This window comes from Bradyrhizobium sp. RP6 (assembly GCF_003837805.1).
In the GTDB taxonomy this organism is placed as follows: domain Bacteria; phylum Pseudomonadota; class Alphaproteobacteria; order Rhizobiales; family Xanthobacteraceae; genus Bradyrhizobium.
Genome location: NZ_RQIT01000011.1, coordinates 1 through 111,709, shown reverse-complemented (window position 1 = coordinate 111,709; position 111,709 = coordinate 1). Strand labels below are relative to the sequence as shown.

Annotated in this window: 104 protein-coding genes and 1 pseudogene (1 of these 105 cut by a window edge); 47 read left to right on the top strand and 58 right to left on the bottom strand. The window is 64.8% G+C overall.

Annotated features, from left to right (window positions below; all coding sequences use genetic code 11):
- Together hemA and EHH60_RS20785 are read left to right on the top strand one after the other, a co-directional pair.
- Positions 1 to 567 carry the final stretch of a 5-aminolevulinate synthase gene (gene hemA, locus EHH60_RS20790; RefSeq protein ID WP_124161302.1) on the top strand. Its footprint begins 663 nt before the window's first position, so 567 of the gene's 1,230 nt are visible here — the last part of the coding sequence; the start codon falls outside the window, past its left edge; the stop codon is at positions 565 to 567.
- 182 nt (positions 568 to 749) lie between these two features.
- Positions 750 to 4,259 carry a PAS domain-containing hybrid sensor histidine kinase/response regulator gene (locus EHH60_RS20785; RefSeq protein WP_124161301.1) on the top strand — a complete coding sequence of 1,170 codons (3,510 nt, stop codon included), beginning with the start codon at positions 750 to 752 and terminating at the stop codon, positions 4,257 to 4,259.
- Between the two features lie 10 nt (positions 4,260 to 4,269).
- Here EHH60_RS20785 and EHH60_RS20780 read toward each other — a convergent pair whose 3' ends face one another.
- From EHH60_RS20780 to EHH60_RS20765, 4 genes are all read right to left on the bottom strand, one after another.
- Positions 4,270 to 5,094, bottom strand: coding sequence for an SDR family NAD(P)-dependent oxidoreductase (locus EHH60_RS20780; RefSeq protein WP_124161300.1), 825 nt, complete (start codon positions 5,092 to 5,094; stop codon positions 4,270 to 4,272).
- Between the two features lie 18 nt (positions 5,095 to 5,112).
- On the bottom strand, positions 5,113 to 5,676 hold the full coding sequence (locus EHH60_RS20775) for a cytochrome P460 family protein (RefSeq protein WP_124161299.1): 564 nt from the start codon (positions 5,674 to 5,676) through the stop codon (positions 5,113 to 5,115).
- Positions 5,677 to 5,748: 72 nt separating this feature from the next.
- On the bottom strand, positions 5,749 to 6,777 hold the full coding sequence (locus EHH60_RS20770) for an alpha/beta fold hydrolase (protein WP_124161298.1): 1,029 nt from the start codon (positions 6,775 to 6,777) through the stop codon (positions 5,749 to 5,751).
- Positions 6,778 to 6,812: 35 nt separating this feature from the next.
- Positions 6,813 to 7,232 (bottom strand): organic hydroperoxide resistance protein, encoded by a 420-nt coding sequence (locus EHH60_RS20765; RefSeq protein ID WP_124161297.1) that lies wholly within the window; start codon positions 7,230 to 7,232, stop codon positions 6,813 to 6,815.
- 194 nt (positions 7,233 to 7,426) lie between these two features.
- Between EHH60_RS20765 and EHH60_RS20760 the strand changes: the two genes are divergently transcribed.
- Positions 7,427 to 10,258, top strand: a complete 2,832-nt coding sequence (locus EHH60_RS20760; RefSeq protein WP_124161296.1) for an ATP-binding protein — start codon at positions 7,427 to 7,429, stop codon at positions 10,256 to 10,258.
- A gap of 894 nt (positions 10,259 to 11,152) precedes the next feature.
- Here EHH60_RS20760 and EHH60_RS20745 read toward each other — a convergent pair.
- A complete protein-coding gene (locus tag EHH60_RS20745; RefSeq protein WP_124161295.1) occupies positions 11,153 to 12,112 on the bottom strand; it encodes an MBL fold metallo-hydrolase in 960 nt (319 codons plus the stop codon).
- Between the two features lie 269 nt (positions 12,113 to 12,381).
- Here EHH60_RS20745 and EHH60_RS20740 point away from each other — a divergent pair, with 269 nt between their 5' ends.
- The gene (locus tag EHH60_RS20740; RefSeq protein ID WP_245454545.1) at positions 12,382 to 12,660 is read left to right on the top strand and encodes a hypothetical protein; all 279 of its coding nucleotides are present in this window, start codon (positions 12,382 to 12,384) and stop codon (positions 12,658 to 12,660) included.
- Positions 12,661 to 13,074: 414 nt separating this feature from the next.
- Complete coding sequence (locus EHH60_RS20735; protein WP_124161293.1) at positions 13,075 to 13,371, top strand: DUF1127 domain-containing protein; 297 nt, start codon at positions 13,075 to 13,077, stop codon at positions 13,369 to 13,371.
- A 211-nt stretch (positions 13,372 to 13,582) separates the two neighbouring features.
- Here the strand turns inward: EHH60_RS20735 and EHH60_RS20730 are convergent, their stop codons facing one another.
- Together EHH60_RS20730 and EHH60_RS20725 are read right to left on the bottom strand one after the other, a co-directional pair.
- Entirely contained in the window at positions 13,583 to 13,945 is a 363-nt protein-coding gene (locus tag EHH60_RS20730; protein ID WP_124161292.1) for a hypothetical protein, read from the bottom strand.
- 18 nt (positions 13,946 to 13,963) lie between these two features.
- Entirely contained in the window at positions 13,964 to 14,659 is a 696-nt protein-coding gene (locus EHH60_RS20725; protein WP_124161291.1) for a hypothetical protein, read from the bottom strand.
- Between the two features lie 160 nt (positions 14,660 to 14,819).
- On the opposite strand from EHH60_RS20725, the gene EHH60_RS20720 reads away from it, so the two are divergent.
- Positions 14,820 to 16,388, top strand: a complete 1,569-nt coding sequence (locus tag EHH60_RS20720; RefSeq protein WP_245454544.1) for a winged helix-turn-helix domain-containing tetratricopeptide repeat protein — start codon at positions 14,820 to 14,822, stop codon at positions 16,386 to 16,388.
- Positions 16,389 to 16,721: 333 nt separating this feature from the next.
- On the opposite strand, the gene EHH60_RS20715 is transcribed toward EHH60_RS20720, so the two are convergent.
- On the bottom strand, positions 16,722 to 17,393 hold the full coding sequence (locus EHH60_RS20715; RefSeq protein ID WP_124161289.1) for a response regulator: 672 nt from the start codon (positions 17,391 to 17,393) through the stop codon (positions 16,722 to 16,724).
- Positions 17,394 to 17,729: 336 nt separating this feature from the next.
- On the opposite strand from EHH60_RS20715, the gene EHH60_RS20710 reads away from it, so the two are divergent.
- Complete coding sequence (locus EHH60_RS20710) at positions 17,730 to 19,355, top strand: MFS transporter (RefSeq protein ID WP_199751677.1); 1,626 nt, start codon at positions 17,730 to 17,732, stop codon at positions 19,353 to 19,355.
- A 64-nt stretch (positions 19,356 to 19,419) separates the two neighbouring features.
- Here the strand turns inward: EHH60_RS20710 and EHH60_RS20705 are convergent, their stop codons facing one another.
- Genes EHH60_RS20705 through EHH60_RS37625 form a run of 3 tightly spaced genes read right to left on the bottom strand, consistent with a single transcriptional unit; the run spans position 19,420 to position 20,701 of the window.
- Positions 19,420 to 19,893 carry a secondary thiamine-phosphate synthase enzyme YjbQ gene (locus EHH60_RS20705; protein ID WP_124161287.1) on the bottom strand — a complete coding sequence of 158 codons (474 nt, stop codon included), beginning with the start codon at positions 19,891 to 19,893 and terminating at the stop codon, positions 19,420 to 19,422.
- A gap of 8 nt (positions 19,894 to 19,901) precedes the next feature.
- The gene (locus EHH60_RS20700) at positions 19,902 to 20,417 is read right to left on the bottom strand and encodes a hypothetical protein (protein WP_124161286.1); all 516 of its coding nucleotides are present in this window, start codon (positions 20,415 to 20,417) and stop codon (positions 19,902 to 19,904) included.
- A gap of 41 nt (positions 20,418 to 20,458) precedes the next feature.
- Entirely contained in the window at positions 20,459 to 20,701 is a 243-nt protein-coding gene (locus EHH60_RS37625) for a hypothetical protein (RefSeq protein ID WP_199751674.1), read from the bottom strand.
- Between the two features lie 75 nt (positions 20,702 to 20,776).
- Between EHH60_RS37625 and EHH60_RS20690 the strand changes: the two genes are divergently transcribed.
- From EHH60_RS20690 to EHH60_RS20670, 5 genes are all read left to right on the top strand, one after another.
- Positions 20,777 to 21,151, top strand: coding sequence for an AtpZ/AtpI family protein (locus tag EHH60_RS20690; protein ID WP_124161285.1), 375 nt, complete (start codon positions 20,777 to 20,779; stop codon positions 21,149 to 21,151).
- Positions 21,152 to 21,264: 113 nt separating this feature from the next.
- Positions 21,265 to 22,014: a F0F1 ATP synthase subunit A gene (locus tag EHH60_RS20685; RefSeq protein ID WP_124161284.1), complete on the top strand. Its 750-nt coding sequence runs from the start codon at positions 21,265 to 21,267 to the stop codon at positions 22,012 to 22,014.
- A 53-nt stretch (positions 22,015 to 22,067) separates the two neighbouring features.
- Positions 22,068 to 22,298 (top strand): F0F1 ATP synthase subunit C, encoded by a 231-nt coding sequence (locus EHH60_RS20680; RefSeq protein WP_007599451.1) that lies wholly within the window; start codon positions 22,068 to 22,070, stop codon positions 22,296 to 22,298.
- Between the two features lie 66 nt (positions 22,299 to 22,364).
- Positions 22,365 to 22,931: a F0F1 ATP synthase subunit B family protein gene (locus EHH60_RS20675; protein WP_124161283.1), complete on the top strand. Its 567-nt coding sequence runs from the start codon at positions 22,365 to 22,367 to the stop codon at positions 22,929 to 22,931.
- A 5-nt stretch (positions 22,932 to 22,936) separates the two neighbouring features.
- On the top strand, positions 22,937 to 23,422 hold the full coding sequence (locus tag EHH60_RS20670; RefSeq protein ID WP_124161282.1) for a F0F1 ATP synthase subunit B family protein: 486 nt from the start codon (positions 22,937 to 22,939) through the stop codon (positions 23,420 to 23,422).
- Between the two features lie 210 nt (positions 23,423 to 23,632).
- On the opposite strand, the gene EHH60_RS20665 is transcribed toward EHH60_RS20670, so the two are convergent.
- The 5 genes from EHH60_RS20665 to EHH60_RS20645 form a co-directional block, all read right to left on the bottom strand.
- The gene (locus EHH60_RS20665) at positions 23,633 to 24,283 is read right to left on the bottom strand and encodes a hypothetical protein (protein ID WP_124161281.1); all 651 of its coding nucleotides are present in this window, start codon (positions 24,281 to 24,283) and stop codon (positions 23,633 to 23,635) included.
- A gap of 121 nt (positions 24,284 to 24,404) precedes the next feature.
- Positions 24,405 to 24,992: a GNAT family N-acetyltransferase gene (locus EHH60_RS20660; RefSeq protein WP_124161280.1), complete on the bottom strand. Its 588-nt coding sequence runs from the start codon at positions 24,990 to 24,992 to the stop codon at positions 24,405 to 24,407.
- Positions 24,993 to 25,033: 41 nt separating this feature from the next.
- Entirely contained in the window at positions 25,034 to 26,323 is a 1,290-nt protein-coding gene (locus tag EHH60_RS20655; protein WP_124161279.1) for a M16 family metallopeptidase, read from the bottom strand.
- On the bottom strand, positions 26,320 to 27,738 hold the full coding sequence (gene thrC / locus EHH60_RS20650) for a threonine synthase (RefSeq protein WP_199751671.1): 1,419 nt from the start codon (positions 27,736 to 27,738) through the stop codon (positions 26,320 to 26,322). The genes EHH60_RS20655 and thrC overlap by 4 nt, the downstream gene beginning before the upstream one ends.
- A gap of 546 nt (positions 27,739 to 28,284) precedes the next feature.
- Positions 28,285 to 28,929, bottom strand: coding sequence for a response regulator transcription factor (locus EHH60_RS20645; protein WP_124161277.1), 645 nt, complete (start codon positions 28,927 to 28,929; stop codon positions 28,285 to 28,287).
- A gap of 86 nt (positions 28,930 to 29,015) precedes the next feature.
- On the opposite strand from EHH60_RS20645, the gene EHH60_RS20640 reads away from it, so the two are divergent.
- Positions 29,016 to 30,344: a histidine kinase gene (locus tag EHH60_RS20640; protein ID WP_124161276.1), complete on the top strand. Its 1,329-nt coding sequence runs from the start codon at positions 29,016 to 29,018 to the stop codon at positions 30,342 to 30,344.
- A gap of 10 nt (positions 30,345 to 30,354) precedes the next feature.
- Here the strand turns inward: EHH60_RS20640 and EHH60_RS20635 are convergent, their stop codons facing one another.
- The 9 genes from EHH60_RS20635 to coxB all read right to left on the bottom strand — a co-directional run bounded on the left by EHH60_RS20635 (position 30,355) and on the right by coxB (position 37,482).
- The gene (locus EHH60_RS20635) at positions 30,355 to 30,720 is read right to left on the bottom strand and encodes a nuclear transport factor 2 family protein (protein ID WP_124161275.1); all 366 of its coding nucleotides are present in this window, start codon (positions 30,718 to 30,720) and stop codon (positions 30,355 to 30,357) included.
- A 115-nt stretch (positions 30,721 to 30,835) separates the two neighbouring features.
- Positions 30,836 to 31,588: an SURF1 family protein gene (locus tag EHH60_RS20630; RefSeq protein WP_124161274.1), complete on the bottom strand. Its 753-nt coding sequence runs from the start codon at positions 31,586 to 31,588 to the stop codon at positions 30,836 to 30,838.
- Positions 31,585 to 31,986: a DUF983 domain-containing protein gene (locus EHH60_RS20625; RefSeq protein WP_124161273.1), complete on the bottom strand. Its 402-nt coding sequence runs from the start codon at positions 31,984 to 31,986 to the stop codon at positions 31,585 to 31,587. Before EHH60_RS20625 ends, EHH60_RS20630 begins: the two co-directional genes overlap by 4 nt.
- Before the next feature lie 96 nt (positions 31,987 to 32,082).
- A complete protein-coding gene (locus EHH60_RS20620) occupies positions 32,083 to 32,979 on the bottom strand; it encodes a cytochrome c oxidase subunit 3 (RefSeq protein WP_124161272.1) in 897 nt (298 codons plus the stop codon).
- Between the two features lie 76 nt (positions 32,980 to 33,055).
- Positions 33,056 to 33,730: a cytochrome c oxidase assembly protein gene (locus EHH60_RS20615; RefSeq protein ID WP_124161271.1), complete on the bottom strand. Its 675-nt coding sequence runs from the start codon at positions 33,728 to 33,730 to the stop codon at positions 33,056 to 33,058.
- 5 nt (positions 33,731 to 33,735) lie between these two features.
- Complete coding sequence (locus EHH60_RS20610; RefSeq protein ID WP_124161270.1) at positions 33,736 to 33,900, bottom strand: cytochrome c oxidase system small membrane protein; 165 nt, start codon at positions 33,898 to 33,900, stop codon at positions 33,736 to 33,738.
- Positions 33,901 to 33,907: 7 nt separating this feature from the next.
- Entirely contained in the window at positions 33,908 to 34,852 is a 945-nt protein-coding gene (locus EHH60_RS20605; RefSeq protein ID WP_124161269.1) for a heme o synthase, read from the bottom strand.
- 62 nt (positions 34,853 to 34,914) lie between these two features.
- Complete coding sequence (ctaD, locus tag EHH60_RS20600) at positions 34,915 to 36,540, bottom strand: cytochrome c oxidase subunit I (protein WP_124161268.1); 1,626 nt, start codon at positions 36,538 to 36,540, stop codon at positions 34,915 to 34,917.
- A gap of 87 nt (positions 36,541 to 36,627) precedes the next feature.
- Positions 36,628 to 37,482: a cytochrome c oxidase subunit II gene (gene coxB, locus EHH60_RS20595; protein ID WP_124161267.1), complete on the bottom strand. Its 855-nt coding sequence runs from the start codon at positions 37,480 to 37,482 to the stop codon at positions 36,628 to 36,630.
- A 460-nt stretch (positions 37,483 to 37,942) separates the two neighbouring features.
- Here coxB and EHH60_RS20590 point away from each other — a divergent pair, with 460 nt between their 5' ends.
- The 4 genes from EHH60_RS20590 (at position 37,943) to EHH60_RS20575 (ending at position 41,403) form a co-directional block, all read left to right on the top strand.
- Entirely contained in the window at positions 37,943 to 38,476 is a 534-nt protein-coding gene (locus tag EHH60_RS20590; RefSeq protein ID WP_124161266.1) for an invasion associated locus B family protein, read from the top strand.
- A 118-nt stretch (positions 38,477 to 38,594) separates the two neighbouring features.
- A complete protein-coding gene (gene tldD, locus EHH60_RS20585) occupies positions 38,595 to 40,022 on the top strand; it encodes a metalloprotease TldD (RefSeq protein WP_124161265.1) in 1,428 nt (475 codons plus the stop codon).
- On the top strand, positions 40,019 to 40,795 hold the full coding sequence (gene lepB, locus EHH60_RS20580; RefSeq protein ID WP_124161264.1) for a signal peptidase I: 777 nt from the start codon (positions 40,019 to 40,021) through the stop codon (positions 40,793 to 40,795). The genes tldD and lepB overlap by 4 nt, the downstream gene beginning before the upstream one ends.
- A gap of 41 nt (positions 40,796 to 40,836) precedes the next feature.
- Positions 40,837 to 41,403: a nucleotidyltransferase family protein gene (locus EHH60_RS20575; protein WP_124161393.1), complete on the top strand. Its 567-nt coding sequence runs from the start codon at positions 40,837 to 40,839 to the stop codon at positions 41,401 to 41,403.
- 153 nt (positions 41,404 to 41,556) lie between these two features.
- Here EHH60_RS20575 and EHH60_RS20570 read toward each other — a convergent pair whose 3' ends face one another.
- The 3 genes from EHH60_RS20570 to EHH60_RS20560 form a co-directional block, all read right to left on the bottom strand.
- Positions 41,557 to 42,123, bottom strand: coding sequence for a PAN domain-containing protein (locus EHH60_RS20570; protein WP_124161392.1), 567 nt, complete (start codon positions 42,121 to 42,123; stop codon positions 41,557 to 41,559).
- 166 nt (positions 42,124 to 42,289) lie between these two features.
- Positions 42,290 to 43,660: a glutamate--cysteine ligase gene (locus EHH60_RS20565; RefSeq protein WP_124161263.1), complete on the bottom strand. Its 1,371-nt coding sequence runs from the start codon at positions 43,658 to 43,660 to the stop codon at positions 42,290 to 42,292.
- Positions 43,661 to 43,760: 100 nt separating this feature from the next.
- Positions 43,761 to 44,255 carry a MarR family winged helix-turn-helix transcriptional regulator gene (locus EHH60_RS20560; RefSeq protein WP_124161262.1) on the bottom strand — a complete coding sequence of 165 codons (495 nt, stop codon included), beginning with the start codon at positions 44,253 to 44,255 and terminating at the stop codon, positions 43,761 to 43,763.
- A gap of 126 nt (positions 44,256 to 44,381) precedes the next feature.
- Between EHH60_RS20560 and EHH60_RS38090 the strand changes: the two are divergent.
- A pseudogene (locus tag EHH60_RS38090) lies at positions 44,382 to 44,706 on the top strand (glutathione S-transferase N-terminal domain-containing protein); the annotation flags it as partial.
- Between the two features lie 232 nt (positions 44,707 to 44,938).
- Complete coding sequence (locus EHH60_RS20550; RefSeq protein WP_124161261.1) at positions 44,939 to 45,247, top strand: hypothetical protein; 309 nt, start codon at positions 44,939 to 44,941, stop codon at positions 45,245 to 45,247.
- Between the two features lie 599 nt (positions 45,248 to 45,846).
- Here the strand turns inward: EHH60_RS20550 and EHH60_RS20545 are convergent.
- Genes EHH60_RS20545 through EHH60_RS20530 form a run of 4 tightly spaced genes read right to left on the bottom strand, consistent with a single transcriptional unit; the run spans position 45,847 to position 51,557 of the window.
- Entirely contained in the window at positions 45,847 to 48,060 is a 2,214-nt protein-coding gene (locus EHH60_RS20545; RefSeq protein ID WP_124161260.1) for an FAD-dependent oxidoreductase, read from the bottom strand.
- 18 nt (positions 48,061 to 48,078) lie between these two features.
- Positions 48,079 to 49,287 (bottom strand): acetyl-CoA C-acetyltransferase, encoded by a 1,209-nt coding sequence (locus tag EHH60_RS20540; RefSeq protein WP_124161259.1) that lies wholly within the window; start codon positions 49,285 to 49,287, stop codon positions 48,079 to 48,081.
- Positions 49,288 to 49,340: 53 nt separating this feature from the next.
- Positions 49,341 to 51,131 carry an acyl-CoA dehydrogenase C-terminal domain-containing protein gene (locus EHH60_RS20535; RefSeq protein ID WP_124161258.1) on the bottom strand — a complete coding sequence of 597 codons (1,791 nt, stop codon included), beginning with the start codon at positions 51,129 to 51,131 and terminating at the stop codon, positions 49,341 to 49,343.
- Between the two features lie 39 nt (positions 51,132 to 51,170).
- Positions 51,171 to 51,557, bottom strand: coding sequence for a nuclear transport factor 2 family protein (locus EHH60_RS20530; protein ID WP_124161257.1), 387 nt, complete (start codon positions 51,555 to 51,557; stop codon positions 51,171 to 51,173).
- A 204-nt stretch (positions 51,558 to 51,761) separates the two neighbouring features.
- Here EHH60_RS20530 and EHH60_RS20525 point away from each other — a divergent pair, with 204 nt between their 5' ends.
- From EHH60_RS20525 to EHH60_RS20510, 4 genes are all read left to right on the top strand, one after another.
- The gene (locus EHH60_RS20525) at positions 51,762 to 52,352 is read left to right on the top strand and encodes a PadR family transcriptional regulator (RefSeq protein WP_036042692.1); all 591 of its coding nucleotides are present in this window, start codon (positions 51,762 to 51,764) and stop codon (positions 52,350 to 52,352) included.
- A gap of 301 nt (positions 52,353 to 52,653) precedes the next feature.
- The gene (locus EHH60_RS20520) at positions 52,654 to 56,028 is read left to right on the top strand and encodes a tetratricopeptide repeat protein (RefSeq protein WP_199751669.1); all 3,375 of its coding nucleotides are present in this window, start codon (positions 52,654 to 52,656) and stop codon (positions 56,026 to 56,028) included.
- Between the two features lie 233 nt (positions 56,029 to 56,261).
- Positions 56,262 to 57,179, top strand: coding sequence for a sulfite exporter TauE/SafE family protein (locus EHH60_RS20515; protein ID WP_124161255.1), 918 nt, complete (start codon positions 56,262 to 56,264; stop codon positions 57,177 to 57,179).
- Complete coding sequence (locus EHH60_RS20510; protein WP_124161254.1) at positions 57,176 to 57,946, top strand: TIGR02186 family protein; 771 nt, start codon at positions 57,176 to 57,178, stop codon at positions 57,944 to 57,946. Before EHH60_RS20515 ends, EHH60_RS20510 begins: the two co-directional genes overlap by 4 nt.
- A 178-nt stretch (positions 57,947 to 58,124) precedes the next feature.
- On the opposite strand, the gene EHH60_RS20505 is transcribed toward EHH60_RS20510, so the two are convergent.
- A complete protein-coding gene (locus EHH60_RS20505; protein WP_124161253.1) occupies positions 58,125 to 59,036 on the bottom strand; it encodes a DMT family transporter in 912 nt (303 codons plus the stop codon).
- Positions 59,037 to 59,144: 108 nt separating this feature from the next.
- On the opposite strand from EHH60_RS20505, the gene EHH60_RS20500 reads away from it, so the two are divergent.
- Complete coding sequence (locus tag EHH60_RS20500; protein ID WP_199751690.1) at positions 59,145 to 60,008, top strand: LysR substrate-binding domain-containing protein; 864 nt, start codon at positions 59,145 to 59,147, stop codon at positions 60,006 to 60,008.
- Between the two features lie 23 nt (positions 60,009 to 60,031).
- Here the strand turns inward: EHH60_RS20500 and EHH60_RS20495 are convergent, their stop codons facing one another.
- Positions 60,032 to 60,289, bottom strand: coding sequence for a hypothetical protein (locus tag EHH60_RS20495; protein WP_124161251.1), 258 nt, complete (start codon positions 60,287 to 60,289; stop codon positions 60,032 to 60,034).
- 207 nt (positions 60,290 to 60,496) lie between these two features.
- Between EHH60_RS20495 and EHH60_RS20490 the strand changes: the two genes are divergently transcribed.
- A complete protein-coding gene (locus EHH60_RS20490; RefSeq protein WP_199751668.1) occupies positions 60,497 to 63,013 on the top strand; it encodes a glycogen/starch/alpha-glucan phosphorylase in 2,517 nt (838 codons plus the stop codon).
- 225 nt (positions 63,014 to 63,238) lie between these two features.
- Positions 63,239 to 64,054, top strand: a complete 816-nt coding sequence (locus tag EHH60_RS20485; protein ID WP_124161250.1) for an acyl-CoA thioesterase — start codon at positions 63,239 to 63,241, stop codon at positions 64,052 to 64,054.
- 121 nt (positions 64,055 to 64,175) lie between these two features.
- Here the strand turns inward: EHH60_RS20485 and EHH60_RS20480 are convergent, their stop codons facing one another.
- The 3 genes from EHH60_RS20480 to EHH60_RS20470 form a co-directional block, all read right to left on the bottom strand.
- Positions 64,176 to 65,792, bottom strand: coding sequence for a phosphoenolpyruvate carboxykinase (locus tag EHH60_RS20480; RefSeq protein WP_124161249.1), 1,617 nt, complete (start codon positions 65,790 to 65,792; stop codon positions 64,176 to 64,178).
- A gap of 286 nt (positions 65,793 to 66,078) precedes the next feature.
- A complete protein-coding gene (locus tag EHH60_RS20475) occupies positions 66,079 to 68,673 on the bottom strand; it encodes a CHAT domain-containing tetratricopeptide repeat protein (protein ID WP_199751665.1) in 2,595 nt (864 codons plus the stop codon).
- Positions 68,674 to 68,737: 64 nt separating this feature from the next.
- Positions 68,738 to 69,487, bottom strand: a complete 750-nt coding sequence (locus tag EHH60_RS20470) for a HugZ family pyridoxamine 5'-phosphate oxidase (RefSeq protein WP_124161389.1) — start codon at positions 69,485 to 69,487, stop codon at positions 68,738 to 68,740.
- Between the two features lie 242 nt (positions 69,488 to 69,729).
- Between EHH60_RS20470 and EHH60_RS20465 the strand changes: the two genes are divergently transcribed.
- The 5 genes from EHH60_RS20465 to EHH60_RS20445 all read left to right on the top strand — a co-directional run bounded on the left by EHH60_RS20465 (position 69,730) and on the right by EHH60_RS20445 (position 73,800).
- Positions 69,730 to 70,431 (top strand): response regulator transcription factor, encoded by a 702-nt coding sequence (locus EHH60_RS20465; RefSeq protein WP_008542552.1) that lies wholly within the window; start codon positions 69,730 to 69,732, stop codon positions 70,429 to 70,431.
- Between the two features lie 202 nt (positions 70,432 to 70,633).
- Positions 70,634 to 72,430, top strand: coding sequence for a sensor histidine kinase (locus EHH60_RS20460; protein WP_199751662.1), 1,797 nt, complete (start codon positions 70,634 to 70,636; stop codon positions 72,428 to 72,430).
- A complete protein-coding gene (locus EHH60_RS20455; RefSeq protein ID WP_124161248.1) occupies positions 72,427 to 72,951 on the top strand; it encodes an HPr kinase/phosphorylase in 525 nt (174 codons plus the stop codon). Before EHH60_RS20460 ends, EHH60_RS20455 begins: the two co-directional genes overlap by 4 nt.
- Before the next feature lie 133 nt (positions 72,952 to 73,084).
- A complete protein-coding gene (locus EHH60_RS20450) occupies positions 73,085 to 73,486 on the top strand; it encodes a PTS sugar transporter subunit IIA (protein ID WP_024339151.1) in 402 nt (133 codons plus the stop codon).
- Positions 73,483 to 73,800, top strand: a complete 318-nt coding sequence (locus tag EHH60_RS20445) for an HPr family phosphocarrier protein (protein ID WP_124161247.1) — start codon at positions 73,483 to 73,485, stop codon at positions 73,798 to 73,800. Before EHH60_RS20450 ends, EHH60_RS20445 begins: the two co-directional genes overlap by 4 nt.
- Before the next feature lie 113 nt (positions 73,801 to 73,913).
- On the opposite strand, the gene EHH60_RS20440 is transcribed toward EHH60_RS20445, so the two are convergent.
- Entirely contained in the window at positions 73,914 to 75,539 is a 1,626-nt protein-coding gene (locus EHH60_RS20440; protein ID WP_124161387.1) for a glycosyltransferase family 39 protein, read from the bottom strand.
- Positions 75,540 to 75,664: 125 nt separating this feature from the next.
- Here EHH60_RS20440 and lepA point away from each other — a divergent pair, with 125 nt between their 5' ends.
- Positions 75,665 to 77,476, top strand: a complete 1,812-nt coding sequence (gene lepA, locus EHH60_RS20435; RefSeq protein WP_124161246.1) for a translation elongation factor 4 — start codon at positions 75,665 to 75,667, stop codon at positions 77,474 to 77,476.
- 236 nt (positions 77,477 to 77,712) lie between these two features.
- Here lepA and EHH60_RS20430 read toward each other — a convergent pair whose 3' ends face one another.
- Positions 77,713 to 78,123 (bottom strand): SRPBCC family protein, encoded by a 411-nt coding sequence (locus EHH60_RS20430; RefSeq protein ID WP_124161245.1) that lies wholly within the window; start codon positions 78,121 to 78,123, stop codon positions 77,713 to 77,715.
- Positions 78,124 to 78,343: 220 nt separating this feature from the next.
- Complete coding sequence (locus EHH60_RS38690; RefSeq protein WP_349629074.1) at positions 78,344 to 78,553, bottom strand: GNAT family N-acetyltransferase; 210 nt, start codon at positions 78,551 to 78,553, stop codon at positions 78,344 to 78,346.
- A 375-nt stretch (positions 78,554 to 78,928) separates the two neighbouring features.
- On the opposite strand from EHH60_RS38690, the gene EHH60_RS20420 reads away from it, so the two are divergent.
- Positions 78,929 to 80,149, top strand: coding sequence for an MFS transporter (locus EHH60_RS20420; RefSeq protein WP_124161244.1), 1,221 nt, complete (start codon positions 78,929 to 78,931; stop codon positions 80,147 to 80,149).
- 35 nt (positions 80,150 to 80,184) lie between these two features.
- Here EHH60_RS20420 and EHH60_RS20415 read toward each other — a convergent pair whose 3' ends face one another.
- The 6 genes from EHH60_RS20415 to EHH60_RS20390 all read right to left on the bottom strand — a co-directional run bounded on the left by EHH60_RS20415 (position 80,185) and on the right by EHH60_RS20390 (position 86,669).
- Entirely contained in the window at positions 80,185 to 81,423 is a 1,239-nt protein-coding gene (locus tag EHH60_RS20415) for an efflux RND transporter periplasmic adaptor subunit (RefSeq protein WP_124161243.1), read from the bottom strand.
- Positions 81,424 to 81,425: 2 nt separating this feature from the next.
- Entirely contained in the window at positions 81,426 to 83,789 is a 2,364-nt protein-coding gene (locus tag EHH60_RS20410) for an ABC transporter permease (RefSeq protein ID WP_124161242.1), read from the bottom strand.
- Positions 83,790 to 83,794: 5 nt separating this feature from the next.
- A complete protein-coding gene (locus EHH60_RS20405) occupies positions 83,795 to 84,502 on the bottom strand; it encodes an ABC transporter ATP-binding protein (RefSeq protein ID WP_124161241.1) in 708 nt (235 codons plus the stop codon).
- 27 nt (positions 84,503 to 84,529) lie between these two features.
- The gene (locus EHH60_RS20400) at positions 84,530 to 85,630 is read right to left on the bottom strand and encodes an OpgC domain-containing protein (protein WP_124161240.1); all 1,101 of its coding nucleotides are present in this window, start codon (positions 85,628 to 85,630) and stop codon (positions 84,530 to 84,532) included.
- Between the two features lie 107 nt (positions 85,631 to 85,737).
- Positions 85,738 to 86,415: a methyltransferase family protein gene (locus EHH60_RS20395; protein ID WP_199751656.1), complete on the bottom strand. Its 678-nt coding sequence runs from the start codon at positions 86,413 to 86,415 to the stop codon at positions 85,738 to 85,740.
- Positions 86,415 to 86,669, bottom strand: a complete 255-nt coding sequence (locus tag EHH60_RS20390; protein WP_199751653.1) for a DUF2933 domain-containing protein — start codon at positions 86,667 to 86,669, stop codon at positions 86,415 to 86,417. The genes EHH60_RS20395 and EHH60_RS20390 overlap by 1 nt, the downstream gene beginning before the upstream one ends.
- Before the next feature lie 208 nt (positions 86,670 to 86,877).
- On the opposite strand from EHH60_RS20390, the gene EHH60_RS20385 reads away from it, so the two are divergent.
- Both EHH60_RS20385 and EHH60_RS20380 read left to right on the top strand, forming a co-directional pair.
- Positions 86,878 to 87,126 carry a hypothetical protein gene (locus tag EHH60_RS20385; RefSeq protein WP_124161238.1) on the top strand — a complete coding sequence of 83 codons (249 nt, stop codon included), beginning with the start codon at positions 86,878 to 86,880 and terminating at the stop codon, positions 87,124 to 87,126.
- 170 nt (positions 87,127 to 87,296) lie between these two features.
- Positions 87,297 to 88,448 (top strand): acyl-CoA dehydrogenase family protein, encoded by a 1,152-nt coding sequence (locus EHH60_RS20380; protein ID WP_124161237.1) that lies wholly within the window; start codon positions 87,297 to 87,299, stop codon positions 88,446 to 88,448.
- A gap of 164 nt (positions 88,449 to 88,612) precedes the next feature.
- On the opposite strand, the gene EHH60_RS20370 is transcribed toward EHH60_RS20380, so the two are convergent.
- Entirely contained in the window at positions 88,613 to 90,778 is a 2,166-nt protein-coding gene (locus EHH60_RS20370) for a putative bifunctional diguanylate cyclase/phosphodiesterase (RefSeq protein WP_124161235.1), read from the bottom strand.
- A 453-nt stretch (positions 90,779 to 91,231) separates the two neighbouring features.
- Here EHH60_RS20370 and mepA point away from each other — a divergent pair, with 453 nt between their 5' ends.
- The 5 genes from mepA (at position 91,232) to modC (ending at position 95,250) form a co-directional block, all read left to right on the top strand.
- Positions 91,232 to 92,176 (top strand): penicillin-insensitive murein endopeptidase, encoded by a 945-nt coding sequence (gene mepA, locus EHH60_RS20365; protein ID WP_124161234.1) that lies wholly within the window; start codon positions 91,232 to 91,234, stop codon positions 92,174 to 92,176.
- Positions 92,177 to 92,390: 214 nt separating this feature from the next.
- On the top strand, positions 92,391 to 92,894 hold the full coding sequence (locus EHH60_RS20360) for a hypothetical protein (RefSeq protein WP_245454543.1): 504 nt from the start codon (positions 92,391 to 92,393) through the stop codon (positions 92,892 to 92,894).
- Between the two features lie 196 nt (positions 92,895 to 93,090).
- A complete protein-coding gene (modA, locus tag EHH60_RS20355) occupies positions 93,091 to 93,876 on the top strand; it encodes a molybdate ABC transporter substrate-binding protein (protein ID WP_124161232.1) in 786 nt (261 codons plus the stop codon).
- A gap of 13 nt (positions 93,877 to 93,889) precedes the next feature.
- A complete protein-coding gene (gene modB / locus EHH60_RS20350; RefSeq protein ID WP_124161231.1) occupies positions 93,890 to 94,585 on the top strand; it encodes a molybdate ABC transporter permease subunit in 696 nt (231 codons plus the stop codon).
- 2 nt (positions 94,586 to 94,587) lie between these two features.
- Positions 94,588 to 95,250, top strand: a complete 663-nt coding sequence (gene modC / locus EHH60_RS20345; RefSeq protein ID WP_124161230.1) for a molybdenum ABC transporter ATP-binding protein — start codon at positions 94,588 to 94,590, stop codon at positions 95,248 to 95,250.
- 59 nt (positions 95,251 to 95,309) lie between these two features.
- Here modC and EHH60_RS20340 read toward each other — a convergent pair whose 3' ends face one another.
- Together EHH60_RS20340 and EHH60_RS20335 are read right to left on the bottom strand one after the other, a co-directional pair.
- Positions 95,310 to 95,570 (bottom strand): PepSY domain-containing protein, encoded by a 261-nt coding sequence (locus EHH60_RS20340; RefSeq protein ID WP_124161229.1) that lies wholly within the window; start codon positions 95,568 to 95,570, stop codon positions 95,310 to 95,312.
- Between the two features lie 292 nt (positions 95,571 to 95,862).
- Entirely contained in the window at positions 95,863 to 97,656 is a 1,794-nt protein-coding gene (locus tag EHH60_RS20335; protein WP_124161228.1) for a potassium/proton antiporter, read from the bottom strand.
- 204 nt (positions 97,657 to 97,860) lie between these two features.
- Here EHH60_RS20335 and EHH60_RS20330 point away from each other — a divergent pair, with 204 nt between their 5' ends.
- Both EHH60_RS20330 and map read left to right on the top strand, forming a co-directional pair.
- Positions 97,861 to 99,177: a mechanosensitive ion channel family protein gene (locus EHH60_RS20330; RefSeq protein ID WP_199751651.1), complete on the top strand. Its 1,317-nt coding sequence runs from the start codon at positions 97,861 to 97,863 to the stop codon at positions 99,175 to 99,177.
- A 111-nt stretch (positions 99,178 to 99,288) separates the two neighbouring features.
- Positions 99,289 to 100,107: a type I methionyl aminopeptidase gene (gene map, locus EHH60_RS20325; RefSeq protein WP_028179759.1), complete on the top strand. Its 819-nt coding sequence runs from the start codon at positions 99,289 to 99,291 to the stop codon at positions 100,105 to 100,107.
- Positions 100,108 to 100,223: 116 nt separating this feature from the next.
- Here map and EHH60_RS20320 read toward each other — a convergent pair whose 3' ends face one another.
- The gene (locus tag EHH60_RS20320) at positions 100,224 to 100,820 is read right to left on the bottom strand and encodes a bifunctional transcriptional activator/DNA repair enzyme AdaA (protein WP_124161226.1); all 597 of its coding nucleotides are present in this window, start codon (positions 100,818 to 100,820) and stop codon (positions 100,224 to 100,226) included.
- Positions 100,821 to 100,951: 131 nt separating this feature from the next.
- Here EHH60_RS20320 and EHH60_RS20315 point away from each other — a divergent pair, with 131 nt between their 5' ends.
- Both EHH60_RS20315 and radC read left to right on the top strand, forming a co-directional pair.
- Positions 100,952 to 101,872: a DMT family transporter gene (locus EHH60_RS20315; protein WP_124161225.1), complete on the top strand. Its 921-nt coding sequence runs from the start codon at positions 100,952 to 100,954 to the stop codon at positions 101,870 to 101,872.
- Between the two features lie 55 nt (positions 101,873 to 101,927).
- Complete coding sequence (gene radC, locus EHH60_RS20310) at positions 101,928 to 102,641, top strand: RadC family protein (RefSeq protein ID WP_124161224.1); 714 nt, start codon at positions 101,928 to 101,930, stop codon at positions 102,639 to 102,641.
- Positions 102,642 to 102,647: 6 nt separating this feature from the next.
- Here the strand turns inward: radC and EHH60_RS20305 are convergent, their stop codons facing one another.
- From EHH60_RS20305 to EHH60_RS20295, 3 genes are all read right to left on the bottom strand, one after another.
- Positions 102,648 to 102,896 carry a hypothetical protein gene (locus tag EHH60_RS20305; protein WP_124161223.1) on the bottom strand — a complete coding sequence of 83 codons (249 nt, stop codon included), beginning with the start codon at positions 102,894 to 102,896 and terminating at the stop codon, positions 102,648 to 102,650.
- A 48-nt stretch (positions 102,897 to 102,944) separates the two neighbouring features.
- Positions 102,945 to 103,352: a tetratricopeptide repeat protein gene (locus EHH60_RS20300; RefSeq protein ID WP_124161222.1), complete on the bottom strand. Its 408-nt coding sequence runs from the start codon at positions 103,350 to 103,352 to the stop codon at positions 102,945 to 102,947.
- Positions 103,353 to 103,467: 115 nt separating this feature from the next.
- The gene (locus tag EHH60_RS20295) at positions 103,468 to 103,839 is read right to left on the bottom strand and encodes a hypothetical protein (RefSeq protein ID WP_124161221.1); all 372 of its coding nucleotides are present in this window, start codon (positions 103,837 to 103,839) and stop codon (positions 103,468 to 103,470) included.
- 250 nt (positions 103,840 to 104,089) lie between these two features.
- Between EHH60_RS20295 and EHH60_RS20290 the strand changes: the two genes are divergently transcribed.
- Positions 104,090 to 105,481 carry a peptidoglycan-binding protein gene (locus tag EHH60_RS20290; protein ID WP_124161220.1) on the top strand — a complete coding sequence of 464 codons (1,392 nt, stop codon included), beginning with the start codon at positions 104,090 to 104,092 and terminating at the stop codon, positions 105,479 to 105,481.
- Between the two features lie 167 nt (positions 105,482 to 105,648).
- Here the strand turns inward: EHH60_RS20290 and EHH60_RS20285 are convergent, their stop codons facing one another.
- From EHH60_RS20285 to EHH60_RS20265, 5 genes are all read right to left on the bottom strand, one after another.
- Positions 105,649 to 106,371 carry an AprI/Inh family metalloprotease inhibitor gene (locus tag EHH60_RS20285; RefSeq protein ID WP_124161219.1) on the bottom strand — a complete coding sequence of 241 codons (723 nt, stop codon included), beginning with the start codon at positions 106,369 to 106,371 and terminating at the stop codon, positions 105,649 to 105,651.
- Positions 106,371 to 107,360, bottom strand: coding sequence for a 2-hydroxyacid dehydrogenase (locus tag EHH60_RS20280; RefSeq protein WP_124161218.1), 990 nt, complete (start codon positions 107,358 to 107,360; stop codon positions 106,371 to 106,373). The genes EHH60_RS20285 and EHH60_RS20280 overlap by 1 nt, the downstream gene beginning before the upstream one ends.
- Positions 107,360 to 108,178 carry an ABC transporter permease gene (locus EHH60_RS20275; RefSeq protein WP_124161217.1) on the bottom strand — a complete coding sequence of 273 codons (819 nt, stop codon included), beginning with the start codon at positions 108,176 to 108,178 and terminating at the stop codon, positions 107,360 to 107,362. The genes EHH60_RS20280 and EHH60_RS20275 overlap by 1 nt, the downstream gene beginning before the upstream one ends.
- Entirely contained in the window at positions 108,175 to 109,005 is an 831-nt protein-coding gene (locus tag EHH60_RS20270; protein ID WP_124161216.1) for an ABC transporter ATP-binding protein, read from the bottom strand. The genes EHH60_RS20275 and EHH60_RS20270 overlap by 4 nt, the downstream gene beginning before the upstream one ends.
- Before the next feature lie 251 nt (positions 109,006 to 109,256).
- A complete protein-coding gene (locus EHH60_RS20265) occupies positions 109,257 to 110,279 on the bottom strand; it encodes an ABC transporter substrate-binding protein (protein ID WP_124161215.1) in 1,023 nt (340 codons plus the stop codon).
- A 150-nt stretch (positions 110,280 to 110,429) separates the two neighbouring features.
- Between EHH60_RS20265 and EHH60_RS20260 the strand changes: the two genes are divergently transcribed.
- Both EHH60_RS20260 and EHH60_RS20255 read left to right on the top strand, forming a co-directional pair.
- Positions 110,430 to 111,239, top strand: coding sequence for a creatininase family protein (locus EHH60_RS20260; protein WP_124161214.1), 810 nt, complete (start codon positions 110,430 to 110,432; stop codon positions 111,237 to 111,239).
- A 139-nt stretch (positions 111,240 to 111,378) separates the two neighbouring features.
- Complete coding sequence (locus EHH60_RS20255) at positions 111,379 to 111,642, top strand: hypothetical protein (protein WP_199751649.1); 264 nt, start codon at positions 111,379 to 111,381, stop codon at positions 111,640 to 111,642.
- Positions 111,643 to 111,709: the final 67 nt, after the last annotated feature.

Genomic DNA, 111,709 nt, shown 5'->3' with positions numbered 1-111,709 from the left:
GGCCCGCGCGGCGGCGGCATCGCCGAGCGTGACGGCGTGATGCACCGCATCGACATTCTCGAGGGCACGCTGGCAAAGGCGTTCGGCTGTCTCGGCGGCTACATCGCCGCCAATGGCCAGATCATCGACGCCGTGCGCTCCTACGCGCCGGGCTTCATCTTCACCACCGCGCTGCCGCCGGCGGTCTGCTCGGCGGCGACCGCCGCGATCAAGCACCTGAAGACCTCGAGCTGGGAGCGCGAACGCCACCAGGACCGCGCCGCCCGCGTCAAGGCGATCCTCAATGCCGCCGGCCTGCCGGTGATGTCGAGCGACACCCACATCGTACCGCTGTTCGTCGGCGGCCCCGAGAAGTGCAAGCAGGCCTCCGACCTCTTGCTCGAAGAGCACGGTATCTACATCCAGCCGATCAACTACCCGACCGTCGCCAAGGGCACCGAGCGCCTGCGCATCACGCCCTCGCCCTATCACGACGACGGTCTGATCGATCAGCTCGCCGAAGCGCTGCTCCTAGTCTGGGAACGCCTCAGCCTGCCGCTGCGCGAAAAGTCGCTGGCAGCGGAGTAGGGTTCTTACCCTGCCCTGGAGGAAGGGTGGGCGCCCGTGGGTGCACGCTCGCACCTTAACGACAACCCCGGTTCCTCCCCCGGGCGCGGCATTTCGCTGTCGCCTACACCCGTCCAACGCGCTAGGCTTGCAGGGAAAATGAGCTCGGGCGCTGGCAGCGCCCAGGGAGAAGCACGCTCACCATGCTGCACGACTGGGGCGTGATCGCCGCCGCGTTCGGTTATATCGGCTTCCTGTTCCTGGTGGCGAGCCACGGCGACCGCCGGTCGGCGGCCGGGCCCGGCCGCGCCTCCGGGCTGATCTACCCGCTGTCGCTGGCGATCTACTGCACCTCCTGGACCTTCTTCGGCTCGGTCGGTTTCGCCACCCGCACCTCGACCGACTTCCTCGCCATCTATCTCGGCCCGATCCTGATGATTGGGCTCGGGGCCGGCGTACTTCGCCGCGTGATCCAGCTGGCGAAGGCCCACAACATCACCTCGATCGCCGATTTCATCGGCGCGCGCTACGGCAAAAGCCAGGCGGTAGCCGCCACCGTGGCGCTGATCGCCATCATCGGCTCGGTGCCCTACATCGCGCTCCAGCTCAAGGCGGTGGCCTCCTCGCTCGAAACGATCCTGACCGAAGACCAGGCCTTCTCCCACATCCCGCTCGTCGGCGACGTGGCGCTGATGGTGACGCTGTCGATGGCTGCCTTCGCCGTGCTGTTCGGCACGCGGCAGACCGACGCCACCGAGCACCAGCACGGCCTAATGCTCGCAGTCGCGACCGAATCCATCATCAAGCTGATCGCCTTCCTCGCCGCCGGCATCTTCGTCACCTTCTGGATGTTCTCGCCGCAGGAGCTGATCGAGCGCGCGATGAAGACGCCGGAGGCGGTGCGCGCCATCAACTATTCGCCGTCGATCGGCAATTTCCTGACCATGACGCTGCTGTCGCTGTGCGCCATCATGCTGCTGCCGCGCCAGTTCCACGTCAGCGTGGTGGAGAATTCGTCCGATGCGGAGGTCGGTCGGGCGCGATGGCTGTTCCCGCTCTACCTCGTCGCCATCAATCTGTTCGTGATTCCGATCGCGCTTGCCGGACTCGTGACGTTCCCATTCGGTACCGCCGATCCCGACATGTACGTGCTGGCCCTGCCGATGGAGGGCGGCGCAGACCTGCTCAGCGTCGTCGTCTTCGTCGGCGGCCTTTCGGCAGCGACCGCGATGGTGATCGTCGAATGCGTCGCGCTCTCCATCATGGTTTCGAACGATCTCGTGGTGCCCCTGGTGCTGCAGCGGCGGCCGGAAGGGCGCACCGGCGGTGCCGATTTCAGCAACTTCCTGCTGCGCTCGCGGCGGCTCGCGATCTTCGCCATCATGGTGATGGCCTATTTCTACTATCGCGCGCTCGGCAGTACCCAGCTCGCGGCCATCGGCCTGCTCTCCTTTGCCGCCATCGCACAGCTTGCACCAAGCTTCTTCGGCGGGCTTTTGTGGCGGCGCGCGACCGCGCGCGGCGCCATCGGCGGCATGGGTGTCGGCTTCGCCGTGTGGCTCTATACGCTGTTCATGCCGAGCTTCATGGATTCCTCGACCACGGGAATCCTGCTGCTCCAGCACGGCCCGTTCGGCATCGAAGCACTGCGGCCGCAGGCGCTGTTCGGCGCCGACCTGCCGCCGCTGATGCACGGCGTCATCTGGTCGCTGTCGCTCAACATCCTGACCTATGTGCTGCTGTCGCTGGCGCGAAGGCCCTCGTCGATCGAGCTGCTGCAGGCCGACCTGTTCGTGCCCAATACGCTCGCGCCAATCTCCCCGAGCTTCCGCCGCTGGCGCACCAGCGTCACCGTGCAGGACATCCAGACAACGGTCGCGCAATATCTCGGCCCCGACCGCGCCAGGCAATCCTTCGAGGCCTTCTCGGCACGGCGAAACGTGCGGCTGGAGCCCGGGGCGCCTGCCGATTTCGAGCTGTTGCAGCACGCCGAGCACCTGATTGCCTCCTCCATCGGCGCCGCCTCGTCCCGCCTCGTGATGTCGCTGCTGCTGCGCAAGCGCACGGTCTCCGCCAAGGCCGCGCTGAAGCTGCTCGACGATTCCCACGCGGCGCTGCATTTCAACCGCGAGATCCTCCAGACCGCGCTCAACCACGTGCGCCAGGGCATCGCCGTGTTCGATGCCGATCTGCAACTGATCTGCTCCAACCGGCAGTTCGGCGATCTCCTCAACGTTCCCCCGCATTTGATCCAGTTCGGCACGCCGCTTCGCGAGATCCTGGAATTCATCGGGGTGGGTGATCCGGACGATCCGACCGAACGCGAGGCGGCGCTGGAGCGGCGCCTCGCCGCCTACACCACCGACAGCGAGCCCTATCTCGAACGCCTGCCGGAACGGCACATGGTAATCGAGGTGCTCACCAACCACATGCCCGGCGGCGGCTTCGTCATCACCTTCACCGACGTCACGCCCACGTTCGAAGCCGCGGAAGCGCTGGAGCGCGCCAATGCGACGCTGGAAAAACGCGTGCGCGACCGCACCGAAGAGCTGACACGGCTGAACTCCGAGCTGGCGCAGGCAAAGAGCGCGGCGGAGGACGCCAGCATCTCCAAGACGCGCTTCCTCGCCGCTGCCAGCCACGACATCCTGCAGCCGCTGAACGCGGCGCGGCTCTATGTCACCAGCCTCGTCGAGCGCCAGCACGATGGCGAAGAGACCCGGCTGGTCGAGAACATCGACGAATCCCTGCAGGCGATCGAGGAGATCCTCGGTGCGCTGCTCGACATCTCCAGGCTCGACGCCGGCGCGATGACGACCTCGATCTCGAGCTTCAAGATGGCCGACCTGATGCGCTCGCTTGAGATCGAGTTCGCGCCGATCGCGCGCGCCAAGAGCCTGGAGCTCACCTTCGTGCCTTGCTCGCTGCCGGTCGAGTCGGACCGGCTCTTGCTGCGGCGCCTGCTCCAGAACCTGATCTCGAACGCGATCAAGTACACCCCGCGCGGCCGCGTGCTGGTCGGCTGCCGCCGCCGCGGCACCTCGCTCAGGATCTGCGTCTACGACACCGGCGTCGGCATTCCCCTGGTCAAGCGCGGCGAGATCTTCAAGGAATTCCATCGCCTGGAGCAGGGGGCGCGGATCGCGCGCGGCCTGGGTCTGGGGTTATCGATCGTGGAGCGGCTGGCACGCGTGCTCAAGCACGGCATTGCCATCGACGCCACTGCCAGCGGCGGCTCGGTATTCTCCGTGACGGTGCCGACGGCGAAGGCGATCACCCACACCGCGGCCGTGACCAGCGCAACGCCGCTGGCGCGCACGCCGATCTCGGGCGCGCTGATCGTCTGCATCGAGAACGATGCGGCGATCCTCGACGGCATGCGCACGCTCTTGAAGGCCTGGGACGCCGAGGTGATCGCGGTCGCCGACCCCGAAGGTGCGATCGCCGCAATCGAAACAGCCGGAAGACGCGTGACCGGCCTGCTTGTCGATTATCACCTCGATCGGGGCAACGGCATCGCCGCCATCCGCGAGATCCGCCGCCGCTTCGGCGATGGCATCCCCGCAATCCTGATCACCGCCGACCGCAGCCCCGCCGTGCAGGTCGCCGCGCGGGACGAGAAGATCGCGGTGCTCAACAAGCCCGTGAAGCCGGCTTCGCTCCGTGCCCTGCTGGGTCAGTGGCGCACGCAGCAGATGGTGGCGGCGGAGTGAGATTCGCAAATCAGTAGTCGGTCGATACGCTCAGCGCGCGCCACGTCTCCAATTCCTCGAGACGAAGCTTATCCGCCGCCGCGATGGCGTTCACGGCGTCGCTGCCGAGCGCAATTCGCAAGGGCGGCCGATCCATGTCGACGAGCTTCAGCACGACGGCTGCAGCCTTGGCGGGGTCGCCGGGCTGGCGGCCATCGTAATCGCGCTGCATCCTGACGGCGGCGCCAACGACCGCGTCGTACTCCGGCCGTCCCTCGCCGGCCGCATGCGCGGCCCGGGCAAAGCCGGTGCGAAAGCCGCCGGGCTCGACGATCGTCACGCTCACGCCGATCAACGCCATCTCGCGCGCCAGCGATTCCGAAAAGCCCTCGATCCCCCATTTCGCGGCCGAATAGCCGGCGCGGGCCGGAGCACCAATGCGCCCGCCGACGGATGAGACCTGCACGATGTGCCCGCGGTGCTGCCGACGCAGCACGGGAATCGCGGCCTTGGTGACGATGATGGTGCCGATCAGGTTGACCTCGATCTGATGACGGAACGTCGTCAGGCTGGTGTCCTCGACCGATCCGAGATCGCCGTAACCGGCGTTGTTCACGACCACATCGACACCGCCAAATGTCTGCACCGCCAAGCCGACCGCTGCTTGCGCTGCCGCCTCGTCCGTCACGTCGAGGGTTGCAAGCCGAAGCCTTTCGCCGAAGCGCTCAAGCAACGGTTCGAGTGGCGCTGGATCCCGGGCCAACGCAAGCACGCGATCTCCCGTCGTGAGCGCGGCTTCCACGATCGCCCGGCCAAGCCCGCGCGAGCTGCCGCTGATGAACCAAGTCTTGGACATGACGGTCTCCGGATGGCCTCAGGGCGCCAGGCGCGTGAAGACGTAATCGCGGCTCTTGGCGCGGGCCTCGTGGCAGGCGAAGCAGGTGCGATGCTGGGCCTCGTCCACCGGCCTGCCGTTGATGAAGCGGCCGAAGCCCCAGCCGCCGGTGGCGGCGTATTTCCTGGAATCCTTGACCATCACCTGGACCGTGGTGGCGGCGCCGGGAATCGTTGCGGACGCGAACTCCGGCGATTGCTTCCGCTTCCAGGCGCGCTTGACCAGGATAGTGCCGTCCGGGAACGGGAGTTTCCCGGCCTGATAGGCGTCGATTGCGGTCTGGTTGCCGACCACAGCGCGAAGCTCGTCGAGCGGCGCCGCCTCTTCGGCCGGCGCGACCAGCTCCCACTGCTTGTAGCCTTTCGGAATCGTGACACCGAAGATCGGCGATGCATCCGCCGCGCTCTGATCCGCCGGCCCCTCTGCGGAGGCGATCGTGACGAGATACGGCACGCAGGTCAGGAGCACGACCAGCAGGACCACAGTCAGCACGATCATCGTGGCGTAGAAAGACCTTTTCTTTTCAGGTTCGGTTGGCGACATGACGTTCTTCAAGCTGGGATCAACAGGGCGATCCTCGATCCGGCCGGGCTGGACCGAGGTGCTGACAAATGCTCAAGCGCCGTCGGCGTCGAGCACGGCCTTGGCAAATGCTTGCGGTGCTTCCTGCGGCAGATTATGGCCAATGCCGCCAGTGATCAGGCGAAACTCGTATCGGCCCGAGAATTTCTTGGCGTAGACGCTCGGGTCGGGATGCGGCGCGCCATTGGCGTCACCTTCCATCGTAATCGTCGGCACCTCGATCTGCGGAGCTGCCGCGAGCTTCTTTTCGATATCCTCGTATTTCGCCTCGCCCTGGGCAAGCCCAAGCCGCCAGCGGTAATTGTGGATCGTGATCGCGACATGATCCTTGTTGTCGAGCGCCGCCGCGCTTCGATTGAAGGTGGCATCGTCGAACCTCCACTGGGGCGAGGCGAGCTTCCAGATCAGCTTGGCGAAATCGTGCGTGTACTTCTCGTATCCGGCGCGACCGCGCTCGGTCGCGAAGTAGAACTGGTACCACCATTGCAGCTCCGCCTGCGGCGGCAACGGCGCGCTGCCGGCAGCCTGGCTGGAGATCAGATAGCCGCTGACCGACACCAGCGCACGGCAGCGGTCCGGCCACAGCGCGGCGATGATGTCGGCGGTGCGCGCACCCCAGTCGAAGCCGGCGACGACGGCTTTCTTGATATCGAGCTTGTCCATCAGCGCGATGATGTCGGCGGCCATCGCCGCAGGCTCGCCATTGCGCGGCGTCTCGCCAGAGAGGAAGTGCGTCGTGCCGTAGCCGCGCAGATAAGGGATGATCACGCGATAGCCGGCCTTCGCCAGGATCGGCGCGACATCGATGAAGGCATGAATGTCGTAGGGCCATCCGTGCAGCAGGATCGCGACGGGACCGTTCGGGGGGCCCACCTCCGCATAACCGACGTTGAGAACGCCGGCGTCGATCTGCTTGATCGCGCCGAAGGACGCATTCGATACCGAGGATCGCAGCGGTTCGGTCTCGGCACGCGCGAGATCGATCACGCCGAGACCGACGGCGACGGCTCCTGTGGCGATGCCGAGAAACTGGCGGCGGTGCTCATCGATGATCTGCTTCATGGTGTTGCTACCTCCTGGTGGTTGATGATGGTGCGTCAGACCAGCGCGACCGTGACGTCGACGTTGTCACGGACGGCCTTGGAGTATGGGCAGGTTCGATGCGCTTCATCGACGATGCCGCGTGCGATCTCGCGATCGAGACCCGGCAGGCTGACATTGAGGCGCGCCCGCAGCGAGTAGGCGCCCTCGTCGAGCACGAGATCGATCTCCGCGTCGATCGCGCATTTCCTGGGAAGGATCACCTTCCGCTTGCGCGCCGCGAGTTCCATGGCACCTTCGAAGCAGGCCGACCAGCCTGCCGCAAACAACTGCTCGGGATTGGTGCCGATGCCAGTCCCGCCCGGCGGCGACAGCCTGACGTCAAGGCGACCGTCGGAACTGCGCGACATGCCGTCGTGCCGCCCGCCGCTGGTGTGCGTCCGGGCCGTGTAGAGCAGTTTCGCCGCCTGGGTCATGAAAGTCTCCTTGCCGTCGCGCAACTGACTATCAGCGGCGCGCCCGGGAGACGCGTTTGGTGTTGTGAGAAGTTGTGAGGCCGGCGGAGAACCTGTTACGAGGCCTGCAAACGCGGTCTGATGCCGATGCAAAGCCGGCCTTGCTGGATCGCTGCCTGCTGGCTATCCGGGTTCCCAATGAGCAAGATTTCGCGATGACCACGCCGATCGGGCCAAGATTCTCGTTCGGACCATTCACCGTGGCGCCACATGAAAGGCTCGTGACGCGCGACGGCGTTGCGGTGCCGCTGGGCGCGAAGGCCTTTGACGCGCTGATCGCGCTGATGTCGCGGCCGAACGAGGTCGTCAGCAAATGGGATCTGATGGCACTGGTGTGGCCCGGCATCACCGTCGAAGAGGCCAATCTGCGCTTTCACATCGCAGCCCTTCGCAAGGCGCTCGGCGACGGCAAGGACGGCGCGCGATATATCACCACGCTCTCCGGCCGCGGCTATTGCTTTGTGGCGCCGATCTCGCAAGTGGAGCTTCCGGCACTGCGGCGCACCTCACCGCGGATGGAATTGCCTCCGGTCAAGCTGCCGAACCGGCTGCAACGGATGGTCGGACGCGACGAGGAGATCGCCGCCATCTCCGACAAGCTCCTCAACTCGCGCTTCGTCACGATCGCCGGGCCAGGCGGCGTCGGCAAGACCGCCGTCGCGGTGGCGATCGCCCACGACCTGCTCGAGACATTCTCCGATGCCGCGCACTTCGTGGACCTTGCCGCACTCAGCGATCCCGATCTCGTGATCACCTCGATCCTGCTGATGCTTGGCTTGCCGGCCGAGACCGACGATGCCCTGCCCGCGCTGCTCGCGCATGTCAGGGACAAGCGGATGCTGCTGATCCTCGACAATTGCGAGCATGTCATCGCCGCAGCGGCGCCGCTGGCCTCGGAGATCTTCCACGCTGCGCCGGATGTCCATATCCTCGCCACCAGCCGCGAAGCCCTGCGGGTGGAGGGCGAGCAGGTCTATCGACTGGCACCACTCGCGGTTCCGCCCGACGGCTCGGGTCTGACGGTCGCCGCGGCACAGACCTACCCCGCACTTCAACTCTTCCTCGAACGTGCCATGGCCGGCGGCGCGCAGATCGCGCTCGACGACGCCAATGCCGCGATCATCGCGCGGATCTGCCGCAAGCTTGACGGCATGGCCCTGGCGATCGAGCTCGCCGCCGGCCGGGTCGAAGCTTACGGCCTGGAGCAGACCGCCGCGCTGCTCGACGAACGCCTCAATCTGCTCTGGCAGGGCCAACGCACCGCGCCGCCGCGGCAGAAGACCTTGCAGGCGACACTGGACTGGAGCTACGGGCTCCTGTCAGACATCGAGCGCCTCGTGCTGCGGAGGCTGGCGGTCTTTGTAGGCCACTTCACCATGGACGCGGCACTCGAGGTCGTGCCGGATGAACGCGCCGATCGCTCCCACCTGTTCGGCGCCATCGACAGTCTCGTTGCCAAATCGATGGTCGCACCGCGGCCGATCGGCGCGATGATGCGCTACCGTCTGCTCGATACCACGCGCGCCTATCTGCTCGAGATAGCGCCAGACGACGCCGCGCTCGCCGCCCGTCACGCGAGCTACTACCGGCGATGGCTGGAACAGGCCGGCAGGACGTGGGCTGCAACGCCGAACGCCGACGAACGAGCGATCCACTTCTCCGCGCTTCACAACGTGCGTGCCGCGCTGGACTGGTGTTTTGGCGCGGGGGGCGACGCCAGGACCGGCATTGCGCTCGCCGCCGCGGCAGCGCCGATCTTCCTCGCGATGTCGCTCTTGACCGAATGCCGGCGCTGGTCGGAACGTGCGCTGCTTGCGATTGCTCCCTCCTCGCGCGGCAGCGCCGAGGAAATGCACATCCAGGCTGCCCTCGGACTGACCCTGATGTTCACGCGCGGCGGCAGCGAGGCGGCGCGCATGGCCTTGAGCAGGAGCCTTGCGATCGCCGAGGCGCGCGGCGACGCGCCGAACCAGCTCCAGCTGCTCGGCCGCATGCACATCTTCCACGAACGGATGGGACGGTTCGACACCGCGCTTGGCTACGCGCAGCAGAGCCTTGCGGTCGCGAGAGCGCTCGGCGATCCCGGCTCGATCGCCCTTGCCCATTCGCTCCTCGGAGTCTCGCTCCACCTGGCCGGCGAGCATCGCGACGCGCTGGAGATGGCGGAGGCCGCCTGGCAAGCGCCGGGGACAGAACGAATCAGCACGATTAACGGCTTCGATCATCGCAACCGGGCCGGCATCACGCTGGCGCGCGAACTCTGGCTGCAGGGCCGGCCCGCGGACGCACTGCAACTGGCGCAGCAGACGGTCGCCGACGCCGCGGAGATGGAGCACCCGATCACGCTCTGCATCGCGCTGATCTGGGCGGTCTCGATCTCGCTCTGGGGCGGCGATCTCGACGGCGCGGAAGAGAGCATCGACCAGTTCATCGCACACGCCGAATCCCGGTCGATGGGTCCCTATCTCGTGGTGGGCCGCGGCGTGAAAGGCGAGCTGGCGATCCGGCGGGGAGACGCCGCGCATGGCGTCGAGACGATCAGGGCTTGCCTGCGCGAGCTCCACGAGGCCGGCTACGAACTGCTCACCACGACCTTCAACATCGCGCTGGTTCAAGGCTTGCTGGCGCTTGGACAGATCGAGCAGAGCGCGCGCCTGATCGACGATGCGATCCGGCTCGTCGAACAGAGCGGCGATCATCTCTACATGCCGGAATTGCTGCGGATAAAAGGCAGAGTTCTGTTGTCGCGGCCCGAGCCCGACGCCGAGCAGGCAGAAGCCCACTTCATGCAATCGCTGGATCTCAGTCGCCGGCAAGGCGCCACGGCCTGGGCGCTGCGCGCTGCGATCGATCTCGCCGGGCTGTTTGCCGGACGCGGGCAGCGCGACGAGGCGAAGCGATGGCTCCAATCGGCGCTCGAGGGCTTTGCCGAGGGCTCCGATACGGCGGATATCAGAGCGGCCAGCGTGCTCCTGGCCACGTTGTAGCGAATCACCCCGTAGGCGTGCCCTGCTTCGTCGCTGCGCTCCTCGCAATGACGCAAGGTGAACCGCTGTCGACCTCAAACCAGCATCTGGACTCGCAGACATGGCTCCGCCCTTCTCCCGGCGCGTTTCGCCCGAGTTTTGCGCTTCGCGTCACGCCCTTGGAAGAAAGGGCGCAGGGAAGGCCGGGTGCTGACAGGCACCCGCGGTCCGCTGCGCGAAATGCACACGCAGAAAGAGCCGCACAGCAGCATACAGGTGAAGCCGAACACACGGCCTTCCCTGCGCGATGGTCGGACGGCTTATGCCGCGCTTTCCCGGGAGCCGAGTTCCCTCTGGCCTCCCTGGCCCTCACGAAAGTCACCGACACCGCGCCGGTTGGCGCAGATGCCGCATCCGCAAGCGCTTGACCGTAGCAACGACGGCCAGGACCACACGGTTTTGCCGTTACGCGCGAGCGCCGTTCGTACAACGCGGCTTGCGAGGCGCTCACGGGCTCGGCTCGATCCAACACCCCGCCCTGCGTCCCACATCCGCGACGGCGCCATGCGTCCACCGCAACGCGATCCGCGGCTCGTGACGACGTACGACCGCCCCTTTCGCCGGATCAGGGTGCGGCGATATATACGGCAAATCCGAATTTTTGTAAACCAGAATATCTTGGTCGAGACGGGTTGACCCAACCGTTGCTGTTTTGCCCCGCGGGCAACGCAAGAACTTGGGGCGCCAGGTCACGTTGCTTTGAAGGAATGCGCACTCGGTGTCCGCTCATCCTCCAACACCGGCGCAAAATCGGACATCGTCGGACGTCCGGGTTGGGCCAAATCCAGACTCGTGTAGCTCAGCAAAATTGGTTCCCGGTCTACCGATCAGGTCCGCCGGTGGATTCAAGCTGGATTAAGGCTTGGCGGGTCTTCGGACCTCAACCTTCTCACCCACCTCGATTACCATGAGATCTTCACCGAGTTCCAATGGACCTGAGTAAGTCTTCCGCGTCGGTGGAATTACATCTTGCTCGGTTGCATTTGGCATCACGAGGTGTGAATAGACCGCGAGCTTCGGCTTTGCCCGCCCGAACACCTCGCCCGCCTGTTCTGGAGTGGTGTGATGGGCGATAATGCTCGCGGTTCGGTCTGGCGGGATTCCGATCCGCTGGAATGTCTCAAGCGAAGCAACCTCGTGAATCAACAGGTCAACATTTTGGGCATGTCGGATGAGGTTCTCAGACAGACGGGTGTCTCCGGAGAGGACAACCGAGCGGCCGGAATAATCGATGCGGTAGCCAAACGCCGGCTTCACCGGCGTGTGGTCTACCTCGAAGGCGGTGATCTTTACGCCATTGTTTTCATAGACAAGTCCCTCGCTGATGTCCTTGGCGAGAATGACCACACCGTCTGGCGCCGCACGGTCGTCGTATAGTCGAATCCGGATGTCATATTCGAACGCCTGCTCGAGAAACGACATCATGCGCACCGTCCCCCTTGGTCCCCACACCTCCAATGGCCGATCCCTCCCAGGCCGTCCAAAAAGCCAGCCGGTCAGCCACAGATCTGGAAAGCCAACCACGTGATCCGAGTGCAAGTGGGTAAGAAAAACGCCGTTGATATCATGCCAAAACACGTTGACCTGAGTGAGCCGCTGAAGAGCACCGCGGCCGGCGTCGAAAATGAACTTCTGCCCACCCGCTTCGACGAGGATGCTCGGGCCGAACCGGTTCATAACAGGCGGAGGGCATCCTGTCCCTAAGAGCGTAACTTTGATCTCTTGCGCTTGGGCGGACACAGGGAGAATAGCGAGCAAGCTTGCAAAGAGTGTGATGCAGGAAAAACAGAAAACCGACCTCTTGGAAGTCGCCATGACTGACTCCACGAACCGCTGAATAAAAACGGCATTCGCGCCAGGCAAATTTCGTATTTCAACCAGTAGTGTTGCAAACGATCGGGCGCGCGTCAATCATCGCGCTGTGAGGTCGGCTTCGGGTCAAAAGCTATCCTCGGAGGGCGAGATCTCAATGGTCGGCTGAGGGCCACAAGGCGACGTGGGGCCCTCTTGCCAAAGCACGCGATGCAGATAATTCGAGTGATTTGAGCAAGAGTGCTTGCAGATTTCTATGCGAACGGATGGTGATGGTCTGGATCATTGCCATTGCACTCTTAGGCTTTTGTTGGTGGCGCGTAAAAAACGCTCGCAACCGGGCCGCTGAGCTCGCAGCAACGGGGATTTTGCGCTCGCCCTTATACTGGCTGTCGAACGCGCTGGTTTGCCTGCTGCTAGCGCTGGTGCTGTACATTGCGCACATCCACAATCAATCGCCAGTTCCGGCTTTCCTTTGGTTTGCCACCGTTGCGATCAGCGTATCCTTGCTTTTCCTGCGCCGCGCGTTGAGGTGGCGCTACCCAATGTAGTTTAGAGGCCAATTACTGGCTATCAACATTGGTATTCTTCGTGGATGGCGGGTCGATAATGCTTAAGGGTACAGGATCCGCTACGTCCGCTTATGCCCCCCTTGGCGGCGTGGAAGCTGACGTTTCGTGAGGTCCGAGAAGGGTCCAAAATGCGAAGAACTCAGGTTGAGCAAATCCGGTCTGCTCTGACGCAGTGAGCGGACCTCCGGCAGACAAGGCGCAACTTCGCAGATGGGCCACAAGCGGACTTCGCGTCTAGACGAACCCGGTTGCGCTAATCGGTGGCGTTTTGGCCTTGTAAAAATCGCGAGAATAAGCCGCCGGTACGGAAAATGTTAGCTGCCGGTCAAGCGTCCTCGCCAAATCAGCGGCACTCTCTGGTCGATGCAAGTACACTGTCCAGGAGACGCCGCAATGACCACGACGCACCGCACTACATGGCTGGAATGGACATCCGCATCGACCGGGCATGTCACCAGCTTCATCTGGAAGCGTTGGGATGCTTTTCAGGAGCGCCGTGAAAGCCAGAAATTGAGCGCTGCTTTGTCCGAGTTGAGTGATAGAGAACTGATGGATATCGGCACCACGCGCGGCGAGATCGACTACGTCGCCTCGCACCGAGGTATTGACCCTCGAGGCATCCGATCCGGTGAATGGCTGCGATATCTGCCAACTGTGGACGGCGAGGTAGGACCGACTGACTTTCGGTAGAGGTCACGAGCGCTGGCTTGCCGCGCCGGAAGTCCGTTCTGGTCTTCCACAGACACCAGACATTGGAGCGGCAAGACAGAAGGGGCCATTTCCGGATGTAAGCATCGCAACAACAGAGCGACGAAGCCTCTTGCTTTAACGAAACTGAGCAATTGATTCCAATGGTGGACCAGACCATCAATCGCAGGATTGCTCGGCGGTGGTCGACGTATCACGTCATACTGCCTGGAATGAAACAGCGGACACGAGGATGTCCGTCGATGTAGTGCTTCCAGACCATGGTCCGTCCGGCAAGATTGGGTTGCTTGATGACGGCGCCATCTGGCACGAGCACCCATTCGTCGTCGATGCGAACGCGATATTGTCCGTGATCGGACTTCCAATCCGGTTCGGAGACGACGTAGGCGTCGGAATCCTCACAGCACTTCCCGAACTCGCTTTCCAGACTCTCGAACCAGGGCTTCAGCGGGGAATTCGCATGGCGCCCATCATCTCGCGCAAGTATCGCGGTCGACGGCAGCAGCAGCAGACAAATTGGAACCGCCATGTGCTTCATCGCTTTGATCGCCAGCATTTCGTCCCCTCGGCCATCTCAGTCTCGAATCAGCGCCGCTGGCGTTGTGGGCAAGGAGCGCAGGAACACGAAGCGGGAGGTCACTGGTATCTCCGCGTCGGCGCGACCATCCTGGCCGATCAGAATGAGACCCGCTCCCCCATTTGCCACGGTCAGGATGACCTCTTCACCAGCCCATGTCCGGATCGGGTTCATCCCGACGACGAGAAACTCACCTACGGGCTGGTCCAGATATTGAAGTCTGAGCTGCGGAGCGATTTCGGGCGGTGCAAGCCCGAAGCCCAGTTGCTGCGCGACTTCGTAGATTTTCCGCAATGGCACCGTCTCACCCCTAAAGCCCAGATCGGCCGCGGTCACTGTTAGAAGTGTTACCGCCGTTCTGGTGCCGCTGAGCGTAAACGCAGGTCGGGCAAGAGCCGCCGCGGCCGAGCTACCGACGCCGCAACCAATCGCACTCAGCGCGGTGAGGAGAGCAAACGTATCCGGGAACGTCCCGATGCTGATCGTTTTCCATTCAGCAACATCCGAAACGGACGTTACTGGACCCGTGCGTGTCGGGACAACGGGCGCCGCCTTGAGCACTAGCTGCCTCTGCAACACATCGCGCGCCGAGCATTGAGCGTGAGCGCGGTTCGCAGAGGCGAGAACGCATACGACCCAGATCAAGAGCCTCGGTGCAGTGGCAAACCACGTCAGTGCAGCCATCTGCCGCATGATATCCCTCCCTCGTGACGCGAGATCCGCAAGCAGTTCATACAGTTCAGCCGCGCACGAGGATGCGCCGAGGTCACGAGAAGCGCTTTACAGGCGCCTTCCATTCTTCTTACCGTCGGCTTACATATCGGCTCCACGGGTGCGATCGTACTGCGGGAGGATGCATTTGCTTTACTCCTTTTCGGATTTCACGCTGGATACGGAACGGCGGGAGCTGCGGCAAGGAGCCGAGACAATCTCTATCGCGCCGCAGGTCTTCGACCTTCTGAACTATTTGATCCGGAACAGGGAACGTGTCGTCAGTAAGGACGACCTCATCGCTGGCGTCTGGAATGGTCGCATCGTCTCGGAAGCCGCTCTGACGACGCGCATCAATGCCGCTCGGAGCGCCATCGGCGACACCGGCGAGAAACAGCAGTTGATCAAAACATTGCCGCGCAAAGGTTTTCGCTTCGTGGGTGCAGTGCAAGAAACCGGGAGCTCCGCAATAGAGACGGTTGGCTCAGTCGAGCGAGCCGGCGACATGCCGCCGCGCCTATCCATCGTCGTGCTACCCTTCGCGAACCTGAGCGATGATCGTGAGCAGGACTATTTTGTGGATGGTGTAGCCGAGAGTTTGACCACAGACTTGTCGCGCATCGCTGGTTCATTTGTAATCGCACGGAACAGCGCCGTCTCATATAAGCGTAGGGCAGTCGATGTACGGCAAGTCGGCCGCGAATTAAACGTTCGCTACGTGCTCGAAGGTTCAGTGCAACGCAGCGGCAAGCGGCTTCGGATGAACGTGCAATTGATCGATGCTGAGAGCGGCCGGCATCTTTGGGCCGAGCGCTTCGAGAAGCCTGTCGTCGACCTGTTCGACATGCAGGACGAAATCGTTTCGAGGCTCGCCAATACGTTAGGTCGCCAGCTCATCGAGGCTGAGGCGCGACGAGCCGAGCGTACGCTGCACCCTGATGCGATGGATTTGTACTTCCAAGGCCGGGCCTGGTTGATGAAGGGATTTAGCCCTGAATGCGTAACGCAAGCGCGGAGCTTCTTCGAACGCTCTCTAGCGTGCGACCCCGGCAACGTCGAGGCAATGATTGGCCTGGCAAATGCTGATACGGCAGTTGCGACCAGCTTTACGACGGATGACGGGCCTGCGCGGCTTGCAGCGGCCGAGGCAATGGTGAATAGGGCATTGTCGATCAGGCCGAACCGTACTTCGGCCCACTTGGCTCGGGGTTGGGTCCAGATCTTTACGAACCGGGCCGCCCAAGCTATCCGTGAATTTGAGCATGTGTTGGCGCTCGATTCGAATATAGCCAACGCTCATGCAGCCCTTGGTTTTGCCAAATTCTATATGGGGCGCGCCGCCGAGACTGAAGGCCACATACTCCAGGCTCTACGTCTCTCCCCTCGCGACATCGATGCCTATCAATGGGCGTGTTTTGTAGGCGTGGCCAAGCTACAGCTGGGTTCGAACGTCGAAGCGGTCAGCTGGCTACGACGAAGCACTGAGGCGAACCGCAACTTTCCTCTCGCTCATTTGGCGCTCGCCGCTGCGTTAGGCCTGACCGGCGCGCTCGATGAGGCGCGAACTGCTGCAAGAACGGGACTCGCGCTCAACTCAGGTTTCACAATCCGTCGCTTCGTCACTGCTCAACAAAGCGACAATCCAGCTTTCCTTGCTGGGGTCGAGCGCGCGTGTGAAGGCTTCCGTCTCGCTGGCGTGCCGGAAGGGTGAAGGGCGCTTCCGGTCACGACCAGGTCCGCGACCCGCGTCAGAGACGCGCGTAAGTTCCCCGTTTGAATACCAGCATGGCGTCCCGAACAGTTTGGAATCTGGACTCGTCTCTATGTTGACATGGATCTTGGTGGCCTCGTCCACTGTGTACGTCCCGGTGCCGGCCGCCTCCTCCGGCGAGAGATGCGCAGAATCACCTAGTGCGTATTTCGGCGCATCGAGGAGGCGCAACTTCCGCTTCGGGTCAAACCAGCACGCTCTGAACGAGCCGAATGATTCCGCTTCGCTCTCCAGACCGGGCATCCGCGAGCGCAATGGCAGTGTAGCCCGGCCCTACCCCGTCGGCGTGCCCTGCTTCCACTGGCCGCCGGCGATCTTTGCGGCGGCAATCACGGCCTGGGTGCGGCTCTCGACGCCGAGCTTTTGCAGGATCGCCGAGACATGCGCCTTGATGGTGGCCTCGGAGACGCCGAGCTCATAGGCGATCTGCTTGTTGAGAAGGCCCTCCGATAGCATCATGAGGACCCGGACCTGCTGCGGCGTCAGCGTCACCAGGCGGTCGCGCAGGCGAGTCATATCGGGATCGGCCGCGGCGGACAGATCGGTGTCGGCGGGAACCCAGACGTCGCCCTCCATCACCTTGAGGATGGCGTCACGCAACGTCTCGACCCCGAACCGCTTTGGAATGAAACCGGACGCACCGAAATCGAGCGAGCGGCGGATCGTGGCGCTGTCGTCCGAGGCTGAGACGATCACGACCGGAATCGCCGGATATTGCGCGCGCAGATAGATCAGGCCGGAAAAGCCGGAGATTCCGGGCATCGAGAGGTCGAGCAGGATCAGGTCGACGTCCGAGGTCTGCTCCAGCAGCCCGGTCAGGTCCTCGAAGGATCCGGCCTCGTCGATCCTGGCCGACGGGAGAACGCCCGCCACCGCCTGTCGCAGCGCATCGCGGAACAGGGGATGGTCATCGGCGATGACGAGGTGGGTCGAGGGAGCGTTCATCGTTCTCTTGCTGTCGTTCGCGCCGGCCGGCGAACAGATCCGGATGCGTCAATTCTTCCCCGAGCGGCGGTGGCATGCAAGTGCACATTATCCCCTTGCTGCAAATGGGTTAATCCCCACGGGTTCGCGCCGGTGCCGGATACCACACCATCTGCTGCGCGCCAGTGCGCAAGGCCGAAAGTCGTATTGGGGCGAGTTTCACGCGGATGTTACCTTGTCGCCAAGGCCCAGGCTGATCCGGCATGTCCGGACATCTGGGGCGCGAGGAAACGATTTCATTTCGGGGAGCAACTAAACATGTCGACACTGGCTGTGTCTCAAGCGCGCGCGGGGGGGATGACGAAGGACGAAAGGTTCGTCATTCTCGCCTCCTCGCTCGGTACCGTGTTCGAGTGGTACGACTTCTATCTCTACGGCTCGCTGGCAAGCATCATCGGCGCGCAGTTCTTCTCGGCCTATCCGCCGGCAACCCGCGACATCTTCGCGCTGCTGGCGTTCGCCGCAGGCTTCCTGGTGCGTCCGTTCGGCGCGATCGTGTTCGGCCGCATCGGCGACATCGTCGGCCGCAAATACACCTTCCTCGTCACCATCCTGATCATGGGTCTGTCGACCTTCATCGTCGGCCTGTTGCCCAATGCGGCCACCATCGGCATCGCGGCCCCGATCATCCTGATCGTCCTGCGCCTCGCCCAGGGCCTGGCGCTCGGCGGCGAATACGGCGGTGCGGCGACCTATGTCGCGGAACATGCGCCGAACGGCAAGCGCGGCTACTACACCTCCTTCATCCAGACCACGGCGACTCTCGGCCTGTTCCTGTCGCTGCTGGTGATCCTGTTCACCCGCACCGCGACAGGCGAAGCGGACTTCGCTGCCTGGGGCTGGCGCATCCCGTTCCTGGTCTCGGTGCTGCTGCTCGGCATCTCGGTCTGGATCCGGCTTCGTCTCAACGAATCGCCGATCTTCCAGAAGATGAAGGAAGAGGGGAAGGGTTCGAAGGCACCGCTGACCGAAGCCTTCGGCAACTGGCAGAACGGCAAGCTCGTGCTGCTCGCCCTGCTCGGCGGCGTCATGGGCCAGGGCGTGGTCTGGTACACCGGCCAGTTCTACGCGCTGTTCTTCCTGCAATCGATCCTGAAGGTCGACGGCTATACCGCCAACCTGCTGATCGCCTGGTCGCTGCTGCTCGGCACCGGCTTCTTCATCGTGTTCGGCATGCTGTCCGATAAGATCGGCCGCAAGCCGATCATTCTCGGCGGCTGCCTGATCGCAGCGCTGACCTTCTTCCCGATCTTCAAGATGATCACCACCAACGCCAACCCGGCGCTGGAGAAGGCCATCGAGCAGACCAAGGTGGAAGTGGTGGCCGATCCCGCGGGCTGCGGCGACCTGTTCAACCCGGTCGGCACCCGCGTGTTCAGCGCACCTTGCGACACCGCGCGCGCCTTCCTGTCGCAGTCGTCGGTCAAGTACTCGACAACCTCCGGCGCGGCCGGGTCAGGCGTAAAGGTCGTGATCAACGGCAAGGAGGTGCCCTACACGAACGCCAAGGACAGCAACCCGGCGGTTCTCGCTGCGGTGCAGGCGGCGGGCTATCCGAAGGCGGGCGACGCCGGCATCGTGAAGATGTCGCATCCGCTCGACATCTTCCGTCCGCAGGTGGCGGCGATCATCGGGCTGCTGTTCATCCTGGTGCTGTTCGTCACGATGGTGTACGGCCCGATCGCGGCGATGCTGGTCGAACTGTTCCCGACCCGCATCCGCTACACCTCGATGTCGCTGCCGTACCACATCGGCAATGGCTGGTTCGGCGGCCTCTTGCCGGCGACCGCCTTCGCCATCGTGGCCTCGACCGGCGACATCTATGCCGGCCTCTGGTACCCGATCATCTTCGCGTCCATCACCGTCGTGATCGGTTTCCTCTTCCTGCCCGAGACCAAGGACGTCGACATCAAGGCGACCTGATCTACAGCAGCGATCGACGACACGAACCGGCCGCGGTCTCCGCGGCCGGTTTTGTTTTGAGCGCTTACTGATTGCTGCCGATGAATTGCAGCACGACCTCGCGGCGGTGCGGGTGCTTGCGATGCTCGATCAGATAGATCGCCTGCCAGGTGCCGAGCGCGAGCCTGCCGTTCAGGACCGGGACCTGGAGCGAGGTCCCCGTCAGCATCGTCTTGATGTGCGCGGGCATGTCGTCGGGTCCCTCTGTGTCATGGGTCCACCCGGCGTTCTCCGGTGCGAGCCGTGACAGCGCCGTGGCGAGGTCGACCAGCACGGAAGGGTCGGCGTTCTCCTGAATGGTCAGCGAGGCCGAGGTGTGGCGGATGAACAGCGTCAGCGCGCCATCGCGCGCGTGAACGTCCTTGATGAACTTCGTCGCTTGCGCGGTGAGATCGACGAAGTCTCGCCCGGGCGTCGGCACCGTCAACAGGGCGGTACTGATGACCGTGGCCTGCACGGTCGATGGCACCGAACGCGTCAGCTGTTTCCCAGGCGTCATTCAAGCTCTCAAATCTTCCCCGACACGTCCTTCTGCACGCGGTTGGCCATGTCGATCAGCCGCCGCCAGGCTTTTTCCAGGAACGACATCACGCGATCGACGTCCTGGTCGCTCGGCAGCGGGATCTCGATCTTGCGCTCGCCCTCGGCGGTCTTGGGCTCCGCCTTCTTCAACTGGTCGGATTTCGGCAGCGCCTCGTCGACCTTGCCCGACACCGTCGGCCCAGCCGCGAGTTGTCCCTTCAGCCTCTCGACCTCGGCCTGGAGCCTGCCGATCTCGGCGTCCAGTGCGGTCCGCTCGTCGGGCACCGCGTAGCAGGCCCAGCCGGCGTCGTTCTTGGCGCAGGTCGATACCGTGCCGGTGCGCGTGTCGAGCCGCAGCACGCCCTCGGGGATGGGAGTCATGCTGTAGCGACCGTTTTCGCCGTCGGGCCCGGATTGCGCGGCCACGAGGCCGCCGCTAACGATCATCACCGCGGCCGCGCCCGCAAGCCATGATGTTGTGGATGACATCGCTGGTCTCATCGCCCTCTCCGCCACGGCGCTACTGCGGCTTCTGCGCAATTCTACACCGCCATCAAGCAATCCGCCGCCAAAAACCGGCCTCTGAAATCAACGAACACGATGGCTGCTTTGATCCAGGCAGTGCGGCGAAAGGACAGCTGCATCCGCCGATCGCGAGGAGACCTGCTGCGGTGCGGCGTCACGCTGTGTGCAGCGCTGTCGCACACGCCGATATCGCCAAATAAATCAGACACATAACCGAAAGCGACGCAATCGTGACTTGGCTTGACTTGATTATGGGCCATCAGTATGGTCCGCGCGGCTTTTGAGGGTGGCGGGCGTAATTTCCATTTGGCCGCAGCGTTTCGGGTCTTTGTCGCATGGCACAGAGCACGGGACACGGTGAGAATGGAGATCGCGATAGATCGTCCGAGGAAGCTGCGCTTTCCGATCGGCTCGGAAATCTTGATCAGCGGTTGTCCGAATTTCGCGACCGCAGGGCCAAGACCGAGCAACCCGCAGGTGACGATGGAGACAAAGCGGCCAGAGCCTCGGCGATGGCGCTTGGTTTTCGGTTATCCTCCGAGTTGGTCGCCGGTGTCGCTGTCGGAGCGGGGATTGGCTGGGGGTTCGACCGTTTGCTGTCGACGTCGCCTTTCGGATTCATCGTGTTCCTGCTGCTGGGCTTCGTCGCCGGCGTGGTGAATGTGGTGAGATCGGCAGGCGCGGGTCAAAACAGGCGCGGTGGTTCTTAAAGCTGGTCCCACCAGGAGAGGAATGATCGTGCCGGCCTCGCCGGTACGGGCCGGCCCGGCCGGCAGACCGAGACACGCCGGCATTGCCCGGCAGACCAAGAGACGCCGCGCTGATGAAAATCGATCCGATCCACCAGTTCAACATCGAGCCTCTCTTCACCCTGGGCCATATCGGCAATCACACGATCGCCTTCACCAATTCGTCGCTCTACATGCTGGTGGCGGTGGCGATCATCTCGATCCTGATGCTTGCCAGCGGCACGCAGCTGGTTCCCGGGCGCCTGCAGTCGGTCGCCGAAATCTCCTACGAATTCGTCGCCTCGACCATCCGTTCGACGGCCGGCGCGGAAGGCATGAAGTTCTTCCCGCTGATCTTCTCACTGTTCATGTTCATCTGCGTCTCGAACCTGGTGGGCATCATTCCTTATACCTTCACGGTCTCGAGCCATTTGATCGTCACCGCGGCGCTCGCGTTGTTGGTGTTCTTCACGGTCCTGATCTACGGCATCTACAAGAACGGCCTGAAATTCTTCAAGATTTTCGTTCCCCACGGCGTCCCCATCTACATCCTGCCGCTGGTCATGTTCATCGAGATCCTGTCGTTCTTCCTGCGGCCGGTCTCCCACAGCGTTCGTCTCTTCGCCAACATGCTGGCCGGCCACATCGCGTTGAAGGTGTTCGCGGGCTTCGTCGCCATGCTCGGTTTCTCGCTCGGCGCCGTCGGCTGGGTCGGCGGCGTACTGCCGCTGGCGCTCACGGTCGCGCTGACCTCGCTCGAGATCCTGGTCGCGTTCCTCCAGGCCTACGTGTTCGCGATCCTGACCTGCATCTACCTCAACGACGCCATTCATCCGGGACACTGAACGGTCCGGGGAATTTCCACCCACAACCCCATCTTTCTTCCAAGGAGTCTAAAATGGATCCGGCAGCAGCAAAACTTATTGGCGCGGGCATCGCGTGCATCGGCATGGGCGGTGCGGGCGTCGGCGTGGGCGTGATCTTCGGCAACTACCTCGCCGCAGCCGTGCGCAACCCGTCGGCCGCTCAGGGCCAGTTCGGCAACCTGATCTTCGGCTTCGCCGTGACCGAAGCGCTCGGCATCTTCTCGCTGCTGATCGCGCTGCTGCTGCTGTTCGTTCCGCTCTGAGGACGACGTTTTTCGCGCCGTTCCCATTCCTTGGGACGGCGCGTGTGACAGCAACAGGAGAACTCCATGGCTGAGAGTCATGGCGGCGCGAAAGGTCCGACGGCGGGAGCTCACACCGAGGCTGACGGTGGTCACCACGGTGGCGGTTTTCCGCCGTTCGAGAGCAGCAGCTTTGCTTCACAGCTGGTGTCGCTCGCGATCTTCTTCGTCCTGCTTTACGTGATCGTGTCCAAGCTCGCCCTGCCGCGCGTCGGCGGTGCGATCGAGGCGCGTCAGAACAAGATCGAGGGCGACCTCGCCGAAGCGCAGAAGCTGAGGGACCAGTCCGACGCGGCGCTGAAGGCCTATGAAAGCGAGCTCGCTGCGGCGCGCACGCGGGCGCAGGCGATCGGCAACGAATCCCGCGACAAGGCGAATGCGCAGGCCGAAGTCGAGCGCAAGGCGCTGGAAGAACAATTGGCGGCCAAGCTCGCCGGGGCGGAGAAGACCATCGCCTCGACCCGCGCGGCCGCCATGAGCAACGTCCGCGGCATCGCGGCCGATGCGGCAGGTCAGATCGTGCAGCAGCTCACCGGCGTCGTTCCGGACGCCGCGTCGGTCAATGCCGCGGTCGATGCGTCCTTGAAGGGTTAGTCGAGATGTTCTTCGAACCTGAATTTTGGGTCGCCGTCGCCTTCGTGATCCTGATGGTCGTGTTCGGCTATCTCGGGGTCTTCAAGACGGCGATGACGGCGCTGGATCATCGCGCCGAACGCATCAAGGCCGAGCTCGACGACGCCGCGCGCCTCAGGCAGGAGGCGGCCAAGGTGCTCGCCGACTACAAGGCGCGCAGTGCCACGGCCGAACGCGAGGCTGCCGACATCATCGCCAACGCCAAGGCCGAAGCCGAGCGCATCGCGACCGAGGCCAAGGCGAAGATGGAAGACTTCGTGGCCCGCCGGACCAAGACCGCGGAGAGCAAGATCGCGCTCGCCGAGGCCCAGGCGCTGGCCGACGTCCGCGCCGCCGCCGCGGAAGCCGCCGTCCAGGCCGCTTCCACGATCCTGTCGCAGTCGGTCAGAGGCCAGGTCGCCGACGACCTCCTCGCCAAGGGCATCAACGAAGTCAGGCAGAAGCTGAACTGAGGAATTTTGCCTTCACAACCAAAAAGCCGGCGCGATGAGCGGCGGCTTTTTTGTTTGTCGGGTAACAACACCCACAATCGCGGTGTCGTCACACGCGGGGGCGGGTGATCCAGTACGCCAAGGCTTTCGGTTCAAGCACCGTGGCCTCTGGAATACTGGATTGCCCGCCTTCGCAGGCAATGACAGCCGAGATTGCCGCAAGACTTCAGGCTACTTCTTCTTCCGCGCCTTCGGCTCGGGCGAGAGCGCCTGCGGGTCGAAGCCGACATAGAAAATATAGCTATCGGCCGCCGCGGGCGCCGGCACCGGATAGGTCATGTCCTCGGCGACGAAGGTGAAGGGCACGCTGCCGCCCTCGGTCATCTCGACCGTGGTCCGGTAGGCCTTCGAGGCGATCACCTTCTCGCCGACGCCGCCCTGCACCACGGCGATGCGGAGCGGCACCTCGACGGAGGCAGGCGCACCGGCGGGACCGGCAATGACGCGACCCTGGATCCCGATCCGGGCCGTGATGCCGGCGCTGCTACGGGAACATTCGCGCGCCATCTTGGTGATCGAGGCCTGGAAACGGATCTCATTGCCGACGGCAGGCTTGCCGCCGGCGCCAACCGCATAGGTCGAGGCCCCCGCGCGCACCGTGACCTGCGGGCAATCGAGGTCATCATCGGCCGGTTGGCCGGGCGTAGGCGCCGGCTTGGGCTCGGCCGGCTCGTCGGACTTGCCCCCGAACAGGCTCTTGAAGCGGTCGGTCAGTGACTGGGCCGCCGCCGGTGAGACCGAGGCGAGTTCGATCGACAATGTCAGCGCGATCGCCGTTCCCAGCTGCAACGCGTTCCGCGATGACCGAAGCTCCTGCACCATCGACGCCCGTACTCCATGACAATTGTCCGGCCGATCGCCGGCCGGGGCATGCGGGTTATATCGCCAAAATCGGCGAACCCAAGGCAGCAAAAGAGGGATTCGGCCGCACGAATCGGGCAGCTCAGCCGCGCAAATCCTCGTGCAGCAGGCCGAACAGCAGGTGATCCTGCCAGACCCCGTTGATGCAGAGATATCGGCGCGCCAGGCCCTCGCGCGAGAAGCCGCACTTCTCCAGCACCCGGATCGACGGCGCATTGGTGGGGATGCAGGCCGCCTCGACCCGGTGCAGATTGAGCTCGCCGAACAGCGTCGGCAGCAGCACCCGCAGCGCGGCCGTCATGTAGCCGCGATGGGCATGAGGCTGGCCGACCCAATAGCCGATCGTGCCGGCCTGCACGATGCCGCGCCGGACATTGGCCAGCGTGATACCGCCGACCAGGGCCCCGTCGAGCTCTCGGAAGATCAGAAAGGGATAGGATCGGTCCGCGGCAATGTCTTCGGAATAGCGGCGCAGGCGGCGCCGGAAGCCGGACCGGGTGAGATCGTCCGAGGGCCAGATCGGCTCCCAGGGCGTGAGATAGTCGCGGCTGGTTTCCCGCAAATGGGCCCATTGCAGGAAGTCCGACATTTGCGGCGCGCGCAGGAGCAACCCGTTGCCGCGCGGCGCGAGGGTGGCGGGTCCACTGGATGGCAGGCGAAAGAGGGCCATGGTGATGCTTTCCGGGGCTGGGCGCCCTTGGGACGGCTCTCCTAGTGCAGCCGCGCCTTGGCACGTGCCCGGGTCAATCCTTCCGCGAAAGATACCGCGGTGTCCAGACCCCTGCCGCTGCCCAACGCGACAACGGCGGGCCGGCTCCGCGACAGCAGCGCACGCGCCGCGTCCCTTGTCGATTCGACGCTGACGGCATCGATCCGGGCCACCAGTTCCTGCGCCGTCTGCGGCCGCCCGTAGGCGAGCACATGCCGGGCGAGTTGCTCGGCACGGGAGGAGCAGCTCTCCAGTGCCATCAGGAGACCCGCCTTCATCTGCGCCTTGGCCCGCGCGATCTCGGCCTCGGTCAGCGTCTCCACCGAATCATTCATGACGTCGACCACGACCTCCATCATCTCCGGCGCGTCGGCCGGGTCGGTGCCGGTGTAGAGGCCGAAGAAGCCGGTGTCGGTATAGGGCGCGTGGAAGGTGTAGATGGAGTAGCAGAGACCGCGCTTCTCGCGCACCTCCTGGAACAGTCGCGACGACATTCCGCCGCCGAGGATGTTGGTGAAGACCTGGAGCGAGAACAGCGACGGATCGCTCTGCGGCACGCCTTCCAGCGCCAGCGTCAGATGCGCCTGCTCGAGCTCGCGATGCACCACCTTGTTGCCGCCCTTGCCGAATTGAGCGATTTGCGGCTTCGGCCCCGGCGTCCCCTCGAAACTGGCAAAGCGTCTCTCGACCTCGGCGACCACCTGGCCGTGATCGACCGCGCCGGCCGCCGCCACCACCATGTCAGGCCCGCGATAATGCGTCGAGAGGTAGCCGCGCAGCATGTCGCGGTTGAAGGTGCGCAGCGTCTTGGCCGTGCCGAGCAGGGAGCGACCCATCGGCTGGTCGGGATAGCAGAGCTCGTTCAGATGCTCGAACACGACGTCGTCGGGCGTATCCTGCGCGGCACCGATCTCCTGCACGATGACGTTCTTCTCGCGCTCCAGCTCGTCGGGCTCGAAGGCGGGATTGGCGAGGATGTCGGCGAGCACATCGAGCGCGAGCGGCACGTCGGCCTTGAGCACCCGTGCGTAATAGGACGTGGTCTCGGTCGAGGTACCGGCATTGAGGTCGCCGCCGACCGCCTCGATCTCCTCGACGATCTCGCGCGAGGAACGCTTGGTCGTGCCCTTGAACGCCATGTGCTCGAGCAGGTGCGAGATGCCGTGCTCGTTCGGCTTCTCGTCGCGTCCGCCGACGCCGGCCCAAACGCCGAGCGCCGCAGTCTCGAGATGGGGCATCTCGTCGGTGACGACGGTCAGGCCGGAGGCAAGTTTGGTCATCTCGACGCTCATCCGGCAACTCCTTGCTTTGCGGCGCGGCTGACCGACAGCACGAACCGCTCGACCTCGGCCTGATCGTTCTTCATCACCCTCATGTGTTCGGATTTGGTCATCAAGCCGTCGAGCCAGACGGGCAGTTGCGGCCGCTGGCCGCAGGCCGTCTCGACGGCATCGGGGAATTTGGCCGGATGGGCCGTGGAGAGCACGATGCTCGGCACCCTCGTGTCGGTGGTGTCGCGGTCCGCGACAGCGAGCGCCACTGCCGTATGGGGATCGACCAGTTCGCCTGCTTCGCGCCAGGCGGCGCGGATCGCAGCCGCAGTCTCGGTCTCGTCGGCGCGCCCTGCATCAAACTCCTCGCGGATCGCGGCAAGCGTCGCATCGGGCAGCACGAAACGTCCGGACTGCTTCAGCGACTCCATCAGACGGCGCACGCCTGCTGCATCGCGCCGGCTCGCCTCGAACAGCAGCCGCTCGAAATTCGACGATATCTGGATGTCCATCGACGGCGACGCCGTCGCGTGCACCTCACGCACCTCGTAGATACCGGTCTTCAGCGTCCGCGCCAGGATGTCGTTGACGTTGGCGGCGATGCGCAGGGTGCGCACCGGCAGCCCCATGCGCTTGGCGACGTAGCCGGCGAAGATATCGCCGAAATTTCCTGTCGGCACGACGAAATCGACCGCGCGCGCCGGCGCACCGACGGCAACGGCGGAGGTGAAATAGTAGACCACCTGGGCGACGATGCGCGCCCAATTGATGGAATTGACGCCGGACAGCGAGGTCGCATCGCGGAAGCGATGGTTGTTGAACATCCCCTTCACGATGGCCTGGCAGTCGTCGAAGGTGCCCTCTACGGCGAGCGCATGGACGTTGGCCGCGCCTGCCGAGGTGATCATCCGCCGCTGCACCTCGGAGATGCGGTCGTGCGGAAACAGCACGATGAGATCGACATTCTCGAGTCCCGCAAAGGCCTCGACCGCGGCGCCGCCGGTGTCGCCGGAGGTGGCGACCACGATGGTGGTGCGCTGGCCGCGCTTGGCGAGCACGTGGTCCATCAGCCGCGAGATCAGCTGCATCGCCACGTCCTTGAAGGCGAGCGTCGGACCGTGGAACAGCTCGAGCACGAACTGGTGCGGCGACATCTGGCGCAGCGGCACCACCGCGGGATGCCGGAAGGTGGCATAGGCCTCGTTCGCCATACGACCGAGCTCGGCATCCGTGATCTCGCCGCCGGCGAAGGGACGAATCACATCGACCGCAACCTCCCAATAGGGGCGGCCGAAGAAGCCGGCGATCATCTCGGTCGGGAGCTGCGGCCACGTTGCCGGCACATACAGGCCACCGTCGCGGGCAAGCCCGGTCAGCATCACGTCACAGAAGCCGAGTTCGGGGGCCTCGCCCCGGGTCGAGATATAACGAGTCAAACTGCCCTCCAAAGGCCGGGCCGAACCGAGGCCCGGTCCCTAAGCCTTTGATTTTACGAAATTACTTGATAACAGCCAGAGGCTTTGGGCTACCATAAAGTGTTTTGCGGCATCGGGAAACCGCTTCCGGCGCTTCCCCGTCCATTGAAAAAGGGCTGCGGCATTGCCGCAGCCCTTCTCTTGGAAGGTCTGTCGTTGTGTGCAGACCGGTTTGCTTCGTCGGGGTCGCCGCCCGTCAAAACTGTTCTGGCAAGCTTTCGTCGCCCGTCACGAAATCGTCAAGGGCCAAAACCGTGCCGGCGGAAGAATGTTCCTATTTTTCCCGCAATGCCTCGGGCGCCCATGAGGCAGTACAGCCGAGGTCTATTTCCAACTGCGACTTTTTCCCGAAAGATTGTCCGCTGCAGGAACGAATACAGCCACAGCCGATTGTGTCCGCGGATGGGTGTCAGCCCGTTGTCCATGCATTGCCCGGCCAACGGCGGCGTCGATCCGTCGACCGAACCGCTGCATCCTGGAGCAGCCGGTTCGGTCTCCGGCAAAAGGTCAGTTCATCCCGATTTCCACTGCGATCCGGATCAGGTCGGAGTGGTTCTTGGCGCCCAGCTTCTGCTTGAGCAGGGATGTGGTGTTGGCCACGGTTTTGTAAGAGATGCCGAGCGCCTCGGCGACCTCGACGATCTTGTCGCCGCGTCCAAGCAGGCGGAGGATTTCGAGTTCCCGCGGGGTCATCTGCGAGGCCGGATTGGCTTTGATCGCCGCACCGGAAAACGTCACGGCTTCCGCAAGCTGCGGCGAGATGAAATTGTCTCCCGCGACCACCTTGCGCACCGCTTTGAGCAGCATCCGGGGATCGTCGCCCTTGGAGACATAGCCCTGCGCTCCAAGCTCGACGGCCCGTACCACAAAAGCCGGATCGTCGTTCATGCTGAACATGATGATCTTGGCGTCGGGATCGTCCTTGCGGATGCGTCGCATCAGCTCGAAGCCGGAGACATCGGGCAGGCTGATGTCGATCACGGTGACGTCGGGCCGTTTGCTGACATAGGCGCGATGACCGGATTTGGCGTCGCTCGCCTCGTCAATGCGAATTGAATGGTCGGATGCGAACAGGGTGCGGCAACCGGAGAGCACCACGGGATGGTCGTCGACGATCAGGACCCTGGTCGCCAGCTTGGCGGTATCTTGCATCGCGCACTCTCTTGTTTTCCGACTCATAGACCGGCGGGAACAAATGGAAAGAGTAAATTCCGCCGATGCGCGTTAGAATTGGCCTAATGTGGCAACGACTTTCGTTCAGGACGCAACTGTTTGTTCCGCTCGGCGCCAGCTTTCTGGCGGCGCTGATCCTGGCGGGCGTGCTGCTCCAGACATTCGCAACAGGCCAATTGGCGGCGGAGAACGAGCCGAGACGGCGTTCGACAGAGGCGATCGCCGCCGCGCTCAACCATAGCCTGCGCACATCGGACAATCCACGGCAGACGCTCGAGGCCTTTGTCCATTCTTTGGACACCTCCTCCGATATCCAATTCCGCGCGCTGGATGCAGATCCCGCGCCGTCACCGAAGGACGGCCTGCACAAGCCGCATGGCGTGCCGCAATGGTTCATCGACCTTCTCGCCGTCTCCGACATGGATGCGGCATCCCCCGTGACGATCGACGGCAGACGCATCGGCGATATCGTATTCCTGCAGGATATGTCGGCTGATCTGTTCGAGAAATGGATCGGCTTTCTCGCGCTCACCAGCCTGGTTGCCGTGCTGATGATTCTTACCGGCACGATCGCCTATGTCTTGGCGGGATCGGTCTTGCGTCCCTTACAAGATCTCGGCAAAGGTCTCACGCGAATACGACGGGGCGACTACACCAGGCCGATTCCCGTCGGGGGTCCGCCGGAAATACGGCAAGGCTGCGAAGAGGCGAATGCGCTGGCTGCAACGCTGGCGCAATTGAGCCAGGACTATCGCGATCTGCTGCACCGCCTGGTGTCGCTCCAGGACGACGAGCGGCGCGATCTCGCCCGCGAATTGCACGACGAACTCGGACCGCTGCTGTTCAGCATCCGCGCCAGCACGATCGCGCTGGTCGAGGCTGCGCCGCCAGTGGGACATTTCGGCAGTTCGGTACAGGACCTGCTGCAATCGGTCGAGGCGCTCCAGCAGACCAATCGCCGTATCCTCGATCGGCTGCGGCCGCTCTATATCGAGGAGCTGGGCCTGTCGACCAGCGTGCAGACGCTGCTCCGGACCTTTCGCAATCAGGCACCGCATATCGTCCTGACCGACACGATCGACGCTGATCTGAACGTGATTGGCGGGGCGTTGGCCCAAACTGTCTATCGGCTGATCCAGGAGGCACTGACCAACGTGCTGCGCCATGCCAATGCCAGCAGCGCCCATGTACGGGCGACCGTCGCCAGCGAGACGCTCGCCATCGAGATCTCCGACGACGGCGGCGGCTTTCCTGCGGGCAACGTCTTCGGCCGGGGCTTGACCGGCATGCAAGAGCGCGTGCGCGCGCTCAGCGGATCGCTGTCCCTGTTGCGCGTGGATGAGCGAACTTACGTCCGCTGCCGTCTTCCTCTCGAGACGCGGGACCCGTCGTGATCAGGCTAGACTAGCATACGCAGCCATTATGCGCGTTCTGGCGCGCGGGCTCGCATACCGTGCTGCGGATCTTGCCTTCCGGGCTGAAGCGAAACGAGGCCTGAATGCGCAGCGCGCCGGCGACGGAATATTCGAGATCGACGCCGTGGGGCGCCGGATGGATTTCCTCCAGCCCGAAACCTACCGACGAGAAGGCGCTGAGCCGCGGCTGCCAATAGGCTTCGAGCTCGCCCCGTCCCTGATATCGCTGCGTGCCGTTGCACGTGCATTCGAGCTGGGCGTCGTCGGCATAGAGGTCGAGCAGCGCCGTGAGGTCGCCCTTCCGGCAGGCGTCCACCCAATCGACGATAATTCCCATCTGGTCGAAATCGCTCACGCCGCAATCCTGTCTGCCGCGGAAAGTACCAGCGGCTTAGGACCACATTCGTGAATACGCGCTGAATAATAAACTCCGGGCGATACCGGGTTCCCTCGAGATAATCCGGATAGGCTCAGCTCTGCCGCCGGCCTCTTGCCCACACGGCGAAGGCGATCAGAACGGCGCCTGCAAGCGTGAACCAGGTTATGGCATATTGCAGGTGGTCGTCCTTCAGATTCACGTCGAGCGGCCCCGGACGCGGAATGCCATTCGCAGGCGAAGGATGTTCGAGATCGAGATAGAAGGGCGCGACCGCGCCCCAGCCGAGCGCACTTGCGATTCCCAGATGATCGCGCACGAACCAGAGCCGCTTGTCGCGATTCTCCGCCGGCGTCAGCCAGCCTGGCGCCTCGGGAAAGCGCAGATAGCCGGTGAGCGCCACCGGCTGGCCCGTGACGAGCTTCTTCACGGCGCGATCCTCGACACCGCGATCCTGCATCGTGTTCTCGACGAAGCCCGCATCGATCACGACCGTCTCGCCCGTGGGCAGTCGCGCCGGCAGGAACGCCCAGGTACCCGGGCCGGAAGCGTCCTTGCGCACCGCAGAGCCGGAGGAATACACCATCGCATCGGGCAGGGCTGCGTAGGTGGCGGTGAAGCTGACGCGGCGGAATTCATCGCGAGCAGGATTCAGCGCGGTCCACGCCGCCGGCGGCGGCAGTGCGACGGGCGCCGCCGCAAGCCGCTCGGTGAGCGCTGCTATCAGCTCGTGCTTGGCGGTCCGGCGCTGCAGCTGCCAGACACCGAGCGCGCCGAATGCGGCCGTCAGGAACAGCGTGAACAGCGCGAAGCCGCCCACGCGGGCCTTGCGTCCAGGCTCGTTCATTTCTCGCGATCGATCAACCGCCCCGGCGCCGCCTTGTGATGGAACTGCAGCGCGATCAGCAGCGACTTCATCGCACGCAGCGGCAGCAGCGTGGTGGCGAGGATCAGCGGCAGCCAGAGCGCCGCATGCAGCCAGAACGGCGGCTGGTACTTGACCTCGACAACGAGCGCGCAGCCGACCACGATGGCGCCGGCGAGCATGATGATGAAGATCGCCGGACCGTCGCCGGTATCGATGAAGGCGTAGTCGAGGCCGCAACGGTCGCACGCCGGCGCGAGCGTCAGGAAGCCCGCATAAAGCTTGCCCTGGCCGCAACGCGGGCATTTGCAGGCAAGCCCGCGCATCGCGCTTTGCAGGACGGTGGTTTCGGACTGGGCTGTGCCGGCGGTGTCGTTCATGATGGCGGACTCTATCACAGTTTCCGCCGAACGTTCGGCGGCCGGCAAGCAAAAGGGCGGCCCTGCGGCCGCCCTTTCTGATCGGTTCGATGCAACTTAGTGCGCGGCGTGGGCCATGGTCTCGGCGCCGCGTCCCCATACGTAAATGCAGAGGAACAGGAACAGCCAGACCACGTCGACGAAGTGCCAGTACCAGGCGGCAAATTCGAAGCCGAGATGCTGCTTCGGCGTGAAATGGCCGGCATAGGCGCGGAACAGGCAGACCAGCAGGAAGATGGTGCCGACCAGCACGTGGAAGCCGTGGAAGCCGGTCGCCATGAAGAACGTCGCGCCGTAGACATTGCCGGCGAAGGAGAACGCCGCGTGGCTGTACTCATAGGCCTGCACGCAAGTGAACGCCGCACCGAGCACGACGGTGAGGATCAGTCCGTATTTCAGGCCCTGGCGGTCGTTCTCGAGCAGCGCATGGTGCGCCCAGGTCACGGTGGTGCCAGAGGTGAGCAGGATCAGCGTGTTCAGGAGCGGCAGATGCCAGGGATCGAACGTCTCGATGCCCTTCGGCGGCCAGGTGCCGGGGACCGAGCAGGCGCCGGGCTGGGTGCCGAGGCCGCAGCCGAACACCGCATCGCGGGTGGCATGGACAGCATCGGCCGGAAACAGCGCGGCATTGAAATAGGCCCAGAACCAGGCGACGAAGAACATCACCTCGGAGGCGATGAACAGGATCATGCCGTAACGGTGATGCAGCTGCACCACACGGGTGTGGTCGCCCTTGTACTGAGCTTCCTTGATCACGTCGGCCCACCAGCTCGCCATGGTGTAGAGCACACCCACGGTGCCGACGCCGAACACGATCGGCGCGGCAGAGAACATGTGGTGCATCCAGGCGATCGCGCCGACCGCCATGATGAAGGCCGAGAGCGAGCCGACGGCCGGCCAGGGAGAGGGATCGACCAGGTGATAGTCGTGATGCTTGGTGTGCGCCGTAGCCATTCCGTCTCTCTCCTCAATCCCGTGCCTGTCAGGCACTTATCCCCTTGTTCCGACCGTCTGAGCGTGAGCCCGGCGGTCAGAGATTTCCCTTGCGTTTGTCATCCTCGCTAGCGGCGAGCGGCTTCACCACCGGATCGCGCACCGGATAGAACGTGTAGGACAGCGTGATCGTGCTCAGCCTGTCATTCTCGTGGTCGTCGACGATCGACGGATCGACGTAGAACACGACCGGCATCTCGCGCTTCTCGCCGGGCGCCATGGTCTGCTCGGTGAAGCAGAAGCAGTTGATCTTCTGGAAATAGGAGCCGACCGTCAGCGGCGCGACGTTGTAGGCGGCCTGGCCCGCAGTGGTGCGCGCGGCCTGATTGGTCACGGTGTAGAAGACGGTCACGACCTGGCCGATATTGACCTCGATCTCGCTCTGCTCAGGCTCGAACTTCCAGGGCAGGCCGGCCGCGACGTTGGAATCGAAGCGCACCGAGATCTTCCGCGCGATCGGGCCACTGGCCGGCGCAGAGGTCGCGACCTGCGTCGTGCCGTTGAATCCGGTGGCGCGGCAGAACCAGTTGTAGAACGGCACCGCTGCGTAGGAAGCACCGACCATCAGCGCGACCACACCGCCGCAGATCGAAGCGACCAGCGCGTCGCGGCCAAGGCCACTGAAACCAAGGCTCCCGAAACCAAGGCCACCGAGACGGCTCTTGGCGGCGGTCCGGCTCTGATCCTGCGATATGGTCGGCTCGTGATCCATGTTTCCTACATCGGCCGCACTAGTACCGCCGGTCCCTTGACCATGGTGACGGCGAAGAACAGCAGCACGAGCACGCCGAGCGCGAGCGCGATTGCGATCGAACGCTGACGACGGCTCTTCTGCTGCGCCTCGGTGAGGACGATTCCATCTGGCTCGGGTTTGTCAGCCATTCCTGCCTCATGCGCCCCCAACCATCGGAGCAAGCGCCCGGTACACGACCTCGGCCAGCAGGGTCGCGAACAGCGCGAACAGATACAGGATCGAGAAGGCAAACAGCTTGCGGGTCGCGCGCAGCGACTGGCTGCGTTCGCGGCGCATATAGACGTTGATCGCGAGCACCAGCATGCCGGCGCCGAGGATCAGCGAGACGATGCCGTAGACGGCATCGAAATAGCCGAGCGCCCAGGGCGCCGCGGCGACCGCGATCAACACGATGGTGTAGAGCAGGATCTGGAGACGGGTCGCGTCGGGCCCGGCGACGTTGGGCAGCATCGGAACGCCTGCGCGCGCGTAGTCGTCGGAGCGGAACAGCGCCAGCGCCCAGAAATGCGGCGGGGTCCAGAAGAAGATGATGGCGAACAGCAGCAGCGGCTCGACGTCGACCGTGCCCGTCACCGCAGCCCAGGCCACCACCGGCGGCAGCGCGCCGGCGGCGCCGCCGATCACGATGTTCTGCGCGGTCCAGCGCTTGAGGCACATCGTATAGATCACGACGTAGAAGAAGATGGTGAAGGCAAGCAGCGCGCCGGCGATCCAGTTGACGAGGATGCCGAGTGTCATCACCGAAAAGAAGGCGAGCGTCATGCCGAACGCCATGGCTTCGGGACGGGTGATGCGGCCGCGCGGGAGCGGCCGGTTCGCCGTGCGCGACATCTTGGAGTCGATATCGCCTTCGAGCGCCATGTTGAGCGCTCCGGAGGCGCCGGCACCGACCGCGATGCAGAGCAGCGAGGTGATCGCCAGCACGGGGTGGAAATGCCCGGGCGCCATCGCCATCCCGACCAGCGCGGTAAAGATGACCAGCGACATCACCCGGGGCTTGAGCAGCGCGAGATAGTCGCCAACCTCCGCTTCGGAGATGCGGGGATTGATGTCGATGGCGTTCTGGTCGAGGACGGACACTTAGATCTACTCGCTTCGTTATAGCGCCGCGGCGCCCGTCACGGGCGCCGCGGAAGATTTGCTTACTGCACGCGGGGCAGCACTTCGAACTGGTGGAAGGGCGGAGGCGAGGACAGCGTCCACTCCAGCGTGGTCGCGCCGGCACCCCAGGGGTTGTTGCCGGCCGGCACCTTGCGGGCGAAGGCGTCGATCACGCAGTAGAGGAAGATCAGCACGCCGAAGCCGGAGATGTAGGAGCCGATCGAAGAGACCAAGTTCCAGCCGGCGAAGGCATCGGGATAGTCGACGTAGCGGCGCGGCATGCCCGACAGGCCGAGGAAGTGCTGCGGGAAAAACACCATGTTGACGCCGATGAAGGTGACCCAGAAGTGCGCCTTGGCCAAAGCCTCGTTGTACATGTAGCCCGACATCTTCGGGAACCAGTAGTACCAGCCGGCGAAGATCGCGAACACCGCACCGAGCGACAGCACGTAGTGGAAGTGCGCGACGACGTAGTAGGTATCCTGCAGCACGCGATCGACACCCGCGTTCGCCAGCACGACACCGGTGACGCCGCCGATCGTGAACAGGAAGATGAAGCCCACTGCCCAGATCATCGGGGCGCGGAATTCGATCGAGCCGCCCCACATGGTGGCGATCCAGGAGAAGATCTTCACGCCGGTCGGAACCGCGATGACCATCGTGGCCGCGACGAAGTAGGCCTGCGTCGCCGAGGACATGCCGACCGTGTACATGTGGTGCGCCCACACCACGAAGCCGATACCGCCGATCGCGACCATGGCGTAGGCCATGCCGAGATAGCCGAACACGGGCTTGCGCGAGAAGGTCGAGACGATCTGGCTGATCATGCCAAAGCCGGGCAGGATCAGGATGTACACCTCGGGGTGACCGAAGAACCAGAACAGATGCTGGAACAGCACGGGGTCGCCGCCGCCGTCGGGGGCGAAGAACGTCGTGCCGAAATTGCGGTCGGTGAGCAGCATGGTGATCGCACCGGCGAGCACCGGCAACGACAACAACAGCAGGAACACCGTCACCAGGATCGACCATACGAACAGCGGCATCTTGTGCAGGGTCATGCCCGGCGCGCGCATGTTGAAGATGGTGGTGATGAAGTTGATGGCGCCGAGGATCGACGAGGCGCCCGCCAGATGCAGTGACAGGATCGCGAAGTCGACGGCCGGGCCCGGATGGCCGGAGCTCGACAGCGGCGCGTACATGGTCCAGCCGGCGCCGACGCCGTTGGCCCCCGGCTCGCCCTCGACGAAGGTCGACATCAGGAGCAGCGCGAAGGACGCCGGGAGCAGCCAGAACGAGATGTTGTTCATGCGCGGGAACGCCATGTCGGGTGCGCCGATCATCAACGGCACGAACCAGTTGCCGAAGCCGCCGATCATCGCTGGCATGACCATGAAGAAGATCATGATCAGGCCGTGGGAGGTCACGAACACATTGTAGGTGTGCGTCTCGTGGAAGATCTGCACGCCGGGGTACATCAGCTCAGCACGAATCGCGATCGACATCGCGGCACCGATGATGCCGGCGATGACCGCGAAGATGAGGTACATCGTGCCGATGTCCTTGTGGTTGGTCGAGTAGACGTAGCGGCGCCATCCGGTCGGATGGGCGTGCTCGTCATGTCCGTGGTCTTGGGCGTGATCGCCGTGTGCCGCTGCGCTCGTTGCCATTTTCAAATCCTGCCTTGCGTCCCGTTCGGACCTTGGGAGGTCCCGCCCCTTTTTTCGCTTTCAGTCCCTCAAGCCGTCACCCGACGCTCACTGCGTCGGGCCGGCCGCGGAGGCGTAGGTGCTGGTGCCGCCGCTCGCAAATTTCTTCTTCGCCGTCTCGACCCAGGAGGCGAACTCCTGGTCGTTCACCACGCGCACGGCGATCGGCATGAAAGCGTGATCCTTGCCGCACAGTTCCGAGCACTGACCGTAGTACACGCCCGTCTTGGTGGCCTTGAACCAGGTCTCGTTCAGGCGGCCCGGAATGGCGTCGATCTTGATGCCGAAAGCCGGCACCGCGAAGGCGTGGATGACGTCGGCGCCGGTGGTCTGGACGCGAATCACCTTGTTGACCGGCACCACCATCTCGTTGTCGACGCCGAGCAGGCGGGGCTGCTTGTCCTGTGCCATCAGCGAGTCGAACTCGAACTTGCCGTTGTCGGGATAGGCATAGGACCAGTACCACTGCTTGCCGGTCGCCTTGATGGTCAGATCCGCCTTCGGCACGTCGAGCTCCAGGAACAGAAGCCGGAACGACGGCACCGAGATGCCGACCAGGATCAGCACCGGCACGAGTGTCCAGGCCACCTCGATCAGCGTGTTGTGCGTGGTCCGCGACGGCACCGGATTGGCCTTCGCGTTGAACTTGATGACCACGATCACGAGCAGCGCCAGGACGAAAAGCGTGATCAGGGTGATCAGCACGAACAGGAAATTGTGGAACCAGATGATGTTGTCCATCACCGGGGAACCGGACTGCTGAAGCGTCCACTCCCACGCCGCCGGTTGCCCGAGCTCGGCGAATGCCGCACCACCCGTCGCCAGCGTGATGCCAGCCGCCGCCAAGGCGATGGTGGCCAATCCCAGCAATTGCCGGCCCACCCGACCCATCGACATCCTCATGCCGTTCGCACTCCCCTTACGAAATCACCCCAAGTGCATTCCCCTGCTTCCGGGAAACGCTTATTCGATCCGCCAGTCCGACAAACCGCCACGCAAGAATACCTCTAAGAGGAATTGGGGCCAGATCGCTAGAACGCGAAATCAAGCCTCTCAAATCATAATTCTTGATCTATCGCAATGCAGTCTTGAGCCCGGTCTGTCAGCCATCACCGGCAAGATATTTCCTAGAAACATCAAACAAAAATACCGTTTCCCGGGATGCCGCGGCTTGACAGCGGAATTGCCCGCGGTAGGCACTGGCGGATGGCCGCGCAGGAGCCTGATTCGCGCGGGCGGCGGCGGCGCGAGGCGGCGTGGAATTTGCTTGGGAATCGCCTTCAAGACGCCGTCATTCCCGTATCACTCCGCCAGATCAGTCCGCCAAGCGCGAGCGACCCAGGCGAGCAGAGGGACAGACCCGATGGGGCTTTCGAGATCGATGGCAAAGCCGGCTAACGGCCTCCCGGCGCTGGCCGCCCTGCTGGCTGCAATCATCCTTCTGGCACTCCCCGGCCTCGCCCATGCGCAGGGCGCGGTCCGCTCCGTCCATGGCGACTGGCAGATTCGCTGCGACACCCCGCCCGGCGCCCAGACCGAGCAATGTGCCCTGATCCAGAGCGTGGTGGCGGAAGACCGCTCCAACGCCGGCCTGACCGTGATCGTGCTCAAGACCGCCGACCAAAAGAGCCGCTTGATGCGCGTGGTCGCCCCGCTCGGGGTCCTCCTGCCCTCCGGCCTGGGCCTCAAGCTCGACAACCAGGACGTCGGCCGCGCCGGGTTCGTCAGATGCCTGCCCAACGGCTGCGTGGCGGAAGTGGTGATGGACGACAAGCTGCTCGGCCAGCTCCGCAGCGCGAAGACCGCAACCTTCATCATCTTCGAGACCCCCGAGGAAGGCATTGGCTTCCCGCTCAGCCTGAACGGGCTCGGCGAGGGCTACGACAAGCTGCCGTAGCGTCGGATGGGGCGCCGGTGAGCGATCCTATTGTTTCCGTAATGTGAGGCTTGGCGCCTCGCGGAACCGGCGCGAAACCATTATCTTGCCTCACAGCCCCCCGATAATGGACGGACGCATGACCAACCCTGCAACAACCTCCCTGCTCGACCGTGCCAATCTCGACCGCGACCAGGTTCGCAACGAGGTCGCGCGCGGGCTTTCGGGCGCCGACGACGGTGAATTGTTTCTGGAGTACAGCCAGACCGAAGCGCTGATGTTCGACAATGGGCGGCTGAAGCAGGCGACCTACGACACCTCGCAGGGTTTCGGCCTGCGCGCCGTCAAGGACGACGCGGTCGGCTACGCCCATTCCTCCGACGTGTCGCTGCCGGCGCTGATTCGCGCGGCCGACGCGGTCGCAGCCGTGCGCGGCGGCTATTCGGGCAGCTTCGCGGCGCCGCCCCCGCACACCAATGTGCGGCTCTATGGCGATGACAATCCGCTTGATGCGCCCGGTTTCGAGACCAAGGTCAAGCTGCTCGCCGAGATCGACGCTTACCTGCGCGACAAGGATCCGCGGGTGCGGCAGGTCAGCGTGAGTCTCGGTGCGACCTGGCAGGTCGTCGAGATCCTGCGCCCCGACGGCGAGAGCTATCGCGACATCCGTCCGCTGGTACGCGTCAACATTTCCGTCGTGGCCGGCCAAGGCGACCGCCAGGAGAGCGGCAGCAAGGGCTATGGCGGCCGTGCGGGCTATGCCGAATTCATCGAGAGCAGGAACTGGCGCGAGGCCGCCGACGGTGCGCTGCGCGAAGCGCTCGTCAACCTGGAATCGATCCCTGCCCCCGCCGGCGAGATGGACGTCGTGCTCGGCGCCGGCTGGCCCGGCGTGATGCTGCATGAAGCGGTCGGCCATGGCCTGGAGGGCGACTTCAACCGCAAGAAGACGTCCGCATTTGCCGGCCTGATGGGCCAGCAGGTCGCGGCCAAGGGCGTCACCGTGGTCGATGACGGCACCATCGCCTCGCGGCGCGGCTCGCTGTCGATCGACGACGAGGGCACGCCGACCAACCGCACCGTGCTGATCGAGGACGGCATCCTCGTCGGCTACATGCAGGATCGCCAGAACGCGCGGCTCATGAACATGAAGCCGACCGGCAACGGCCGTCGCCAGGGTTATGCCCATGTGCCGATGCCGCGCATGACCAACACCTACATGCTCGCGGGCGACCGCGATCCGGCCGAGATCCTCGCCTCGGTCAAGAACGGCGTTTTCGCTGCGAATTTCGGCGGCGGCCAGGTCGACATCACCTCGGGCAAGTACGTGTTCCAGTGCACCGAGGCCTACAAGATCGAGAATGGCAAGCTGGGAGCGCCGCTGAAGGGCGCCATGCTGATCGGCAACGGGCCGACCGACCTGCATCGCATCCGTATGGTCGGCAACGACCTTGCGCTCGATACCGGCATCGGGACCTGCGGCAAGAACGGTCAGGGCGTGCCGGTCGGTGTCGGCCAGCCGTCGCTGCTGATGGAACGCATCACGGTGGGTGGAACGGGCGCATGAGCGTTGAGAAAGCAACTGTCACTCCGAAGCGGAAAAGCAGCGGCTGGAGCGGACAACTCGTGCAGCTCGCCGGCATCGTGGCCGCGGTCTTCATCGCCAAGGGCGCGCTCGCCGAGCCGTTCTACGTGCCGTCGGGCTCGATGGAGCCGACGCTGTTGATTGGCGACGCGCTGCTCGCCTCGAAATTTCCCTATGGCTACGGCACCTCGTCGCTGCCTATTCAGATCAGCCTGCCCGAGAGCGGACGGGTCTTCGCGGAGACGCCGAAGCTCGGTGACGTCGTCGTATTCCGCTGGCCCGGCGACCGCTCGCAGGCCTGGGTCAAACGCGTCGTGGGGCTGCCCGGCGACCGGATCCAGATGCGGCAGGGCCAGCTCTTCATCAACGACCGTCCGGCCGAGCTGAAGCCCGACGGCGTCGGCGCCGCCGAGGACGACCATGGCGGCAGCGAGCCCGCCTATCGCTATGTCGAGACACTGCCGAACGGCGTCTCGCATCTGATCTTCAAGATGCGCGAGAACGGCCCGCTCGACAACACGCCCGAAGTGACGGTGCCGGCCGGGCATCTCTTCGTGCTCGGAGACAACCGCGACAATTCCGCCGACAGCCGCGTGCCGCTGCGCGCCGGCGGCGTCGGCCTGTTGCCGATCGACAACCTGATCGGCCGTGCCGATGCCGTGCTCGGCTCCTGGGATCTCGGCATGCGCGGCCAGCCGGTGTGGACCTGGCTGTCCGGGTTCAGGCTGGCACGGTTCTTCACCGCGGTGCATTGACCTGCATCTTTCCTGCCAGCGGGAGAGCGGGAGCAGCAGCGATGAACCGCGACGAATTCGTCGCTTCTGTTCTGCAGAATCACATCAACGCCGCGATCATCGACGAACTCCGTCGTCTCGCGCTGTCTGACGCGTGGCTTGTCGCCGGCTGCCTGGCGCAGACGGCGTGGAATGTGCTCACGGGCCGCCCGGTCGATCATGGCATCGCCGATTACGACGTGTTCTATTTCGATCCCGACACCTCGTGGGAAGCGGAAGACTCGGTCATCCGCAGGCTGCAAGCAGGGCTCGCGCATCTCGGCGCCAGGATCGAGATCCGCAACCAGGCGCGCGTGCATTTGTGGTATCCGGACAAACACGGCCTGCCCTATCCACCGTTGACCCGCGCGACGGACGGCATCGACCGCTTCCTGACGAAGAATACGCAGCTGGGTATCCGGCGCGCCGGCGGGGACTTCGAGGTCTATGCGCCGCACGGGTTCGACGACATCGCGAAGTTGATCGTGCGACCGAACAGGGCGCCGAATTTTTCCGCAGCCAATTACGAGGCGAAGGCCGCGCGATGGAAGGCGCTATGGCCGGAGCTCACGGTGATGGCGGCGGAGTGAGCTCGTGTCCCGACAAGGCGCGCGGCGAAGCGGCGCGGCGAAGCGGCGCGGCGCAGAGCCGGGAGCCATCGTGCAAGGATTGCTGGGTCGTAATGGGCCCCGGTTCAGCAGCGCATCACTTGTACTGCGCGCGCCCGGGCACAAGTACGAGCATCACCGCACCACGCCCGACGTGAATCCCGCCTTGCGGCGCGGCGGCTTGATTTCCTTTTTCAGGTAGCAGCGCGCCTCGCGTCCGGTGTAGCCGGGACGGGCGTAGGTGAAAGCGCGGCACTTGTTGTCGGCGGTGCACGCGGCCTTGCAGGTCTCCACGCTCTCCCCGTCCTTCAGGTCGAAATTGCGCAAGTCCCCGCCAGGGCGGTCGATCGACGTCTCGACGCCCTCGACGCGCGGCTCGATCACGCCGGCGCCGCGCACCCCGGAGATGCAGCAACTTCCCGGCACGCGCGGCGGCACGGTGTTCTTCAGCCAGCAGACCGCCGAGCCGCCTTCGACGTCGGGATAGCTGAAGCTCCAGGAGCGGCAGCGGCGATCACGCTCGCACAGCAGCGCGCAATCCTCGGGATCGCCCGACGTGACCGGCGTGCTGAAGTAATCGCCGCCGGGCCGATCGAACGCCGTCTGGGCAGGCGCCGGCACGCTCGCAAATGCAAGCCAAAGCAGCGTTACACATGCCGCGACGCTGGCCATGACGGCCCCGGACAGGCGGCCCTTTCCCATCAAAACAGCTTTCGAGTTATTGACGACGCTCAGGTTTTTCCGGCCGGCCATTTGATCGCCGCAAACCTGTATGGGCGATGAACGGCTCAAATCCCGATCGTTGGCCTAAAGCATGATCCGGAAAAGTGTGAAGCGGTTTTCCGAGAAGATCATGCGCAAACAAGCTCTAGAACGCGTACTCCGCATAGACCGGTTCCACCGAGCCCTTCCAGGGACCGTTGAACTTCTCCAGCATCTCCTCCGCCGGCGTCCGGCCGGAATCGATAATGCGATCGAGCGGCTCAAGGTGCCGGGTCTCGTCGCGGCCAAGCTGGTCGATCCGGCCGCGCCGGCGCAGGCCGGCATGGGCCAGAACGAGGCATTCCTTGGCGATCTCGAACAGATAGCGGTCCTTGATCCGCGACTTGAACCCGAAGCGCGGCACGTCATCGCGCAAGGCCTGACGCTCATGCGCGGTCCAGTGCTTCACCATGTCCCAGGCGGCGTCGAGCGAAACGTCGTCGTAGAGCAGCCCGACCCAGAACGCCGGCAGCGCCGGTAAACGGCCCCACGGACCGCCGTCGGAGCCGCGCATTTCGAGATAGCGCTTGAGCCGCACTTCCGGGAAGATCGTCGAGAGATGGTTGGCCCAGTCCGACAGCGTCGGACGCTCGCCGGGAAGATTGTTGTTGCGGCCGTCGAAGAACGCGCGGAACGAAGAGCCCGACACGTCGATGTACTCCTCGCCGCGCTTGACGAAATACATGGGCACGTCGAGCGCGTAGTCGACATAGCGCTCGAATCCCATACCGTCCTCGAACGCCCAAGGCATCATGCCGGAACGGGCATTGTCGGTGTCGCGCCAGATCTCGGACCGGAAGGAGAGGAAGCCATTCGGCCTGCCCTCGGTAAACGGCGAGTTGGCGAACAGCGCAGTCGCGACCGGCTGCAGCGCGAGCGAAACGCGCAGCTTCTTGACCATGTCGGCTTCGGAGGAAAAGTCGAGATTCGTCTGAACCGTGCAGGTCCGGTACATCATGTCGAGGCCGTACTGACCGACCTTCGGCATGTAATTGGTCATGATCTTGTAGCGGCCCTTGGGCATCACCGGAATATCGGCGCGCGACCAGGACGGCGTCATGCCGAGCCCGAGAAAGCCGATGCCGAGCGGCGTTGCGATCTCGCGCACCTGTGCCAGATGCGCCATCAACTCGCTCTGGGTCTGGTGCACATTCTCGACCGGCGCGCCGGACAGCTCGAACTGTCCGCCAGGCTCGAGCGAGATCGCGCCGCCACCGGTGACGTCGTAGAGGCCGATGATGTTGCCCTTCTCCATGATCGGCTCCCAGCCGAGCAGGAGCTTCATGCCTTCGAGCAGCGCGCCGATACCGCGTGCACCTTCGTACGGCACCGGACGGTGGCCTTCGAGCGTGAACGGCGTCTTCTCGTGCTCCGTGCCCATGCGGAATTCGGACGGATCCTTGCAGCCCGCCTCGAACCACGCGACGAGTTCGTCGCGCGATTGCAGCGGTGTCATATCGATCTGGTCTCGCGCCATATCAAACTCTAATCAAAAGGCGCTTCGACCGAACGCGCGCGGGTGACAGGGATGGCCCGCGAACCCACCGGTTGCACGGACGAACGGGTTTGCCGCGCGATCATCGCGACGGCATGCTTTCGTTGACGGCGGCGGCCGGCAGTTTCATCTCGCCGCACGAGCAGCCCAGGCGATCGAGCAGATTGCTGAGCTTGACGGCATCGGCATCGGACAGTTTCGAACCGACATATTTCTCGATCGCGGCCGAATAGGCGCCCCACATCCGCTTCTGCAACTCGCGGCCGGCTTCCGTGATCTCGACGAACTGGCCGCGCTTATCGATCTTGCATTCGCGCCGCAAGGCGAGGCCCTCGTCGACCAGGCGGTCGATCAGCCGCGAGGTAGAATATTGAGGAATCAACATCTGCCGCTCGAGCTCGACCGGCCGCAGCTCGCCCGAGGGCGCCCGCGACAATTCGAGCAGCGCGTCATACCAGGCCAGCGGTGGGAAGCCGGCCTTCTTCAGGTCCTGCTCGACGCAATCGAGCACGCGGCTCTGCACCCGCATCAGGCGGATCCAGGCGGCTGTTGCCTCGGTCGATGGTCTGCGTTTCATGGTTCCGCTCAAGCTCGTCGCCCGTCTCTTACTCCATTCGATGCACCTGCATCAATATTGACTATTTCAAGCAGGTGCATGTAGTTGCCCTTTCGGCCGAACCAAGCATCCGGCGGATGAAATTCCGTGAAACCGCACGATCTGACCGGTGCCTGCTCGCTGTCCCCACATCGCCCTCCTGCAAGCCGGCCTGCCCTGCGAGTTGGTCGCGGTCGAATCGGCGCCAAGAAGCTCGAAACGGATGGGGATTATCTAATGCTGAACCCTAGGGCCAGGTCCCTGCGCTGGGCCTCGACAGCGGTGAGATCGTGACCGAAGGCCCGGTGATTGTCCAGATGACCGCCCTCAGGCCTCAGCCGAGGCGCTGGCGCTGGCCCGCGACAACTCCGACCATCACGAGCTGAATTTCCTCACCTCCGAGGAGCGCGAGAGCTTCCGTCCGCTGTTCGCAGAAAACGATCGGGGAGGCGACGAAGAAACCGGATCGATCCAACTCTTTGCCTGCACCATTCGCAGAATCCGAAGATCCGAGATGCACTGACGTCAATTTTACGAGCATTGTCAGGGTTAACGATAACTCTGCGTCGTGCACTCCGCGGCCGTCACAATCCTTGTGAGAGTATTCCACTTGGCTCAGCTTCAGCTAGGGAACACGACGCAGACCACTGGACCGGAAAGCTATTGTGACGGCTGTACTCCTTCTCCTGCTCGCGAGCGCAATCACTGGCTTGGCGACAGGACTAATCTTCCGAGTCTGGACTCTGTTGCTGGTCTCGCCGGCCACCGCGATCCTTGCCGCCACGGTCCTTCAGACCTCAGGCTTTGGATTTTGGGCGGGCATTCCAATCGTCGTCGGCTGCCTGATTGCCGGCCAGCTCGCCTATTTGGCAGCGACGTTCTACCTGCACAGCGGGGAGCTCTCAATGCAGGACGACATCGACGGCGTGCCAGGCAAGCACGGCCATCCCGACATCAAGAACGAGAACGAGTAGGACCAGGCCGACCCAAGAGGGAATTTTCCTGCGACGCCGGAGGAACCCGCGGCGCGGCCACGACCGACCCAGCAGCAATAGGGGGGCGTATCTTACCGCAACGCCGGCTGCGCTGTCTTGAGACACCTTGGAGATCATTGCGGGACACCTTCAATGCCAAATGGGCCATCCGGTGGATCATCAGCAAGAGCGGTGCCGGCCGGATCGCGGCCGCGACGGGAAGCGTGACACGGAAACGCGTCAACATTGCGAACCATGTGATCGGCGACGTCGAAGGAACATCTCCAGGAGACAGTCGCCTCATTAACCTGATCGTTATGGCGACCGCCGGCGCGCGCTCGCGATGCTTGGTTAGCCGACACCGGTCACGCCGCAGCGCGATTGCACCTTCATGATCCACCACAGATCATCTCGGCCGTAGTCGAGAGCAAGGAAGGACAGGTAGTCCTGCCGAAACGAAGGCGCTGGAAAGCCGGCCCTCGCTGGCGAAACGGTATCGAGCCGCACATTCTCTCCATTCGGAGACGAAAGATAAAAAGGCCGGATCAATGATCCGGCCTTTGCTGTTCTTGGATGTGTAGCCCGGGCTAAAGGTAATCCTAGGCCGCCGCCTTCTTCGGCGCGAAGCGTCCGTAGAAGGTCTCGCCCTTCGCAGCCATCTCCTCGAGCAGCTTCGGCGGGGTGAAGCGCGACCCGTACTTCGCCTCCAGCTTGTGGCAGAGCTCGACGAACTTCTTCGTGCCCATGAAGTCGATGTAGGACAGCGTGCCGCCGGTGAACGGCGCAAAGCCGAAGCCGAGGATCGAGCCGACATCGGCCTCGCGCGGATCGGTGATGACGTGGTCCTCGACCGTGCGCGCGGCCTCCACCGCCTGCACCACCAGGAAGCGCTGCTTCAGCTCCTCGACATCAAGCGTGTCAGGATCGAGCTGCTTCGGCTGCAGCGCTGACAAGCCTGGCCACAGGCTCTTCTGGCCTTTGCCCTTCTCAGGGTAATCATAAAAGCCCTTGCTGTTCTTGCGGCCGAGCCGGCCCTGCTTCTCGACCATCTCCACCATCAGCTTCTTCTGCTCGGGATTGATCGCGTTGGGGCCGAGATCGGCTTCGGTCGCCTTCATGATCTTCAGACCGAGGTCGAGCGCGACCTCATCCGAGAGCGAGAGCGGGCCGACCGGCATGCCGGCCATCTTGGCGCAGTTCTCGATCATTGCCGGCGGCACGCCCTCCAGGAACATCTCGTTGCCCTCGGCGACGTAGCGGCCGACGCAGCGATTGGCGAAGAAGCCGCGAGAGTCGTTCACGACGATCGGCGTCTTGCCGATCTGGCGGACGTAGTCGAGCGCGGTCGCAAGCGCGACATCGCCGGTGTTCTTGCCGAGGATGATTTCGACCAGCATCATCTTCTCGACCGGCGAGAAGAAGTGGATGCCGATGAACTTGCCCTGGTCCTTGAAGCTCTCTGCCAGCGAGGTGATCGGCAGCGTCGAGGTGTTCGACGCGAAGATCACGTCCGGCTTCAGATATTCCTGCGCCTTGGCAAAGGTGTCCGCCTTGACCTTGCGGTCCTCGAACACGGCCTCGATGACGAGGTCGACGTCCTTCAGCGCGGCATAGTCCGCGGTCGGCGTGATGCGCGCGAGCAGGGCTTCGGCATCGGTGGGCTTGGCGCGGCCCTTTTTGATCTGCTCCTCGATCACCTTCTGCGCATGCGCCTTCCCCTTGTCGGCACTCTCCTGGTCGCGATCGATCAGGACGACGTCGAGGCCGGCGCGGGCCGAGACGTAGCCGACGCTCGCGCCCATGAAGCCGGCGCCGATCACGGCGATCTTCTTCACCTTGGTCGGGGCTACGTCCTTGGGACGGCGCGCGCCCTTGTTGAGCTCCTGCATCGACAGGAACAGGCTGCGGATCATCGCGGCCGCTTCCTTCGAGCGCAGCACCGAGGTGAAGTAGCGCGACTCCACGCGCAGCGCGGCGTCGATCGGCAGCTGCAGGCCCTCATAGACGCAGCTCATGATCGCGCGGGCGGCGGGATAGTTGTCGTAGGTCTCGCGGCGGTAGATGGCGTTGCCGGCCGGGAACATCATCATGCCGGCCTTGGAGAACACTGGACCGCCCGGAAGCTTGAAGCCCTTCTCGTCCCAGGGCGCGACGGCCTTGCCGCCGCCCTTGATCCAGTCCTTGGCGGCCTTGACGAGGTCAGCGGCAGGAACGACGGCATGGATCAGGTTCAGCGCCTTGGCCTTCTCGACCGTAACAGGATCGCCCTTGAGCAGGATCGTCATCGCGTCCTGCGGCGGCACCAGACGCGGCACGCGCTGCGTGCCGCCGGCGCCCGGGAACAGGCCGACCTTGACCTCGGGCAGGCCGAGCCGCGTCTTGGGATTCTCCGCCGCGACACGATAGTGGCAGCACAGCGTGATCTCGAAACCGCCGCCGAGCGCGAGCCCGTTGATCGCGGCCGCCCACGGCTTGCCCGATGTCTCGATCGAGCGCAGCACCTGCGAGAAGCGACGGCTCTGGTCGAACAGCATCTGGTTCGCGGCGGTCTCTCCCTGTTCCTTGAAGACCTTCGCATAGGCCTGGTTCATGCCTTCAAGCATCGACAGATCGGCGCCGGCGCAGAAGGCCTCCTTGGCGGAGGTGATGACGACGCCCTTGACCGCGGCGTCCGCCGTGGTCGCCTTGACGATCGCCTCGAGCTCGTTGGTCGAGGTCTCGTCGAGCACGTTCATCGAACGGCCCGGGATGTCCCAGGTGACGAGCGCGATACCGTCGGAATCGGTCTCAACCTTGAAGTTCTTGTACGACATGTTGGTTGCTCCCTGACTTTAGACGCGCTCGATGATGGTCGCGGTGCCCATGCCGCCGCCGATGCACAGCGTGACGAGGGCGGTGGACTTGTTGGTGCGCTCGAGCTCGTCGAGCACGGTGCCGAGGATCATCGCGCCGGTAGCACCGAGCGGATGGCCGAGCGCGATGGCGCCGCCATTGACGTTGATCTTGGCATTGTCGATGTCGAAAGCCTGGATGTAGCGCAGCACGACCGAGGCGAAAGCCTCGTTGAGCTCGAACAGGTCGATGTCGGACTTCTTCATGCCCGAGCGCGCGAACAGCTTTTCGGTGACGTCGACCGGACCGGTCAGCATCATCGCCGGCTCGGAGCCGATGTTGGCAAACGCACGGATTTTCGCGCGCGGCTTCAGGCCGTACTTCGCGCCCGCTTCCTTGCTGCCGAGCAGCACGGCGCCGGCGCCGTCGACGATGCCTGACGAATTGCCGGCGTGGTGCACGTAATTGACGCGCTCGATCTCGGGGTGCGACTGGATCGCGACGCCGTCGAAGCCGCCCATCTGTGCCATCATCGTGAACGAGGGCTGCAGCTGCGCCAGCGACTGCATCGTGGTCGAGGGACGCATGTGCTCGTCCTTGGCGAGGATGGTGAGGCCGTTGATGTCCTTCACCGGCACCACGGACTTGTCGAAGCGGCCCTCGTCCCAGGCCTTGCCCGCGCGCTGCTGGCTCTGCACCGCGTAGGCGTCGACGTCGTCGCGCGAGAAGCCGTATTTGGTCGCGATCAGATCGGCCGACACGCCCTGCGGCATGAAATAGGCCGGCACCGCGATCGAGGGGTCCACCGGCCAGGCGCCGCCGGAGGCGCCGATGCCGACACGGCTCATCGATTCGGCGCCGCCGCCGATCACCAATTCATGCTGGCCGCTCATGATCTGCGCGGCGGCAAAGTTCACGGCATCGAGGCCGGAAGCGCAGAAGCGGCTGATCTGCACGCCGGGCACGGCTTCGCCGAGGCCGGCCTTCAGCGCGGCGAAGCGCGCGATGTCGGAACCGGCTTCACCAACGGGATCGACCACGCCGAGCACGACGTCGTCGACGGAATCTTCCGGAAGGTTGTTGCGGTCCTTCAGCGCCTTCAGCGGTACGGTGGCCAGCGCGAGGGCAGTGACCTCGTGCAGCGCGCCGTCCGGCTTGCCGCGGCCGCGCGGGGTGCGAACGTGGTCGTAGATGAATGCCTCAGGCATGACGCCCTCCTGTGATGTTCAGATGCGTTGGGAGCAGGCGGCGGGAGCAGGCCTCAGAAGGCTTCCGCCGGCAATTCCATGATGGTGGCGCAGCCGGCCTGGATGCGCGCGAGATTGGCCGCAGTCTCCGGCAGCATCCGCTCCATGAAGAAGCGGCCGGTGACGAGCTTGGTCGAGAGATAGGGCGTCGCCCCGCTCTCGGCAATCTTGGCCTGCGTCACCTTGGCCATCTTCGCCCACATATAGCCGAGCGCGACGAAGCCGAAGAGATGCAGGTAGTCGGTTGCGGCAGCGCCCGCATTGTCCGGCTTCGCCATCGCATTCTGCATCAGCCAGGTCGTGGCCTGCTGGAGATGGCCGAGCGAGGTCGAGAGCGTCGTGATGAAGGGCTTGAGCGCCTCGTCGCCGCCGTTCTCCTTGGCGAAGGCCATGACCTCGCCGAAGAAAGCCATGATGGCGCGGCCACCGTCGCGCGGCAGCTTGCGGCCGACGAGGTCGAGCGCCTGGATGCCGTTGGCGCCTTCATAGATCATCGCGATGCGCGCATCGCGCACGAACTGCTCCATGCCCTGCTCGGCGATGTAGCCGTGGCCACCATACATCTGCTGCGCCTGCACCGCATTGGCGAAGCCGTAGTCTGTGAGGAAGCCCTTCAGCACTGGCGTCATCAGGCCCATGTGGTCGTCGGCGACCTGGCGGTCCTTGGGATCCTCGGAGCGGTGGGCGACGTCGCTCTTCAGCGCGGTCCAGATCACGAAGGCCCGCGCGGCCTCGTTGAAGGCGCGGATCGAGAGCAGCGTGCGGCGCACGTCGGGATGCACGATGATCGGATCGGCCGGCTTGTCCGGCGCCTTGGCGCCCGTCAGCGAACGACCCTGGATGCGCTCGCGGGCATAGGCGACCGCGTTCTGATAGGCGACCTCGGACTGCGCGAGCCCCTGCACGGCGACGCCGAGGCGGGCCTCGTTCATCATCACGAACATGCCCTGCATGCCCTTGTTCTCTTCGCCGATCAGCCAGCCGGTGGCGTTGTCGTAGTTCATCACGCAGGTCGAATTGCCGTGGATGCCCATCTTGTGTTCGATCGAGCCGCAGACGACGCCGTTGCGCTGCCCCACCGAACCATCGGCGTTGACGAGGAACTTCGGCACCACGAACAGCGACACGCCCTTGATGCCGGCGGGTGCGCCCTCGATGCGGGCGAGCACGAGATGGATGATGTTGTCGGCGAGATCGTGCTCGCCGGCCGAAATGAAGATCTTCGTGCCCGTGATCCTGAAGCTGCCGTCGGTCTGGCGCACCGCCTTGGTGCGGAGCATGCCGAGGTCAGTGCCGCAATGCGGCTCGGTGAGGTTCATGGTGCCGGTCCACTCGCCCGCCACCATCTTCGGCACATAGGTCTTCTTCTGCTCGGGCGTGCCGTGCACCAGCAGCGCCGCAGTCGCACCCATCGTCAGGCCGCCATACATCGACAACGCCATGTTGGCGGAGATCTGGAATTCGTTGACCGCCTGGCTCAGCGTCACCGGCAGGCCCTGGCCGCCATATTCCGTCGGTGCCGACAGGCCGAGCCAGCCGCCCTCAGCGACCTGCTTGAAGGCCTCCTTGAAGCCCTTCGGTGTCGTGACGCTGCCGTCGTCAGCGCGCTTGCAGCCTTCGAGATCGCCGACGCGGTTGAGCGGCTGCAGCACCTCCTCAGCGAGCTTGGCGGCTTCGCCGAGAATGGCTTCGCGCACGTCGCTCGAGGCGTCGGAGAAGCCCGGCAGATTGTCGTAGCGGTCGATCTGGAAGACGTCGTTGAGCAGGAAGTTCACGTCTTCGACGGGGGCTTTGTAGATCGGCATGAGATTCTCCCGGCACGGCCTGAAGGGATGATGTTGGGCTTATGATTGGGCGGCAGCAAGCTGCTCCGCCATCAGGCGGTGCAGCATGTTGATCGCCTTGAGCGGACGCACCATCACCTTGAAATGGGTGATGCGTCCCTCGGGATCGAAGCTGATGATGTCGACGCCGTTGATCTCGATGCCGTCGATCATGGTCTTGAATTCGAGCACGGCGCCGTTGTCGCTGCGCCATTCGCCGACATAGGTGAAGCCCGGGCCGCCGAGCACCTTCTCGGCGCTGGCGAGGTATTTGAAGGTGATGTCGCGACCGCGCTGCGGCGTGTGAACGACGGGGCTTTCGAACACGGCATCGGGGTGCAGAAGATCCCAGAGCGCGGTGCGGTCATGAGACTTCATGTAGGCGTACCAGGAATCGAGGCCGGTCATTCTCGGGTGCCTCCCTAAAGGGCTTTCCAGGAGCCTTGGCAAAAACGCGAAAACAACCCCATGCACAGTAGCGAGATGGTTGATTCCGCTGGGTTTTCGGGACGGGTCTTTCGCCCGGCCCTTCCGCCGCCTCATATGCACATTGACGCATATGCGCCGATGCGCATAAAGTCAAGCCACAAGGTCGAGAACAGGAGACCGGTCATGGCACTGGGCGACGCAATCCTCGCATGCCTGACGGAACGTCCGATGACGGGCTACGAGCTCGCCAAGACGTTCGACTCCTCGATCGGCTTCTTCTGGAAGGCCGACCACCAGCAGATCTACCGCGAGCTCTCCAAGCTGCGCGACCGCGGCTACATCCAGGGCCGCGAGGTCGTGCAGTCCGGCAAGCCCAATAAGCTGATCTATACGCTGACTCCCGAGGGCCGAACAGCACTGCGGCACTGGGCCGCGCGGCCAAGCACGCCGCCCTCGATCAAGGACGACCTCCTGGTGCGGCTGCATGCGCTCGACAGCATCGACATCGAGCCCATGCGCACCGACCTGATGGCCCGCCTGGAGCACCACCGCGACCGCCACGCCAATTACGAGCGCATCCTGAAGAAGCGCTTTCCGGACGGCACGGCGGAAGGCCGGCTCGACCTCGGCAATTTGCTGCTGCTCCAGCTCGGCGCCCGCCACGAGCAGATGGTGGCTGATTTCTGCGAGGAGGCGCTGGAAGCGCTGTCGGCCATGAGCGGCAAGGCCACGGTGGTGCCGATCGAGGATGGCAAGCGCGAGGGGAAGGGGTGAGGGGCCAGGATTGCTGCGTCATGGCCGGGCTCGTCCCGGCCATCCACCGATCTTGCTTTCATCACCGAAGAACGTGGATGCCCGGGACAAGCTCCGGGCATGACGGTGTCAGTGTCCCCAGTTCCCCCGCCCAACTTTAAGACACTCGCGCCGCATTCCTTAACTCGTTATTTACCGTAACAGGAAAAAGTCGGTTTTCGAGGCAGACGACCCGCGCCAAATTCGATTGTCTTTGCAACCGGGGCGCGTGGGAAGGCTGGAGGCGCCGGGTGGGGCGCCGGAGTCGGAACCGGACAGAGTCATGAATTCGCGCGTATCGTGGAGTGTTGACGGCATCGATCCATCCGTCCGGGAGCGGGCCGAAGCTGCTGCGCGCAGAGCCGGCATGTCACTCAACGATTGGCTGAACTCGACGCTCGGCGAGACGGCATCCCCCAACTTCCGCGGACCTTACGAGCAGCGTCCGCAGCACATGCCGCAAGGACCGAGCCAGGAAAGCCGCGAAGTCGCCGATATCCACCAGCGGCTCGACGCGATCACCCAGCAGATCGAACGGATTTCCAAGCCCGCCCCGCGCCAGGACTCTTCAAGACCAGACGTCTCGCGCGAGCAGGGCGTCGCGCGTCAGCTCAACGATGCGATCTCGCGGCTCGATGCGCGCCTGTCGCAAATCTCCCGCCCGCAGCGGCAACCGCAGCAGCCGCAGTCCCCCCGCCCCGCGCCGGGCGAGACGCACCAGCGCCAGGCCGATGCGGTCGAGCGCGCGGCCGCGCAGGTCTATCGCAGCTCACCGCCCCTGAGCCCGGCTTCGTTCGACGTTGCGGTCGCCGAGATCACCGCACGCCAGAGCGAGCTCGACGGCTTTGCGCCGAGGCACATGCCGCCGCGCGCCGCGCCGTCGCTTGCGCCCGCGGCTCCTTACGCGCCCCCCATGGCGCCGCCCGCGCCTGCCTATGCTCCGCCGCCACCGCAGCCGGGGCCGGATTTCTCATCGCTCGAGCGTCACCTGCTCAAGATTACGAGCCAGATCGAGTCGCTGCAGCGTCCCGACAATACCGAGCAGGCGATCAACGCCTTCCGCAGCGAGCTAGCCGAAATCCGTGCCGCCATCACCGAGGCGATGCCGCGGCGCGCGATCGAATCGATCGAGAACGAGATCCGCTCGCTGCACCGCCGGATCGACGAGACGCGGTCCAACGGCACCGACGGCCAGGTCCTCTCGGGCATCGAGCATGCGCTGTCCGACATCAAGCAGGTGCTGCGCACGCTGACGCCGGCCGAGCAGCTCACCGGCTATGACGAGGCGATCCGCAATCTCGGCGCGAAGCTCGATCTGATCCTGCGCGCCAATGACGATCCCTCGACGGTGCAGCAGCTCGAAGGCGCGATCTCGGCGCTGCGCGGCATCGTCTCGAACGTGGCTTCCAACGAGGCGCTGGCACGGCTTTCCGAGGACGTGCAGCTGCTGTCGTCCAAGGTCGACCAGATCACCCGCGCCTCCGGCCACGCCGACAGCTTCGCGGTGCTGGAGCAGCGCATCGCCGCGCTCACCGCGGCGCTCGAAACCCGCGAGCGGCCTCAGCCGTCCGAGAGCACCGAGCACCTCGAAGCCGCGATCCGCGCGCTGTCGGACCGCTTCGACCGCATGCAGGTCGGCAACGATTCCGCCTCCACCTTCGCGCATCTCGAACAGCGCGTCTCCTATCTGCTGGAGCGGATCGAAGCCGCCTCCGATCCGCACAACGGCAATCTGAGCCGAGTCGAGGACGGGCTGCACGACATCCTGCGGCACCTGGAGCGGCAGCAGGCGACCTATGCCGCGCTGGCCGAGAGCCGCAACTCCGCTCCGTCGGCGGATTCCGGCATGGTCGATCTCGTCAAGCGCGAGCTCGCCGACATCCGCTTCAGCCAGTCCGAAACCAACCGTACCACACAGGACTCACTGGAAGCGGTCCACAGCGCACTCGGCCATGTCGTCGATCGCCTCTCCATGATCGAAGGCGACCTGCGCACGGTACGCACCGCGCCGCCGGCTCCCGCGCCACAGCCGATGTCCATGCCGATGGCCGCGCCCATGCAGCCCGCGCCGATCGCGCGCGAGCCGCAGCAGCAAGCACAGCAGCCAAAATACGATCCGAAGCCCGAGCTTCCGAATCCGGCCGCGGCGCAAGCCGCCTTCGCCGCCGCGCCGCGCGAATTCCACGCTGCTGCCCCCACGCCGCCGCCGGTTCCGCCGCGCGCGATCAGCGAAATTCTGGAGCCGCATACGGCGCCGCGCACCGCGCTCGCGCCGGAATTGCCGCCGGATCACCCGCTCGAGCCGGGCACGCGGCCGGGCGGACGCCTCGCCACGCCGTCTGAGCGCATTGCCGCCTCCGAGAGCGCGATCAGCGGAATTCCCGCCGCGCCGAAAGAGCCGGTGTCGTCGTCGAGCTTCATCGCGGCCGCGCGCCGCGCCGCGCAAGCCGCGGCCGCGCAGCCCGAGAAAACCGGCCGCGCCACCAAGGCAGGGGCTGACCGGTCCAAGGAAAAGGCCAAGGACGGCGGCTCGACCATCACTTCGAAGATCCGCTCGCTGCTGGTCGGCGCGAGCGTGGTCGTGATCGTGCTCGGCACCTTCAAGATGGCGATGAACCTGCTCGAAGGCGGCAGCCCGCCGCCGGCGCCGCAGGCCATGGACGAAACGTCCAGCCAGCCGGCGCCGCTGGCCCCGCCGCCCTCGGTCGAGACCAGGCCCGCCACGCCCGAGCAGGTCACGCCGTCGATGACGTCGCCGACGCCGATCGGACGGCAATCCCAGATCAACGCCGCGCCGCCGCCCGCCGCCATTCCGGGCAACTCGGCCTCCGTCGAGATCCCGCCAGCGCCTGCCGCGGCCCCGCCGCCGGCCTCCAGCGACGTCACCGGCGCGCTGTCGGGCACGGGCCGCGCCAAGCTCGGCCTCGTCCAGGTGCCGCCGAGCGAGAGGCTGCCTGACGGCATCGGCGGCCCAGCCTTGCGCACCGCCGCGATGAAGGGCGATGCAACCGCGGCCTACGAGGTCGGCGTGCGCTTTGCGGAAGGAAAGGGCGTCGCCACGAATTACGACGAAGCGGCGAAGTGGTACGACCGCGCGGCGCAGGCCGGCGTGGTGCCCGCGATCTTCCGCCTCGGCACGCTCTACGAAAAAGGCCTTGGCGTGAAGAAGGACGCCGACATCGCCCGCCGCTACTACACCCAGGCCGCCGAGCGCGGCAACGCCAAGGCGATGCACAATCTCGCGGTGCTCGACGCCGACGGTGGTGGCCGCGGCGCCAACTACAAGAGCGCGGCGCAATGGTTCCGCAAGGCGGCCGATCGCGGCGTCGCCGACAGCCAGTTCAACCTCGGCATCCTCTATGCCCGCGGCATAGGCGTCGAGCAGAACCTCGCCGAATCCTACAAATGGTTCAGCCTGGCGGCCGCGCAGGGCGATGCGGACGCGGCCGGCAAGCGCGACGACGTCGCCAAGCGTCTCGACCCGCAATCACTCGCCGCCGCCAAGCTCGCGATCCAGACTTTCAGCGCCGAGCCGCAGCCGGATGACGCGGTCAACGTCGCGACGCCCGCCGGCGGCTGGGACACCGCGCCGCAGGCAAGCGCGAAGCCGGCGCCGAAGCAAGTCGCCACCAAGCGCTCGGCCTCGGCGGCGCAGTAAGGTAACGAGGAAGGTCGGGCGGCGGTTCGCGGTGCCCACCTCTCCCCGACGGGGAGAGGTGAACCGAGACGCTGGCTCGCGCCGATCCAACCAATCAATCGCAGCCATTCACCACGCGCGAAGTTCCCGGTCCCGCCCACCAGGGAATTCCGCTATTGAGGGGCGCGGCAATCGTTCCGTCCTTTCCGCGAGCATTCCGCGTTGGTCGATCCGTCTCGCCGGTGCGTGGCTCAATGCAGCTTTACCTCCCGATCGCCGATCTTCCGGTCAACGTCTTCCTGGTGCTCGCCATGGGGGCCGCGGTCGGCTTCGTCTCCGGCATGTTCGGAATCGGCGGCGGCTTCCTGATGACGCCGCTGCTGATCTTCATCGGCATCACGCCGGCGGTGGCGGTTGCCTCCGTTGCGAGCCACATCGCGGCCTCGTCCTTTTCCGGCGCCCTATCCTACTGGCGACGGCGCGCGATCGATCCGGCGCTGGCAAGCGTCCTGCTCTGCGGCGGCGTGACCGGCACGGCGCTCGGCGTCTGGACGTTCACGCAGCTGCGCGCGCTGGGCCAGCTCGATCTGATGATCGCGCTGTCCTATGTCGTGCTGCTCACCACCGTCGGCAGCCTGATGTTCTCGGAAGGATTGCGCGCGTTGATGCGGACCCGGCGCGGCGCGCTGCCGCCGCGGCGCACGCACAATTGGATCCACGGCCTGCCGCTGAAGATGCGGTTCAAGCGCTCGAAGATCTATCTCTCGGTCATCCCCGTGGTGGTCGTCGGCATCGTGATCGGCTTCATCGGCGCCATCATGGGCATCGGCGGCGGCTTCATCCTGGTGCCGGTCATGATCTATCTGTTACGGGTGCCGACCTCGACGGTGATCGGAACCTCGATGGTGCTGACGCTGGTCACGATGCTGTTCGCGACCATGCTGCACGCCGTGACCAACCACCTCGTCGACGCGGTACTGGCCCTGATCCTGATGGTCGGCGGCGTCACCGGCGCGCAGTTCGGCGCCCGGGCCGGCCAGAAGATCCGCGGCGAGCAGCTGCGGTTGCTGCTCGGCCTTTTGATCCTCTCGGTCGGCGTCCGCTTCGCGATCGAGCTGGTGATCCAGCCCTCGGATCTCTTCACCATTCGCGAGCTGGGAGTGAGCGGATGACGCGCGCGCTTCTCGCCCTCCTTATCGTCCTGCTGCTCGCCGGCGCTGCGCGGGCCGAGCGGCTGATCGTGTCGGTCTCCAACCATCGCGTCACGGTGACGCCGAACTATTCCGGCGAGGAGCTGGTGCTGTTCGGCTCGGTCGAGAGGGACGCCGCGACGCCGCCCGACCGCACGGCCTACGATCTCGTCGTCACCGTGATGGGCCCGCGCGCCGACATGGTGACGCGGCGCAAGGAGCGCACCTTCGGCATCTGGATCAATACCGACTACCGGCAGTTCCTGCAGGTGCCGAGCTATCTGGCACTCTTCGCCAACCGCCCCTTCGATGCCATCACCTCGCCCGAGATCGCACGGCGGCAGCAGATCGGGCTCAACAACGTGCTGCTGACCCAGCGGGTCGGCGGCGATTACGCCGACGTGGTGCCGAACGATGCGTTCCGCTCGGCCTTCATTCGCTTGCGCACCCAGCGCGGCCTCTATCGCGAGGATGGAAGCGCGGTGACGTTCCTGACCCCGACGCTGTTCCGCACCGGCATTCCACTGCCCGCGGAGGTGCCGATCGGGACCTATCAAATTGAGATCAAGCTGTTTGCGAACGGCGCATTCATCGGCAAGACCGAGACCGCGTTCGAGATCGTCAAGGTCGGCTTCGAGCAGTTCGTCGCCACTACCGCACGGCAGAACGGGTTCCTGTACGGTCTCGCCACGGTGGCGATGGCGCTGATGACAGGGTGGATGGCCTCGATAGTGTTCAGGAAAGACTAGCCGCACACTCCGTCATTGCGAAGACGCACCACTCTCTCCTCTCGTCATCGCCCGGCTTGACCGGGCAATCCAGTATCCAAGAGACCCTCGTTGGATAGCTCGCCGTCACAACAACCGCCTCGGCGTACTGGATGCCCGGTCAAGCCGGGGCATGACAGTTGAGATTGTGGCGGCTTCCTCACGCCGCTCCCTTCGCCGGCCGCGTCACCAGATAGATGCCGAGCGCGACCGGAACGATGCCGAGCAGGTCCCGCGCCTCGACGTGCTCGCCGAGCACGAGGAACGCGAACAGCATGCCGAGCGGCGGCATCAGGAAATGATAGGCGCTGGCGGCGGTGGCGCCGCACACCTTCAGCAGATGAAACCAGAGCCAGTAGGCGAGGATCGAGCCGCCGAGCACGAGGAAGGCGAAGGCACCGATCAGGCTCGGCGTGTAGTCGATCGCGTTGACATCGGCGAAGGTGAGCGCGACCGGTGCCAGCACGATGCCCGCGGCGAGGTTCTGCACGCCGTTGCCGATCCACAAGGACCCCTTCGGCGCCAGCAGCTTGAACAGGATGGTGCCGGAAACGAGCGAGGCCAGCGAGGCGAGCGTGAAGACGATGCCGTGCAGGGAATCGGTGCCGACCGATAGGCGATGCCAGACGATCGCCGTCACGCCGATCACGCCGAGCAGGAGGCCGCTCGCCTTGCGCCAGGTCATGCCTTCGCCGAGCAGAATCGCGGCGAGCGCCGCCGTGAACACCGGGTTGGCCGAGACGATCAGTCCGCCGAGGCCGGCGGAGACCGATTGCAACCCGGTGTAGCCGAGGCCGAGATAGAGCGCGTTGTTGGCGATGCCGAGCACGGCGAAGACGGCGGCGTCGCGCCAGGACAATGACCAATCGTCGCCGCGGATCAGCGTCGCAACGAGAATCAGGATGCCGGCCAGCGAGAAGCGGGCCGCGAGCAGGATCAGGGGCGGGCAATGGGTGACGCCGATCTTGCCGGCGACGAAGGCATAGCTCCAGAGCAGGCAGAACAGGCCGATGGCGAACGGCAATGTGGTGAAGCGGCTGCGGGGCGCGGGAAGCGAGGTGGCGAGCGACATGGGGGCATTCTCGGATGTTTTTTCTTGCCCTCGATCTAGAGGGATCGCTTGTCATTTGGAAATTAAATGATTAGCTCCACTTCAGTGGATTTTCGAATGGAGACGGCCGTGCTCGATCTCGACCTCCTGCGCAGCTTCGTCTCGGTGGTCGAGGCCGGCGGCTTTACCCGCGCCGGCGCCCGCGTCCACCGCACGCAGTCGACCGTGAGCCAGCAGATCAAGCGGCTGGAGGAGGATGTCGGCCAGCAGCTGCTGCACCGCGACGGCAAGGACGTGCGCCCGACCGAGGCCGGCGAGCGGCTTCTGTCCTATGCGCGGCGGTTGCTCACACTCGCCGAGGAGGCGCGCGACGTGCTGCGCAAGCCTGGCGGCGAAGGCGCGATCCGGCTCGGCATCCCCGAGGATTTCGCGGCGTACCGGCTGCCCAGATTGCTGGGTGCGTTCTCGCGCTCGCATCCGGGCCTGCGGCTCGACGTGCGCGCCGACCAGAGCAAGCACCTGGCGCGCGATCTCGAACGCGGCGAACTCGATCTTGCGCTCTACAAGCGCGAGGCCGGCGGAAAGGACGCGATCGCGGTGTGGCCGGAACGGGTCCACTGGGTCACCAGCAAGAGCCATCCCGTCGACGTCAACGTGCCGTCGGTGCCGCTGATCGGCTTTCCGCTCGGCTGCCTCTATCGCGCCGGCGCCATCCACGCGCTGGAAAGCGCGGGCCGCGCTTGGCACACCGCCTATACCTCATCGAATCTCGCCGGCATCCAGGCCGCCGTTGCCGCCGGCATGGGCTTGAGCATCCTGTCGGAGATGTCGATCCAGTCCGAGCACCGCGTGCTGACGGCGAAGGAGGGCTTTGCGCCGATCAACAAGACCGAGCTCGCACTGATGGCTGCGCCGGATGCCAGCCCGGCAACGCTGCGGCTTGCGAATCGTCTCGCCGAGTTTTGCGATACGGTGCAGACGAAGGCGGCTTGAGTTCGCCGGATCTCGGGCGGCTTTCAATTCGCCGCGGACAGCAGCTTGTCGCCGCACGCATTTGCGTAGAACTTGCCGCCGCATTGCCGCTTGATCGCAGCGCAGCGGGCTGCGGGCGACGCTTTCTGCGGGACCGTGAAGCCGCAGCTGAGACCGTCGGCGCTGCGACCGGATTTGCCGGCGGCAAACGCCGCACTGGTGACGCTGATGCAGACGACGAGCAGGGCCGCAGCGGCGATTTCGATCGGCAGTCGCGTCAGCAGTCGTGTCAGCGGTCTCATGGGGCGGCTCCTCCACACTGATGGCTGAATCTTTCGTAATCTAGCACCGAATCCCCGGTTTCTCCGTGCTCGCCCGGGTTCCCAACTCGGCCCGTTCCTTGCATAAATTCGCGCCAGCGCAGTGCACGACCGCACGGGCGGCAGTTCCGGTGCAAGGGCAGGACGCGTAGATTGGTAAGAGTTCTTTCGACCCAGGAAGTGACGGCTTTGCAGGATACATCGTTCCAACCCAGTTTTCCGGCCCCCGGACAGCCCATCGACGAACTCGCGCTGGCTGAGATCAAGGGCGCGATCCTGGCGAAGCTGCGCCTTGCCATCGGCAAGGACGCGGGCATGGCGACCAAGCACGACTGGTACCAGGCCGCCGCACTGGCTCTGCGCGACCGCATCGTGCATCGTTGGCTCACGGTCGAGAAGCACAGCTACGATGCCGGGCGCAAACGGGTCTATTATCTCTCGCTCGAATTCCTCATCGGCCGCCTGTTCACCGATGCGCTCAACAACATGGGGCTGCTGAAGATCTTCGAGGTCGCGCTCGGCGATCTCGGCGTTTCGTTGTCCGAGCTGCGCAAATGCGAGCCGGACGCGGCGCTCGGCAACGGCGGCCTCGGCCGGCTCGCCGCCTGCTTCATGGAGAGCATGGCGACGCTCTCGATCCCCGCGATCGGCTACGGCATCCGCTATGATTACGGCCTGTTCCGCCAGATCATCAACCAAGGCTGGCAGCAGGAATATCCCGACGAATGGCTGAGCTTCGGCAATCCCTGGGAATTGCAGCGGCCGGAGGTGATCTACGACATCAATTTCGGCGGCGGCGTCGAGCATGTCGACGACAAGGGCCGCGACCGCGCCATCTGGCATCCGGGCGAGACCGTGCAGGCGATCGCCTATGACACGCCGATCGTCGGCTGGCGCGGCCAGCACGTCAATGCGCTGCGGCTGTGGTCGGCACGCTCACCCGATCCGCTGAAGCTCGACGCCTTCAACAAGGGCGATTATGTCAGCGCCAGCGCCGAGCAATCGCGCGCGGAGGCGATCTGCAAGTTCCTCTATCCGAACGACGAGAGCCCAGCGGGACGCGAGCTGCGACTGCGCCAGGAATATTTCTTCGTCTCGGCCTCGCTGCAGGACCTGGTGAAACGGCACCTCGCCTCCGACGGCCAGCTCCGCAGCCTCGCGAGCAAGGTCGCGGTGCAGCTCAACGACACCCATCCGAGCCTCGCCGTCACCGAGTTGATGCGGATCCTCGTCGACTTGCACAATTTCCGCTGGGACGAGGCGTGGAAAATCACCGTCGCCGCGCTCTCCTACACCAACCACACGCTGCTGCCCGAGGCGCTGGAGACCTGGCCGGTCGAGCTGTTCGAACGCCTCCTGCCGCGGCATCTGGAGATCATCTACCGCATCAACGTGCAGCATCTGGCCCTTGCGGAGGCGCGCTGCCCCGGCGACATCGACTTCCGCGCCTCGGTCTCGCTGATCGACGAGAAGAGCGGCCGCCGGGTGCGCATGGGCCAGCTCGCCTTCGTCGGCTCGCACCGCATCAACGGCGTCTCGGCGATGCATTCCGACCTGATGCGCGAGACCGTGTTCCACGATCTCAACCATCTCTATCCCGGCCGCATCACCAACAAGACCAACGGCATCACCTTCCGGCGCTGGCTGATGCTGGCAAACCCGAAGCTGACCGACCTGTTGCGCGAGACCTGCGGCGATGCCGTGCTCGACGACCCCACCCAGCTCTCGCTGATCGAGGCGCGCGCCAGCGACGTCGAGTTCCAGAAGAAATTCCGCGGCGTCAAGCACCACAACAAGACGGCCTTGGCGCGCCTGATCGGCGAGAGGCTCGGCATCAAGGTCGATCCGAGCGCGCTGTTCGACGTGCAGATCAAGCGCATCCACGAGTACAAGCGCCAGCTGCTCAACGTCATCGAGACCGTCGCGCTCTACCAGTCGATCAAGGACGAGCCAAACGGCAATTGGGTGCCGCGGGTGAAGATCTTCGCCGGCAAGGCGGCGGCGAGCTATCGCTACGCCAAGCTGATCATCAAGCTGATCAACGACGTCGCCGAAATCGTCAACAACGATCCCGCGATCGACGGCAAGCTCAAGGTCGTGTTCCTGCCCGACTACAATGTCAGCCTCGCCGAAGTGATCATTCCCGCAGCCGATCTCTCCGAGCAGATCTCCACCGCCGGCATGGAAGCCTCCGGCACCGGCAACATGAAGCTGGCGCTCAACGGCGCCATCACCATCGGCACGCTCGACGGCGCCAATATCGAGATCCGCGACCATGTCGGCGCGGAGAACATCGCGATCTTCGGCATGGAGGCCGGCGACGTGATGATCCGCCGCAAACAGGGGCTGGACGCCTCCGACGTGATCCGCAATTCGCCGAAGCTGCAGCGCGCCATCAACGCGATCGGTGCCGGCGAGTTCTCGCCCGGCGAGCCCGGCCGCTTCGAATCCATCGCGCATGCGCTGCGCTATCTCGACCATTACATGGTCAGCGCCGATTTCGATTCCTATTACGAGGCGCAGCGTGCGGTCGATGCGCGCTGGCTGGTCTCGTCGGCATGGATACGCGCCTCCATCCTCAACGTCGCGCGCATGGCCTGGTTCTCCTCGGACCGCACCATCCGCGAATATGCCGAGGAGATCTGGAACGTGCCGGTCAACCCGACCACGCCGCTGCTGCCGAATCTGCGCGACGCCGCGGGCTGATTTTCCGCGGCGTGGAAGCGGCGTTACCTGCGAGGTTATTGCATCTCGGCAAACGGATGATGATATGATCGTCATCATCCCCAGCCGGCGCCGGGTGATAGCGGCGCCGCAACCTCAACCACTGTCATTGCGAGCGCAGCGAAGCAATCCAGACTGTCTCCGCGAAAAGACTCTGGATTGCTTCGCTGCGCTCGCAATGACGCCGGGACGCATCGAGGACCGACAATGCACGCCAAGCTCCCGCACCCGTTCGACGACGCCACCCGCGTCACCGCCGGCGACTCCAGCTGGCAGGGGCACACCAGCGACTACTATTGGGCTTTCGTCGGCCCGTTCGGCGGCGCCACCGCCGCGACCATTTTGCGGGCGCTGATCGAGCATCCGCAAGCCGCCGGCGATCCGCTCGCCCTCACCGTCAATTACTGCGCGCCGATCGCCAAGGGCCCGTTCGATCTCGACGTGCGGCTGGTGAAGGCCAACCGCTCCAGCCAGCACTGGAGCGTCGAGCTCAGCCAGGGCGGCGGCGAGGTCGCAACGCTCGCCACCGCGGTGTTCGCCGAGCGCCGGCCGTCCTGGGAGCACAGGGTGGCGAAGGCCCCGGACGCCAAGCCGTTCGAGGAGACGCTGCCGTTCCCCAAGATTTCGGCGTCCTGGGCCAACCAGTACGAATTCCGCTTCGTCGAGGGCGAGATGCGGATCGGCCCGCCGCAGGCCGAGCTTGCCAGCACCTATTCGAAGATCTGGATCAGCGACCGGACGCCGCGCAAGCTCGACATGCTGTCGTTGATGTCGATGTCGGACGCCTTCTTCGGCCGCATCTTCCACGCCCGGCGCGAACTGGTGCCATTCGGCACGGTGTCGCTGACGACCTATTTCCACACCGACAGCGCAGAGCTCGCGAGCGAAGACATCACCCGCGTGCTCGCGACGGCCGATTCCAAGATCATGCACAAGAGCTATGCCGACCAGAACGCCGAGCTCTGGTCGCCGAACGGCAGGCTGCTCGCAACCACGACGCAGATCGCCTATTTCAAGGCGTGAGCTTTCTCCCCAGCGTCGTCCCCGAGAACGCGGGGACGACGCCGAGTATGTGCTTTGCGCTCGTGCGACAAACAAAAATGGGCGGCCTTGCGGCCGCCCTTTTGCATTGACGACAGAGCGCTTACTCCGCTGCCAGCTTCAAGTCCGGCGCGGCAGCGCGCACCTCGGCGTCGACCTGGGCTTCGAACTTGGCGAAGTTCTTCTGGAACATGCCGACCAGCGCGCGGGCGGTCTTGTCGAACTCGTCCTTGTCCTTCCAGGTGTTGACCGGGTTGAGGATCTCGCTCGGCACGCCCGGCAGCGCGGTCGGGACCGCGAAGCCGAAATATTTGTCGGTGCGGAATTCGACGTTGCGCAGGCTTCCGTCGAGTGCGGCAGTGAGCAGCGCGCGCGTCACCTTGATCGGCATGCGCGAGCCCACACCATATTTGCCGCCGGTCCAGCCGGTGTTGACCAGCCAGCAGTCGACATTGTGCTGGGCAATGAGGTCGCGCAGCATGTTGCCGTAGACGGAGGGGTCGAGCGGCAGGAAGGGCGAACCGAAGCAGGTGGAGAATTCCGGCTGCGGCTCGTTGCCGAGACCGCGCTCGGTGCCGGCGACCTTGGCGGTGTAGCCGGAGAGGAAGTGATACATCGCCTGGGCCGGCGACAGCTTTGCGATCGGCGGCAGCACGCCGAAGGCGTCGGCGGCGAGCATCACCACGTTCTTCGGCTGCGGCGCGCGGCCGGTGCGCGAGGCGTTCGGGATGAAGTCGAGCGGGTAGGCCGAGCGCGTGTTCTCGGTCTTGGAGCCGTCGTCGAAATCGACCACGCGGGTGTCTTCGTCGAGCACGCAGTTCTCGAGCACCGCGCCGAAGCGCGTCGAGGCCGCATAGATCTCCGGCTCGGCTTCCTTCGAGAGCTTGATGCACTTGGCGTAGCAGCCGCCCTCGAAATTGAAGACGCCGTTCGGGCCCCAGCCGTGCTCGTCGTCGCCGATCAGCGTGCGGTTCGGATCGGCCGACAGCGTGGTCTTGCCGGTGCCCGACAGGCCGAAGAAGATCGCGGTATCGCCCTTGGCGCCGACATTGGCCGAGCAGTGCATCGGCATCACGCCGCGCTCCGGCAGATAATAGTTCAGCGTGGTGAAGACTGACTTCTTCATCTCGCCGGCATAATAAGACCCGCCGATCAGGACGATCTTGCGGGCGAAATCGATCGCGACGACGTTCTCCGAGCGCACGCCGTGGCGTTTAGGATCGGCGCGGAAGCTCGGCATGTCGATGATGGTGAGCTCCGGCACGAAGGTCGACAGCTCGATCGCCTCGGGGCGGATCAACAGCGTGCGGATGAACAGCGAGTGCCAGGCGAGCTCGGTGAAGACGCGCGTCTTGATCCGGTAGGCCGGATCGGCACCACCGTAGAGATCCTGCGCAAACAGCTTCTTGCCTTCGGCGTGCTTGAGGAAGTCCTGGTAGAGCGTCTCGAACTGCTCCGCGGTGATTGACTGGTTGCCGGCCCACCACATCTTCTTGTCGGTGGTGGCGTCACGCACCGTGAACTTGTCCTTCGGGCTGCGCCCGGTGAACTCGCCCGTGTCGGCGCAGAGTGCACCGTCGGCGGACAGCACCGCCTCACCCGCCGCGAGCGAGTATTGATAGAGTTGCGGCGCACCGAGATTCCAGTGCACCTGCTTGAGATTCTTTAAGCCGAATTTATCGACGCCGAAGGCACCGTTGCGCACGCCCGTCTCTTGCACGAAAGAATCCTCCTAGAACCCGCGACACTCAGCGCGACAAGTTTAGCGCCACCGCGGTCATCTTCATCAATGGGCCGTTCGGCCTCGGCTGAACGACCTAATACTGATGAACGCTGGCGTTGCCAAGCTGATCCCGCAGGATTTGGTTTATTCAAGGAGCGCGCCAAGCGTCGCGCATGTCAGCTCTGAGCGGGCGCATCAAGAAAAGTACGAATGATCGCGCAACCAAAGACGCGTTTGCGCGTTACTTCCGGTTATTGCGTCGCACAATCCGTGCAGCGGCTTCCTATCTTACCTCGCCCTCGCCGATTAGCGCGAACGGTCCCCACATCGCGGGATAGGCGTTGCGTGGTGACGATGGGTCGTCGAGATAGGTCAGCATCGCCCGGCGCAAGGCTTCGGAACGACCGATCCTTGGTTCGTTCTTGAGCAGCGCAAACGTCGCTGTGGTCAGGCGGGTGGCAGCTTCCGAATCCACGGCCCAATGCGAAACCAGCAGCGCGCGGGCACCTGCGTAGAAGAATGAGCGTGCCAATCCCGACAGCGCCTCCGCACCGGGCTTGTCGCCCGCGATGGTGTTGCAGGCCGACAGCACCACCCAATCGGCGTTGAGCTTGAGCTGGGCCACTTCGCTCGCGGTGAGTAGACCGTCGTCGAGCTCCGACGGCTCCTCCGGAATGGAGAGTGCGAGCGAGGGCTCGCCCAGTCCCTTGACGTCGCCGGCAACGAGGCCGTGGGTGGCGAAGTAGATGATGCCGTATTGGGCAAGCGCTGCACGCTTCAACGTCGTTTCGCTGGCATCGCGTCCGAGATGGATATCGGCCGCGGCGGCGCCGACGTCCCTCGCCACCGCATTCAATTCGTCGGCGGTGTCGGGCAGCTGCGGCAGCGCCTGCGCCAGCCGCGCGCGATCGACGCCAGCGCCGCGCCAGAACTCGGCGTAGGCCATCGTTGCGATGCCGCGCGCGGCGATCTTGCCGCTTGCGGCGCGCCGGTCGGCAGGACTTTCGGCTGCAGGGTTGAACACGGGATCGCCGAACCCCGTCATCGGCTTGACGCCGTGATCCCTGCGGGCAAAGGCACGCAGCGATTTCAGGCTGATCACCGACGGCAGCACCGAGACGGCCTGACGCCGCAGCAGCCAGGCGGCGTCGCGATAGCCTTCTGGCCGGTCCGGGATCGCCGATTGCGGCTTCTCCGCGACCAGCAGATGAAACGGCAGTGCGGTCAGCGCGGCCGACGGCACGATCAGCAGGCTGCGCTTGTCCTTCGTCAGCGCCTCGACGGGGCCGAGCAGCGCGACATAGAGCTCGTTCGCGAGCGCAAGATCGAACAATCCCGATTTGCCGGAGGCATCGCGCCCTTTGCCGACATCCAGGCCCCTGCGGAAGGCGGCCACCTTCTGCGCCAGCGCATCCGCTCCGAGCGGAATCTCCTTCCAGTCGACGCCGTCGCGCGTGATCGCCACGACATAGCTCCGACTGTCGACGACGGAATAGATCACCATCGCCTCGTCGGCCGAGAGCAGCGGCTGGATCTCCTTCACGGTCAGCGGCTGCGGGTTGGAGAGCGAGGCATAGTCGGGAAACTCGATTGCGAGCGTCTTCTGCAATCCATTGCGCGCGCTCGCGATCGCCGCGATCCGCGCGCGGCTGCGCTGCTCGGCCGCGACGTCGCGCTGCGCCGGCGGCGTCGACACCGCAGCGACGATCGTCTTGTCGAGCGCGTCGGATTCGGCCGCGAGATCCTGATCCCTGCGTACGAGCTCGGCGAGCCGGTCGCTGCCGGCGGCGAGCCGTACCGCGAGCTTGTTCACGGCGGAAGCGGCAGCGGATTGCGTGCCGCGCTGGATCGCACCGAGCGCATCGTCGAGCGCCTTCTCGCTCGCTGGCAGCGATTGCTGCCGAGCAGCGAACAGGATCGGCAGCGCGACACGCAGCTGGGCACGATTGGCGGCGAGCGTCTTCTGTGCGAACGGCAGAGCGTCCGCAGTCCGTCCCGTCGCCTGAAGGAAATGGGCGAGATTGCTCGTCGAAGTCGCGACATCGGGATGATCCGGTCCGAGTGCACGCTCGCGGATCGCCAGCGCGCGACGATAAAGCGGCTCGGCATCGGCATGGCGCTGCTGGTGCTCGTAGAGCCTGGCGAGATTGTTGAGCGAGCGCGCGACGTCGGGGTGTTCCGGCCCCAGCACCTTCTCACGGATCGCGAGCGAGCGCTTGATCGGCGCTTCGGCATCGGCGTCGCGATTGAGGTCGCGATCGACCTGACCGATATTGTTGAGGACGGTCGCGACCGCGGGATGCTCGGGCCCGGCTGCTTTCCAAAAGATCGCGAGCGCACGCCGGAACAGCGGCTCGGCGTCGGCAAAGCGCTCCTGCTTCACGTAGAGCGTGGCGAGGTTGTTCAGGGCCCGGCCGACATCGGGATGCTCGCGCGGCAGGCTCTTTTCGCTGACGACGAGCGCGCGCTTGAACAGCGGTTCGGCTTCGGTGAAGCGGCCCTGTCGCTGATACAGCGCGGCGAGATTGTTCAGCTCAGGCGCGATCAAGCCGGTGTCGAGGCCGAGCGACTTTTCCATCAGCGCAATGGCGCGCTTGTAGACCGGCTCGGCCAGATCGTCGCGGCCCTGGCCGGCATGGACCTGGCCGAGATTGTTGAGCGCGGCGGACAGTTCGCGACCGTCGTTGGCCTTCTCCAGGCTCGCGACCATGGCCTGCGCCAAGGGCAACGCTTCCGCATATTTGCCGGCTTGATTGAGTGCGTTGATCCGCGCCCCCTGTGCGGCGAGATCGCCCTTCTGGGCGGGGGCCGCGGTGGCAAGCAACGTGGTGATCGCGAGCGCCAGACCCGCGGCCCATGCCATACGATGTCCCGTCATGGCCCCTCTCGCTGCGAGCCCGAAAACCTTCACGGTCATGGGTCGCAGCGACGGGTAGCCGCGTTCAAGTCGTCGCGCCCTTGTCCATCTTCTTGCGCGCTTCGGCAGCGAGGCGGACCAGCATCTTGCGCAAACCCGTGCCGTCCGTCACCCGCTCCGGGAAGTCCAGCCGCAGTGTGGTTTGGCCGTCCTGCATGTCGAGGCCCTCAGGATCGCAGCCGGTGCAGCGCCAGTCGCCCTCGGTGGCGCCGAGGAGCATTGTTGCATAGAGGTTCATGGCCTCGCGATGGTCGGCATTCATGTGCTCGACGGCGCCCTCCTCCGCCGCCAGCAGGTCCTCGGCGCCGGTGAGGTCCGTGAGAAACTGATCGGGCCTGAGGTCGACGATGCGGCCGAAGCCCGCGACCAGATGGGTTCCCGTGGGCCGGATCAAGAAGAAGGCAAAATCCTTAAACGAAACAAAGCCCTCCGCCGATGGATGGGCAATGAGATACCGTCGCCGCACCAGATCCTTGTCGCTATCGGCCTCCTCCGCCCGGCCGGTCAGCATGATCCGGGCGCCTTCCAGGGGATCACCGGCCACGCGCTCGTCCAGCATCAGCGAGACCCGGCTGTCCGCGAGGACATTCCTTGTGTGCACGGCGAGGCGCGAGATCAGCAGGATCGGCGATCCATCCGGGTGGCTGGCGAGGTTGACGAGGGAACAATAGGGATCGCCGCTGCCACTCATCAGCGTCGCCAGGGCCCCCTGCCGGGACCGCCGCAGCAGCGATTTGGCGAGCTTTCCGGGGTCGAAATCGGGGGGCGGCTGCATCGGCTTTCTCAGGTCAGGTGGTTGCATGAGGGGCCTTCTTTCGGGTAAACGAGAGTCCGGTTATGGGTCGAGATGCGGCGAATCTGCCGTGTTTCGTGGAACTTGGTCACACTTCAGCCCAGCTTGCATTGCTCGGTGACAAGGTTTCGAACGCCAACTTCGGCACCCATGTATGCGGCGCATCACTGGATTGCTCGCCGTTTCAAGCCACGACCCAAACGGAAAGCAGAAAGCAGAGGCTCATGCCCACAATCGCTTTGGTCGACGACGACCGCAACATTCTCACATCCGTCTCGATCGCGCTGGAAGCCGAAGGCTACCGCATCATGACTTACACCGACGGCGCCTCGGCCCTCGACGGTTTCCGCACCACCCAGCCCGATCTTGCCATCCTCGACATCAAGATGCCGCGCATGGACGGCATGGAGACCTTGCGCCGTCTGAGGCAGAAATCCGACCTGCCGGTGATCTTCCTCACCTCCAAGGACGAAGAGATCGACGAACTGTTCGGCCTCAAGATGGGCGCCGACGACTTCATCCGCAAACCGTTCTCGCAGCGCCTCCTGGTCGAGCGCGTCAAGGCGGTGCTGCGCCGCTCGGCGCCGAAGGACCCGACCGTCGCGCCGAAGGAGAACGATGCCAAGGCGCTCGATCGCGGGCTGCTGCGCATGGATCCGGAACGCCATACCTGCACCTGGAAGAACGAGCCGGTAACGCTGACCGTCACCGAATTCCTGATCCTGCAGGCGCTCGCGACCCGGCCCGGCGTGGTGAAGAGCCGCAACGCGCTGATGGACGCCGCCTATGACGACCAGGTCTATGTCGACGACCGCACCATCGACAGCCACATCAAGCGGCTGCGCAAGAAGTTCAAGGTGGTCGACAATGAATTCGAGATGATCGAGACGCTCTACGGCGTCGGCTACCGCTTCAAGGAAGCCTGAGGCTCAGGCAGCTTCACGAAGACGAGAGCATCGCCGGTTCTGATTCCATAGGGACCGGGATCGCTCCAGAGCGCGATGAGATCATCACGCTTCAGATTATCGTTTGAGCATGATCCTTTCGGAAAACCGCTACACACTTTTCCGGATCATGCTCTAGGATGCGGGGACCTTCTCGCAAGCTGTCCTAACGCGGGCGTAAGCATTGCTGGACCGAACGCAGCCTGATCCAAACCAGAGCGCCGGGGATATCGCATCCGACGGCGTTCCGGAGCAGTTTGCCGAAGACAAGCCGCAGGGCTGGCGGCCGCTGAACTGGCTGAAACGCGCCGGGCAGTTCTTTTTCGCGTTGTCCTTCTCGAGCCTGACCCGCCGCATCGTCTCGCTCAACCTCGCCGGCCTCGTCGCGCTGGTGGCGAGCATCTTGTACCTGTCGCAATTCCGCGCCGGCTTGATCGATGCGCGCGCGCAGAGCCTTTTGGTGCAGGCCGAGATCATCGCCGGCGCGATCGCGGCCTCCGCGACCGTGCAGACCAACGCCATCACCATCGATCCCGACAGGCTGCTCGACCTCAAGCCGGGCGAGACCTATGGCGGCTCGGACGAATATTCGCCGCTGGACTTTCCGATCAATCCGGAGCGCGTGGCGCCGGTGCTGCGCACCCTGATCTCGCCGACCAAGACGCGCGCCCGCATCTACGATCCAAACGGCAGCCTGCTGCTCGACAGCCGCAACCTCGAAAACGTGCTGCGCTTCGATCTGCCGCCTCCGGCCGAGAAGCCCGGGATCGTCGAGCGCGGCATGATCGCGGTTCGCACCTGGCTGAACCGGGGCGACCTGCCGCTCTATCGCGAGCTTGGGCCCGAGAACGGCAATGGTTATGCCGAGGTGGGCGACGCTCTGCAGGGCCAGAAGCGCTCGATGGTGCGGGTCAATGCACGCGGCGAGGTGATCGTGTCGGTCGCGGTCCCGGTGCTGCGCTCGCGCGCGATCCACGGCGCGCTGATGCTGTCGACGCAAGGGGACGACATCGACCAGATGGTCACCGCCGAGCGCCTCGCCATCCTGAAGGTCGGCGGCGTCGCCGCCGCCGTCATGATCATGCTGTCGCTGCTGCTCGCGAGCACGATCGCCGGACCCGTGCGCCGGCTCGCCGACAGCGCCGAGCGCGTCCGCCGCCGCATCAAGGCCCGCATCGAGATTCCGGACTTCACGCGCCGCCGCGACGAGATCGGCCACCTCTCCGGCGCGCTGCGCGACATGACCAGCGCGCTCTACAGCCGCATCGAGGCGATCGAGATGTTCGCCGCCGACGTCGCCCATGAGTTGAAGAACCCGCTGACCTCGCTGCGCTCGGCGGTCGAGACGCTGCCGCTGGCGCGCAACGAGAACAGCCGCGCGCGCCTGCTCGAAGTGATCGAGCACGACGTCAAGCGGCTCGACCGGCTGATCTCCGACATCTCCGACGCCAGCCGCCTCGATGCCGAATTGCAGCGCCAGGATGCGATCCCGGTCGATCTGCGCCGCCTGCTGACGACGCTGGTGTCCGTCGCCAATGAAACCAAGCTCGGCCACGACGTCGCGGTCGAGACGCGCTTCGAGGGCCGCAGCCCGAACGACACCTTCTCCGTGACCGGCCATGATTCACGGCTCGGGCAAGTGGTCTCCAACCTGCTCTCCAATGCGCAATCGTTCTCGGAAGCCGGCAGCAAGGTGCGCCTCACCTGCCGCCGCGTGCGCGGCGAGATCGAGATCGTGGTCGACGACGACGGCCCCGGCATTCGCGACGACGCGCTGGAGCGCATCTTCGAGCGCTTCTACACCGACCGTCCGCATCAGGGCTTTGGCCAGAATTCCGGCCTTGGCCTGTCGATCTCCAAGCAGATCGTCGACGCCCATGGCGGACGCATCTGGGCGGAGAACCGTCCTGGCCCGCTGGATGCCGACGGCGCTCCGACGGTTGCCGGCGCGCGCTTCGTGGTGAGGCTGCCGGCGCTATGAGCGACGACGGGTCCAGCGTTCACGCCTCCGCCGTCAAGGTCGGATCTCTGGCGGTGCTGATCCGCGGGCCCTCGGGCTCCGGCAAGTCGCGCCTTGCCTTTGATTTGATCATGGCGGGACGCTCGGGCGTGGTGGAAAGGGCCGTTCTGGTCGGCGATGACCGTGTCCATCTGGCGACAGTCGGCCACGAAATTGAGGTGCGGCCCGCGCCGGTCCTGGCCGGCCTGATCGAGATCCGGGGCCTGGGGATCCGCCGCTGCGACTTCGTGGAGCATGCGACTGTCGGTCTCGTGGTCGATCTGGACGCGGCGGATGCGGAGCGCCTGCCACCGGCGGAATCCCTGAAGACAAGCATTTTTGGTGTCGAATTACCGCGAGTCGCGGTCGGCCGCGGCTATTCGCCCCTCCCCCTGGTTGTTGCAGTCTTGACTACTACCAAGAGTTCATCCTCCGTTAACCTTTCCGGCGATTGTTTGAAGGGAAATTGTAACCATATCAACCCCAGTATCGCGACCGAATAGACCGGCGCAGCTCCCCTTATCCATCCGTCTAGATTCAGGGAGATACGCAACATCCCCCCTTGCGCGGGGGCTCTGGATGGTCAAAGTGGCGCGTTCGTGCGGTGCACCAAAAGCGCCCGCGAGGAGTTTTCCGATGATTGGTCTAGTACTTGTGACCCACGGGCGCCTTGCCGACGAATTCAAGGCGGCGCTTGAACATGTCATGGGCCCACAAAAGCAAATCGAAGCGATCACGATCGGCGCCGAAGACGATTCCGATCTCTGCCGAAGCGACATCATCGAGGCGGTCAATCGCGTCGATTCCGGCGACGGCGTTGCGATCCTCACCGACATGTTCGGCGGCACGCCATCCAACCTTGCAATATCCTGCATGAGCCGGCCCAAGGTCGAAGTGCTCGCGGGGATCAACCTTCCCATGCTGGTGAAGCTCGCCAAGGTACGCGAGGAGCGTTCGCTGCCCGACGCGATCGCGATGGCTCAGGAAGCGGGCCGCAAATACGTCACCATCGCCAGCCGCGTGCTCGCCGGCAAATGAGCGAGGAGGCGCCACAAGCGGGGACAGGCGTGCCCGCGGGCGCGATTGCCAAGGATCTTCTGATCATCAACAAGCGCGGCCTGCACGCCCGCGCCTCCGCGAAGTTCGTCCAGGCGGTCGAGCGCTTCGATGCGCAGGTGTGGGTGACGCGCGGCGGCGAGACCGTCGGCGGCACCTCGATCATGGGCCTGATGATGCTCGCCGCCGGTCCCGGCACGACGATCACGGTATCCGCCGCCGGCACGGATGCCGAAGCCGCGCTCGCAGCGATCACCGAGCTCGTCGAGAGCAAGTTCAACGAGGAAGGGATTTAGCCCATCGTCATTCCGGTTCGATGCGCAGCATCGAACCCGGAATCTCGAGGTTCTCAGGTGCGCAATCGCGCACCGTAGTTCACGCTTCGCGTGCCCCGGAACGACGATAACCCTCACTTCGCCGGCGGCGCGATGTAGATGTTCCAGCTCATCGACGGGCCCGCTTTGCCGTGGGTGAAGCGGCGCGTCGTCATCACGATGCGCTCGGCGTTCGGCGCGGTCTCGGACACCCATTTCTCGAACTTGGGCAGGCGTTCGTCGGTCGGGTCGAACACGCCGATGAAGCCGTACTTCTTGGCGTCGTCACGCGAGGTCAGCCCGGAATCCCAGGCTTCGATCGGCAGCAGCGCGGCCGGATGATCCGGACTGTAGAACACCAGCGGCTGGATCGACTCCATGGTGCCGGCGACAACGGCCCAGCGCGAGGCGAAGCGCGCGTGCCAGGCCTGGGTCAGCTCGCGCGCCAGCTCCGAGCGCGCGCCATAGGTCGCGGTGTTGCCGGCATTGGCCGCCATCTCGCGCGCGGCGATCCAGGGCGAAGCGGCAAGCGTCGTGGCACTGAGCACGAGCCAGGTCGCGGCGATGTTGAACAGCACGGCGCTCTGCACCCGCAATGCAGGAATCGCGACCAGCGCGAGCGGGACCAGGAAGAACAGCGAGATGCCCCAATCGGTCTTCATGTAGATGCTGAAGACCAGCGCGCCGAGCGGCGGGCCGACGGCGACGATGACCTGTATGATCCAGACGTTCAGCGCCTGCGAAACATTGACGCCCGGATTGCCGCCGCGTGCCCAGGCACGCGTGACGATGCGCGAAGGCGCGCGCAGCAGCAGCTTGACCCAGGGCGGCACCAGCGCCATGGCCAGCGCCGCGAGCGCCACCGGCAATGCGAGCAGCCCGAGATTGTGCAGCACATAGCCGGCGACGAGCTGATGCACCTGACCGCTGTCCTGGAGGCTGTAGGTGTCGCCGGCATAGGTCAGCGGCACGAAATGCGCGTCCGCCAGCCAGACGATGTGCGGGATCATCGCCGCGACCATCGTCACGATCGCCACCCACGGCGCGGGCGACGACAGGAATCGCAACCGGTCGGGATGGATCAGCGCGGCAAGCCCGATGGCGCCGATCATGGTCAGCACCCAATATTTGGTCATCAGCGCCAGCGCGCCGGCAAGGCCGAGCAGGAGTCCGGATTGCCAGGTCCGCTTCTCGAATGCGTTGAGATAGGCGAGCACCAGGAGCGGCAGCGTGACGAGCTGAAGCAGGTCCGGGTTGTACTTGAAGCCCTTGAAATTGAAGATCGGGTAGAGCGCGATCATCACGACGACGAGGAACGCACGGCGCGCATCGACCACACGCAAGCTCACGAGCCAGCAGATCACCATGCCGACGCTCACCGTCGCCATCGCGAGCGCATAGGTCGCCCAGTCCGCCGCCGGGAACGCCTTGAACCAGAGACCGGCCACCCAGCCCGACAGCGGCGGATGCTTGCCGTAACCCCAGAGGAATTGCTGGCCCCAGCCATAGGCTTCCGCGACGTCCATGTGAACGTCCTGCGCTGCCTTGAGATTGATCAGGATGAAGGTCCAGAGCACCGCATGCAGGATGGCGAGCTGGATCACCAGCCACAGGCGCGCCTCTGGCCGGATCGCGCAGGCAACCAGCCAGGCCCGGAAGCGGTTGTAACTCAAGCGGGTCTTCGCCCGCGCTCTGACGGATGGGATCGAGGTGGTCGAGATGGGCCTGGACATGGGCCTTGCGTAGCGCGTTTTGGCCTGCCCTGGAATCAGCTTGGCGTGAAGAAAGACCCTGAAAATACAGCAATATGGTTGCCGCACGGGAATGTGAGTGGTATCCCGCGCCCATGACGACCGTCCCCATTTCCAACATCCGCAATTTCTCCATCGTCGCCCATATCGACCATGGAAAATCGACGCTGGCCGACCGCCTGATCCAGATGACCGGCGGCCTCTCCGACCGCGAGATGGCGGGCAAGGAGCAGGTGCTCGATTCCATGGACATCGAGCGCGAGCGCGGCATCACCATCAAGGCGCAGACGGTGCGCCTTCAGTACCGCGCCAAGGACGGCAAGGACTACATCTTCAACCTGATGGACACGCCCGGCCATGTCGACTTCGCCTACGAAGTCTCGCGGTCACTGGCTGCGTGCGAAGGTTCCCTCCTGGTGGTCGACGCCAGCCAGGGCGTCGAGGCGCAGACGCTCGCCAACGTCTACCAGGCGCTCGACAACAATCACGAGATCGTCCCGGTCCTGAACAAGGTCGACCTGCCCGCCGCCGAGCCGGAGAAGGTCAAGCAGCAGATCGAGGACGTCATCGGCATCGACGCTTCGGATGCGGTGATGATCTCGGCCAAGACCGGCCTCGGCGTCCCCGACGTGCTGGAGGCCATCGTCACGCGCCTGCCGCCGCCGAAGGGCGATCGCGACGCCACGCTGAAAGCCCTGCTGGTCGACAGCTGGTACGACGTCTATCTCGGCGTCGTCGTCCTGGTGCGCATCGTCGACGGCACCATGAAGAAGGGCCAGCGCGTGCGCATGATGGGCACGGGCGCGGCCTACGATGTCGAGCGGGTCGGCTTCTTCACGCCGAAGATGCAGCAGGTCGACGAGCTCGGCCCCGGCGAGATCGGCTTCATCACCGCCGCGATCAAGGAAGTGGCCGACACCCGCGTCGGCGACACCATCACCGACGACAGGAAACCTGTTACGGAGATGCTGCCGGGCTTCAAGCCGGCGATCCCCGTGGTGTTCTGCGGCCTGTTCCCGGTCGATGCCGACGACTTCGAAACGCTGCGCGCGGCGATGGGCAAGCTGCGCCTGAACGATGCCAGCTTCTCCTTCGAGATGGAGACCTCCGCCGCGCTCGGCTTCGGCTTCCGCTGCGGCTTCCTCGGCCTGTTGCACCTCGAGATCATCCAGGAGCGGCTGTCGCGCGAATTCGACCTCAACCTGATCGCGACGGCGCCGAGCGTCATCTACAAGATGAAGCTGACCGACGGCAGCGAGCTCGAGATCCACAATCCCGTCGACATGCCCGACGTGGTGAAGATCGCCGAGATCCAGGAGCCCTGGATCGAGGCCACGATCATGACGCCCGACGAATATCTCGGCAGCGTGCTGAAGCTGTGCCAGGACCGCCGCGGCTCGCAGAAGGAGCTCACCTATGTCGGCTCCCGCGCCATGGTGAAGTACGACCTGCCGCTCAACGAGGTCGTGTTCGACTTCTACGACCGCCTGAAGTCGGTCTCTAAGGGCTACGCCTCGTTCGACTATCACCTGACCGACTACAAGCCGGCCGATCTCGTCAAGATGCAGATCCTGGTCAATGCCGAGCCGGTCGATGCGCTCTCGATGCTGGTCCACCGCACCCGCGCCGAAGGCCGCGGCCGCGCCATGGTCGAGAAGATGAAGGAGCTGATCCCGCCGCACATGTTCCAGATTCCGATCCAGGCGGCGATCGGCGGCAAGGTGATCGCCCGCGAGACGGTGCGCGCGCTGCGCAAGGACGTCACCGCAAAATGCTACGGCGGCGACATCACGCGTAAGCGAAAACTTCTGGAGAAGCAGAAGGAAGGCAAGAAGAAGATGCGGCAGTTCGGCAAGGTCGACATCCCGCAGGAGGCGTTCATTGCCGCGCTGAAGGTGGATAGCTGAGGCGACGCTCGGGACGGGCCGGCCCGGTCTCCGGGGCCGGCAAACAGGGCGCTCTCCAGCGCCGCAAACAAAAAAGTGCGAAAACAACCCCATGCACAGTAGCCGCCCCGTTGGCGGCATTGCGTTTTTCCGATTTTACGAAGTCGGCTTGACCCGTCGGGCAAAACAGGGGTATGGTGGCATCATCTCAGGGTGCGTGATGCAGGCATTCCGTCAACAGTCCGCTTCCTGAACGATCACACCTTCTTCGCCTCGACGTATCGCGCAAAATTGTCGAGGATCGCCTGCCAGCCGCCCTGCTGCTGCTCGACCGAGTGCGTGGTTTCGGCGTCGAAGACGACGCGGACGACAACGCCGTTCGGGCCGGGTACGAACTCGACCTCGGCCTTCCGATCGCCGAACGCGTATTCGATCCGCTTGTGTTCGACGATTTTCGTGTAGGTGCCGGCGAAGTCGAAGCCCATGCTGCCGTCCTTGGCTTCCATCCGGGACGAGAAAGCGCCGCCTTCCCGCAGGTCGACCGTCGCCCTGGTCGTATGCCAGTCGTCGGACGCCGCATTCCACTTCACGATGTCGGCGGGCGTCGTATAGGCGTGCCAGACCCGATCGATGGGGGCTGCGACGGTGGTTTCGACAGTGATCCTCATGGGCATTGCTCCAGTTCGATTTCAGAGAGTCGAGGGGATGACATAGCTTCCCGACGGGGCCTTCAGCGGCCCTTCCGGGATGTCTCCAACCAAGGACGGGCAGGACCCGTCCGTGCCGACATGGTCCAGCCGTCAATATTCAGAAAAAATTGCGGCTGGAATAGCTCGGAGGAGAGATGAGCTCTTGCGGAAACCCATCGCCCAAGCGGACGATCAGACGCTACGGGCAGCGGACTTCGAAGTAAGTCTTGCCTCCCCGCTCAAAGCCTGCTCCCTCGTAGAAGCGGAGCGTGCTTTCTCGTTTCGAGCCCGTCGCCAATAGAACCTTGTAGCAATCGGCCTGCCAGCCGATTTCCAGGGCACGCGCAAGAACCCGTCGGCCAAGCCCGTGGCGACGGTAGTCGGCATGGGTGACGACGTTCTCGATCACTCCGTACGGCCGGCCGCCTCGCGACAGAAGCGACCAGCAGTTCCGCTGCCTGCGCCACGATCACCGTCGTGAAGCCGGATGCTAGCAAGTGCGACCAGACCCGCTGGGCATCGGCCCTCTCCAACGCAGGATCGTGCGGATGCAGGTGCCGGTAGAGGCTCAACACCTCGGGCAGATCATGTTCGACGGCAGCGCGGATGATGGCTTCGGTCATCTACTGGCCCCAAGGATCGCGTCGCTGGCGATAATATCAGAAACCGGCAATTGTTCTCGCGAGGCGACGTACAAACGCTCCGCGCGCCTTGCCCTTCGCGGCCCGATAGGCCACCATCCCCCGCGCGCATCACCAACAAAACCAACAGCGCGAGGAAACGCATGATCAAACCGTCACGCTTCGACTATGGCTGGGTCGTTGTCGCCGCGGGCGCGCTGATGACTTGCGTCGGGTTCGGCACGATGCTGTCGCTGGCGGTGTTCCTGCAGCCGATCTCGGAAGCGATGGGCTGGTCGCGCGCAGGCGTGTCGGCGGCGGCGACGCTGGATTTCCTCTGCATGGGATTTGCCGCGTTCCTGTGGGGCACGCTGTCGGATCGGTTCGGCACCCGCATCGTGGTTCTCGCAGGCAGCGTTCTGCTGGGGCTCGGCCTCGTCACCGCGAGCCAGGCAACAAGCCTGTGGCAGTTCCAGCTTTGCTTCGGTGTGCTGATCGGGATCGCCGCCGGCAGCTTCTACGCGCCGATGATGGCGCTCGCGAGCGCCTGGATCGAGAAGAACCGCAGCCTTGCGGTGGCGCTGGTCTCCGCCGGCATGGGCGTCTCGCCGGTGACGATCGCGCCGACCGCGAGCTGGCTGATCACGACCTATGACTGGCGCACCGCGATGCTGATGATCGGCATCGCTTCGTGGGCGCTGCTGATCCCAGCCTGCTTCCTGGTGCGTCCGGCGCCGGCATCTGCCGGTCCTGCGACGGCGGACGCGGCGCCGGGGATCGACCTCACAGCGGCGCAGGCGCTGCGCACGCCGCAGTTCGTCGCGCTTGCGGCCGCGCATTTCGCCTGCTGTGCGGCGCATTCCGGCCCGATCTTCCACATGGTGTCCTACGCAATGGTGTGCGGCATCGCGCCGCTCACGGCGGTGACGGTCTATAGCGTCGCCGGCGTCTCCGGCCTCGGCGGACGCCTGCTGCTGGGCGCACTGGCCGATCGCATCGGTGCAAAGCCGGTGCTGGTCGGCGGGTTGTTCGTGCAGGCGATGTGCATCGCGACCTATCTTGCGGTGGCGCAACTCGGCGAATTCTACGCGCTCTCGGTGGTGTTCGGCCTCGCCTATGGCGGGGTGATGCCGCTCTATGCGGTGCTGGTGCGCGAATTCTTCGGCGCGCGCATCATGGGCACCGTGTTCGGCGCCGTGTCGGCCTTCGCCAGCCTCGGCATGGCGCTCGGTCCCTGGGCCGGCGGGCTCGTGTTCGACAATTTCCAGCGCTACACATGGCTGCACGCCGGCTCGTTCGCGATCGGGCTCGCCGCCGTCGCGGTGGCGCTGAGTTTTCCGACGCGGCGCCGGTCATCGCTCGGTTTGGGCCGCGCCGCGGCCTGACGCCAGCAATTGGGTCGGCGCGCCATCACGCGCCTCTACTCGGCTCCTCTTTGCGCGATCCTGACCCCGTCGGCGATCCGGTCGCTCGGGTGCAGCACGACGCGGTCGCCCGCGGCGAGTCCCGCGACAACTTCGGCCACCCGGCTGCTGCGGTGGCCGATCTGGACGAGTGCCGTCCTGGCGCGGCCGTTGTCGTTGACGAAGACGGCCCACTGATCGCCTCTCCGGAACAGGGCACTCACCGGCACGGTCAGAGCGTCCGGAGCGCTCCAGATCGTCACGTGGACGATGACGCGATAATCGTGTCCGAGCGAGGCCCATGTCTCGGGCGGGTCGGCGAAATCGATGGTGACCCGGACGCGCTGCTCCTCGATGCCGAGTGCGGAGACCTTGAGGAAACCGGCGGGATCCACACGGACCACCTTTCCCCTGATGGACGGTCCGCCCCAGCCGTCGATCCGCACCGGCGCACCGACCTTGATCTGGACGGCGTCGGTCGAGAGCAGGTCGGCGACGACCTCGAGATCGAGCGGGTTGCCGATATCAACCAGCGGCGTTCCCGGCAGGACCGTGGTCTCGCTGTCCTGGATGATCTTCAGCACCCGTCCGCTCGCAGGCGCCAGCACACGGATGCAGCACATCGGCTCCGCCGATGGCGCGGCGTTGGCCGGATCCATCAACCGCGCCGCAAGACTCGTGCGGACCGCGCGACGCATCTCGACCTGGGCCTTGGCGCTCGCCAGGGCGGCCTCGCTGGTGGCGACCTCGAATTTCGCCTTGTCGTGGGCCTGGGCGGAAACGGACTGGGTGCGCAACAAGGTCTGCGCCCGCTGGAATTCGGTCCTGGCAAAATCCAGCGCGGCTTCGATCCGCTTCACCTCGGCTTCCTGCTGCAGAATGGATGCATCCGCAGCCAGGACCTCGGCCTGGAGCTGGTCGCGCGAGCGCACATCGATGAAGCCCGGCAGCGCCGGCTGCATCAACGCGACGACGGTCTGATTGGCGATCACCTCGTCGCCGACATGGAGCGAAGGTCCGCGCTCGCCGAGCGGATGCGAGATCCTGAGGATCTTTCCTGCGATCGGCGCCGAGACGGTGTAGACGTGGCGCACGCGTGTCTTGCCATCGTCGTCAGCCGTGACCTCGATCGGTCCCTTCGCCACGGTCGCGAGATCGACCAGGACCGGCCGCGGCCAGGCGAACCAGGCCAGCCCTCCTGCAATCGCGGCCAGAAGCGCGGCGCCGATGATACGTTTGGTCCAGTTGGCGGGCATGGCTAGTCTCGCGTCTTGAGGACCGCGACCAGGTCCAGCTTGTCGATTCGTTCGCGGATGACCGCCGCGGAGGCGATGGCCGCCAGCACCACGACGGAGGTCGCGATGACATAGGTGGAATGCTCGACGACGAGGCGGACGCGCATCAATTCGCCGGCCAGATTCGTCTTCATCACCCATGCAAGCCCATAACCCATCAGCCAGCCGGGCGGCTGGGCGATCGCGGTGAGGATGGCGAGTTCCAGGAGGAGGATGCGCAGCACCTCGCCGCGCGTGAAGCCGAGCACGCGCAGGCTCGCCAGCTCCCGCGCCCGCTCGGACAGCGAGATCCGGGCGTTGTTGTAGACCACGCCGAACGCGATCACGGCCGCGAGCCCGGTGTAGATGCTCGCCATCGTGGTGACGAGCAGCGCGACCGTCTTGCGGAAGTTCGCCAGCGACGCGCGCTGCAGCGCCACGCCGCCAACCGTCGGCATCGACTTCACCGCCGCGTAGAAATCCTCCGCCCGGTTGCCGTCGAGGCTGAGATTCGCGCTGTTCACGGCGGGCGCCTCGCGCATCAGCCTGCGAAGCGCCTCGATGTCCATCATCCCCCTGATGCCGAAATAATCCTCGACGGTGGCCACGACCGGCATCGTCACGGTGCGGCGGGCGCCCTCCAGCAGATCGAGCTCGACGGTGTCGCCGGGCCCGACGTGGAGGATATGAGCGAGCATGCCGGAGATCGCGAGGCCCGTCTGCGGCAGCGCGACCGGCCGGAGGTCAGCGTCGATGATGCGCCTGAGATCGGCGTCGGTGGGCCTGCCGCTGATGGCGATCCGCCGTTCGACGTTGCCGTGGCGAATGCGGACCGGCACCTCGCGGAACGGCTCTGCGGCGAGAACGCCCGGAAGCCGGCGCACCTGCTCCACCACGTTCGCGACCCGCTTCTCGGCGAAGCCGATGGTTGCGTCCTGCCGATCGGCGAGAAAATAAGTCACGTCGATCAGGTGTTCCATCGAGTCGCGCGTGAACAGCGACACGACCAGGATCGCCGTGGCGGACGCCATGCCGAACGCGGTGAATGCGGCGCGGACGGGGTGCCGGGCAATGTTGCGGATCATCATGAGCGTTGGCTGCGACACGAACTGATCGAGTTGGATGCTTGCCGGCAGCAGTCGGCGATAGACCGGCGGGGCCGGCGGCTGCATGGCGACGGCCGGCGGCAGCTTCACCACCTCGCGCAGCGCCCGCAGCGCACCGATGGCGGCGGCCGCCGCGCTGAGCGCGCCCGCGGTGACGTACAGGTCCGGCGCCTTCGCGAACACCAGGAACGGGAAATGGAAGAAGTCGCCGAACAGAGCCGTGACGCGCAATCCGAGCCAGGTCCCGGCAATGCCGCCGAGGACGATTCCGATCGCGACGATCAGGGCCACGAACTTCAGATATTGCAGCATGACGCCGCCGTCGGAATAGCCCAGCGCCTTGAACAGGCCGATCTGCTCGCGCTCCAGCGCGACCATCCGGGTCAAGGTGAGATTGACCAGGAACGCGGCCACCAGCAGAAAGATCGGCGGCAAGGTGCGGCTCATGTTGTCGAGCATGTCGAGCTCATGATCGAGCCAGGCGTGCGAGGTCTGGTCCTTCCGCCCATGGGCCGCCTGGCCGCCATACGGATCGAGCAACGCGTCGAGCCGCGCGATCACCTCGCGCTCCGACGCGCCGGGCTGCAGCTTGACCGATACCGCCGAGAAGGCGCCATCGAGATCGTAGACGCCGGCGAGCGCTTTTTCCGACATCCAGACGATGGCGTAACGGCGATCGTCCGGCATCAGGTCCCCCGGGCCGACGGTGAAGACGAACTCGGGTGACAGCGCCGTGCCGACGATGACGAGCTCGCGCTTCCTGCCGTTCAGGATCGCCGAGAACCGCGCCCCTTCCGAGAAGCCGTGGGCGCGGGCGAACGGCTCGTTGACGACGACTTCTTCGGAACGCCCGGGCTCCGGCAGGCGCCCGGAGCGCATATAGAGCCGATTGAGACGCGGCTCGCCGTAGTCCGGCAGCGAAACGAAGTGCGCGCTGGCGGGCGCGGAAAAGCCGGGAATGTCGAGCAGCGCGGGCTTGGCGATGCGGGTGTCGACGGCGGCGACGCCGGGGATCTCGCCGATCCTGCCGGCGAGCGCCTTGGGTGCGCGCTTGGCCTGCGCAAACACGTCGCCGAAGCCGTAGCGTTCGTAATAGGCGATCCGCGTCTCCTCGAGCGATCGATGCGAACCGACCGCGAGCACCAGCGTTGCAACGCCGCCTCCGACCACCAGCGCGACGGCGAGGACCTGCGCCCAGAGCCGCCTGACGTCGCGAAGCAGCTTGATGTCGAGCGCCCTCATGGCCGTCACCAGGTGAGCTCGGCGGCATCCCGCCGGGTCTCATTGCGCTGGATCCGGGAGATTCGTCCGTCGGCGAAGAACAGCACCCTGTCGGCGACCTCCTGGATGCTGGCATTGTGGGTGATGATGAGCGTGGTGGTTCCGAGCTGCCGGTTGACGCCAAGCAGCGCATCGATGACGCGAATGCCGGTCTTCGAGTCCAGCGCGCCGGTCGGCTCGTCGCAGAGCAGCACCGCCGGGCGCTTCGCGATCGCGCGGGCAATGGCGACGCGCTGCTGCTCGCCACCGGAGAGCTGGGCGGGGAAATGATGCATCCGCTCCTCCAGCCCGACCAGCGCGAGCGCCTCGGCGGGCCGCATCGGGCTTCTGGCGACCTCGGTGACCAGCGCGACGTTTTCATACGCGGTGAGGCTCGGCACCAGATTGTAGAACTGAAAGACGAAGCCGACATGGTCGCGGCGATACTTCGTCAGCTCACGGTCCTGAAGATCGGTCAGGTCGAGATCGCGGAAGTAGAGCCTGCCGCTGGTCGGCCGGTCGAGACCGCCCATGATGTTGAGCAATGTCGTCTTGCCGCTGCCGGACGGGCCGAGCAGCACGACCACCTCCTTCTCGGCGATCTCCAGATCGACGTTTCTGAGCGCATGCACCATCACCTCGCCTGCGACGTAGGTCTTGGTCAGCGCCTTGGCGGTGAAGACAGGCTCGCTCATCGAAGTGCCTGCGCATTCGTGTTCAGGTTACAACGGCCGGAGATCAGGAAACACGCCACGATCGATTGCGGCGAGCGATATCGCCAGGGCGCTCATCAGGATGAGCCCCAAGAGAGTGAGCAGCGTCTGCGATGCCAGGCTGCTCGAGCCCAGGCTGAGCAGGGCATGAGCCGCAAAGGACAACAGGACGCTCGCGCAGTAGACCGCCAGTGAATATTCGCCGCACCGTATCAGCGGCAGCAGCGCCCTGGCTTTCAGGATGCTGGCATTGCTCGGAAGAAAGCGCCAGCAGAGCAGCGCGAGCGCGGCAAAATGCAACAATCGCAAGATGTCGAGATTGGTCTTGTCGACGGGATAAATCAGACGCGACAGCCATCCCGGCACGTAGGCTTCGATCGCGTGGATCTGCCAGCCCAGGGTGATCACGAACGAGAACAGCAGGTAGCCCGCCGCCAGAGCGGCAAGAGCCCGGGAGTTGAGAACGGCAAGCTGCCAGTCGCCGCGGTTTGCCCCCCACCAGATGCCGATCACGAACAGCAACTGCCAGTTCAGCGGATTGAAATAGAGTTGCCCCCTCGGATAGGCCGGGATGTACCAGTCAAACTGATGGGCGAGAACGTAGAGAGCGACGGACCCGGTCAGGGCCAGCGGCCAGGCGCCTATCGTCAACGGCAGGATGAGGACGAGCGCGAAATGCAGTATGACCATCAGCAGCAGAGGGTCGAGATTGACCGGAGAATAGCGCAGCAGCGCCACCTGAAGCAGTGTTTCCGCGGGCTCTTGCAGCAGGATGGCCAAATTGGCGTGATCGAACATGCCGGGCTGCCATGCCGCGACAAACGACACTTCGGCCAGCAACAGCACGACCGTCATGATCTGCGCGACATAGATTTCGAACGAACGCCGCAACATGCGTAAGCTCGCGGCCGCAAAGCCGGACCGACGCAGCAGGTCGCCGTAGACGATACCGGACGCAAGGCCCGACAGAAATACGAGAATCTCCGCCGCGTCGCTGAAGCCGAAATTCTTGGGCGTGAACCTGTTCAGATAGCTTTCCGGAATGTGATTGATGTAGATCCACCACAAGGAAAGGCCGCGGAAGAGGTCGATCCGAAGATCCCGTTTCATCAAAGCCGGCGGTATGGTCGCGATCGATCTCACTCTGCGCCCTGCCTTTCCTGATTGGTGCGCCTCCCAAATGCTTCATTGGCCAGCTCGGCGAGCTGATCGCAGGATCAGCCGTGACGATAGGTCCCGCCGGTCGAGCCCTGCCGGAGAATTCGGCTCAGGCGCGGTATGAAAGCCGGGACGTCCGCGGCATACTTCGCATAGGCTTCGCCGAACTCCGTCCTGGCGTCCCGCTCCTCGTCTCTCGCGAGCTTTACGTACATGACGGTCAAGACCGGAAACATCGCCAGCGTGAGGATGGTCGGCCATTGCAGCAGGAAGCCGAACATCACCAGGACGAAGCCGACATATTGCGGATGCCGGACGTAACTGTAAGGCCCGGTGGTCGCGAGGCTCCGGGTCTGCTGCGCGTCGTACAGCACTCTCCAGGCGGCGGCGATGAGTAGGAACCCTGCGCCGATGAAGATGAAGCTCAGGACGTGGAACGGACCGGCGTGCGGATTGGTCTTCCAGCCGAACATCATCTCGAGCAGATGGCCGGCATCATGCGAGAACCAGTCGACGCTCGGATAGCGCGACTGCAGCCAGCCCGACAGGAAGTAGATGGTGAGCGGGAAGCCGTACATCTCGACGAACAGCGCCACCAGGAACGCACTGAACGCGCCGAACGAGCGCCAGTCGCGCGAGGTCTGCGGCTTGAAGAAACTGTAGGCGAACAGGATGAAGACCGCCGAATTGACGACGACGAGACTCCAGAGACCATAGGCCGGCGCAGCGTCGTGCATCACACGCTCCTCTGATCGTCCGGCCGGCCGCCGCCGTGATGGTGGCCGTGCCCGCCATGCATGAAGACGTGCATGAGCGGACAGGCGAGCAGGGGCAGCCAGACCAGAAGCCCGAGCACGTGGGCCCGGTGTTCGGTGAACAGCAGCGCGCCGGCAATGCCCAGGAATCCCATCAGGGCGAGGCCGGCCTTGGCCTTGGTGGACATGCGCTCCTGCGGGCGCTCCTGAAACCCGGAATGGTCTTGCACCGTCACGGCACGCTCCTGCGGCTATCGGAAGCCTAGCGGCGCGATCGTCACCATCGTTGATTCACATCAAGTTTCCGACAGGTCCTCACTTGCCCTGCATCATCGGCGGCCGCGGTCACGCGTGATTTGCGAACGTTCTTTGCTTGAGCTTTCTCAAAGTGGAACCTTCCACTGCCTCTTATGATGCCTCTTTCTACAACCCGGGAGAATGGACATGATCACGAAGAAGCTCTTGGTCGCGTTCGGCGTCGTTTCGCTGCTGGCTGCGCCGGCGATGGCTCAGACCACGGATAAGGAAAAGAACGGTCACCACTACAGCGGTGGGCCGAAGACGGAAGTCCCTCACCACATGGGCAAGAAGGAAACGACCGGCGCCTCGACCAAGGCGAAGTCAGGCGGCCATCATTACACCGGCGGCCCCGCCACTTCGACGCCTCACCACATGGGCGACAAGACCAAGTAGGCCTGACCTGAGCCGATGTGTGACGGTGAAAGTCTGATTCTCTGTCGTCATCCTCACGCACCCACACGGCACGACCCGGGATGACAACGGCATTGCCTTGATCCCAACAGCGGAATGGACCACGATCGCGTCTCTTACTCCTCACGATAGAAGGAGCGAGGACAAGCGCGATGAACGCAACTCCCGGATCCGGGCTGGTCGAACGTGCCCGCGCCATCGTGCCGATGATTGCACGCGAGGCCGACGAGATCGAGCGGACGCGACGGCTGACGCCGGGCGTCGTGGCCGCGCTGATCGAGAACGGGCTCTACCGGGCGCTACTGCCGCAGAGCCTCGGCGGCGCGCAAGCTCCGCCGGAAGTCTTCATGCAGATGCTGGAGGAAATCGCCAAGGCGGATGCGTCCACCGCCTGGTGTCTCGGCCAGTGCAGTGTCTGCGCGATGATCGCAGCCTGGCTCGACCACGGCACCGCGCAGGAAATATTCAACACCCCGCCCGGAATCCTCGCCTGGGGCGCGATCGCACATGAGGCGCGTGCGGTCGAGGGCGGCTATCGCGTCACCGCGCGCTGGGACTTTGCCTCGGGCTCGCGGCAGGCGAGCTGGCTGGGCGCGCATGTCCGCATCGTCGGCGCTGACGGCGTGCCGCGCAAGAATGCCGATGGATCGCCGGAAGTGCGCACCATCCTGTTTCCTGTAGCGCGCGCGACCTTGCACGACGTCTGGCAGGCGATCGGGCTCGCCGGCACCGGCACGGATTCCTACGAGGTGAACGAGCTCTTCATCCCCGAGCGCTTCACGGCGTTTCGCGACGCGCCGACCGCGCTCCGCGAGACAGGCGCGCTCTACAGGATCGGCACCGGCTCGACCTTCAGCCTCGGCTTTGCCGCGGTATCGCTCGGCGTCGCGCGCGCCACGCTGGATGCGGCTATCGCGCTGGCGCGGGAGAAGCACCAATCGCTGGCGGCTGGCGCCATGCGCGACAACCAGGCCATCCAGGGGCTGATCGGCCGCACCGAGGGTGATTTGCGCGCCGCCCGCGCCTATCTCTATGCGGCTGCAGGCGCGATGTGGCGCGACCTCGCTGCGACCGGGGAATTCAGCGCGGCACATCGCAGCGCGGTCCGCCTCGCCGCGACCTGGACCATCCATCAATCCGCACGCGTGGTCGACGCCGCCTATCACATGGCCGGCGCGACCGCGGTGTTCCGCAGCCATCCGTTCGAGCGCCGGTTCCGCGACATGCACGCCATCGCGCAGCAGATCCAGGCGCGCGACACGCATTATGAGGTTGTGGGGAAGGCGATCTTGGCGGGGAGTTGATGGCGGCCCAAACGGTGCTGCGCTCCCTCCCCCGCTTGCGGAGGAGGGCTGGGGAGAGGGTGTCTCCTCCGGGCGAGGCCCCCTAGAGGAGAGAGCCCTGACCCGCTCCCTCACATTGAGATATTTGCGAGCGCGAACGAATGGCTCTGAAGGAGCACCGCCGCTCACGCGACCAGCGCGGCGTCCTCGTCGCCATCGATGCCGCGCTGCGCCGCGAGCAGGCTGATGATCTCCGCATTCGGCCGGGCCTTGCTGAACAGAAAGCCCTGGCCCTCGTGGCAGCCTTCCGCCCTGAGACAGCTGAGCTCGGCTTCGGTCTCGACGCCTTCGGCCGTGATCGTGACGCCGAGGCCCTTGCCGAGGCTGACGATGGAGCGGATGATCGCCTGGGCCTCGCGGTTGGCCCCGAGATCGCGCACGAAGGACTGGTCGATCTTGATCTTGTCGAAGGGGAAGCTGCGCAGATAGCTGAGGCTGGAATAGCCGGTGCCGAAATCGTCCATCGAGATGCGCACGCCGAGCGCACGCAGCGCGTGCAGCGTCGCCAGCACCTGCGCGCTCTTCTCCAGGAGCAGCGTCTCGGTGATCTCGAGCTCGAGCCGCCGCGGCGGTAGGCCGGAATGTTTCAGCGCGTCCGTCACCATCGAGAGCAGATTGCCGCTGCGGAACTGGAGCGGCGACAGGTTGACGGCGACGCGGACGTCGTCGGGCCAGGCCGCAGCATCGAGGCACGCCCGGCGCAGCATCAGCCCGCCGAGCGGATTGATCAGGCCGGTGTCCTCGGCAACCGGGATGAACTCGGCCGGAGAGACCATGCCGCGCTCGGCATGCGGCCAGCGCACCAGCGCCTCGAAGCCGGTGATGCGGCCGCCCTGGAGATCGATCAGCGGCTGGTAATAGGGACGGAGCACGTCGTTCTGGATCGCGTCGCGCAGCTCGACCTCGATCTTGCGGCGGCTCTGCGCCTTCGCATCGAGCGCGGCCTCGAAGAAGGCGAAGGTGCCGCGCGCATCCAGCTTGGCCCGCGACAGCGCCATGTCGGCGCTCTTGAGCAGCTTCTCGGAATCTTCGCCGTCACCCGGCGCCATCGCGATCCCGATCGAGGCGCCGATCACCACGGAATGGCCGTCGAGCAGATAGGGATCGGCGATGGCCTCGAGCAGCCGCTTGGCCAGTATCACCGCGTCCTCGGGGCGCGCCAGCCCGCTCTGCACGATCGCGAACTCGTCGGAGTTGAGGCGCGCCAGCGCATCCTCCTCGCGCAGGGTGGAGCGCAGCCGCTTGGCGACGCCGCGCAGGAGCTTGTCGCCGACCGCATGCCCCAGCGTGTCGTTGACCGCCTTGAAATTGTCGAGCCCGAGTATCAGCAGCGCGACCTTCTCGGCGCCGCGCCGCGTGTGCAGCAGCATCTCGTCCATCTCCTGCCGTAGCAGGCTGCGATTGGGAAGGCCGGTCAGGGCGTCATGCTGGGCCATGAAGGCGAGCCGCGCCTCGGCGCGCTTGCGCTCGGTGATGTCCATCAGCGCGAGCAGCACCGCGGGCCGCTCGGCATAGGTCAGTTCGCGGGAGTAGATCGCAAGATCGATCAAGGCGCCATCGGCCTTGACGTGCTTCCAGGTGCGCCCGGCCTGCTCCTCGCTGGAGCGCTCGGCGGTCCAGGGCGGCTCGCTGTCGAAGGCCTGCAGGGAGCGGATCTTCAGTTTCTCGAATTCGGCCCGGCTGTAGCCGTAATGCGCCACCGCGGCGTCGTTGACGGCGATGATGCGCTCGTCATCCAGCGCGCAGACGATCATGGGCACGGGATTGCCGTCGAACAGCAGGCGGAACGAGGCCTCGCGCTGCTTCAATTCGGTGATGTCGACGCGCAGGCCGACGACGCCTCCATCGTCGGTCAGGCGTTCGTCGATCAGGATGACGCGGCCGTCCGACAGCCTCTGCTCGTGGCGCGCACCGGGCTGATAGAGCTTTTGCAGACGTTCGGCGATCCACTCGTCCTCATGGCCGATGGCCTCGGGATAGTCGCCGCGGGCGACGCCGATGCGCAGCGTGTCTTCGAGGCGCGCGCCTTCCTCGAACAGATCGGCGGTCTTGCTGTAGATCTCGGCGTATTTCTTGTTCCAGAGGACGTAGCGGCCTTCGGCATCGAGGAACACGATGCCCTGCGGCAGGATATCGATGGCCTGGCGCAGGCGTTCATGGGATTTGCGCGCTTCCGCAATCGCGGCTTCTGCCTCGGCGCGGCTGCGCAGGACTTCGTCGCGCTCGACAAGGTCTCGGGTCGCGCACGCGAAACGCGGCTTGCGCGCCTTTCTGCCGGCGCGGGCAGGCACGTTTTGCTTTCGCTTTTTTGTTCTTCGAGACCCCAAACTCAACTTCACTCGTCCCAGTCGTTCCGGCGGCCGCAAGTCTTGAGGCAAGTGTCTGAAAAAAAAGTAATCTTGCCCCGGCCGCGGTCCGCGCGAGGCGGAGCCTGCTGCCTCTTTGCGCGGCGCGGCTGCGGCGGCAAGCACGGTCGCACTCAGTCCGGCTCCGCAATCAATGGGCGACCCGGCGCAAAATTGCGCGCGCGCTTAAATCCGTTCCGAAATCGCCACGCGATTGCATGCGGTCCGCGGATATTCCTCCCTCCGCGCACGAATTTTGGTCAATGCGGGATACGGTTATTGCGGCGTTAAGAAGCGGCAATTTGAGACGCGATTTGGGGCCCGTGCGCCGTGATGTTGCGATCCGCTCAATGCCTCGTTCTTAACCCTGATGCCGCATTGGGCTATAAGGACGTCAGCATGAGTCGCCGCAGCATCACACTCCTCCTGCTCTCGCTTGCTCTCCTTGCTGCCAGCGGTGCGCTGGCCCAGGACAAGGGCAGCATCAACCCGAAGCCGCTGCCGCCGCTCGCCAATCCGAACGACCCCGATCTCGCCGCCAAGGAACTGTTCGCGCGAAAGCTGCTGCCGTCGAAAGGGCCGGCCCATGTCATCGGCTCATACGCCAAGGGCTGCATCGGCGGCGCGGAGCAGATTCCGGTCAACGGGGACTATTGGCAGGTGATGCGGCTGTCGCGCAATCGCAGCTACGGCCACCCGGACATGATCGCACTGATCAAGCGGCTCGCGGCGAAAGCGCACAAGGACGCGGGATGGCCCGGCATCCTGGTCGGCGACATCGCCCAGCCGCGCGGCGGGCCGGCGCTGTCCGGCCATGCCAGCCACCAGATCGGCCTCGATGCGGACATCTGGCTGACCCCGATGCCGAACCGCCGGCTCTCGCGCGAGGAGCGCGAGGACATGTCGGCCGTGATGATGGTGCGCCAGGACCGGCTCGACGTCGATCCCAAGGTGTTCACGCCTGGCCATGTGCTGGTGCTGCGCGATGCGGCGCGGGAGCCCGCCGTGCAGCGCATCTTCGTCAACGCCGCGATCAAGAAGGCGTTGTGCCGCGAAGCCAAGGGCGATCGCGCCTGGCTGTCGAAGATCCGGCCATGGTGGGGCCACGACTACCACTTCCACATCCGCATGCGCTGCCCGCCGGGGGCCGGCGAATGCGAGGGCCAGCCGTCACAGGCCGAGGACGAAGGCTGCAAACCCGCCGATCTCGCCTACTGGTTCTCCGACGCGGTGCTGCACCCCAAACCGCCGCCGGAGCCGCCAAAGCCGAAGCCGCCGATGACGCTGGCGCAGATGCCCGCGGCCTGCAAGGCGGTGCTGCACGCAGGCGACGCGAAGCCGTAAGCTGCGCCGCCGCCTCATCCACCGCCGTCGTCCCGGGCCGCGAAGCGAGCCCCCCGGATGACGAACTCGTTGGTTGGTTCGCGTCGTCATCATGCGTTAGGATCGTGCTGCCGCCGAGCCGTAAGCCCGCGGCATCTGGGGATGTGCATCCCATCTTTTGACAAGCCTGACTGCAAGCCTCGCGCCGGTCGCGTGGCCAACGATGGGATTTCACATGCGCGCCCTCATCTTCCTCACTGCGCTCACAATCAGCGCGACTTCCGCTTTTGCCGCCGAGGAGCCCAGCGGCTGCGACAAGTTCAAATGGCCGATCGAGCGCGAGCGCGCCGCGCTCATGGCACCGGACCGCACCAGGCTCGCCTCGGGAAGCGAGCAGGCGGCATTGCCGTCCTCGGCCGTCACGCTGGAGTTGGTTGTCCCGAGTGAAGCAAGGCTGCCGATGAGGCCAGAGCGCGCGCCAAAGGACGGCACCTTTGCCGGATTCACCAGCGTCAAATCCGCCAAGGCCGGGCTCTACACGATCAGCCTGTCCACTGGCGCCTGGGTCGACGTGGTCCAGGATGGGCATGCCCTCAAGCCCGTGGCCTTCAGCGGCGCGACCGATTGCGAGGGCATCCGCAAGATCATAAAATACCAGCTTTCGGCGCAACCCTTTCTGCTCCAGGTCAGCGGCGCCAGGGACAATTCGGTCTCGATCGCAATCCTGCCGGCGCAATAGGCGCCGTTAAACTGACCAAACGGTCGCCCTTTGACCTGACGCCTCGGCCTGCTATGTTTGCCTGGAGCGATATCCCTGCCGGTCGTAAGCCGCTGCCGGGCCGCGTGGAGCAGCGCTTCCACCCGTCGCATCGACCCACCCAACGCCGGACTTGCGCGTGCATCTTGCGCGCGCGGACTCGCACGGAGCGCTCCCCATGTTACGCATTTCAGGACTTTTCACTGCCTTCATGATCCTCGCTGGCGCGGCCCTCTCGCCCGCCGCCGCCGAGGACAAGACCATCACCGTGTTCGCCGCCGCCTCGATGAAGAACGCGCTGGACGAGATCGACGCCGCCTACACCGCCAAGACCGGCATCAAGTTCAGCGTCAGCTATGCCGCAAGCTCGGTGCTCGCCAAGCAGATCGAGCAGGGCGCGCCGGCCGACGTGTTCGTCTCGGCCGATACCGACTGGATGGACTACGCGATCGCCAAGAAGACCATCAACGAACCTTCCAGAGTCAACCTGCTCGGCAACAGCATCGTGCTGATCGCGCCGAAGGATGCCAGGATCGACGACGTCAACATCGCGCAAGGCTTCGATCTCGCCAAGCTCGCCGGCAACGGCAGGATCGCGACCGGCGACGTGAAGTCCGTGCCAGTCGGCAAATATGCCAGGGCCGCGCTGGAGAAGCTCGGCGCCTGGCAGGCCGCGGAGCCGAAATTCGCCATGACCGAGAGCGTCCGCGCCGCGCTGACGCTGGTCGCCCGCGGCGAAGCCAGTCTCGGCATCGTCTACGCGACCGATGCCAAGGTCGAGCCCGGCGTGAAGACCATCGGCACCTTCCCGGCGGCTTCGCATCCCGCGATCGTCTATCCCGTCGCCGCGACCAAGACCGCGAAGGGTGAGACCAGCGGCTATCTGGCCTTCCTGCGCTCCTCGGCGGCCAAGTCCATTTTTGAAAAGTACGGCTTCAGGTTCCTGGTCAGTCCCACGACTTGATGCCTGCGGCTTGATGTCCGAGATTTCTCCTGCTGAATGGACGGCGATCCTGCTCTCGCTCAGGGTCGCCATCATTGCAACGCTGGTGGCGACGCCGTTCGGCATCGCGTTGGCGTGGCTGCTCGCGCGGCGTGATTTCTGGGGCAAATCGCTGCTCGACGCCATCGTGCATCTGCCTCTGGTGCTGCCGCCCGTCGTCACCGGCTATCTGCTCCTGCTGACGTTCGGCCGCCGCGGCCTCGTCGGCGGCTTCCTCGCCGACCATCTCGGCATCGTCTTTTCATTCCGCTGGACCGGCGCGGCGCTGGCCTGCGGCGTGATGTCGTTTCCGCTGCTGGTGCGCCCGATGCGGCTGTCGATCGAGGCCATCGATCGCCGGCTCGAACAGGCCGCCGAGACACTCGGCGCCGCACCGTGGAAAGTGTTCTTTACGGTGACGCTGCCGCTGGCGCTGCCCGGCGTGCTCGCCGGCATGGTTCTCGGCTTCGCCAAGGCGATCGGCGAGTTCGGCGCGACGATCACCTTCGTCTCCAACATTCCCGGCGAGACCCAGACGATCTCCTCGGCGATCTATTCGCTGATCCAGACGCCGGACGGCGATGCCGCGGCGGGACGGCTGGTGATCGTCTCGATCGTGCTGGCGCTGGGCGCATTGATCGCCGCCGAGTGGTTCGCCCGCCGCGCCACCGCGCGCCTGCACGGAAACTGAACATGCTGCGCGTCGACATCGAAAAGCAGCTTGGCGAATTCTCGCTGCATGCTTCCTTCGCCAGCGAAGGCCGTGCCATCGGCCTGTTCGGCGCCTCGGGCGCCGGCAAGACGTCACTGGTCAACATGATTGCAGGACTGTTGCGGCCCGACCGCGGCACCATCGTGATCGACGGCGAAACCGTCGACGACACCGCGGCCGGCATCCATGTCCCGGCCTGGCGCCGCCGCATCGGCTATGTGTTCCAGGACGCGCGGCTGTTTCCGCATCTCAACGTCGCGCAGAATCTCGACTATGGACGGCGGATGAACCGCCTGCCGCCCGATCCCTTCCAGCACAAGCGCATCATCGACCTGCTCGACATCGGTGCGCTGCTCGATCGCCGTCCCGGCAAGCTCTCGGGCGGCGAGCGCCAGCGCGTCGCGCTCGGACGCGCGCTGTTGTCGAAGCCGCGGCTGCTGCTGCTCGACGAGCCGCTCGGCGCGCTCGACGAGGGCCGCAAGCTCGAGATCCTGCCCTATCTGGTGCGGCTGCGGGATGAAGCCAACGTGCCGATGGTCTATGTCAGCCACGACGGCGCCGAGCTGCGCCAGCTCGCGACGCAGATCGTCCTGCTGAAGCAGGGCCGCGTGACGTCGTTCGGCGGAGTGAAGGTGCTGACGTGAGGCGGCGGTAGCCCGGATTTCGCTGCTGCGCTCCATCCGGCCACCGTGCTCCTTTTCAGCTACCAGCCGCGATCGACATTGCGAACCTCGCCCGTTCGGGCATCGACGTCGACTTCCATCCAGCGGCCCGCACGGTCCCGACCCTCGATCTCCCATTCATCGCCAAGGAAATTCGTGTGCGAGACCGTCACAACGCCGAGATCGCTCGCGACGTCGAGCGCGACCTGCATCGAGATCTGATCGCCGGTGTCATAGGCCATCGCCGGCGCCGCTGCGCCGAGGCCGATGGCGACGATGGCGGGCAAGATGAATCTGCGCATGGAACTGCTCCTGTCAAAAACGGTGATTGTCACGCGGAAAACGAGCGGCGCCGCGGAGCGTTCCGGGTTCCGCAGTCACGAGGCTGCGCGAATCTTCAGCGGTTGCGGCGATTTGGTGGCGGTTGTCTAGTGAAAGGTGCGCCAACATCTACAGAGCGACGTGCGGTTAACTCGCGTGCCCGAACGCGACGCAGCACGAAGTGATGCGTTGCAGAGCCGGGGCCCACAGTCATGGGTCCCAGCTCTGCGGAGCAGAGTTTCACGCTGCACCGCGTCCGGGACACGAGAGCGTCTATACCCCCGCCACCGAGGTCCACAGCTCCGCGAGCTTCTTCCGCAGCGCCTGCGCGCGCGTCAGCGGCTCGGGCGTCTCGTCTTCTTCCGGCAGACGCAAGCCGACGAGATTGACGCGGCCGCCGGAGATCGAGCGCGCGACGAGGACGATCTCGTCCAGGGCGAGCTCGGCGCCCTCCTTCGGCGCGCGGTCGAGATGGACGTCGAAATAGTCGGCCAGGGTCAGCTTGCCTTCGTCTTCACCGACCTTGACGCCGTAGATCTCGGCGAGCTCGGCGAGCGTGTGCTCGCCGGAAACCATGAAGTCGCCGAGCAGATGCGGATCCGGCGCCGTGCCCGGTTGCATGTCGACGAAGAAGCGGTCGAGCGACTCGGCCTTTTCCGGCGGGGCCAGCAGATAGATGTAGTCGCCGGGCGCAATCGGGTCGGCTTCCACCGGCGTCAGGATGTTCTCGTTGCGGATCACCAGCGTCGGCTTGGACCAGGACGGGATCAGGCCGCGGCGGAAATACAGGCTCTTGGGCCGCACCGGGTAGCCGACCAGCTGCTGCTCGAGCTGGCCGGGCAGGTCGAGTTCGACGCGCCGCGGGCCGCGCTCTGCGCGCGGCAGCGCCACGTGCAGCTTGCGGGCGGCAGGCGCCAGCGTCCAGCCCTGCAGCAGGAGCGAGATGATGACGACGACGAAGGCGACGTCGAAATAGAGATAGGCCTTCGGCAGCCCGACCAGCATCGGGATCGAGGCCAGGAAGATCGCGACCGCACCGCGCAAGCCCGTCCAGGCGATGAAGATCTTCTCGCGCCAGTTGAAGCGGAACGGCGAAAGGCACACGAACACCGCGAGCGGCCGCGCCACCAGCATCAGCACGAGCGCAACGGCGATGGCCGGCAACACGGTGGTGCCGAGCCGGCTCGGCGAGACCAAGAGGCCGAGCAGCACGAACATCACGATCTGCGCCAGCCAGGTCGCCGCATCGAGGAAGGTCACCACCGAATTATGCGCGCGCGTCGGCCGGTTGCCGATGATGATGCCGGCGAGATAGACCGCGAGGAAGCCGGAGGCGTGCATGATCTGCGAACCGCCGAAGATCACGAGCGCGCCCGTGGTCACGAACGGGGCGTGCAGGCCCTGCGGCAGCGCCACCTGGTTGAGAGCGATCACGACCAGGCGTCCGCCGATGACACCGACGATGGCGCCAAGGACCGCCTCCTGAACGAACTCCACCAGCACGTGGCCGGGCGAGCTCGAGCCGATCGAGATGTATTCCACCAGCATGAGCGTGAGGAAGATCGCGAAGGGATCGTTGGTGCCGGATTCCGCCTCCAGCGTCGCGCCGACGCGCGGGCGCAGACGCAGGCCCTGGGTGTGCACCAAGAGGAACACGGCGGCCGCGTCGGTCGAGGCCACCACGGCGCCGACCAGCAGCGACTCCGTCCAGTTCAGGTCGAGCGCGTATTTCGCGAATGGCGCCGTGATCAGCGCGGTCAGCAGCACGCCGGCGGTCGCGAGCACCACGGACGGCGCGAGCACGGTGCGGATGCTGGCAAAGCGCGTGCGCAGGCCGCCATCGAACAGGATCAGGGCGAGCGCGACGGAGCCGACCAGATAGGTGGTGCGGACGTCGTCGAACTGGAGCTGGCCAGGGCCGGAATCGCCGGCGAGCATGCCGATCGCAAGAAAGACGAGCAGCAGGGGCGCGCCGAAGCGCAGCGCGAGCAAGCTTGAGAGGATGCCGGCCATGACGAGGACGGCGCCGAGTAATATGGCGAGACTGACGGAGTCGAGGGAGGCCATCCACCTTCCGGGTACAAATCGCTGGAATTGCATCCTTATCGTCGGCGGACTCGCGCGCCAACCCATTTTCTGCGGCTCGCGGCGATCTGGCCGCATTTTACGGCCTTAACGCGCTTCACTTCGCGGTGTATCGATGGCCGGCCGCGCCCTATATGGGATTCTCAGGCTCCCCGAATCAATTCGCCCCGCGTGCCGACGAGACCGATGGACATGGACCTCAAAGACTTCATGGAGTTCGTGCAGACGACCGCACGCAGCGTCGGGGCGGAAATCTCCTCACCCTGGTTCTACCTGCAATTCGGTCTGATCCTGGCCGCGGCCGGCATCGCCTATGCCGCGGAGGCCGCGATTCGCAGCCGCGTCGACATGACCTCGCTGGCGATGCGCTGGCCGCTGCCGCTCCGCCACTTCGCCCGGGTGATGGTCTCCAGCGCCTCGACGGCGGTGTTCACGCTGCTCGTGATCATCTCGCGCGTGGTGATGTACCACGCGACCTGGCCGAGCCGCAGCTATCTCTTGATGGTCGCGGCCAAGCTGGGCTTCGCCTGGCTCGTGATCCGGCTCGTGACCTCGGTGCTGCGCAACGCCTTCATCGTCAAGCTGGTGTCGATCACGGCGTGGCTCGTCGCCGCGCTCTCCATCCTCGGCCAGCTCGACGCGACGGTCGACGTGCTCGATTCCTTCGCGATCGTGCTCGGCGGCCTCAGGCTGACCCCACTGCTGGCACTCAAGGCCGGTGCGCTCCTCCTCATCGCACTCTGGGCCACCAACATCGCGAGCAACTTTGCCGAGAGCCGGATCAACGCGACCACCGATCTGACGCCGTCGGTGCAGGTGCTGCTGGTGAAGATCATCCGCATCGGGCTTCTTGCCATCGCAATCGTCATTGCGCTCGGTGCCGTCGGGATCGACCTGTCGGCGCTCGCGGTGTTCTCCGGCGCGGTCGGCGTCGGCATCGGTATCGGCCTGCAGAAGATCGTGGCCAATTTCATCTCGGGCATCATCCTGCTCGCCGACAAGTCGGTGAAGCCCGGCGATCTCGTCACCATCGGCGACAACACCGGACGGATCAGCGCGATGAAGACGCGCTATATTTCCGTCGCCGCCGGCGACGGCCGCGAATTCCTGGTGCCGAACGAGGACCTGGTGACGCAGAAGGTCGTCAACTGGACCTATACCGACAAGAACACGCTGGTGAAGATCGCCTTCGGCACCAATTACGATGCCGACCCCCGTCTTGTCTGCACGCTCGCCGCCGAGACCGCCGCCGCCCATCCGCGCGCGCAGAAGGGCAAGCCGCCGACCTGCGTCCTGACCGAGTTCGCGGAAGCCGGGATGAAGTTCTCGCTGACCTTCTGGATCGCGGACCCCGACGGCATGGACAAGGTCAAGAGCGACGTGATGCTGGAGCTGTGGGATGCGTTCAAGCGCGAGGGCATCCGGGTTCCCTACCCCGTCCGTGAAATCCGCATCCGCGGCGGCGCCCTGCCGGTAGAAACCGCCGTGGAAGTCCCGAATTAGGACGCTTTCGCACCCAGGGCCGGTAGGCTCGGCTTGCATGAAGGCCGCCAATCATTAAATTGGGGCCTGAAATCAAGCCTTTCCACCGACATCGAGGAAGACCGCATCCGCATGAGCTACGTCGAAGCCACCGATACCTCCCTGCGCAAGACCGGACAGATCAAGCTGCATGGACCGAGCGCCTTCGCCGGCATGCGCAAGGCGGGCGCGCTGGTGGCAAAATGCCTCGACGAGCTCACTGACATCGTCGGGCCGGGCGTGCCGACCTCCAGAATCGACGAATTTGTCCGCGACTTCGCCTTCAGCCATGGCGCCTATCCGGCGACGCTGATGTATCGCGGCTACCGCTACTCGACTTGCACCTCGCTCAACCACGTGGTCTGCCACGGCATGCCCGGCGACCGTCCGCTGAAGGAAGGCGACATCGTCAACATCGACGTCACCTTCATCGTCGACGGCTGGTATGGCGATTCCAGCCGGATGTATGCGATCGGCCCGATCGCGCGCAAGGCCGAGCGGCTGATCGAAGTCACCTATGAAGCGATGATGCGCGGCATCGCCGCCGTGAAGCCCGGCGCCACCACCGGCGACATCGGCCACGCCATCCAGAGCTTCGTGGAGCCGCAGGGCATGAGCGTGGTGCGCGATTTCTGCGGCCACGGCCTCGGGCGCATGTTCCACGACGAGCCGAACATCATCCATGTCGGCCGGCCCGGCGAGGGCGTCCAGCTCAAGCCCGGCATGTTCTTCACCATCGAGCCGATGATCAATCTCGGCAAGCCGCATGTGAAGATTCTCTCCGACGGCTGGACCGCGGTCACCCGCGACCGCTCGCTGTCGGCGCAGTTCGAGCACTCGGTCGGCGTCACCGCGACGGGCGTCGAGATCTTCACGCTGTCGGAGCGGCACGGCGAGAAGCAGATCGGGTGATTGCCGACACCATTCCTTCTCCGTCGTCATTCCGGGGCGTGACGAAGTCGCGAGCCCGGAATCTCGAGATTCTCAGGTGCGCAATTGCGCATCGTAGTTCGGTGCTTCGGACCGCCCTATCGCCGGCGGCGGAATGATGATGGCGTCCTCTTGTAGGTCGCGACGAACGCGTCGTTGAAGCGCCGAACGCTGCGGAATCCCGCGGCGAAGGCGATCTCCGCCAACGTCATGTCGGTCTGGTCGATCAGACGCTTGGCTTCCTGCACGCGCCGCGTTGCCGCGATCTCGCTGGGGCTCGCCCCGGCATGACGCATGAAAAGACGCAGGAGATGGCGCGGCCCGACGCCAAGCGCATCGGCGAGATCCGTCATCGACGCCCGATCCAGAAAACCGTCGTGGATCAGCCGCATGCCGCGCGCGACGGTGGTGGCCGTTCCCATCCAGGCCGGCGAGCCGGGCGCAGCTTCCGGCCGGCAGCGCAGGCACGGGCGAAAGCCCGCCCGCTCGGCGGCCGCCGCGGTCGCATAGAAGGTGACGTTCTCCGAGCGCGCCGGCCGAACCGGACACACCGGCCGGCAATAGATCCGCGTCGAGCGGACGCCGGAGAAGAACAGGCCGTCGAAGGCGCGCGCCCGCGCGAGCCGCGCCCGGTCGCAGGTTTCCCAATCGAGATGCGGTGGCAGCGTTTGCCGATGCGCAGAGCCTGTCGTCATGGCGAAATCATAATTTCAAGGCCGGCCGCCGAGTAGCTGAAATCGGACTCGACCGGGCGATGAGGTCCGAATTCAGCCAGCCCGCATCGCCGCTCCCGATCATGGTGTTGACAGATCCCGGAGCAGATCGCATGAGCATACAGGCGCAACAGACGACGTCAGGGCAGACCCGTCTCGCATTCGAGATCGGGCTCCTGCTGCTTCTCTCCCTGATCTGGGGCGGCTCGTTCACGCTCATCAAGATTGCGATCCCGACGATTCCGCCGTTCACGATGGTCGCCGCACGGGTGACGATCGCGGCCGTTCTCCTGATCCCGATCACGCTCGCGCGGGGACACGCCCTGCCGCGCCAGGGGGCGGTCTGGGCCGCTTTCGTCGTGCAAGGGCTGTTGCAGAGCGCGCTGCCGTTCACCCTGATCAGCTGGGGCGAGGCGCATATCACAAGCGGCCTCGCGGGCGTGCTCAATGCGACCCCGCCGATATTCGTGCTTGCGATCGCGATGACGACCGGGCGCGGACGACAGGCGATCGGCGGCCGAAAGATCATCGGTGTCGCTCTCGGCCTTGCAGGCGTTGCCATGACCATGGGGGTCAACGCGCTCTCGGGGAGAGCCACCGCTGCGCCGCTGGCACAGGCAGCCATCCTCGCTGCAAGCTTCTGCTACGCGCTCGCGCCGATCTGGGGGCAGCGGTTCGCGAGCCTTCCCGCGATCGTCGCGGCAGCCGGCGCGATGAGCTGCGCCGCGGCCCTGATGCTGCCCATAGCCGCTGTCCTCGACCGGCCCTGGACGCTGGCGCCGACGAGACCGGCGATCGCGGCGGTGCTTGGCCTTTCGATCGTCTGCACTGCGCTGGCAATGGTGATCTATTTCCGCCTGATCCGCACGCTGGGCCCGCTCGGCACGACGAGCGGCAGCTATCTGCGCGCGGGCTTCGCCGTGGCACTCGGGACCACGCTCCTTGGCGAGAGCTTCACCTGGTCGATGCTAGCCGGCATGACGCTCATCATCATGGGAGTCATAGCGGTGACCACACCCATGCGGAAGCCATGAGGTGACTACAATTGCCGATTGAAAAATTCCCCCGACGGGGCAATGCTGGCAGCCGATGCCCGCCAAGCCGGACCACGACAAGAGCAATCCTGAGGACGCGCCGCACTATCACGGCCATCGCGAGCGGCTGCGCGAGCGCTTCTACAGTGCCGGCGCGGATGCGCTCACCGACTACGAGCTGCTCGAGATGGCGCTGTTTCCGGCGCTGCCGCGGCGCGACACCAAGCCGCTGGCGAAGACACTGATCAAGACGTTCGGCTCCTTCGCCGAGGTCGTGCATGCGCCGGTGGCGCGGCTGCGCGAGGTCGACGGTATCGGCGAATCCGCGATCAACCAGCTGAAGCTGATCGCCGCGGCGGCGCATCGCGTCGCCAAGGGCGGGGTCAACAGCCGCAATGCGCTGTCGTCCTGGAACGAGGTGATCGACTATTGCCGCGCCAGCATGGCGTTTGCCGACAAGGAGCAATTCCGCCTGCTCTTTCTCGACAAGCGCAGCCAGCTGATCGCCGACGAGGTGCAGCAGACCGGCACGGTCGACCACACGCCGGTCTATCCGCGCGAGGTGATCAAGCGCGCGCTCGAGCTCTCCGCGACCGCGCTGATCCTGGTGCACAACCACCCCTCGGGCGATCCGTCACCCTCGCAGGCCGACATCCAGATGACGAAGGCGATCATCGATATCGCAAAGCCGCTCGGGATCGCCGTGCACGACCACATCATCGTCGGCAAGAGTGGCCACGCGAGCCTGCGTGGGCTGCGGTTGATCTAGGCCAAGTCAGAACGCTTGGTTCTTGGCAGCGTTCAAGTGGTCTTCCGCGGCTGTGATGCCGGCGAATGCCTTGAGCGTCAGAGCGGTCGGTTGCGGCTTCCATGCAGCGACCAGCCTTTCTGCATTCTCCAGTTCCGGCTTGGACAACATGGAAGCCATCTCGGTGACATTCTTGGCCGGCGCCACCTTCGAGAGCTTGAAATAGGCATACGACAGGGACAGATCCCTCGGCGTGCCCTTTCCTGCGGAGTACACCCGGGACAGGCTGAAGAGGGCGCTAGGGAGGCCCTGGTCGCCTGCCTTCTACCACCATTTCAGCGCTTCTTCCGAATTCCCTTGCCGGTCATACATGAGAGCGACGTCGTGCTGGGCACGCGCGTAACCGGCCTTGGCGGCAACAAGCTTGTACTTCAATGCCTGATCCGGATCCGTTGCGACGACGCCGACGCCTTGCCCGTCATAATAGCAGCCGAGCTTATAGGCTCCGAGCGGATCATTGGCCGCAGCCGATTTTTGAAACCACTCGAATGCCTGGCTGCGATCCTGCGGTGTGCCGATGCCGTTATTGTGCATCATGCCGACATGATATTGCGCTTCGGCATCTCCGCGATTGGCCAACGCTACCATCGCATTGAAGGTGCGGCTGTCATTGGCGCTGGCGGGCATCGCGAAAAGCAAAAGGCACGAAAAAGCAAGGGCAACGGATTTCATGTCAAAGCCCTATCGAGTATGAACCAATCTGTCTTGGTCGCTCAGACGGAGAAAAAGTTCGAAATCCGACAAAACTCCATAATCGGCGATTTTTGGCCTGCCCGAGTCCGTCCAGTTAGGGCTCCACCCAGCGCTGCACCGCTTCGACCGTGTCTGCAGGCGTTGTGTTGAAGCAGATCGCAGCATCCGGCGCCATGCGGTGAACGAGGTTGAGAACCTTCTCGAACAGCACGAGGCGCTCCTTCGGCTCGCGCAGGCCGGCGCCGATGACGATGCAGTCGAAGCTCTCATCCTGCAGCGCCGCCGTAACGGCGGCTTCTGCTGTCGCGTCGAGATCGATCAGGCAGCTCGTGACATCAAAGCCGAGATCGCGCAGGCGCAACAGCTGCGCCTCGATATAGCCGCGCACGAGCTCCGGCGTGACCTGAAGCGCGCTGTAGTCCGCATTGCCGGGTTCGATACCGATCGCGAGGACGCGCTTGGCCATGCAGGACTCCTTGCCGGACCGTCTCATTGTTAACGGATGGAGAGCCGTGCCGGTTCCCGCAACGGCGGTCGCACCGCGGTTGATGTTCTACCGGTGATTTTACATCGGCGCTGTAAGCCATTTCACATACGCCGGGCCGGCGGACTGCCAGATTCTCGGAGTTCACGCTGCAGTCACGGCGATCACGGCAGCCGGTTCACTTCGGCTTGCACGAAGAGTCGAGAATTCATTCAATTTGCGGGAGCGAAAAATGATTTCATTCGAGAATCTGAAGAACCAGTATGAGCGGAATTGGGCCGGTCTCGAGATCCGGCCGGAACGCCTCGCCGAGGTGAACGCCGTGGCCCGCAAGGCTCTCAACGGCAAGGCGACATACCAGCAGATCGAGCGGTTGACGGGCGTTCCGTGGTACTTTGCCGCGCTCTGCCACTACCGCGAATCCAACTTCGATTTCGACACCTATCTCGGCAACGGCCAGTCACTCCACCGCGTGACGACGATCGTTCCGAAAGGGCGCGGACCATTCGGCACGTTCGTGGACGGCGCCGTGGACGCGTTCAGAATCCAGAACTTCATTGGCGCGCACGATTGGGGCATCGCGCGGATGCTGTTCCGGCTCGAGGCGTTCAACGGCTTCGGCTACCAGGCCAAGAGCGTCAATTCGCCCTATCTCTATGGCGGCTCGACGCTGTACGGCCCGCCAGAGGCAAGGGCGGGAAAGTACGTCCGTGACCATGTGTTCGACGCCAGTCACGTCGATTCGCAGCTCGGCACGGCGGTGATCCTGCATGCGATGATGTCTCTCGATTCCTCGATCACGATCGACGGCAGCCCGCAGTTCGCCGGCCGCACCGAGCCCGAGGACGAGCTGGCCTCGACGGTCACCCTCATGCAGCAGGCGCTCAACACGCTCGGCACCAATCCGCCGCTCGCCGAGGACGGCATCAGCGGACCAAAGACCAGGGCCGCCGTCTCGCAGTTTCAGCAACAGAACGGCCTGAGGGATACCGGGCTTCTCGATGCGGCCACGGTCGCCGCGATCACGCGCGCGACGCAGTCTGGAGGCCCAGTGCAGGCGATCGACCTGTCGCAGATCCTGAAGCGGCTGGAGGACCTCGCGCAATTGCTGCGACCGTCAGCCGGCGGCGCGACGCTGCCAGCGGTCGTGCCGAGCAACACATTGCCTGCCACGAACGACCCGCTCAGCCTGTTCGAACGGCTTTTCTCCCTCATCAACAAGAAGGCGCCCGTGCCCGCACCAGTCACCCCGACGAGCCCCGCCCCCGTCGATCAGCTGAAGCAGGTCGTCGACCTGCTCAGCACCCTGCTCAACACGGGCGGCGGCAAGCCCATGCTGGGCCAGGTCAACGGCGCACTCGGCGAGACCATCGGCAAGCTGCTCGACGGCAAGAAGACCGCGCTCGGTATCGGCGGCTCGCTGCTCACCGCGCTGCTCTCGTCGGTGACGGCAAGCCCCAATGCAGGCGGGCTTGCCGGACTGCTCGGAACGATCGTGACTGCCGTGCCCGGCCTCAGCCAGTTCGCGATGCCGATCTCGCTCGCGCTCGCCGTCTGGGGCGTGCTCGGCAAGATGGAGAAATGGGCGCAAGGCACCGCGCCGCCGCCGAAGCTGACGACGTAACCTGCGGCCATCCTTCGAGACGCCCGTCTCCGGCGGGCCCTCAGGATGAGGTCGCGTTACGCGGCAAGATATCAGACACTCATGGTGAGGAGCCGCCAAAGCGGGCGTCTCCGGACGATGCTTCGCATCGCCGGGCGAAACATGCAGGCCGGGTACGCCCGCGGCGCCTATTGACGAAGCATGATCAGGGGATCGGCGGTGTCGGGGACACGACGCCACTGCGCGTGGTCGTCGGCCTCGAACTGCCAGGCCTCACCCGATTTCGACATCAGGATGATCTGGCCGCGCTCGAGACGCCATTGCGTCGGATTGAACTGCGCAATCACCGCGTCGCATCTCGGCTTGAGGAAGACCTGGAAATTGTCCGGGTCCGCTTCGGTGTTGGTCAGAGTCAGCCCGCAGACCGGCTGGCCGTTGCCGCGCACCATCGACCAGTCGCCGATCATCTGGTCCATCGACTTTGCCATCGAACGCGCGGCGGCGAGATCCTGCAGGATGTAGACGCCTTCGCCCTGCCGCAGGCCCTCGAAGATGCCGGCCTCGACCTCCGTGAAGTCGATCACGGCCTCGCCGGCCGCGTCCTGCAGGCGGACGATGTCGAGGCCCCTGACGTTCCAGGCGACGATGTCTTTCGTGAAAGGCAGCGCCGTCTTGCAGGCCGGCTCCAGCTCCAGCTTGAAGCCTTGCGCCGCCGCATCGCTCTTCAGCGTGACGACGCAGGTCTTGCTGCGCTCGGTGGTCGAGAGCTCCCACTGGCCGGGCATCTGCTTCTTCAGGCTGGTCGCATCCTGTGCATGCGCGATGCCGATCGGGGTCAAGCAGGCCGCGACGGCGCCGATCGCGGCCAAAGAGGCCGCGACGGCGGATGCAACGGCCCGAAGAGCTCTCATCAGCGCCCCTTGACCGGCGTTTCCGCAACCGGCGTCAGCGGCGCCTTGCCGGCGAACCAGGCCTTGAGATTGTCGACCACGAGCTGATCCATGGCGTTGCGCGTCACCACCGAGGCCGAACCGATATGCGGCAGCAGCACGACGTTCTGCATGGTCTTGAGCTCGTCAGGCACGTTCGGCTCGGCGGCGAACACGTCGAGGCCGGCGGCGAGAATGGTGCCTGATTTCAGCGCCTGGATCAGCGCCGGCTCGTCCACCACCGAGCCACGCGCGACATTGACCAGCACGCCGCGCGGGCCGAGCGCCTTCAGCACCTCGGCATTGATCATCTTGTTCGTAGCGGCGCCGCCGGGCACGATCACCATCAGCGTGTCCACCGCCTTCGCCATCTCGATCAGGTCGGGGTAATGCTTGTACGAGACGTCCTTGGACGGATTGCGCGAGTGGTAGACCACCGGCACCAGCGAGGCATCGAGACGGCGCGCGATGGCCTGGCCGATCCGGCCCATGCCGACGATGCCGACCTTGCGGTCGCGCAGCGAGCCGACGCTGAGCGGATAGTTCTGCGTCTGCCAGAGGCCGGAGCGGACGTAACGGTCGGCCTTGATGAACTCGCGCAAGGTGGCGATCAGAAGACCCATCGCGACGTCGGCGACCTCCTCGGTCAGCACGTCGGGCGTGTTGGTGACGACGATATTGTTCTCGGCCGCGTATTTGGCGTCGACATGGTCGTAGCCGACGCCGAAGCTCGCCACCATCTCCAGCTTCGGCAGCTGTGACAGCGAATCCCTGTCCGCGCGCACGGTGTGATAGGTCACCGCGACGCCGCGGATCTTGTCGCGGACCGCCGGCGTCAGGCGCTCGAGATCGCCGCGCGTCTCCGCCTTGTGCACGACGAAATGATCGGAAAAGCCGTTCTCGAGGATCGGCCGCACCGGCCCATAGATCAGAAGGTCGATCTTTTCGGACGAAATCGAACCGGCAGCCATCAGTCTTCCTTTCCAAGCGCGCTCTCATGCCAGCGCCGTAAAACGAGATGGGAAACTAGCGCCAGCACCCCATAGATGACAATCCCGGCCAGCGACAGCAAAAGCAGCGCTGCGAACATGCGGGGTATGTTCAAGCGATAGCCGGACTCGGCGATTCTGTAGGCGAGGCCGGAGCCGGCGCCCGCTGTTCCCGCCGCGATCTCGGCCACGACCGCGCCGATCAGCGACAGGCCGCCGGCGATGCGCAGGCCTCCGAGAATGTAGGGCAGTGCCGCGGGCAGCTTGAGAAGGCGCAGCGTCTGTGGCGGCGAGGCACCATAGAGCTGGAACAGGCCGGCGAGATTGCGATCCACCGAATTCAGCCCGAGCGTGGTGTTGGACAGCACCGGGAAAAACGCGACGATGAAGGCGCAGACCACGACCGCGGTCTGCTGCTCCAGGTAGATCAGGAGCAGCGGCGCGATCGCGATCACAGGCGTCACCTGCAGGACGATGGCATAGGGGAACAGCGAGTATTCCACCCATTTCGACTGGTTGAACACAAGCGCAAGCGCAATGCCGCCGACGCTGGCGGCGAGGAACCCCTCGAGCGTGGTCAGGAGCGTGGTGGCGAGCGATTGTGACAGCACCGTCCAGTCCTTGATCAGCGTCAGGACGATGACGGACGGCGCCGGCAGCACGTAAGGCGGGATTCCCTTGATGCGGACCACGAGTTCCCAGGCGACGAGACCGGCCGCGAACACGATGACGGGCAGCACGAAGCGCATCGCGCGCTGCGCGCCGGACGATCTCACGGTGATGGGAGCTTGCGCGCTCATAACGTCGACTGTCCCGAATACGACGGGGCCAGCGCGGCCGACACTCTTCGGCAATAATCGGAATAGGCGGCCGAGGTGCGAAACTCCTCCCCGCGCGGCTCGACCGTCTCGACGCGGATATCAGCCTGGATGCGGCCGGGCCGGGCCGTCATCACCACCACGCGCTGCGATAGATAGACGGATTCGAACACCGAATGGGTGACGAAGATGACGGTCTTGCCAAGGCGGCGCCACAGCACGAGCAGATCGTTGTTGAGGCGGAAGCGCGTGATCTCGTCGAGCGCTGCGAACGGCTCATCCATCAGCAGAATGTCGGGATCGGTGACGAGCGCGCGCGCCAGCGACACCCGCATCTTCATGCCGCCGGAGAGCTCGCGCGGATAGGCATCGGCGAAATCGGCGAGCCCGACGCTGGCGAGCGCCGCGTCGGCACGCGCGCGCGCGTCCGCCTTCGGCACGCCTGCGAGCCTCAAGGGCAGCCGCACGTTCTCACGGACGCTGGTCCAGGGCATCAGGGTCGGCTCCTGAAACACGAAGCCGATGCCGTGCCCTGGTCGAAGATGGCCCGGCTGCACCGAGCCCTCGTGACGTGCCACCCGCACAGTGCCCGATGACGGCGCACTGAGCCCTGCGATGATGCGCAGCGCCGTCGACTTGCCGCAGCCGGACGGGCCGAGCAACGAGATGAACTCGCCCTTGCGGACAGTAAGGTCGAACGGACCGAGTGCCGTGACGCCGTTGTCATAGGCCTTCGTCACGCCGCGCAGGCTGACGGCAAGAGCCGTCAGGCTGGCCTCGACGGCAGACGAGGTCTTGGGCTCGGTCATTGATTGAAGACTGCAGCGTTTCGGGCGCCCTTCACCTCTCCCCATCGGGGAGAGGTCGGCGCGCAGCGCCGGATGAGCGGGATCAGGGGCCACGAGGGAGCGCAACCCCGCACCCGCATCGCATGTGGCGATGCGACATAGCCGAAGCTTTGCTTCGGCGTTCTTAAGAACGGCTGCCAAGGGCGGCCTACACCTCTCCCTTCGGGAGAGGTGTAGGCCGCCGAGCCACCTTCGCCGAATCGCAGCATGCGTTACGGCTTGTTCGGGCGCAGCTCGATGCCGACGCCCTTGTTGATGAAACGCAGCGTATAGGACTTGCGGAAGTCGAGATCCGCCTTCACCACGCCGGCCTTCACCATCTTGTTGAAGAAGGAGGTGTAGCGCTCGTCGCTCATCGCGCCGATGCCGTTCTTCAGGCTGTCGCCGGAATCGACGATGCCGTGTTCCTTCATCTTGGCGACGGAATAGGCGAGCAGATCGTCCGTCATTTCCGGATTGAGGCTCTTGATCAGCGCATTTCCGGCGGAATTTTCGCGATAGATGTAATTGTACCAGCCGATCATGGAGGCATCGACGAAGCGCTGGACCAGATCGGGCTTCTTCTCGATGATGTCGCGGCGCGTCTCGATCAGGGTCGAATAGGTGTTGAAACCGTAGTCGGCGAGCAGCAGCACGTTGGGCTTGAAGCCGGCGGCCTTCTCCACCGCAAAAGGCTCGGAGGTGACGTAACCCTGCATGGCGCTCTTGGGATTGGCGATGAAGGGCTGCGGATTGAAATTGTAGGGACGGACGTTCTTCTCGCTGAAACCATATTCTGACTTCAGCCACTGGAAGTAGCTGGTCATGCCCTCCTTGGAGACGAACAGCGTCAGCGGCTTGAGATCCTCGATCTTCGTGACCTTGGCGTCTGGATGCGTCAGCATCACCTGCGGATCCTTCTGGAAGATCGCGGCGATGGTCACGACGGGGACGTTGTTGGCGACGGCGTCGAACGACATCAGCGTATTCGCGGCCATGAAGAAATCGATCTTGCCGGCGATCAGCAGCATGCGGTTGTTCTCGTTGGGGCCGCCGGGGACGATTGTGACGTCGAGCCCGTATTTCTTGTAGGTGCCGTCGGCGACCGCCTGGAAGAAGCCGCCATGCTCGGCCTCGGCGACCCAGTTGGTGCCGAAGGTGACCTTGTCGAGCGTCTCGGCGCGCGCCGGTGCAAGGGAGGCGAAAGCGGCCAGCAAGCCCGCCGTTAACGCTCGCCGCAGATGAGAGGGGGTCATGATGGCACTCCGTCGATCGTGGCTGGCCCAATCGTGTCTGGCTCAAGTGAAGGCAACGCGATAAAACCGCATGACATCAGGGGACGCGAGCCGGCCAGGCCCGTGTCCCCTGATACCCCAAATTACGTGACAAATTCGGGCAAAGAAACCTTGAAGACGCTCTCCCGCGACTGGATCGATATCGACTGGGCCGATGCGGGGCCTGCGGAGGTGTCGCGCTGGATCGCGGTGCTGCCGCTGGCGGCGACCGAGCAGCACGGTCCGCATCTGCCGCTCACGACCGACGTGCTGATCGCGCGGGCCTATCTCGCGCGCGTACGCGAGCTGCTGCCTGAGAGCATTCCCGCCGGATTTCTTCCGGTTGAGCCGGTCGGGGTCTCCACCGAGCATATCGACTATCCGGGCACGCAGACGCTGCCGACCGAAATTGCGCTGAAGAAATGGACAGGGATCGGCGAGGACGTTGCGCGCCGTGGCGTGAGGAAGCTCGTCATCGTCACCAGCCATGGCGGCAACAGCGCGGCGATGATGCTGGTGGCGCAGGACCTTCGCGCGCATCACAAGCTGTTCGTGGTGACGACGTCATGGTCGCGGCTCTCAGGCGCGGACAGACTGTTCCCGGCCGAGGAAGTGCGCCATGGCATTCACGGCGGCGCGGTCGAGACCTCGATCATGCTGGCGCGCTATCCGGACCAGGTGCGCATAGACGCGATCGCGGATTTCCCCGCGAGCAGCGTCGCGATGGAGAAGCAGTATCGCTGGCTCTCGACGCAGCGCCCCGCGCCATTTGCCTGGCAGGCGCAGGATCTCAATCCCAGCGGCGCGGTCGGCAATGCGACGCTGGCAGTCCCTGAGAAGGGGGAGCAGCTGCTCGATCAGGGTGCGCGCGCCTTTTGCGAACTGCTGAGCGAAGTCGATAACTTCGACGTGAACAGGCTCGCCAAAGGCCCTCTCGGCTAGCCGACATCCTCCTGGATTCATTCGGGAAAGATCGAATCTCCGCGGCAACATTTGCGATCTTCGAACCGGATGCGAGGAGCGCCCGTCCAACTGGGCACACGGGCCACAAAGGACCGCCTCAACCCGGATGGAGTTTCACATGTCGATCAAGACCAAGATTGCCGCCGCAGCCCTCGCCGCCCTCGCCGTCACCGGCAGCATCGTGTCCACCACCTCGCAGGCCGAAGCCAAGCAGCCCGGCTGGGTCTGGGGTGTGGGCGCCGGCATTGCCACCGCCGCCGTCGTCGGCTCCACGATCGCTGCCAGCAACGACCCCTATTATCACGGCTATCACCGCTGCGGCTGGGTCGCCCAGTACAACGCCTTCGGCCAGTACGTCGGCCGCGTTCGTACCTGCTACTGATTTGAGTATCTGAGGCCGATCTCCCACGTGGATCCCGCGTCCCGACACGGGCGCCTCATCCACCCCG

What these genes read in the sequence shown, in the direction of transcription:
- EHH60_RS20785 (WP_124161301.1), top strand. Translation starts at nt 750, where the DNA reads ATGCTGCACGACTGGGGCGTGATCGCCGCCGCGTTCGGTTATATCGGC.
- EHH60_RS20780 (WP_124161300.1), bottom strand. Translation starts at nt 5,094, where the DNA reads ATGTCCAAGACTTGGTTCATCAGCGGCAGCTCGCGCGGGCTTGGCCGG.
- EHH60_RS20775 (WP_124161299.1), bottom strand. Translation starts at nt 5,676, where the DNA reads ATGTCGCCAACCGAACCTGAAAAGAAAAGGTCTTTCTACGCCACGATG.
- EHH60_RS20770 (WP_124161298.1), bottom strand. Translation starts at nt 6,777, where the DNA reads ATGAAGCAGATCATCGATGAGCACCGCCGCCAGTTTCTCGGCATCGCC.
- EHH60_RS20765 (WP_124161297.1), bottom strand. Translation starts at nt 7,232, where the DNA reads ATGACCCAGGCGGCGAAACTGCTCTACACGGCCCGGACGCACACCAGC.
- EHH60_RS20760 (WP_124161296.1), top strand. Translation starts at nt 7,427, where the DNA reads ATGACCACGCCGATCGGGCCAAGATTCTCGTTCGGACCATTCACCGTG.
- EHH60_RS20745 (WP_124161295.1), bottom strand. Translation starts at nt 12,112, where the DNA reads ATGGCGACTTCCAAGAGGTCGGTTTTCTGTTTTTCCTGCATCACACTC.
- EHH60_RS20740 (WP_245454545.1), top strand. Translation starts at nt 12,382, where the DNA reads ATGGTCTGGATCATTGCCATTGCACTCTTAGGCTTTTGTTGGTGGCGC.
- EHH60_RS20735 (WP_124161293.1), top strand. Translation starts at nt 13,075, where the DNA reads ATGACCACGACGCACCGCACTACATGGCTGGAATGGACATCCGCATCG.
- EHH60_RS20730 (WP_124161292.1), bottom strand. Translation starts at nt 13,945, where the DNA reads ATGCTGGCGATCAAAGCGATGAAGCACATGGCGGTTCCAATTTGTCTG.
- EHH60_RS20725 (WP_124161291.1), bottom strand. Translation starts at nt 14,659, where the DNA reads ATGCGGCAGATGGCTGCACTGACGTGGTTTGCCACTGCACCGAGGCTC.
- EHH60_RS20720 (WP_245454544.1), top strand. Translation starts at nt 14,820, where the DNA reads ATGCATTTGCTTTACTCCTTTTCGGATTTCACGCTGGATACGGAACGG.
- EHH60_RS20715 (WP_124161289.1), bottom strand. Translation starts at nt 17,393, where the DNA reads ATGAACGCTCCCTCGACCCACCTCGTCATCGCCGATGACCATCCCCTG.
- EHH60_RS20710 (WP_199751677.1), top strand. Translation starts at nt 17,730, where the DNA reads ATGACGAAGGACGAAAGGTTCGTCATTCTCGCCTCCTCGCTCGGTACC.
- EHH60_RS20705 (WP_124161287.1), bottom strand. Translation starts at nt 19,893, where the DNA reads ATGACGCCTGGGAAACAGCTGACGCGTTCGGTGCCATCGACCGTGCAG.
- EHH60_RS20700 (WP_124161286.1), bottom strand. Translation starts at nt 20,417, where the DNA reads ATGAGACCAGCGATGTCATCCACAACATCATGGCTTGCGGGCGCGGCC.
- EHH60_RS37625 (WP_199751674.1), bottom strand. Translation starts at nt 20,701, where the DNA reads ATGGCCCATAATCAAGTCAAGCCAAGTCACGATTGCGTCGCTTTCGGT.
- EHH60_RS20690 (WP_124161285.1), top strand. Translation starts at nt 20,777, where the DNA reads ATGGCACAGAGCACGGGACACGGTGAGAATGGAGATCGCGATAGATCG.
- EHH60_RS20685 (WP_124161284.1), top strand. Translation starts at nt 21,265, where the DNA reads ATGAAAATCGATCCGATCCACCAGTTCAACATCGAGCCTCTCTTCACC.
- EHH60_RS20680 (WP_007599451.1), top strand. Translation starts at nt 22,068, where the DNA reads ATGGATCCGGCAGCAGCAAAACTTATTGGCGCGGGCATCGCGTGCATC.
- EHH60_RS20675 (WP_124161283.1), top strand. Translation starts at nt 22,365, where the DNA reads ATGGCTGAGAGTCATGGCGGCGCGAAAGGTCCGACGGCGGGAGCTCAC.
- EHH60_RS20670 (WP_124161282.1), top strand. Translation starts at nt 22,937, where the DNA reads ATGTTCTTCGAACCTGAATTTTGGGTCGCCGTCGCCTTCGTGATCCTG.
- EHH60_RS20665 (WP_124161281.1), bottom strand. Translation starts at nt 24,283, where the DNA reads ATGGTGCAGGAGCTTCGGTCATCGCGGAACGCGTTGCAGCTGGGAACG.
- EHH60_RS20660 (WP_124161280.1), bottom strand. Translation starts at nt 24,992, where the DNA reads ATGGCCCTCTTTCGCCTGCCATCCAGTGGACCCGCCACCCTCGCGCCG.
- EHH60_RS20655 (WP_124161279.1), bottom strand. Translation starts at nt 26,323, where the DNA reads ATGAGCGTCGAGATGACCAAACTTGCCTCCGGCCTGACCGTCGTCACC.
- EHH60_RS20645 (WP_124161277.1), bottom strand. Translation starts at nt 28,929, where the DNA reads ATGCAAGATACCGCCAAGCTGGCGACCAGGGTCCTGATCGTCGACGAC.
- EHH60_RS20640 (WP_124161276.1), top strand. Translation starts at nt 29,016, where the DNA reads ATGTGGCAACGACTTTCGTTCAGGACGCAACTGTTTGTTCCGCTCGGC.
- EHH60_RS20630 (WP_124161274.1), bottom strand. Translation starts at nt 31,588, where the DNA reads ATGAACGAGCCTGGACGCAAGGCCCGCGTGGGCGGCTTCGCGCTGTTC.
- EHH60_RS20625 (WP_124161273.1), bottom strand. Translation starts at nt 31,986, where the DNA reads ATGAACGACACCGCCGGCACAGCCCAGTCCGAAACCACCGTCCTGCAA.
- EHH60_RS20620 (WP_124161272.1), bottom strand. Translation starts at nt 32,979, where the DNA reads ATGGCTACGGCGCACACCAAGCATCACGACTATCACCTGGTCGATCCC.
- EHH60_RS20615 (WP_124161271.1), bottom strand. Translation starts at nt 33,730, where the DNA reads ATGGATCACGAGCCGACCATATCGCAGGATCAGAGCCGGACCGCCGCC.
- EHH60_RS20610 (WP_124161270.1), bottom strand. Translation starts at nt 33,900, where the DNA reads ATGGCTGACAAACCCGAGCCAGATGGAATCGTCCTCACCGAGGCGCAG.
- ctaD (WP_124161268.1), bottom strand. Translation starts at nt 36,540, where the DNA reads ATGGCAACGAGCGCAGCGGCACACGGCGATCACGCCCAAGACCACGGA.
- coxB (WP_124161267.1), bottom strand. Translation starts at nt 37,482, where the DNA reads ATGAGGATGTCGATGGGTCGGGTGGGCCGGCAATTGCTGGGATTGGCC.
- EHH60_RS20590 (WP_124161266.1), top strand. Translation starts at nt 37,943, where the DNA reads ATGGGGCTTTCGAGATCGATGGCAAAGCCGGCTAACGGCCTCCCGGCG.
- tldD (WP_124161265.1), top strand. Translation starts at nt 38,595, where the DNA reads ATGACCAACCCTGCAACAACCTCCCTGCTCGACCGTGCCAATCTCGAC.
- lepB (WP_124161264.1), top strand. Translation starts at nt 40,019, where the DNA reads ATGAGCGTTGAGAAAGCAACTGTCACTCCGAAGCGGAAAAGCAGCGGC.
- EHH60_RS20575 (WP_124161393.1), top strand. Translation starts at nt 40,837, where the DNA reads ATGAACCGCGACGAATTCGTCGCTTCTGTTCTGCAGAATCACATCAAC.
- EHH60_RS20570 (WP_124161392.1), bottom strand. Translation starts at nt 42,123, where the DNA reads ATGGGAAAGGGCCGCCTGTCCGGGGCCGTCATGGCCAGCGTCGCGGCA.
- EHH60_RS20565 (WP_124161263.1), bottom strand. Translation starts at nt 43,660, where the DNA reads ATGGCGCGAGACCAGATCGATATGACACCGCTGCAATCGCGCGACGAA.
- EHH60_RS20560 (WP_124161262.1), bottom strand. Translation starts at nt 44,255, where the DNA reads ATGAAACGCAGACCATCGACCGAGGCAACAGCCGCCTGGATCCGCCTG.
- EHH60_RS20545 (WP_124161260.1), bottom strand. Translation starts at nt 48,060, where the DNA reads ATGTCGTACAAGAACTTCAAGGTTGAGACCGATTCCGACGGTATCGCG.
- EHH60_RS20540 (WP_124161259.1), bottom strand. Translation starts at nt 49,287, where the DNA reads ATGCCTGAGGCATTCATCTACGACCACGTTCGCACCCCGCGCGGCCGC.
- EHH60_RS20535 (WP_124161258.1), bottom strand. Translation starts at nt 51,131, where the DNA reads ATGCCGATCTACAAAGCCCCCGTCGAAGACGTGAACTTCCTGCTCAAC.
- EHH60_RS20530 (WP_124161257.1), bottom strand. Translation starts at nt 51,557, where the DNA reads ATGACCGGCCTCGATTCCTGGTACGCCTACATGAAGTCTCATGACCGC.
- EHH60_RS20525 (WP_036042692.1), top strand. Translation starts at nt 51,762, where the DNA reads ATGGCACTGGGCGACGCAATCCTCGCATGCCTGACGGAACGTCCGATG.
- EHH60_RS20520 (WP_199751669.1), top strand. Translation starts at nt 52,654, where the DNA reads ATGAATTCGCGCGTATCGTGGAGTGTTGACGGCATCGATCCATCCGTC.
- EHH60_RS20515 (WP_124161255.1), top strand. Translation starts at nt 56,262, where the DNA reads ATGCAGCTTTACCTCCCGATCGCCGATCTTCCGGTCAACGTCTTCCTG.
- EHH60_RS20510 (WP_124161254.1), top strand. Translation starts at nt 57,176, where the DNA reads ATGACGCGCGCGCTTCTCGCCCTCCTTATCGTCCTGCTGCTCGCCGGC.
- EHH60_RS20505 (WP_124161253.1), bottom strand. Translation starts at nt 59,036, where the DNA reads ATGTCGCTCGCCACCTCGCTTCCCGCGCCCCGCAGCCGCTTCACCACA.
- EHH60_RS20495 (WP_124161251.1), bottom strand. Translation starts at nt 60,289, where the DNA reads ATGAGACCGCTGACACGACTGCTGACGCGACTGCCGATCGAAATCGCC.
- EHH60_RS20485 (WP_124161250.1), top strand. Translation starts at nt 63,239, where the DNA reads ATGCACGCCAAGCTCCCGCACCCGTTCGACGACGCCACCCGCGTCACC.
- EHH60_RS20475 (WP_199751665.1), bottom strand. Translation starts at nt 68,673, where the DNA reads ATGACGGGACATCGTATGGCATGGGCCGCGGGTCTGGCGCTCGCGATC.
- EHH60_RS20470 (WP_124161389.1), bottom strand. Translation starts at nt 69,487, where the DNA reads ATGCAGCCGCCCCCCGATTTCGACCCCGGAAAGCTCGCCAAATCGCTG.
- EHH60_RS20465 (WP_008542552.1), top strand. Translation starts at nt 69,730, where the DNA reads ATGCCCACAATCGCTTTGGTCGACGACGACCGCAACATTCTCACATCC.
- EHH60_RS20455 (WP_124161248.1), top strand. Translation starts at nt 72,427, where the DNA reads ATGAGCGACGACGGGTCCAGCGTTCACGCCTCCGCCGTCAAGGTCGGA.
- EHH60_RS20450 (WP_024339151.1), top strand. Translation starts at nt 73,085, where the DNA reads ATGATTGGTCTAGTACTTGTGACCCACGGGCGCCTTGCCGACGAATTC.
- EHH60_RS20445 (WP_124161247.1), top strand. Translation starts at nt 73,483, where the DNA reads ATGAGCGAGGAGGCGCCACAAGCGGGGACAGGCGTGCCCGCGGGCGCG.
- lepA (WP_124161246.1), top strand. Translation starts at nt 75,665, where the DNA reads ATGACGACCGTCCCCATTTCCAACATCCGCAATTTCTCCATCGTCGCC.
- EHH60_RS20430 (WP_124161245.1), bottom strand. Translation starts at nt 78,123, where the DNA reads ATGAGGATCACTGTCGAAACCACCGTCGCAGCCCCCATCGATCGGGTC.
- EHH60_RS20420 (WP_124161244.1), top strand. Translation starts at nt 78,929, where the DNA reads ATGATCAAACCGTCACGCTTCGACTATGGCTGGGTCGTTGTCGCCGCG.
- EHH60_RS20415 (WP_124161243.1), bottom strand. Translation starts at nt 81,423, where the DNA reads ATGCCCGCCAACTGGACCAAACGTATCATCGGCGCCGCGCTTCTGGCC.
- EHH60_RS20410 (WP_124161242.1), bottom strand. Translation starts at nt 83,789, where the DNA reads ATGAGGGCGCTCGACATCAAGCTGCTTCGCGACGTCAGGCGGCTCTGG.
- EHH60_RS20405 (WP_124161241.1), bottom strand. Translation starts at nt 84,502, where the DNA reads ATGAGCGAGCCTGTCTTCACCGCCAAGGCGCTGACCAAGACCTACGTC.
- EHH60_RS20400 (WP_124161240.1), bottom strand. Translation starts at nt 85,630, where the DNA reads ATGAAACGGGATCTTCGGATCGACCTCTTCCGCGGCCTTTCCTTGTGG.
- EHH60_RS20395 (WP_199751656.1), bottom strand. Translation starts at nt 86,415, where the DNA reads ATGCACGACGCTGCGCCGGCCTATGGTCTCTGGAGTCTCGTCGTCGTC.
- EHH60_RS20385 (WP_124161238.1), top strand. Translation starts at nt 86,878, where the DNA reads ATGATCACGAAGAAGCTCTTGGTCGCGTTCGGCGTCGTTTCGCTGCTG.
- EHH60_RS20380 (WP_124161237.1), top strand. Translation starts at nt 87,297, where the DNA reads ATGAACGCAACTCCCGGATCCGGGCTGGTCGAACGTGCCCGCGCCATC.
- mepA (WP_124161234.1), top strand. Translation starts at nt 91,232, where the DNA reads ATGAGTCGCCGCAGCATCACACTCCTCCTGCTCTCGCTTGCTCTCCTT.
- EHH60_RS20360 (WP_245454543.1), top strand. Translation starts at nt 92,391, where the DNA reads ATGCGCGCCCTCATCTTCCTCACTGCGCTCACAATCAGCGCGACTTCC.
- modA (WP_124161232.1), top strand. Translation starts at nt 93,091, where the DNA reads ATGTTACGCATTTCAGGACTTTTCACTGCCTTCATGATCCTCGCTGGC.
- modB (WP_124161231.1), top strand. Translation starts at nt 93,890, where the DNA reads ATGTCCGAGATTTCTCCTGCTGAATGGACGGCGATCCTGCTCTCGCTC.
- modC (WP_124161230.1), top strand. Translation starts at nt 94,588, where the DNA reads ATGCTGCGCGTCGACATCGAAAAGCAGCTTGGCGAATTCTCGCTGCAT.
- EHH60_RS20340 (WP_124161229.1), bottom strand. Translation starts at nt 95,570, where the DNA reads ATGCGCAGATTCATCTTGCCCGCCATCGTCGCCATCGGCCTCGGCGCA.
- EHH60_RS20335 (WP_124161228.1), bottom strand. Translation starts at nt 97,656, where the DNA reads ATGGCCTCCCTCGACTCCGTCAGTCTCGCCATATTACTCGGCGCCGTC.
- EHH60_RS20330 (WP_199751651.1), top strand. Translation starts at nt 97,861, where the DNA reads ATGGACATGGACCTCAAAGACTTCATGGAGTTCGTGCAGACGACCGCA.
- map (WP_028179759.1), top strand. Translation starts at nt 99,289, where the DNA reads ATGAGCTACGTCGAAGCCACCGATACCTCCCTGCGCAAGACCGGACAG.
- EHH60_RS20320 (WP_124161226.1), bottom strand. Translation starts at nt 100,820, where the DNA reads ATGACGACAGGCTCTGCGCATCGGCAAACGCTGCCACCGCATCTCGAT.
- EHH60_RS20315 (WP_124161225.1), top strand. Translation starts at nt 100,952, where the DNA reads ATGAGCATACAGGCGCAACAGACGACGTCAGGGCAGACCCGTCTCGCA.
- radC (WP_124161224.1), top strand. Translation starts at nt 101,928, where the DNA reads ATGCCCGCCAAGCCGGACCACGACAAGAGCAATCCTGAGGACGCGCCG.
- EHH60_RS20300 (WP_124161222.1), bottom strand. Translation starts at nt 103,352, where the DNA reads ATGAAATCCGTTGCCCTTGCTTTTTCGTGCCTTTTGCTTTTCGCGATG.
- EHH60_RS20295 (WP_124161221.1), bottom strand. Translation starts at nt 103,839, where the DNA reads ATGGCCAAGCGCGTCCTCGCGATCGGTATCGAACCCGGCAATGCGGAC.
- EHH60_RS20290 (WP_124161220.1), top strand. Translation starts at nt 104,090, where the DNA reads ATGATTTCATTCGAGAATCTGAAGAACCAGTATGAGCGGAATTGGGCC.
- EHH60_RS20285 (WP_124161219.1), bottom strand. Translation starts at nt 106,371, where the DNA reads ATGAGAGCTCTTCGGGCCGTTGCATCCGCCGTCGCGGCCTCTTTGGCC.
- EHH60_RS20280 (WP_124161218.1), bottom strand. Translation starts at nt 107,360, where the DNA reads ATGGCTGCCGGTTCGATTTCGTCCGAAAAGATCGACCTTCTGATCTAT.
- EHH60_RS20275 (WP_124161217.1), bottom strand. Translation starts at nt 108,178, where the DNA reads ATGAGCGCGCAAGCTCCCATCACCGTGAGATCGTCCGGCGCGCAGCGC.
- EHH60_RS20270 (WP_124161216.1), bottom strand. Translation starts at nt 109,005, where the DNA reads ATGACCGAGCCCAAGACCTCGTCTGCCGTCGAGGCCAGCCTGACGGCT.
- EHH60_RS20265 (WP_124161215.1), bottom strand. Translation starts at nt 110,279, where the DNA reads ATGACCCCCTCTCATCTGCGGCGAGCGTTAACGGCGGGCTTGCTGGCC.
- EHH60_RS20255 (WP_199751649.1), top strand. Translation starts at nt 111,379, where the DNA reads ATGTCGATCAAGACCAAGATTGCCGCCGCAGCCCTCGCCGCCCTCGCC.